Below are 115,343 nucleotides of genomic sequence, written 5' to 3' on the forward strand. Positions count from 1 at the left end.
CATCGCAGTCGCCGCGGCGCGTCGCGACGCGCCACTGACGTTGCGGCGTTGCTCGTTGATCACGGGCATGACCCCGATCGCTGCTCAGCAGCTGCTCGCTGACTTGGAACTGACGAAGAAGCTCGTGCGCAGACATCGACGCAATGGCGTTGCCGAGTGGGTACGACCCGAGGACGCGGCATCATGACGGAATTGAGGGCTTGGCAGAAGGAAGCATTCGAGGCCTGGCGAGGGGCTGGCAATCGCGCCATCGTCGAAGCAGTCACCGGCACTGGTAAGACGCGTGTCGGTGTGGCCGCGATCGTATCGGCGCGGAGCCTGAACCAACAGGTCCTGGTCGTCGTGCCGACCATCGACCTTCTCGAGCAGTGGCACACGGAGGTCAAACAGCAGCTTCCGTCGGTGTCGGTCGGGAGGCGGGGGAACGGGCATCGCGATGACTTCCGGCACAGCAGCGTTCTGATCACCACCATCCAATCGGCCATCATGAAGGGTGCCCCTCAACCGCGTCCCGGTGCCTTGATGATCGCGGACGAAGTCCACCGTTATGGCACCGATGGGTTCGCACGTGTCTTCACCGATCGGTTCGATCACCGCCTCGGATTGACGGCCACATTGGAGCGCCAGGACGAAGGTGTGGACACGCACATCCTCCCGTACTTCCGAACGAAGATCGCAGGATGTGACTTCGCCCGAGGCCGACAAGACAACGTCCTTGCTCCCGTTCGCGTCATGACGGTTGCCATCGAATTCACACCAGACGAACGTATCAGGTTCGAGGAACACGATGCGATCGCAAGAGATGCGCGCAAGAACCTGATCAGCAAATACGATTGTGTTGCATCGCCTTTCGGCGAGTTCATGAAGACCGTGACGAAGCTGGCCGAACAACGAGACCTCCCGGAAGGACGACTCGCCAGCCGATACCTGTCGGCATTCAGTAAGCGGCGGTCGTTGCTAGCGGACTGCCAGGGCAAGATCGATGCGCTCGGAACGTTGGCACCGGCATTGGCGAAGTCGGATAGGTCGATCGTGTTCTCCGAGACCAAGGCGTCGGCCGAAGCAGGCTCGGCCGTTCTGCGTGAGCGTGGCGTGCCGTCCAGTGCTTACTCCAGCGGACTGGATCGACTGGCCAGAACCCGAGTGCTGCAACAGTTCCGCAGCGGGGCACTGACCAACCTTGTCGCACCCAGGGTGCTCGACGAGGGAATCGACGTTCCTGCCGTCGATGTCGGCGTCATCATCGCCAGCAGCAGTTCTCGACGGCAGATGATTCAGCGTATGGGTCGGGTACTGCGGCTCAAGCCCGGAGACCGGGCAGCGGCATTCGTGATCATGTACGTGCCGGAGACCATGGAGGACCCGGCGCTCGGCGCGCACGAGGCGTTCTTGGAGCAACTCCTTGAGATCGCTGAGGAGCAGGTCGATGTACCAATCGCACAAGCGCCGGCGCTGCTGACGGAATGGTTGACGCGACCCGTCGAACCCAAACCGGAACCGGTGCGCGTCCCCTCCAAGCTGCCGGCGTTCGTCGAGCCTGTTGCCACTGGTGAACTCTCCCGGTCCCTGGGTCGGAACTCTGCTGTCGCTGTCTCGCCTACCGCTGTGTCGAGTCCGACTGCAGTGCCGATGGATTCAGTAGCAGATTGGATAGGTACGTCCGGCAATCTCGATCTGATGTTGCGGTATGCCGCGACGTTAACAGCGAAGGAGGCTCGCATTCTCGTCGATGTGTTCGGTCTGGGCGGGCAAGAGGCTCGATCGGCGATGACAGTGGCGAAATCAGAAGTCGTTCCCATCGAGATCGTGGCCAAAATACGAGAAAAAGGGATCGACGCTGTACGTGGGCTCGAGTCGCTCGAAGGCAGCGGCGGAATGCCCTCTGCGGTGCCTGTCGTTCGGCTGCGATCGTAAGCGCAATAAATAGGTAAAGGAAGACATGACAAAACTTCAGCTCAGTGCAGACGAATACCGACTGTTCATCGTCATCCCCGAGGATGGTAAGTCATTAGGCAACGTGACCGCCCGATCGAAAGTCGGCTTCGCGAAGGGGCGATATAGAACCGCGAAGGACGGGTTGCTCGACAAGCACCTGATAGTCCGGGCCAGGGGTGGAGGCGGAGCAATCAAGCGGGCCGCTGTCGCTGAAAGTTCTGACATCGAGATCGATCACGTGAACGGGTTCGCTACGGTCAAACCCCCTGTTGCAGAGTCGAAGCTGTACACACCTCTTCTCAAGACTCTGAGCGGTTCTTGGGGTGAGGATCGAGGATTCACGCCCATCACAATCGAGGACGTCGCCAATCTTGGACGGCGGGAGACCGGCGGAAAGTGGACGCGACCTGATCTCGTCGCGGTCGGAGTCACAGTGTTCGACTTCGTCCCCACAGTGCTTTTCGATGTCATTACCTTCGAGGTCAAACCCGCAGATCAGGTCAATGTGGTCGCGGTGTACGAAGCGCTCTCGCACAGGAGGGCAGCCACCCATGCATTCGTTCTGATTCACGTGCCGTCAGTACTGTCCGACTCGATGAAGAAAAACGTTGGCATCGTAGTCAAGACAGCGGCCGAGCACGGCATCGGCGTCATTACTTTCGCCGAGCCCGACGACTACGAGTCGTGGAACACGCGCGTCGATGCGGTACGTGTCGATTCGCCAGCCGAGCAGGTCAATTCGTTTGTGCAAAGCAACATCTCATTGGATGGTCAGCGGCTCGTTGCGGATGCGGTGAAGCGTCTACGCCGTGGAGATTCACTGCTCCAGGCTGCGGAGGTTGATTCATCGGACGATGACGTGGTCAGCTCAGCGCCTGCGGAGTTCAGACTGTGAACCGCGATCGAAGCACCACCGAATGGTGGGACGGCATCCTGGAAGCCAATGAATTAGCTCCCTCGGACGCAAGAGCGAAAATCTCTGATTTTGCGTATCGCGGTGACTGGCCAGCCCTTTTCGAAGTCCTCGACAGCATGGACAGCTACGAGCCGTTCGCGAACGTAAATTCGACCAGATCGGGCGGAAAGTCCCACTTCACGCCGCTGCACCAGGCTGCATGGAGTGGAGATGCACACGGTATCCACGGGCTCATCAATCGAGGAGCGTGGCGTTCAGTCCGCGATGCAAACGGTAACCGCCCGGTTGACATCTATACATCGCGAGGCCACACGACCTACACAACGTCGCTAGAACCAAAACCGGTTCACCGGCTGACTGAAACAACGGTTGAGGTTCTGCAACGCAGGCTAGACTTCATATTGGACGCGGAGCTCCTCCGTTGGCGCGAGTCACCGTTGCGCTATCCGCAGGTCGAGGTCCTGACCGAAATCGAATCGGGGGAACTTTGGTTTGGAGTGCCGGGTAAGTACGGCGGCTACAGAATCACTCTTCGAGGCGATTCGTTACACGTCGATTCGTCGAGCCGAATGGGTGGATCTGAATTCTATCGGGTTACCTGTGACGCGATCGAGTTTCTTGGGCGCGAGGGGTACTGAGCGCAAGCCGAGGTGAGACGGTCACGCCACTTCAGCGACGTCGGGCATGTCAGGCGGCATTATGGTCACCACCGACCAGGTGACCAGAACGCCGAATTCAGCTCCGTCTAAGCATTTGACGCAGGCTGCCTCGAGTACCAATCAGGTCGGTCTCCGGATCCCGCTGCGCCGGCTTGCCCATTGCGGCCTCGACCAACGAAAGAAGGCTTTCCTTCCTTGCGTTGAAAAAACCTTCGAAGTCATCGGTCCGCAACAACTTCGGTTCAATCTGATGCGCCGATACAATGGTGTCCAATTGGTCGCTGCTCAGGCCCGCTTGCGTTGCGATCTTCGTTAAATACTTGGATGGGGCCGCTGATCCGATAATCCTGTTTGTATTCGCGGAGAGGGGCGTCTTGTTCACAATGCAGTCGTAATGCAACTTTTCTTTACCGTTCTTCCTGCACCAAGATTGTGGGAAGATGTGATGGATGTCGACATTCGCTGCGACGTAGGATGTCTGGTCGAAGGACGTTTGCTCTCGCCAGTCTTGTGTGTTGTTCTTCATGACCAGTGCGTAGACGCCCTTGTATGCAGCTGACGTACGGCTCTTGAGGGTCAAAAGTCGCGATTCGGCAAACGACGCGTTCGAGACGGTGGCCGGCGCAGAGACGGTGCCCGTCGGGTCCTTCGCCCAGAGTGGAACCTCGTCGACGTCTTTGGCCGATCTGGTCTCGGAGGCACCGCTGTATGTCTCTCCGAGTACACCGTTCCAAAACCATTGAGCCAACCGAGCTCGGGTTCCGTGGATGCTGGCGGAACTACCGAGTAGCACGCGAATAACGAGCAGAGGCACAAGTTGTGCCTGGTAGGGCACGTCTCGTGCGGTGTGTATGTGTTCGTCGTCCAAGAACTGAGCGACCCATGCCAGAGAGTTCCTCACTCGCGGTGCCCACTCCAGATACTCATCGAGCTCAAGAGCGAGTATTCGATCCTGGTTGCCAGTTGTCTTCGTAGGTTTGGGGTTGGTGACGAGCAGCGTCACGGCTTGCAGGAAGTCTGTGTTCGAGAATTTCGACAGTGCTGGCAGCTTGGCGATGACATCCTCGCTCAATTTCCAGTCGTCTTTCAAGCGAAAGTCTGAACCGGTTCGCTGATGGTAGTCCGCGTCTCCCGCGAACTTGGCGGTAAGTAGCTCGAAGACCGTGAGAGACATACCGCCGGTATTCACTTTCTCGAATACCGTGGCGACCGCACCTTTTGTTGTGCTTTTGTCCAATTCAATTGCTGGAATTGCATATTCGACCATTGGCTGAATAATTTGGGTTAGAAATTTGAAGCCTAGATTCTTGTCTGGGTACTCGCCCAGCCACTTCAGAACTGCCGCATTGTCAAAGATAATGTTCAGCGGGAAGAAGTCACTGGAACGCTGTTTGTCGACGGTGGACAAGTCCAGTTCTACTGTACGGCCGAAATTTGATCGGATGACACCGTCTTCAGGCACTGACAGGACAAACTCCTCCCGCACCGATGCTTCGACAAGCGACTTCGCTATGTCTATGAAGTACCGGCGGTTGAGTCCGTCCGCAGTGTGCACGACACCGTCGCCGCTGAGTGCTTGATAGAACGATGTCAGGCGCTGCTGACCGTCGAGGAGTAGCAGGTTGGGGCTGGCAGCTCCGGCGGTGGGAGGTGTCCCTTCGACGGGGGTGGGCTGAAAACGCACATGCTCCCCACCAGTCTGCAACGTCATGATCACGCCGAGTGGATAGCCGAGCGCAACGGTGATGAGTAGGGACTGAATACGCTCGTCGTCCCACCGGTAGCTGCGCTGAAAGTCCGGGAGCTGGATCTCGCCGCTGTGTACCTGCTCGACGAGCTTGGAGAGCTTGTACTGCGGTGTCTGAAACCCCATGAAGCAACGCCTTTCGGTGAACATACTGTTGAAGCAAGAACTTACCCTGAGGCTCCGACAGGTGTTGCGTCACCTCAGAACCCGCCGAGTTCAGGAATCCCGACCGCGGCTCAATTCTCGTCACAGCGACCGATTACGCGCTTGTCCTGTACTACCTTTGCAGCGCTTGCGCGATGGCCCAGCCGTACGGCCAGTGTCTCCTTGGCGAGTTTAGAAGGTAGAGCCCCCGAGAACTTGAGGCCCGCAAGCGCGCCGCGATCGACAGCCGGATCCGCCCAGCTGATGGATTCGATGGCCGCTTTGAGCTCTTGGCCAGTAGCTCCAGGCAGAAGCCGAATGGAGCGCTCGTCGACCCGTTGTCGGGGGTCAACGATTTGCGGCAACGACGCAACGAGGGTTCGGTTTGCGGCCGTGCCGCCCCACGTCCACCAGCGACCAGCGGTGTCCGAGGGCAGATGAACGACAAGCCCATTGGTGTTTACCGCTGGGGAGAATGACTCCCTCAGTTCGGCGAGCGTCGATTGGGCTCGACCTGTCAGCGTGACGCCAGCAGGTTCGTCACCGAGCAGGACTTTCCGGATCGAACGCGAAATTTCGTAAGAGATATTAGATGGCGACCCGCTCCATTTGGCCTTGCCGCCGCTGTCTGTAGGTTCGACGAAGGTCCGTCGACGCTTCCAGTCGATGTGAGTGACTTTCCACGAACGACCGGCCAGCAGGAGGACACGCGGTCCATCCACTTTGTCGACGAGCAGGTCGGTCCCGATAGTTCCAACTTCGTTGCGGCCAGCGAGAACTAGGAATTCCGGCGGAGCGCTGAACACGGCGGTCAGGTCAGAAAAGTAGCGATGCCCGAAGCGACGCTCAGCTTCTGGACCGATGTGAAGGAGATCGCCGTCTTCGTTCAAATATCCGTCAGCTACGAGGTGATCGAAAATCTCACCGGCATGTTCGTCGAAGATTGGGAGCGAGCCCCACCACTCGGGCCACGTGTGCCGGCCGAGTCGGTTTTCCTGCAAGGTAAGGGCCAGAATCTGCTGCGCAGCGATGTGGCGTGGCGACTGTGGAGGTTCGATCGGTTCGACGAAGCCATCTGACCAGGCCTGCAACATTCCAAGCGCAAGCAAGACGGAGTCGTCATCGACGCACAGAAACAGGCAGTTCCTCGACGACCCACTGCGTCGCCCTGTCCGGCCCAGTCGCTGAAGGAACGACGCTACCGTGCGCGGGGAGCCGATCTGGATCACGCGATCCAGATCGCCGATATCGATTCCGAGTTCGAGCGTCGAGGTGGCGACGATAACGGTGTCCCGCTCGTCACTGAAAGCCTGCTCGGAGCGGCGTCGCTCGGCGGCGGATAGGGACGAATGCGATAAGAATGTCGTGATGCCGAGTTCGCGCAAGGCAGACCCGAGCTCTTCCGCGCGGCGTCTGCTGTCAACAAAGACCAGTCTCTTCTCGCCATGGTGAAGTGAGGCAATCACTTTCGCTGCGTTGACGATCGAGCCAACGTAGTCAACGGTGAGGTCTGGTGTTTTAGAAGCCGCGCCGACATCGGGCGCGACGACCGCTTTGATGCGGTCGGTAAAGCTTCCCTGTAGCCAGGAGAGCAGAAACTCCGGATTTCCTACAGTGGCAGACAAGCCAATTCGCTGCAGGGGCCGGCCCGCAACGCGCGACAGTCGTTCCAGTACTGCAAGGAGATGCCACCCCCGGTCGTCGCCCGCGAACGCGTGGATTTCGTCGACGACGACCGCACGGAGGCCAGCGAAGAACACGCGAGGGTCGACCTTCGTCGATACCAGCATCGCCTCGAGGGATTCTGGCGTGGTCAGGAGGATGTCAGGTCGCGATGACAGGATACGTTGACGTGCTGGTTGTCCGACATCGCCGTGCCACAAAGCTGCGGATCGACCCAGCCATTGCGCATAGCCATGCAGACGTGGCTGGAGGTTGTTCAACAGCGCTTTCAGCGGGCACACGTACAGGACTGAGACACCCTCCCAGCCGTCGCTGGCCATGGCGGTCAGCAGCGGAAAAGCAGCTGCTTCCGTTTTTCCTCCGGCAGTGGGGGCAAGGACGATGCAGTCGTGCCCGTCCAATACAGGTGCAACGGCCGCAGCTTGCGTAGGTCGAAGATCATCCCAGCGGAGTGTATTGGCGAGGTGGTACTGAATTCCGGGATGCAGGCGCTGATAAGCGTCGCTCATAGGTCCAGATCCACTTCATCTGCCGACATCGCTTCGCGCTCAGACTCTGTCAGTTCGCCCGGTGCTATTCGCACCTCGTAGTCCACTGCTGGGTTGAAGTCGGGGAACTGATCAATTTTGTCGAGCACATCAACGAGCTTGCGCAGATACAAGCGAGGCGCGATGCCGACGCGGCCCCCGAGGCCACCTGCGATCGCGCTGCCGAAGGAGGTGAGGAACGCGTCGTCGGCCGTCTTTTCGACTCGTTCTGCGTCCTCCGCGTCTTCTAGGTAAAGTTCGCGCACGCGTTGGCCGAGTTCGAGGAGACGTTCTGCATCGAACCCAGTAAGCCTGAGTTGAGGTGCCCGTGGATTGTCGAAGCGCGGATCCTTGGAGAATTCGGTGTGAAGCCGATCTGCAAGTGGAGGCAGGAGCTGAATGCCTTGTCTGCCCTCGAAGAACGCAGGTGTGCCGGTGATCAGGAGGTATAGTCCTGGAAAATGACCGTCGTGCACCTCGTCTACTAACTGGCGCAGCGCATTCAGAGCCTTGGCCCTTGCGTCGCTTCGGACGCGTTGCAGAGTCTCGACCTCATCCAGGACGAGCAGAAGTCCTGGATGCCCGGCATCCGACAACATAGCGAGCAATCCCCTGAAGAATCCCAGCGCAAGGAAATGGTCGAGATCCCCCTTGACGCCCGCTCTGCGTTTGACCGAAGCTGCCACATGCGGTTGACCACCGAGCCATGCAACGAGTGCGTCGGCGCTGTCGTTGTCACCTTCGGCAACCAGTCGTCGATATCCGCGAATTGCCATCGGGAACACTGGAGCTCGTGTCGCTACCTCTGAGAGCCGTCGCTCCAGCAGCGTGTCGACGTCTGTGTTCTGTTCAACAGCGTCGTCCTCGACACTGAACAGCCATGCGTCGAGGATCGGTCTGAGAGCGCTCGGCGGTACCGTGGCGGTCCGCAAAGATTCGATGCTCCTGCGATACACGGTTTCGAGCTTGTGCAGAGGTGTATCGATCTCGTTGATCTGCACTTCGGCGACGGCAAAACCGCGGCTCAATGCTCGTTGCGCCAACCACCGAGAAAAGAAGGTTTTGCCCGACCCGTATTCACCACGAACGGCTTTGAAAGTAGCTCCACCCCGTGCGACAGCATCGAGCTCCGCATCGAGTGCCCGCTCCATGTGCGTCAACCCCACCGCAAGCTGATCCAGGCCGTGCGCTGGCACAGTGCCTCGACGCAGTGCGTCTAATATCTCGCGTCGTCTTCGGGCGGAAGCTGGTGTGGTCACGTCACAGTCCAAACTGTTCTTTGAGTGTGCCGCGCTTCAGAGCCACGACCTCGCCACTGATCGTCAGTACTTCGTATCCTTCGACATCGAGTACACGTTTCGCCTGCATCAATGCGCCTCGTGCGCGCGAATTAGGTACGCCCAGTACGGCTGCGGCTGTGCCAACAGTGATTTCGAGTGAGCCCGTACCGTTCAAAGCATCGATCAGTGATGAGACTTGGTGGGGTGAGAGTGACATCCGGCCAGCAACCATCAGTTGGCGCTTGTAAACATCTGTAGTGACGACCTCCGCGCCTAGTGAATCCTTCTCATCAAGTGCGGACGTGGGCTCGTCGAACAGGCTCGGAGCTTGCTCCTTGGGCGGTGCCTTGCGCTTGCTTTTTGCAGGTTCCGGGGGCGGCGGAGACACAAGTGTGGGGAGATCGGTTGGCTCCCACCACGCAGGTTCGGGACGTCCGACTAAGTTCCAACCGTCGCCCAGTTCGTCCAGTCCGGGGACGAGGACGATGACGGGCACCAACACTTCAGCTGGGGATCCGCCGCCGTGATAACCGGCGTTTCGGGCTTGATAACGGACGGATTCGTCGACTGCCAGTACGACAGTGTTGGTGTCAGTCATGACCCGCGGCCCGCGGACGAGAACTTCGCGTTCTGGATCGATCGCTTTGGTGTCTCCGTGTGCACGGTGGCAGTAGACCGCATCCCGATTGAGGAAAATCCCATCGCCTCGGTCGATCACGTGACCGTGGTCGGAAGTGATGACCACAGCTCGGCCAGAACGTTGGGCTGCGGTCAGGAGGTGGGCGAGGTGCGTAATGGTGTTGAATGTCCAGTCTGTATTTCCTGGATCGGTGTGGTGGATCGTATCGTCGACGTAATTCAGCACTACCGCAACCAATTTCTGACGGTCGGTGTCCGCAATTGCATCCGCGACGGTTGTCGCCAATTTTGCGCCCGCCGGTACAGCGTCTAGTGCTGCTTTGTGGAAGATCGGATCCGCAACCTCGCCGGGTACCTGAAGGTCGTTGCGTTTCAGGACTGAGACGAATTCGCGCCGCTCGACTGCTGAGTTGCCGCTCATCAATTGGCCGGCCAACAACGAGCAACGGCTTCGCTGGGTAAGCGTGGGAAGAACAGCAAGTGCGGCCGTGCGACTGTCTGCTCCGGGGACAGTCAACTCGGTCCAGCCGTCAGACTCTGCAACTCGCGCGAGCTCGGCCGCTGCAGATACGGACAAGGCGTCCACAACTATCAACAACGTCGGTTGACGTCGGGCAAGTGGTACAAGGAGGGATTCTAAAATCTGCTCGACGGTAAGCACATCCGGTTGAGGCGAATCTGCGAGCGCGTGCGCAAACTGGTGATTATTTGTTTGTCGCCGAGCCGACACGCGCTGAATCAGTCGACCGAGAACGCCCTGGGTATTGAGGTCGTCGACGCCGCGTCGAACCCTATTGAGTTCGATGTCGACCCAAGCGTCCTCTCTCACATGACGTTTCGTAGCTTGACGCAGTTGAGGTGCGTCATCCGGTGATGTAGACAGCCATCGGACGAGCCGGGTTGCTGCGTCGAGTGTCGGGGTGTTCGAATCAGAGGCTGCAAGCATGTGCTGCTGGTACCGAATCCAGCCGCGTTCCACAACGTGTAGGAGCGCGGACGGGACCGGAGTGTCCTGCGCGGACATCTCAAGTGCTCGTTCTATAGCGACACCGAGCTCACGGATACGGGCGGTGAGCCCGACGGGCAACATCTCGGATCTTTCGGCAAGCGGTGCCGCGTCGGGGTCGTTCGCGAGCGTTGCCGCTTCGTTCAACAACGCGCGTTGTTCACCTGGCCTGACCGAATGACGCAAGAACCCTGCAGAGGTGTCACCCCAGTGCGCGATGTCGGCTTTGCCGACACCTCGGATACCGCGCGTCGCGAGGAAAATGTCGAGGGCAGCCGTGTCGTCCGACTCGCTGAAGATATTGATTACGACGCCAAGCGGCACAAGCTGGTCGAGCGATTCTGTCGTGAGGAGCTTGGACACAACCGCGCCAAGTCGGCCGGAGCGAGCCACCAACCAGGTCGAGAATTCACCAAGCAGAGGCTCGGCGAGCTGTGTTCGGAGCGAGTCCCAGCTTCTCGTCCGTACGGCGCTCCACTCAAGTAGCGCTAGCGAATCTACCTGGACATCCCTGGATCCGACGATCTCCAGAGGACCCGCTGCAATTGCAGTGAAAACATGTTCCCTAGTCAGTACGCCAGCTGGTGCGGGCGTGTAATCGTCGGCTCCCAGGGTGTCCAGAAGGGCAAGCGCGAACCCGCGGTCGTCGGCGACCCGGTAGAGGGCCGGTTCGAGGGTTGTAGCACCGAAGTTGCTGAGAAGCGCGTCCCACGGGTCGGGCGTCAACAACCTGCCGTCGATGAGGTGCGCCAGGACACTTGCCCCGAGATCCTCCTCGTTCAACGGTGTGAGTACTACAAGCCATTGCTCGCCCCGGTGGCGATGCAAGGCGTCCCAAACCGCGAAAACCGACGGGCACGCTATCACGTTGACGGTCTCGCCCTTGTAGGTGAACTCGGCTCCGTCCCACTGGGCCGCCGCATGTAAGCCAAGTACGCCTCGCCGGTAGTTTTTCTGGGCCACTTTTGCCAGCTTCGCCGCTATCACGGGGCGGGATGCGATAACAGCTGTCACTGGGGTGACCAACTAACCGAGATCGATCCCTGTGACACCGCAGTCCTGAGTTTGTCCAGCAGTGAGGTCAGTTCTGATTCCGATCGAACTACAGCAGTTCCGCCACCCGGGGGAGGAGGCGGCGGGTTTTCCCCGGGCCCACCACCCGCGACCCATTCCGCTATGCGAATTCCGAGGTCACTAAGTTTGCGTGCCAACCCGCCGCCGGGTGTGCTGATGGCGTCGGACAAGAGCTGGTAGATCGTGCGTGCCTGCTCTGCGCGGCTGGAATCGCCCTCCCCGCCAGCTATGACGAGAGGGACGAGCGTCCAGTGGAACTGTGCGAGCGACTTAGCGTCACGATCAGATTCGGTGCGTATTTGAGCGCCAGTTTCCAAAGCTACCGACAAGTCCGCGGAGGCAAGCTTCGAGATGAGTTCGATGTTTGATGCGGTTCGACTCAGTCCTCGTAGCAATTCGTCAATCTCCCGCACGGCTTGTGAGCGAGCCCGAGTGGAGGACGAAAGCGAGAGGGCTCCTTCCGCAGTTGCGAGATGCCCGCTGAGTGTGGTGAGCGTCTCGATGCCTTCTCCTGCCAGGGAACGAACTTGTGACGCGAACTCGGCAACATTTGCTCCGGTGAGAAAGTTGCGAGCAAGCGTGTAGCCCAACAGTTTTGCGGCATGCGCCTGTGCTCTATCCCAATCCGATTGATCAGGAAGTGTTTCAGCCCGCAATTCGATTGCTGGACGTAGCTTGCCCAGCGCCGGGGCGGGTATTGCTGTGCCGGCTTCGACCCAGGCACGCTTCTTCAATTGTGACCACGCGAAAATAACAAGGTCGCGGACCTCGGGCTTGAGGCCCCAGGCCGGGGTCAAGTTGTCGATGTGCTTCTGCAAGGCCCCAACGGTGACGGGTTCTGACGCTGCTGCGCGGTTGAGCTCCGTCTCCCAGAACGCGAAGGTCTCTGCTCCGAATAGATAGTGGTCTTCGGTTGCCTTGCCTACCGACAGAGCGCCAGCGACCCGCTGGCAAGCTTTACGGTCGACTCCGGGTTCCGTCGGAACCCGACCTTCGCGGTGAGACGCTGCTGACTCTATGTAGTTCCGTACCAGCTCTAATTGCCTCGTCGTGACTTCCTCGTCCACCGGGGCGAACTCGGGGTGCCGTGGATAAATAGTGCTATACGCCTGGTCGACAATCTTGGTGAGTGCGTCAAGCAAGTTAGCAGCTGGAGGCAGAGTGGGACGTAGATCCCGACTGAGAGACGAGAGTGCTTCGTATTGAGCAACTTCGTCGACAAAGTGTGCCGGATCGGCGCGGTCGATACCGTACGCCTGGTTCAACAGCAGCTGAAACGAAGCCTGCATTCCGCGGTGCAAATTTTCCAAGATGCCGCGAGCCTGTGCTTGATCGCTAGCGGACAAGTGGTCAGTGTTCTCACGCCAACGGTCTCCGGAACCGGTGAACAACCAGTCCAGCTTGACGAGCAACGCCAGGTCCTCGGTCGCAGATTCGGAAAGAAACCGCGGCAACCAGACAATGGTGTGGCGCTTGGCATTCCCCATCAAACGATCGATTCTAGCGACGTCGTCGGAGCTTGTGTAGCCGTCTTCGTCGAACGGATAATCGACAACGAAGCGCCACGTTCCCGGACGACTGTCGAACGACGCTTCGGGCAACGACGATGCGTCTCGAACGTTCCCGAAGACGATATCGACTTCCCGCCTCGACCCACGCCAGATAAGGCTCCGTGTAGCAGCACCGCCGAGGTCACTCTGCGACGTGACTCCGAGAGCCGTGTGTACGAATCGACGCACAAGCTGACGGCGGGCACCCATGTTGTCTTGCCGCCCAATCCGTTCGATCACGGACTGATAGTCGACGTCCGCGAGCTGTACACGGATGACCGGGTTCGTTCCCTCGCCGAGACTAATTTCTGGGATGTCGCGCTGCCACTCACGGACTACACCAAGAACGGTTCGTGCCTCACCGCCTGCCATCCGAGCCTTGATGGATCCGTGGTTGAGCGAGGCAAGCCTGGAGGAATCGATATCGCGGAGTGCGGGCACCTTCGGCGCCACTGCGGCGAGCAGCAAAGTCTTCGCAACTCGGTCTTGGCCCCGGTAGCCAACGGGAACGGAGTCTGGATCGGATATCAGCTGCGACTCGGTCACAGCGTGCTTGCGTAGCAAGGAAGGCCGCAGCTTTGTGGTGTAAAGATCGGTCGCCGCCCTGAACATGGTCTGTGCGTGCGCGTCGATCGGCGTGTTTCCCTCCACGACGTACTCGAACGCATCGCCGACGGGAATGAGATCTTCGACCGTTAAGGTCTCTCGACGGTCGACGAGCATTCGCTGCATGACTTTGAGTGCTGTGCGCTCTCGCTGCATCACTGAAGACAGGTTGCGAAGGGTCGACACAAGCACCGGTGAGAAGGGGTAGGTGAGCCGAAACTCCTTCTCTGATGCGCCGCGATGCTCGTCTGAGGTATTCAGGCTGTCTCGTAACACATCCCAGACGTCAGGCTTGCGCGTGACGTCCGCGAAAGCTTCGTCGATAGCCTGCTTGGCGAAGGGGTCCTTGGGACGAAGCAGACGCGCGTGCGCAACCTCTGCAAGGTTGTCGTCGCCCAATTCGATCTCGGCGAAACGACCTTGCTGATAGTGGAAAGCCCGATCGAGTGCGTCCTGTTCCGCTCCTGAGGCCCCCGCGTCTGCGAACCATTTGCGCAAGTCCATCTGACGAGAGATGAACGAGATCAGGGGTATTGCACGACGAGTGCCAGATGACTCGACGAGTTTCGTAATTTTCTGTGATTCGCGCGCGAAAAATTCGTTGTCCCGCACCGCGAATGCCAGCCACAGCACCAATTCATCAAGAAACAGGACTACACCGCCATACCCGAGCGACTTTGCGTGGTCAGTTATAGCGACCAATCCGCGGTCGAGTCCGACGTACTCGGCGTTTTCGGTGAACGACGAGAAGTATGTGCTGACTAGGGCAGACACGAGCTTTTGACGCTCCATGTCTTCTGGGCTCGCGTGTCGAGCCGCGGCGTACTGCTCACTCGTCCAAGTTGATTCAGCCAGATCACCCCACCCGTCGTCGGCAGCATCAGCGGATCCGAGGCCGGCGAAGAACTGCTCGTCGCCGAGTCGGGTGCGAAGTTTGTCGGCGTCCTCCAGAAGTGTGTCGGACACGTGGACTGCGGGTAGCCGCGCCTCAGGATGTAGCCGGCGTACCTGTTCCAGGTAGCCCTTGAAGATGGCTTCCTCCATACTCTTGGATCCGAGCAGGTGATAGGTGAGACGAAGTAGGCGAGTTGCAGAAAGCTCAGCGTCGTATCGCCCCGTCAGCCCACGAAATTGCTCGACCCTGACGGCTGGGTGGTCACCCAGCAACGCGTACAGCACCGCCATGAAGTGGCTCTTGCCCGAACCGAATGATCCGGTCAGATAGGACGCGCGCGAGTTGTTTCTTCGCACCGCGTCAGCCACCAGGTCGATTGCGGAGAGGAAGTTACCAGTCAGCGAGTCCGTGAGCACATAGTCATTCAGGGTGGACCGCAGGTGCGCATCGTCGTCAGTGCTCGATGTGAGCCGCAAGACATAGTCGTCGCTGCCGACCCGCTCGGGGATATCGATGAGGTCCTTGAGTAGCTGAGCCATTAGGTGGTTGCTTTCTTGGTTCGGCGTCCGCGGGTGGCAGGTGCGGGTTGCCAGGTGGTGAGGTCGGTGCTGGTGAGGTGGTGGGTGGTGAGGTGGGTGTGGAGTTCTTCGTCGATGGTGTCGGCAAGGGATTGTCCATAGTCGGGGTCGATGGTGCTGTGCCATTGGCGGACCCAGGGGGCGAGTTCGTGGAGGCCGGCGATGAGGGGGGTGAGTTGTTCGGTGGTGAAGCCGTCTTCGGCGCGTTCGGTGGTGAGGGTGGCGAGGGCAAGTGCTTGTTCGCCGTGGTCCCAGCCGGCCCAGCCAAGGAGGAGGGTGGGGTCCGTGTCGCGTCCGGCGTCGGGGTAGGAGATGAAGCGTTCTTTGGGGACGTCGAGTTTGCCGCGGTGACTCCAGTAGGAGGTTTTGCGGAAGTCCGCGGGCTTGTACTTCGGGGGAACCGGGATGGGTGCGTCAAGGGTGTCGCCGGCGTCTTCGCGGCGTTGGAGGTCCCAGGTGTGTTCCCAGGACTGTCGTTTGTCTAGGCCCGCGGGTGTTTGGTATCGGTAGGCGGCGAGGTAGGGGACGTGTTCATCGTCGAGAAGTGTGGTGAGGGCACTGGTGGTAGTGATGTCGGGGTTGCCGGCCCAGGCGGCGAGGACTGCGCGGTAGGCGGGGTCGTGGTCCGTGAGGTCGGCGAGTTGCGCGACCGATTTCGGTGTGGGGCGTCCGTCACGGTCGAACCAGAGGTCACGGTGTTCGAGGCGGTCGAGTAGCCAGGTCCGTTGCGCTGCAAGGACTTGCTTGTCCCAGGGTTCGGTGGCCCAGCGGCGTTTGTATTCGGGGCGTTCGAGCAACTCGATGTGCGGATTCGTTGCGATTATGCCGAGCCGTCGCTGCAAGAGGGCTTGGTAGTCCTCCGGCAGATGCGCGGGAATCTCGGTGATCGGTGTCGAGCGGTGCCGGGTGAACCACTGAGTTCCCTCGGTACCGTCCGCAACCCGCCGCGCGAGTGAGATCTCGAAGGCACGCTCACCCAGAGCGATCGGAGGCACGTCACCGGCGTAGGTGAGGTCTTCCTCGATCAGAGAGTAGATGCGGTAATACTCCCAATCGAGCTCCTCCTGCTCAGCAACCATTAACCCGCGCAGCCCGTCTGCCTCGGCTTTGGCAGTCTCGAAGGCAGTCGGTAGAGGTATGCCGGTCTTGGAGGGCGGTCTCGGAGATGCAGCGGCAAAACGCTTAGCTAAATTGTTGAGTCGCACTGACGGCCCCGTCGTTAACTTCGTGGGTAGCGGTAGACCGCGCAAAGTCGCGCCGGTGAATTCCCAGTTAAACGACCAGGGCTGATCTGCTATACCACTGGCAGCGGTGGCGTTGGCCCTTGAGTGACTTTTCTGCTTCAGCCAAAAACAGACAACCGACGAGTTGAGGACACCTAAAAGTCGGATATAGTCCATTTGTGTGGCAGCACTCTTGAGTTTGATTATCGGTGAATGCGATGTAAATACGTACTTACTCTCAATTAAGCAGAAATGATTAGCTGTTGCTAGGTTCGAGAATGTAATTGAGAGTTCGGTCTCGTAGGCTGACGCGGTATGCTGCATATACTCCCACCACTGGCGTCCAGCATCTGCCATGTTGCCTACGAATGTTCTCCGATCCGCCAAGCTCGTTCGCAGAGGCCAAAGTTCGTCAGGCGCGACTGGATCACGCAATTTGGTAGTTCCCCATATGTAGGGAAAATATCCCCGCGACGATGGTTCAGCGTGCCAATCACGAACGTCTTCACCTCTCAAGATCGGCTCTGAGTAGAAAGAACCTCTTTGAGTATTCCTGTGACGCAGAAAAGCGTCGTCTGCGCCGATGCGGACGGCACGTCCGATGGATTTGTCTATAACATCAATCAATCTCCTTGTATTTTGTTGTTCCAAGATCGCAACGGCCGACGCAGTTTTTCCGAGGCCAAATGCCCATGGATGTCTCGCCAGTACCCGGCGACTGATAACGCCTGAGCTTGTGTACTGGCCAGAGGCTGTGCGGCCGGGCACCGTCCTAACGATTTCACGCCATACGTGGCCGTCTTGAGGTGCTTTCGGTCGGGAATCTTCGCCGCGAACACCTGCGATGGTCCAGATGTCGTTTGATTGGGGGCTATTGTTGCGCCCAATTATGATTGCTGTGGGAGTGCTGTGGCCGGGAATGTACGCGCCAGATGTATCCAGGATTTCCCGCAGATCAACCGTAGGCAGAAAGTTCTCAATCAGTTTCACTCCGAAACTACGCTTCATGAATGAGTTGGAGGTGATTTGTCCGACCCACCCAGATGGAACTCGCCTGTCACGTCCGTCACGTGCAAGGCGAAAGAATAGTTCCATGAAGGGAATGGTGAGTGCGTAGGTTCGGAATGGCGTGGAATACAAGCTCCGATATCGGTTGTTGAGGGCCGGATCCTCGACATTGATGTAGGGGGGGTTTCCGACGACGGTGTCGTGTTCGCGTTGCAGTATCTCGGTGAGTGCCTTCGAATCTTCGCCAGTGGTTACGGTTCTGCCTCGTTCGGCAGCCAGGATGCCTGTAGGAAGAAGTTGTTGGGGTGCGCCCCAGAGGAGGCTGTCGCCGGCGGCGAGGTGGGTGGTGTAGCCGATCGGTTGTTCGAGGTTGGTGTCGCCGGCGGCGTGGAGGGCGGCGATGAGGAGTCGGAATCGGGCGATGGCGACGGCGAAAGGGTTGATGTCGACGCCATGGACGGCGTCGAGTGCTTTCTGTACGAGTTCGCGTTGGCCCAGTGCGGGGGCGTGGTGTTGCCAGCGGGTGTGGAGTCGGTGGAACGCGCCGAGGAGGAAGTGTCCGGATCCGCAGGTGGGGTCGATCATGGTGAAGCCGTCGAGTGGCCGGTCGTTCAGGGCGGGTTCGAGTGTGCGGTCGAGGATGAATTCTTCGACGAATTCGGGGGTTTGCAGGAGGGCGTAGGTTTTCTTGGCGTGGTCGGAGAGGTCTTGGTAGACGTCGCCGAGGAAGCGGGTGTCGACGCCGGTGAAGCTCCAGCGGGGTCGGCCGGTGTCGTCGCGGTCCCACCAGAATTCGAGGAGTGTGCGGGCGGCGTCGCCGGAGGGTGCGACTTGCCACATGGGTGTGTAGGGGTCGACGAGGCCTGCGGTGGCGGGGTAGGTGGTGAAGTGGTCGGCGATGGTGGTGAGCCAGTCGCGGTCGGTGTGTTCGGGGTTGGTGCGGAAGTAGGCGGTGCGGGCGTCGAGGGCGTGGCCGCGTTCGTCGTCGGTGCTGCCGCTGATCCAGCGTGGGGTGACGAGGTGGTTGTCTTCGCAGTAGCGGGCGAAGACGGTGAGCAGCACCCAGGAGACGGCGGCTTGGGTGATGCGGTCGTTGCGCCATTCCATCCAGGAGATTCCGGTGCGTTCGGCTTTGAGCAGGGCGTCGTATTCGGAACGCCACGCATCGTTCACGCCGTCCTGGCGAATGCTGACGTCGTCTCCGTCGACACGGGCCCGCAAATCAGCCTCAAGAACGAGGACCTGCTTCTTCAACGCAGACACCAAAACCGACGAATCCCAAACCATTACGACGCTCCCTGTGTTGTATCAGCGGTACTCCATGTCGAGTCCCAGGCGACGAATTGCCCACCAGGCGAACTCAATTGGAGTGGGTTTTTGTCCAGTATTAAACCGCGCTGACCCCTGGTTTGCGGCAAGACCAACCACACCGCACGGGCGCGCGAAGCGGACAGATCGCTCAGCGTCGGTATCAAGTCGAGCGCCTCGAAACGAGCGAGTGCGGCCGGTTCGACGAGCACCAGTGGCTTGTCCGTCTTCTTGTTGCTGAACGACGCTTCGCGGACACGGTCAATGACACCCGGAAGTGTCAGAGCTAGGAGTTGACGTAGCCCTTTGGCATTTGTCGGAGATGCATCAACAGCATCCGAGGCGCGCACTAATTCCCACGAAATTCCTTTGTTTGAAGCGGTGGTGGCCATGGCGTCGATCAATTGGCCTGTTATGTCGAAAATCTCTCCGCCGTAGGTATCCGCGAGAGTATCTGCGGCATCGAGATGCGCCGAAGGGCGGGTCGCCGGTATCGAAACTCCGATGACTAGGAAGCCTCGTTCATCGATGGACCGCTGCAGGACTTCTGCGGCAGCGTCGCGTCCGGCCTGGGCGTCCACTCCGTCGGTTTCAGCAGTGGGGCCTAAGAATGTATCGGCACGGGTATGCATCGTTGTGGAGCTCGGCGGCTTACTGTCTTGGAACCGGTAGGAATCCCCATCGAATAAGAGACCGATTTGACTTTTTTCGATGATGTTGTCGAGTCGCGGTCGGTGAGGCAGCTTATCGATAGCTGGGAACCGAGCTGCGACGCGGCTTTGAATCTGGCTCGGCGACAATGTTTCTGATTGAGCGATACCGGAAAGGGCAACACTGAGAGATGTGGAAGGTGCAATCGCCAAATTATAGAGCTCGCCTCTACCCGTCACTCCAGCTCGTGTTGAGCCCGCTGCAGACAGTCGAATCAGTCGGTGGCCCGGCGGAACGGGAACCATCGCGAAGTCGGTGTCGCTTGCAGACCGGTACCCGTACACGAATGCAGTTCGCAACGCTTGCTCAGCAGCAGGAGAACGAATTACTGCATTGGAATCTGCAGCTACCAATTCGTCGGCTCGTCGAGCTGCGGACTCTGCGCCGGCCAACAACATCTCGTCTGTGGCTATCAAGACAAGGCGCCGTCCGTGCCGCCGACGAACCAATTCTTTCGTCCCCGATGCAGCTTCCCACTCACTCAACCTGTCCAACGCAACACGCAATAGCCCACCGGCGAGCCGGTTTGCACGCGTATGCGCCGTCAGGTCGCTGGTTGGCGCATCGGACGCCGGAAGTTTGGCCCGGACTTCCTCCCGAAGTGTCGTCACCGCTGCAACGCCGCCCGAGTCGTCCAGGATCTGTTTGGTACTTGTTAGCAGGGCGTCCAACAGAGCGCGAGCCTGTGGATCGTTGGCCCAGTCTGCCTGGAGTTCTTTGATCAATTGCAGGCCCCGCTGAGTAGCTTTCTTCAGATGGGTCGCGAGCTCCGTCACTGAAGCAAATTCGTCCAGCGCCGGGTCGACGCCGAGGATGGCCTCGGCAGCCTGACGACGGGTAGCGGAGCCCCGCGTGCTCGTTACTGCCGAAAGAAGAACTCCCACCGCCTCGTCCAGACCCATCAACCCGTCCCGGCTGCGATCGCGCTTCTTGCCGAGCCGCTTGTTCCATTCTCGGTAGCGGTCTTTGATCTCTCGGCGAGTCTCACGCGACTCTTTGGCGACGAGACGATTAAGTGGCGTGACATCCAAGGCGAGTAGTTCGCCAACTGTCGTGACTTGGACCGTAGAAAGTGCGGAAGCAGCACGGGCAGTCAACCCGGCGTTGCTGAGCAATGTTTCTTCGTCGGCGTCTGCTGCAAGAGAATCGGCGTCGACCTTTCCGGCGATCCCAATCGTCGTGAATATTTCACGCCATTGGCGCAGCATGTCCTCTGCGGTGTCTGGCCGACTCTGCAGTGCGCGGGCCAGCGCGGACTGAAAAAAGGCAGTCAACTCCAGCCGAATCGCTGGGTCGAGCAGCTCGGTGGCGACGTGAATGTCGTCAGGGATGGCGGCGGGGTGAGCATTCGGATCCATGCCATATTGAGGCGTCGAACCGGTCGCCATCTCGTACAGAACTACGCCAGCGCCATAGCGTTCGGCTGCGGTGTCGTACTGCTTACGATTCTCCGTTCCCAGGAATGGGTCGAGATACGGGGGAGACCCCGCCTCGATATTTTTGACGTCGACTCCTGCCATCGAAAAGTCGTACATCACTAGATGGGTGTCCGATGTTGCCGTTGGTTGCCAAACTCCGAGGTTCGAGGGCTTTATGTCGCGGTGCATCACGCCAGACCGCTCCAATCCGACCACAGCAGCGAGAAGGTCTGCCCCCCAATGCTCGAGCTGGTCCAGTGAAAGACCACCGGACCTGGACGCCATCTGCTCGGCCAGAGTTGTGCGGCCGGCAAATTTCAAAATCAGAGCGGTATGGCCACCGATTTGTTCGACGCCGTGCAGTGTGACGACGCGCTCCTCGTTCTCCAACTTGCCGAGAACCTGGGCCTCCGCCCGGATTCGTTCCGATGCATCCGAATTGAGCGCAACCTTCAAAACTCGCTCGGCACCGACCTGCTTGTCGTCGACCAGGAGGCCAACCGCAGTCGAGCCCGATCCGAGTCTGCGCTTTACTACGAAGCGTCCATTTGCAAGCTCAGTTCCGGGAGTTGCGGTCAGTGGGTCCGTGCCCTCGTCGCGCCCGAGGAGATCCTCGCGGACTGTGACGAGTTCGTCGGTGAACTTTGCGACGCTGTCTGTCCTGCTTGCGGGGCTGCCGTTTGTCGCCTGTAGGACGAATTGCCGAAGAGGTGTTGGAACCTGTGGCAGCTCTGCGGCGAGGTCGAGTCCGCCGTCCCTACGGAGGCGGTCGTGCAGACCACCGAGCTCGGATGCAGGGGCAATACCGTCAGTGAAGATGAAGAAAGCTAGCGCGCCGAGGCCGAAAACGTCGAGACGCGCGGGATCGGCGGGACGCATACCCTCCGGTGCCGCGAACGTGCGAGCGGATTCGTTGAGCGTCCCTGCCATCAGGCTCAAGGGGCCCTCCGACAATCGAGTGACGCCGGTGTCCGCGTTGGCGGGTAAGACACCTGCTGTGTCCCAGTCCAGAATCTGGACGGAAGATCGGCTCCCTCGCTGCCTGATCGAGACGGCTCTTGGATTCAGCGACCGATGCACGACTCGGTTTCGATGTGCGTACTGAACAATTTCTGCTAGCTGCGCGACCAGGTCGAGCTGTTGTTCCATCGTCAGCAATCCGCGACGGTCGGCCAGCCACAAATCGAGCGGAACCTCATCCTGCGACGAAGGAAAAACCAGGCCGACACCTAGTTCAGCGTCGCTCACCAGATCGGTGGGAACTTGAAGACCTTCGTGCTTCAGACGCGCGAGCAACCTGAACTCGTGCTCGACGGCACGCTTGCGTGCGTATTCATCGGCGGCAGACGCACCCGGCCGCGGCACGTAGAAACGGATTCGCACGTGGCGTTCTGTGTCGACGTGGTGGAAGGCAGGCCAGTCTTGCCAGCCTTCGCCATCCGCTAGGGGGGTCTCGTCGATGATCCACGAACCAACCTCTCGCTGGCGTCGAGGCGCAAGGCCGATCACCTTCATCAGCTCAGCAATGAGGAGACCGCCCTCTTCACTTACCGGCGCGCGCGTGGCGGGGGCAAGGAGGCGTTGAGACAAGCCGGGGAGCCCACTGGACTGCTCGTCGCCGTCCCGCCCGTACAGGTTGATTTTCGAGTGCTCAGGCAAAGCGCATCGTGTGTCCGGGTGGTGCAGGTAGACGAGCTCTTGAACGAATGGAAGAGCACCACGGGGTACCGAGCCAGCCCGCTCGCTGAGCGTGTCCCGCAAGAGTGACGCGAAGCGTTGTGCTTTTCGGCGAGCCAGGAGGAGTGGGGAGTCTTCTGACCTACGACCATCGCGTGACCACATATGGTCGTTGCCCTTGATCGTCCCCCGGTAGTGCTTGAGTTCGACGAGGTAGAGAGTGTCTCGGGCCAACACCAGCAGGTCGACCTCATGCCATCGGCCAGACTTGTCACGGAACTCGAAGTTCGACCACGCTCGGAAGGGCGTTGCGTCGGGTAGGAGCGTCTTAACCGTCTCGAGCCCCTCCTGCTCATGTTTGAACTGTGAGGGTGACACCTCGATCCATCGTCCGTCTTTCACACCACTCCTACTCCGTCGTAGCGACGGAACCGTTCACCCGACCGTGCGGTCCCATCTGTCACGTTATCGAACACAACAGCCGAAGCGTTGCAGCGGCGTCAGGGTTCAATCTGTACACAGAAGAGCGCGCCGCGTGCCAAGCCCATCCCTCGTGAGTGTTCCAGCATGCTTTTACACATGCGGCAAGCCGAATTCGCCCTGCACACGTGGCCTAGGATTGCTGCTGGGTCTCTGAGCTTCCCTCAGCGGCGACAAGCTTTCTGCCGTACTGTCTTGCGATGCTTAGCCAGCGAGAGTCCGCGATCTGAGTTATTAAGATGCGCGTGAGACCTCAAGGACCGCAGGTGTGCGGTACCGGTCCGGCGCGGCCTGCAGCTGGGCTATTCAGCAAGCAAGGCTTGAAGACGTCTGACGGGATTTGGCCCCAGACCGTATCAGCCAGTCCTTGGACGTAGCGTTTTCAGAGGGACCTTCGGAGAGCGACAGTTTGCCGAATGCTGAGGAGATGAAGCTATAGAGCGCCTGGACCACTCAGAATGAAAGCTTGAGGCTAACGTTAGCCATGTTTAGTTTGTGCGCACTCCACAAGATACGAGTTTCGCGGCTCGCCTTCCGTCAGATCAAGAGCGGCAACGCTCAGATTAATTTACTCAGATTTTGGAGACCCAACCTGGATTTGCTGAAATTCAATCGGTTCCCGTTGGGCCCATATGCTCTACTCGCGAGTAGCGCTAGGTATTGCGTCCATACATCTATCTCAGGGCAAAGCGAGTCCAGGAGGTAGCGCTGCGTCTGAGTCTTCCGGGGAAAGAATCGAGCTAAGAGAGTATTACTCAGCATTGACGGACGGTCGAATAGATAGTTGATTGAACGATTGAACGAACCATCAAAGCTGCGATAAACTGCCCAGGTTCGCTGAAAGAACCACAACATGGCAAACAGATCTCTCGTATCTTCTTCGCTCAGGTGACCCTCGAACACCGTACTATCTTGGCCGACTCCTTCTAGCATGCTTCCGAAGTTGTGACGAATTAATGCTAGACGGTCAGAATGAGCCTCGGCAAGCAAACTCTGTGTACGGTCGAATTGGCCCTGTACCCTGCTCCGGTGGTTCCACCAGATCCCAGATATGCCCACGAAAATAGCAAGCACAGACTCAAAGTTCAGCGTCATAGTGATCTTACTCTACCGCGGTCGACACGTGGAACCGGGGCGGACCGTTGTTCGCCTTTGCTGCGGCATTGAGACGTACTGGTTGAGATGGATGACGTGGTGAGTCGGCATGGAGACTATTGGTGGCTTTCGGCGACGTCCGATAGGTTGATGCGGTATCCCTGCAGCCATGCGAAATCGACTTGTAAAGCTGTGATCTTGTTTCGGCCCAACCAGATTGGGCAGCCCTCGGGTTGGCTGGCATACAGTCCCCGTGCTGATGTGACCACTCGATCGAATTGCACCGGCCAGTCGATGCTTGCCGCCAATTCGGTGATGGGGTCGCGGCCGCGGTCGAGCGCACATAAGACGTGTGATCGCGCGGGCAGCAGTTGAGACTTGCTCGTGTTGCACGATGGGCATGCCAACACCAAGTTCGCGAGACCGTCGATCCCCACCCTCGACCACGGGAGCACGTGATCGACATGGGCGTCCGGCCCCACGCGCATCGAACAATAGAAGCACGTCGGACCGAAGGCTTCGATCAACGCGGCTCTGGGACGGATCAATGCGATTCGGCTGTTGCCGAACAGATGGCCTTCGAGATCTGGCACGTCGTCGTCGAGGAAGGTGTTCTTTCGCCGGACATCGTCGACCCATGCAAGCGTCAACGCGGGCTTGAGCAACGAGGACAATCGCGCCAGAGCAAAACACACTCCGGGGTACAGCGTGATCCGGTTGCCATGGGCCATGACGGTGTTCGTGCCCATCTTGGCGCTCATCCAACTGTCGTCGTACAGAAATGACTCGCCCGCGTACCCGCCCGGAACTCGTTGCGGGCGATGCAGCGGCTGTTGCACGAGAACAAGCTTCACCTTCTTGATCATCTCGCGGAACAGGCCAGGGTTTCTCCGGGCCGCGATGTCCAACGGCGTTTCACGGCCGGCAGTTGCCGTCGCACGAGCAAACTCGCGGACAGTGTCGGGAATCGTTGCTCTCGCCTGCGTCGACTGGCGGAGATAATGACCGGCGAAGTCACGGACCTAAGGCCAGTAGAGACTTACAACGCGCTCGGCTAAGTCGTCGAGATCGACATCGACCGCGGAACCGTGATCCTCGGGAACGTTCTCGACCGAGAACTCGAGTAGCGCGACCAGGACGGCCAGCTTGTAGGTGGCGACACGTACGCCGGAGTCGAGAACGCTGACCAGGTGCTGCCCGAGTGTCAGCGGATCAGCGGGCGAGGGAATCGACATACCTGCACACTACTGAGCATGGAAAAACTTGTTCGTGATCTGATTCCGTCGATCATCGAAGCCTTGGGTCGCGTCCCGAAATATCGAACCCTAAAGGCTGAGGATTATGGAAACGCGCTGATTGACAAATTGTTTGAAGAAGCGCGCGAGTTTCGTTACGCAACACCGGAAGTCAGGCCGGAGGAGTTGGCCGACGTCATCGAGGTCGTGCGCGCACTGGCCGCACATTTGGGCTTGACCGACGCGGATCTCGACAACCTGGCTGCGGACAAACGAGTGGAGCGCAGTGGCTTCGAGCAGCGATTCTGGCTCGAGTAGCGGGAGTGGACCAATTCTGCTGTGCGGAAGCATATTTAGCGGCAGGAGTCCGAGTACAGCTGGGACTTCGTGTTCCTTTGGATCGAACATCGATGCCGTCGAGATGGGTGCCGATCTGGGCTATCAGCGTGACAAGTCGATGACGTACGTCTCGACATCGGTCGGCGTGACGGCAGCTTTCGATTCGGTGGCGGACTACCAGCATCGGAAGCGATCGGCAGGGGTCGATACGGCATCGGCCTTCACCCCGGAAGATCGCAGAAGAGCGCGAGGGGAGTAGGAGGGGCGCTCTACTGTGTCCCTCCTGGATACCGTCGGCGGTGGTCAGATCGGCACCGAGAGTCTCACCAGGCCACCGATCCGGCGTCGTCGAAGAATCCGCCCCTCGGGCCATCGTCGGGCAGGGTGGCGAGCTTCAGTGCGATCTGCGCACCCTCCTCCGGCGTGCGTGTGGATGCGAATCCAGTGAAATCCGTTGCTACATAGCCCGGGCAGCATGCATTCACCATCACCGCAGTGTATGCGAGCTGCCGTGCGTACTGCACGGTCATCGCGTTCACCATGGTCTTGGATGGAGCATATGCCGCCATTATCGGGCCGGTCTGTAGCGCGAGCGAGCCCATGTTGCTCGAGACATTGACAATGCGTGGCGAGGCAGACCGAAGAAGCGTCGGAAGCAATGCGTTCGTCACTCTGATGACCCCGAATACGTTGGTGTCAAATGTAGTCCGCAATACGTCGATATCCAGCGTCGTCGGATTCTGTTGGTCGCCGCCGGAAATGCTTGCGTTGTTCACCAGTATGTCCAGGTCGTCGATCGAGCCGGCAGCGGCAGCAACGCTGTGGTCGGAGGTGACATCGAGGGGGACTCCGAAGGCGTCGATGCCCGCAGCACGAAGCTTGTCGACCGCGTCCTGTCGTCGTGCATCGTTGCGGGCCCCGATTCCCACTCTGATTCCCTGCATTCCGAGTCCGTGTGCGATAGCAAAGCCGATCCCTTTGTTGGCACCGGTGATCAGCGCGGTCTTTGTCGTCATGCGATCCATCGTCGGCGTCGAGAGCAAGTGCGTCCAATACCGATCGACCAACCAGTGATACTCGACGGGTATCACAGCTACGCTGTCGTAGTGGACGATCTCGAAACACGCGAACTCCGGTACTTCGTCGCCGTTGCCGAGGAGCTGCACTTCGGACGCGCAGCGCAACGCCTGGGGATCGCCCAGCCACCACTCTCGCGAGCGATCAGCAGGATGGAGCGCCGACTCGGCGTCGTCCTCCTGGATCGGAATCGTCGCGGAGTCGCACTCACTGCTGCCGGTGCCGTGCTTCTGAGGGACGCTTTAACGGCGCTCGACGCTGTTGCTGCGGCAGCGCAGCGAGCACGAGCCGCCGGTGCCAGAGTCAAGCTGGTGACCAAAGCCGGTGCGTCCCACGAGCTCCTACGGCGCGTTCTCGAAGCGCACCCCGCTGACGTGGATGTCATGTTGTGTGAAGTCGGTGAGCAGGCCGAATATCTCCGCCGCGGTGACGCCGACGTGGCGTTGATGCATCGCCCCGTCGACGACCTCGTCGGGCTCGACTCCGAGGACCTCCTCACCGAGGGGCAGGTCGCGATCGTTCCGCGTGATCACCCCTTGGCGTCGAAAGACGAACTGAGTATGGACGATATCCGCGACGTCCCCGATCTACCGATGGCCCGATGGCCACAGCTCGACGGTACCTATCCGAAGGGGCCCGGGCCCGAGGTGCGCGCTCAATCGCAGATCGCCCAACTGGTCGCGCTGGGTCAGGCACTGCTGGTGATCCCAGCATCGAGTCGCGCGTGGCAGTGGCCCGAGCATGTGGCCGTACCTGTGGCCGATGCGCCGATGATCACGACGGTCATCGCGTGGCCGTCCGGAGTCCGATCGCCAGAGGTATCGGCATTGGTCCGGTCGGCCGTCGGGACTGCGTTCGAGTGACGGACCGCAGGCTTTTCGGCGTGCGCCGATCTCTTGCGGTTACCGACCGCCGTACTTCGAGGTAATGCGACTTTCCAACCACTGCAGGGCGATCGTCGGCGGCAATGCCATCACCAGGATCAGCACAACCGTGCCCATGATGTTCTCCATCCGCACGAGGCTGACGTTGCGCAAAAGTTCGTATCCGATACCGCTGGACGACGAGAACATCTCGGCGAGCAGCAGTCCCAGGAACGCCAAGCCGAAGGTCATGCGCATACCCGTCGCCAATGCCGGGAGCACGGCGGGGATGACGATCTGGCGGATCAAGCGGGGCCAGCTCACCTGCAGTGACGCCGCCATCTTCAGATGGATTCGTTGCACCGATGCCGTGGCCTCGACCGCGACGAGGAACATCGGGATGAAGGCGGCGTAGAACGAGAACCCGAACCGGCTCAATGCGCCGATGCCCAGGAACGACAGGAAGATCGGGTACAGCACGATCTTCGGGATGCTGTTGATCGAGTAGACGATCGGGGCGATGGTTCGGGTCCAGAACGGACTCAGTCCCAGAGTCAGTCCGAGCAGCGAACCGACTACGGTGCTGGCCAGAAACGCGAGCACAAGGATGCGCAGCGAGTCCCCGACATTGGCGCGGAAGTCTGCCTTGCCCAGGTCCTCGACGAGCGAGGCCATGGCCTCGGCAGGCGTCGGGAAGATGAGACTGTCGACGAGAACGGCCGCGACCCACCAGATCAAGACTGCCAGGACGGCTACTACCAGAGGAGGGAGGAACCGTCGGGCGTTGGTGCGGCCCGCGGACGAGGTCACCTTTGCGGGAGCGGTCGGGGTGGTGGCTACTCTGTCCAAGGTGCTGCTCATCAGCGGCGCCTCCAATCGAATCGGTTGAGCGCGAGAGAGATCAGCGAGGTCGAAAGCAGAGCGATCAGCGCCACGATGAGGATCCCGGCGTACATGTCGGGGATGTCGAACCCGTCGTAGGCAATGGAGATGAAGTGGCCGAGCCCTTGCGTCGACAAGATGAACTCACTGGCCAACACCGAGATGACGGCGTACGAGAGCCCGAGCTTGAGTCCGGTCACGATGCTCGGTAACGCATACGGAAGAAGCACCGATCGGAAGTACTGCCACCGCGTCAACATCAGCGTTGTGCCGAGCTTGGTGACGATCGGCGACACCGCGTTGAAGCCTGTGCGTGCGTTCAGCGCGACCACACCGAACGCGAAGATGGTCGACAGGATGGCGATCGGAGCGACTCCAGCGCCGAATAGCACCACCATGATGGGGTAGAGCGCGAACGTCGGGACGGCGTAGTACACGTTGAGGTAGGGCTGAAACGCTCTGTCCCACAGCTCGTACCGCCACAGGACGTAGGCGGCGGCGACACCGAGTACGGAACTGAGCACGAACGCCAGAACGATGATGCCCAGCGTTCGGCCCAGCTCGTCGATCAGAAAGTCAGGGTCGGTCAGCAGACTCAGCGACGTCGAGATCATGTCGGTCACCGGAACGATGTCCAGCGGTGAGGCGAAGAACCGTGCCGAGATGTCGATGGCCACCAGTGCCGCGACCAGGATGAGTACGGTCCAGCCCCATGCGGGGAGACCGAGTTGGGTGGAGGGGGCGGGCCGGATATATCCGGGGACCACGGAGGCGCGGTTGCTCTCGCGCGTCGGCGAACTCATGGCTCGATGCTCATCGTCTTCTTGGCCTCGTCGCGTAGACTCGACCAAATGCGTTCGTGCAGAGCAGTAGCCGCTGGGCTTGCGAGGACGTCCTCGGAGCGCGGACGAGGCAGGTCGATGTCCATCTCGTCGATGAACCGACCGGGTCGCGCGCTCATCACCAATACGCGATCGGACAGCAGAACAGCTTCCTGAATGCTGTGGGTGATGAACAAAACTCCACACGTGAGCTTCTCGACGATCTTGAGTAGCTCGTAGGACATCACCAGTCGCGTCTGTTCGTCGAGCGCTCCGAACGGCTCGTCCGCGAGAATGAGGTCGGGCTCCATGGACAGGCAGCGCGCAATCGCCACACGCTGACGCATACCGCCGGACAACTGGGTGGGGTAGTGGTCGCCGAACTTGCTCAGCCCCACTGTGTTCAGCAGCTCGTCGGCGCGGGCGCGCCTCTCTTTCTTGCCGACACCTCGGACTTCGAGAGCGAACGCGACGTTGTCGCGGACGGTCCGCCAGGGCAGTGTGGCCGATTCCTGGAAGATGACCGCAGTCTTGGATCGAGGGCCGGTCAGCGGTTGGCCGTCGACGTGGACGGTGCCGCCGTCGTGATCCTGTAGTCCGGCGAACACCTCAAGCAGGGTGGACTTGCCGCAGCCACTGGGCCCGACGACGGAGACGAATTCGCCCCTACCGATGGATAAGTCGATCTCGTGGAGGGCGGTCACATCACCGAAGTGCCGTGACACCGACGAGGCGACGGCGACGGCGATGGCGGAGTTGGTGTCGGGGCGGGGTCGAGTCGCTGCGTGAGTCACGTCGCTACCTTCTGGTGGTGGGAAATTGTTGTCAGGAGTCGCAGTCGCCGGGAACGTCGGTCTCTACTCCCGCGGCGAGGAAGTCCGGGTCGAACAGGGTGCAGAAATTGGGTACTCGATCGCTGCCGGACGCTTCGACGCCGTCCTGGGCGGATTCGACCGACGCGGTGTCGAAGCCGCCGCCCCAGGTGTCGACCGAGGATGCACGCTCGACCACCGCGGTCGCCGACTCCACATCGAAGCCGGTGTAGTCCGCGTAGATCTGCGCGGCCGCAACAGGATCGGCCTTGATGGACGCCACCGCCTCGGTGTAACCGGCATTGATGGCCCGTACGACACCGGGATTACTCGCGGCGTAATCCTTGGTCGTGGTGATCGTCGACTGCAGGAACCGCGACATGTAGTCGGGGCTGCTGACGATCAGCTTGAAATCCTCCGGCCGCTGTTCGGCGACGATGGAGGGAACGAGCGCGATATCGACGTTGCCGGCTTCGAGTAGTGCGAAGCCCTCGCCGATTCCGCCGGAGGCAACCCGCTCGATCCGGCTCGGGTCGACGCCTGCAACGGAGGGAAGCAGACGCGTCAGAGCATCGGACGCCGAGTTGGGCCGGGTGTAGGCCCACCGGCGGACGTCCTCGATGGAGTTGATGTTGGTGTTGGAGGCGAGTGCGTAGAAGTTCATCGGGTACGGCCCCTGCGTGCCGCCGCCGACGATGCGCAGTTCGGAGCCGGCTGCGTCCGCCTGCACGATCGACGGGTAGCTGACCTCACCGATGGGGATGTTGCCGTCGAGCAGCGTGCGCATGGTCGCGCTGCCGCCCTTGCCCGGAACGATGTTCTCGACGATCACGCCGTGCTTCTCGAACAGTCCTTGCTTCTGTGCGACAAGCCAAGGGATGCTGTAGATTTCGGCCGCTGCCGAGACGGTGACATCGATCGTGACCGGATTGGCGGGGTCCGCGTCGGGGCCGGGGTTCGATCCGCATGCCACCAGCGCGCCGGATAGCGCCACTGCTGTCATGATCGAGGTGATTCGGCGTAAATGCATCTGCGTCCTCGCTTGCTGATCGGCGTGACGGTGCCGAAGTCGGAGTGTCGGCTGTCGCAGGCCCACCCGTAGTGAGACGTACGTAACAGCTACTAACCACTTAAACATAAGACGTTTTAGGCGTCAAGGTGAGGTAAATACGGACAATGCCGTTGATTGACCGTTCGGCGCGGGTTAAAGATCAGATGTATGCAGTGGTGTCGCCCGATGCCAGTCGGTCACCGACTGATAGCGCTCGCCGACGCCGAACAACGCGCTCTCACGGTGCGCCGCAGCGGTGAGTTGCGCTCCCACCGGCATGCCCGAGGTCGGGTGAAACCCGACCGGCAGAGCCAGCGTCGGGCCGTCGTGCAACGACCACGGGTATGTGAATTGTCCCATCCGGCGTGAGAGCGCAACCACGTCGTCGCCCCCGTCCCTCGGGGGAACATCGACGGGCATGGCCGGGTTCAACACCACGTCGACGGTCTCGAACGTGGCGGTCATGGCCTGACGGAACCGATCGCGGCCGGCGAATGCACGGGCACGTTCGGACTCGGAGATGCTCAGGCCCAACCTTATTCGCTCGTAGGTCGCGGCTTGGAAACGAGAGGGCTCGGTGTCGAGCCGGTGCCGATGGCGGCGAGCGAGGTCGCTGTAGACGATCGTGTAGACGATGTCCTGAGCATCGGCGGCATGCCCCAACTCGATGGGGACGATCTCGTACCCCAGTTCGGTGAACGTGCGCACCGCAGCTGCGACGGTCTGCGCGACGCCTGGATCCACGTCTGCGGTGAGGAACACGGTGGGCACACCGATGCGCGTCACCTTCGAGGGCTCGGATGGGCTGGCGGACAGGACGTCGAACAGCGCCTTTACCTCTGCGACCGACCCTGCCATCGGGCCGACGGTGTCGAATTGCTCGCTCACCGGGAACACGCCGTCGTTGCTGATCGATCCCCAGCTCGGGCGTAGACCGGTGATTCCGCATGCCGCGGCGGGGAGGCGCACCGACCCGCCGGTGTCGGTGCCCAGGGACGCGTCGACCAGTCCGGCGGCGACGGCAATCCCCGAACCGCCGCTCGATCCGCCGGGCACCCGAGTGCGATTCCACGGGTTGTAAGACGGGCCTGCGGCCGAGTTCTGCGAGGTGACGCCGACGGCGAACTCGGCCATGTTCAGTTTCGCGACCACCGACCCGCCTGCGCGTCTCAGCCGGGTCACTACCTGCGCATCAGCGTCGGCAATGTTGTGCTCGAAGAACTCCGACGCGCAGGTGGTCTCGACGCCGGCCACGTCGATGTTGTCCTTGACGCCGATGCGCAGGCCGGACAGGGGCCCCGGGGTGTCGTTCCGGTCGTCGATCCACCGGAGGACACCGCCGAAGGTCCCGTCCTCGATCAGGCTGTGCTCCGGGCGCGCAGCTCGGCCGTCGCGTCCTCGTCTACCGTCCACGAATCGGTGTTCACGACCACACCGTAGTCGCGTCGAGCATCGTCCTCGGTGAGGTACTCGTCCCAGACGTCGCTGAGTACCTGGAAGGGATCACGCTCGAACGGGTTTCCGAAGCCACCGCCCGAGGGCAGCTTGATCTCCAGCGTCTCACCGGAACGAATCGTCTCTTGAGTGACCTTGGAGTACAACACTTCCTCGCGGTCGGTTCCGGCGTTCCTGGTGAACGAGCCGGACACACCGTTGTGTCCACCGAGGGCTCCGGCCGGTGGGTCCGATCGGTTGTCGGCCTCGGAACCGAGGAACGTATCGGTCTCCATCAACCACTTGCGCACACTGCCGATACCGCCGCGCCACTTGCCGGGTGCGGGAGCCTCGTCGCGCAGCTCGTAACGCAACGCGCGCATGGCGTGGTTGAGCTCGAGCTCCTCGATGGGGTTGTTACGCGTGTTGGCCATCAGGGCGTCGACGGCGTCCATGCCGTCCTTGCCGTTGCGGCCACCGTAGGAGCCCTCGTTGATTTCGATGTAGACCCAATAGGATTCGCCGTCCGGCGCGATGCCGGAATAGGCGATGGCGCACAGAGCGGCGGACGATCCCGCGATGGCGTGATCCGGAAGTACCGGGGCCAGAGCGAGATTGATCGAGTCGAACACCCGGTTCACCTGCGAGAATCGCGCGAAGCACGACGCGGGGAAGTCCGGGTTGAAGATCGTGCCCTCGGGGGCATAGGCCTTGACGGGCCTGAAGCACCCGTCGTTCTGGGGAACGAATTCCTCGGTCAGGTCCTCGTCGAGCAGAATCGTGCGAATGGCCGAGACGGCCACCGGTAGAACCGAACCCTCGAACGGGACGTTGAACGCGGTGGGCACCTGGCTGTTCGAGCCGGTGAGGTCGATGAGAATGTCCTCGCCTTCGACCTGCACCCGCACGGCCACCTTGAGCGGTTCGTCGCGGTTCTTACCGTCGTCGTCGAGGTAGCCGATGGGCGCGGTGTAGCTGCCGTCGGGAATCTCGCGAATCTTTTTACGCAGCATGGATTCGGAGTAGTCCATCCAGCGCTCGCCCGCGCTCATCACGGTGTCGAGGCCGTACTTCTCGAGGAGCTCGGTGAATCGTTTCTCCCCGATCCGCGAGCACGCGATCAACGCTTCGAGGTCGCCGCGGTTCTGCTCCGGTGTGCGGACGTTGTCGAGGATGTGCTGAATCAGATAGTCGTTGCGGACCCCGGCCTCGTAGATCTTCATCGAGTCCATCAACTTGCCCTCGGCCCACACGTCGACGACATCCATGCAGAGGCCGGGGAAGTTGCCGCCGACGTCGGACACGTGACCGGTACACCCGGCGAAGCCGATGTGCTCGCCCTGCCAGAAGATCGGAATGATCACGCCGTAATCGGGGGAGTGAGCCGCACCGTGGTACGGATGGTTGTGCAGCACCACATCTCCGGGCTTGTACGTTCCGGCGAGGCGACGGTTGACCCCTTTGATGTAGGCGGGAATCGAACCACAGTGCATCGGAGTCGAATCCGATTCGCACAGTTCACGACCGTTGATGTCGAAGATGCCCGCGCCGAGGTCCTCGGACTCGCGGATGAGCGAGGAGTACGCCATGCGGTAGAGCACCTGGGCCATCTCCTTGGCCATCGACTGCAGGGCTCCGCCGATGACGCGCAGCGTGATGGGATCGACCTCGACGTCGTTCCAGGTTCGAGTGGATTCGCCCGCCAGTGACACTCCGGTGGTGGGCATCAGCGCCTTGCTCATGCGGGGTTCCTCTCGATGATGATGTGGCCGACGGCGTCGACGGTGGCGTGCTGATTCATGCCGATGATCGTGGTGGAATCGAACTGCTCGACGATCGCAGGACCGTCGATCTCGTTGTTCGCCAACAACAACGACCGCTCGTAGACCGGGGTGTCCACCCACTGCGGCGCGGACGTATCGTCCTGCCAGAACAGCGCCTGGGTGGTCGTCTTGATCGCGGCCGAGGAGTCGGCGGTACCCACGGCGATGTCGGCGATCTGCACGTGCGGGACCGCACCCACACCGGTGACACGGACGTTGATCAGCTGCACGGGCTTGTCGTCGAACCGCTGTGAGTAGGTGCGGCCGTGCACTTCGTGGAACGCCTCCGCGACGGTCTTGACCCACACGTCGTCGATCTCGCCGTCCGGCGCAGCGACGCGCAATTCGTAGCCCTGGCCGACGTAACGGCAGTCGACGCTGCGTTCGAGCGAAATGTTCTCGGCCGCAACACCGTCCTTCTCGAGCTGCGCGACGGCGAGGGCAGACAGACGCTCGACCTGCTCCTGCAGCAGTTCGATGTTCGGGTCCGCAGACGACGTCCACACCGTCGTCGGCTCCTCGTAGCGGATGTCGGTGGTGAGCAGGCCGACGGCGGAAGTGATGCCGGGGTGACCGGGCACGATCACCCGGGGAATGCCGAGCTGGTCGGCGATCTGCCAGGCGAACAGCGGACCAGCGCCACCTTCGGCGATCAGTGAGAAGTCGCGCGGGTCATAGCCTTTGCGCACCGAGTGCAGGCTGATCGCCTCGGTCATGGAATGGGCGAGGATCTTGAAGATGCCCATCGCGGCGTCGTCGAGAGGGGTGTCGAGCTTGTCGGCGATGTGAGTCTGAATCGCTTCGCGCGCCAGCTCGGGCTTGACCTCCATGGTTCCGGACAGGAAGCTCTTCTCGCGTAGCCATCCCATCATCACCATGGCGTCGGTGGAGGTCGGTTCGGTGCCGCCGTGTCCGTAACAGGCCGGTCCGGGAACGGCACCCGCACTGCGTGGTCCGACGCGGAACATGCCGCCGTCGTCGACCACGGCGATGGATCCGCCGCCGGCACCGATGGTGTCGACCTCGGCCATCGGCACCATCGCGTGATAGTCACCGATTCGGGTGTCGAGCAGATGCTTCATGCGCAGCGCGCCGTCCGGGGCCACGCCGACATCCGCGGAGGTTCCGCCGACATCGAGTGTGATGACGCTGGGGTAACCGGACGCTTTGCCGATGGCGCAGCCACCGAGCAGGCCGGCGACCACACCGCTGGTCAGGAGTGAGACCGGGATTTCGCTGGCGCTGCGAGAAGTGACGAGTCCGCCGGCCGAGGTCATGAGGTGCACGTCTTCGCCGACCTGCGCGGCCTTGGCCTTGCCGGCGAGATTCTCGATGTACTTCGAGGTCTTCGGTCCGATGAAGGCGTTGAGTGCTGCGGTCGAGAAGCGTTCGTACTCTCGGTATTGCGGCGCGACCTCGCTGGAGAGGGAGATGAAGACGCCGGGGAACTCCTCCTCGATGATGGCTCTGACGCGTTGCTCATGAGTCGGATTGCGGTACGCGTGCAGGAATGCGACGGCGATGGCCTGCACGCCTCGCTCGCGCAGCAGGCGAACCTGTTCGCGCACAGCATCTTCGTCGAGCGGGGTCAGAATATTTCCTGCGGCATCGATGCGTTCCGGGACCACCCGCCGGTTGCGCCGTGGCACGAGCTGCCACTTCTGCCACGGAAGATCCTGGTAGTTCGAGTAATTGAGAGGACGCTTCTTGCGCGCGATGTGCAGCAAGTCGCGGAAACCCTCGGTGGTGATCATGCCGACGTCGCAACCGTTGTGCTCGAGCACGATGTTGGTGGCCACGGTGGTGCCGTGGAAGAACATGTCGATCTCGGACGGGTCGATCCCGGCGCGTTCGGCGAGGACCTTGATTCCGTCCATCGTGCCGATCGAGGGGTCGTGATTGGTGGACGGGGTCTTGTGCACGACGACCGTGCCGTCGTCGTCCCACAGGACGAGGTCGGTGAACGTGCCGCCGACGTCGACTCCAATGCGTTTCATGCTGCGTCCGTTCTGTCGGTGCCCGAGGGGAGCGGGAAGGCGTGCTCCGCGTGTCCTACGAAGTCGTGGGGTCACTGCTGAGGTGACTTCAGTCATAGTGCGGGTGATCGCAAGGAAAAGCAATACCTCTGATGTATTGCGTCGGCTTTGTCCAAATATCGGTCCTCGCCGGAGTCGATTTGCGTGTTTTCTCGCTAAAAGGCGGATGTATCGAAGGGTGCGATCTCTGCATCGCGGAGCGTCGGCCACGATAAGCTCGAGCCGACCGGTCAGTAAAAACAGTCGAGCGACATCAGGGGGAAGACGTGGCCCAATCGGCTCCGCTCAAGGCGACCGCCAAGAGCGTCCCCGCGTATGCGGTTCTCGCCGGCCATCTTCGGAGCCGCATTCTGTCCGGTGAGCTGCAACCGGGGGAGCGGCTGCCTGGCGAGGCCGAGCTCACCGCCGAGTTCGGCGTCGGCCGTAGCACCATTCGTGAAGCTCTCCGGTCCCTGGCCAGTCAGAACCTGATCGAGACGACCAGGGGAGTGACCGGAGGAAGCTTCGTCGCCGTCCCCAGCGTCGGACACATCAGTGAGCATCTGGAAACCGGTGTGGCCCTGATGGCCGCCGCCGAGACCGTCACCGTCGACCAGCTGATGGAAGTGCGCAACCTGATGGAGGTACCGGCCGCAGGCATCGCTGCGTTCCGCCGCACCGACGAGCATCTCGAGCAGCTCAACGCGACGATCTTCGACCCCAACGACGTGCAGGGGCCCGAGACCTTCGCCAAGAACCAGGAATTTCACCTCGTCTTGCTGCGCGCAGCCCACAACCCCCTGCTCGAGCTCATCACGGCTCCCGTCTTCCGTGTCCTGTCCGGCCGATTCGGCCGCGATCATGCACCCGATGGGTTCTGGCAATGCGTCGACAGCGACCACCGGGGACTGCTCGAAGTGGTGGAGTCCGGTGACTCGATGGCTGCGATGGATCTGATGCGTAAGCATCTCGACCACCTCGGCGACTCGTACCGCCAGATGGATCGACTCCGCAACCCATAAACATCTGCTCTTTATCGAGTCGATTCAAGTGAAGTCTGCTGATTACCGGTTTTCTCGAACCCTTGACGGCGTAAACGTCTGATGTTTATGGTCTAGGTAAGGCACTCGCCAAACCGACACGAGGAGACACGGTGGCAATCCATCCGGCCGTTCTGGGGCGCTTCTTCGACGACTACACCGTGGGGGACGTCTACCAACATCCCTTCGGGCGGACGATCACGGAGACCGACAACACGTGGATCACGCTGCTGTCGCTCAACACCAACCAGAACCATTTCAACGCACACCTGGCATCGCAGAACCCCATCACCGATGGGAAGGTCATCGTCAACTCCGGCTTCACAGTCTCTGTGGTACTGGGACTTTCGGTGATCGACATGAGCCAGAACGCGATCTCGAACCTCGCCTTCACCGACATCAAGATGTCGCACCCGGTGTACGCAGGCGACACGCTCTACGCCGAAAGCATCTGCACCGGACTGCGTAAGTCCGAATCACGCCCCTACGCCGGCATAGTCTCGATGATCACTCGCGGCCTCAATCAAGATGGCGTCGAGGTTATTTCGTGGAAGCGCTCGGTCATGGTCGCCACCCGGGACAGCGGCATCGGGCAGAACTACTTCCCCGAAGCGCAGAACGGCCCGCTCGAACTTCCCCAGACTAAGGATTCCGACGCATGAGGCCACTCGAAGACGTCCGCATCATCTCGCTCGAGCAGTACGGCGCAGGCCCGTTCGGCAGCCTGCACCTCGCCGATCTGGGCGCGGATGTCATCAAGATCGAGGACCCCAGCGTCGGCGGCGACGTCGGACGCTACGTGCCGCCCTACAACGAGGGCGAGGACTCGCTGTTCTTCGAGAGCTTCAACCGCAACAAACGGTCTCTCTCCCTGGACCTTTCGACCCCGAGTGGCCGAGCGGTGTTCGAGGACCTCGTCCGTACCAGCGACGCGGTCTACTCCAACCTCCGTGGTGACGTGCCGGAGAAGATCGGCATCACCTACGACCAGCTCAAGCATCTCAATCCCGCGATCGTGTGCTGCAGTCTCACCGGTTTCGGCATGACCGGTCCGCGGTCGAAAGAGCCTGGCTACGACTACATCCTGCAGGGTCTCGCCGGCTGGATGAGCGTTACCGGCGACCCGGACGGCCCGCCCACCAAATCCGGTCTGTCGCTGGTCGATTACTCCGGTGGCTTCGTCGCCGCCATTTCGCTGCTGTCAGGACTGCACGCAGCCCGGCGCGACGGCATCGGCGGTGACTGCGACGTCTCGCTGTACGACACAGCGATGTCTCTGCTCACGTATCCCGCGACGTGGCATCTCAACGCCGGCTTCGAGCCGATCCGTACGAAGAACTCGGCGCACCCGTCCCTGGTGCCGTTCCAGGCCTTCGAGGCGACGGACGGTTGGCTCATCGTCGGCTGCGCGAAGGAGAAGTTCTGGGACCGGCTCGTCGTCGCCATCGATCGCCCGGACCTCGGTGCCGATCCGCGGTTCAGCAACTTCTCGCTGCGTGGCAAGCATCAGGACGTGCTGCTGCCGATCCTGGAAGAGGTGTTCGCCACGAATACCGTCGATCACTGGCTCTCGAAGCTCGGCCCTGCCGGGGTGCCTTCAGGTCCGATCAACGACGTCGAGCACGCACTCACCGAACCTCACACGCTCGCACGCAATCTCGTGGTGGAGACCGAGCACCCGGTGTACAACACGGTCCGTCAGGTTGCCTCACCGGTGAACTTCGGTTCCGAGGCCAAGCAGTACCGCCGAGCGCCGCAGCGCAACGAGCACTTCGACGACATCGTGCGCGACCAACTGGGCTACGACGACGAACGCGTCGCGAAACTGAAGGCGGAGGGTGCCTTCGGTACGGCGAAGGACGAGGTTCGGGCGTGAGTTCGACGATCTTGGCAGAGTGGGCATCGAGTGTGACCGTTGCCGACCTGCCCGAGAACGTCCGGCACTCGGCGGCGCGACACCTTCTCGATGGCGTCGGTAATACCGTTGCGGCCCAACGTCTCGGCTACGGCCGACCGGGCTGGACAGTGGCCAACGCCCTCGGAGGCCCACCAGAGGCGCGGCCTCTCACCGGCACCCGAGGCCTGTCCGCACCGGCAGCCGCCTTCGCGACCGGGGTGATGCTGCATTCCCTGGACTTCGACGACACGCATGCGGGCGCACTGGTCCACGCGACGGCCGTATCTCTTCCTGCGGCATTCGCCGTCGGGCAGCAGGTATCGGCCTCTGGTGCAGACGTGCTGACCGCCGCCGCCCTCGGTCTCGAAACTGCCTGCCGCCTCGGTGAAGTCAGTCCGCACGGATTCCACGCTCGGGGCGTGCATGCGACGGCAGCCGTGGGACCGTTGACAGCCGCGCTCGTCGCCGGCCACCTCTCGAAGTTCGACACCGAAACACTGGTCAACGCCCTGGGCATCGCCGGGTCGTCCAGCTCGGGGCTGCTCGAGTTTCTCGATACCGACGCCGACACCAAGGCGCTGCATCCCGGATCGGCGAGCATGAACGGTGTGCTTGCCGCCCGGCTCGCTGCCGCCGGTGCCACGGGACCATCGTCGGTTCTGGAAGGTCGACGCGGCATCTACGCTGCGCTGACCGATCGGCCGACGAACTTCGCGGCGTTGACGGAGGGGCTCGGGACGAGGTGGGAAGCCACCCGCATCGGCATCAAGCCGTATCCGAGTTGCCAGCTGATGCACGTGACGCTCGACGCGGTATCGGAAGCACTCGCAGACAATACGGTTCACGTAGGCGAGATCGCCGACATCGAGGTCTTCGTGCACCCCGATTCGAGTCCTTTCGTGTGCGGCCCGAACACCGGGGTCGCGTCCCCGCGCAGCACCTACGACGGCAAGTTCGATCTGCCCTGGAGTGTGGCCGCGCTTCTGCACGACGGAGCGATCACCGTCTCCACCTACACCGACGAATCCATCGCGCGCGAGGACGTTCTCGTCACTGCCCGCAAGGTGCGGGTGACGAACCTCCCGTCCGAGGTTCCCGCGGCCGCCGCGTCGGGCAGGGCCGTTCTCACCCTCACCGACGGGCGAGTGCTCGACGCCTCCGTCGGCGGCAGTCAGGGATCCGCCGGTTTCCCTCTGAGCGACGACCGTCTGCTGGAGAAGTTTCTCGCCAACTGTGGCAACGACTCTCGTGCCACCGAGCTCTCCGACCGCATTGTCGGATTGATCGACGAAACCGACTTGACCGCCATCCTCGACCTCGCCGCAGCCATCGCGCCGGCACCGTGACACTTCGATCGACGACACCCCAATCGACAGGACATCATCATGGACTTCACGTACGACGAGCAGCAGACGGCCTTCCGCAAAGCATTGCGCACCTTCGTCGACAAGGAAATCATCCCGGTCGCCAACGAGTGGGAGAAGACGGGCCGATACCCCACCGAGATCGTCGAGCACATGAAGGCCATGGGCCTGTTCGGCATCACAACACCGGAGGAGTACGGCGGCCTCGACCTCGACAAGGTCTCGTTCACTTTGGTGTACGAGGAACTCGCCCGCGGATGGATGGGTGTCGCCGGAATTCTCGGTAGCCACAACCTCTCGTGCTGGATGATCGGCAAGCACGGTACCGACGAGCAGAAGAAGACACTGCTGCCCAAGCTTGCGACCGGTGAATGGCGCACGGGAGTCGGCCTGACCGAGCCCGGTGCCGGAACCGACCTGCAGGGCATCAAGACCACCGCCAAGCGCGACGGCGACCACTACGTCGTCAACGGTGCGAAGACGTGGATCACCAATGCCCGACACGCGAATGTGCTTCCGGTACTGGTCAAAACCGACACCACCACGACTCCCGCGCACAAGGGCATGTCGCTGCTACTGATCGACACCACGACCGACGGGTTCGAGGTCCAGCGCGACATGGGCAAGCTCGGCTACAAGGGAACCGAATCGTGTGAGATCACGTTCACCGACGTACGCGTTCCCGTCGACGCAGTGCTCGGTGGCGTCGAGGGTCGCGGTCTGCAGCAGGCACTGTCGGGTCTCGAGATCGGCCGTCTCAACATCGCCGGCCGCAGCGTCGGCATCGCGCAGGCTGCCTACGACGCTGCGCTCGAATACGCCAAGCAGCGCACCGCATTCGGTCAGCCCATTGCCGAGTTCCAGGCCATCCAGCTCAAGATTGCCGACATCGCGACCCAGCTGCAGGCCGCACGCTTGATGACGTACTGGGCTGCATCGCAGGCAGATTCGGGTAAGCGAGTGGATATGGAAGCCGGTATGGCGAAGTACTTCGCCTCCGAGGCCGCCATTACCGCCAGCCTCGAAGCGATGCGCATCCACGGTGGCTACGGATACTCCACCGAGTTCGTCGTCGAGCGTCTCTACCGCGATGCGCCTCTCATGGCCATCGGTGAGGGCACCAACGACATCATGCGCACCGTCATCGCGAAGTCCCTCGTCGCGGGCACGGGCGTCATCGGATGAGGACCGCTCTGACGTACCTCTACGTCCCGGGGGATGTGCCGGAGCGGTTCGACAAGGCGCTGAATTCGGGTACCGACGCGGTGGTGTTGGATCTCGAGGACGCCGTCACTGCGGCGAACAAGGACCATGCGCGTGCGACGGTGGCCGCGTGGGTTGCCTCCTGCGAGCCGGGTGACGTGCAGATCTGGGTGCGTGTCAATCCTGGGGCGTTGCAGGAGAGCGATATTCGCGCGGTGTTGCACCCCAATCTGACCGGTATCTGGTTGCCGAAGGTGTCGTCTGCTCGGGAGATAGAGCAGGCCGACGCACTTCTCGGTGCGAGCGGCGTCGTGGTCTCGCCACTGATCGAGACGGCCGCCGGAGTGTTTGCCGCTCTCGAGATTGCCCGTGCCCCTCGGGTCAAGTTTTTACAGATCGGTGAGGTGGACCTGGCCGCCGATCTCGGCGTCGACGGCTCGGCGGAGCCATTGTCGTTCGTGCGTGCTCAGGTGGTGGCGGCCAGCGTCGCGGCGGGGATCGATCCACCGCCTGCTGCGGTGTCGCGGAATTTCCGCGATGCCGAAGCGTTCGAGGCCGATACCCGCACTTTGGCCGGTCTCGGTTTTGTCGGGCGTGCGTGTATTCATCCGGCTCAACTCGGGCCTGTGCGAACGGTGTTCGTGCCGTCGGAGTCGGAAGTTCTCGAGGCAGAGCAACTGTTGGCCGACTTGGAACGTGCCACCTCAGGAGTGGCCGTCGACAGCAAGGGATTTCTGATCGACGAGGCTGTGGCCCGAACTGCTCGTCGAGTGGTGGAGCGCGGTGCCGCGCGGGAGACGATCAACAACTGACGTCAGCCGAAGGCGATGCGAAGCCCGACACTCGCTGTGGCCCCGCCGGCGCTGAGGATGAAGTTGTGCCGTCCTTCGTCCCGGAAGACCATCTGCATCGGCAGGAACCAGAATCGATTCTCGCCGGTGAAGCCGGCGCCGGGGATTTGCAAGCCTCGTTGATTGACGATGTGTTCGCCGTTCGCATCGAGCACCTCGAGTGTCGCGGGGAAGTCCTTGCCGATGTCGTCGGGTCCCGTCTGCAACAGCGCGATTAGACGGCATTCGAGCATGCGGGTGTCGCGAGGAACCGTGCAGGTATCCCAGACACCGCCGAGAATGTCGAGCATGTCTTCGCTGACTCGCGCGTACTCGGCGAAGAACAGCCCGGTGATGATCATCGGCTTCGGCCACCTCTTTCGACCAACACTGGCGTCGGGGTTGACAGTCGTGTCGACAACCCTAAGCGGCCAGGGAGCCATCTGCTGACGCAGCGCCGCGTCGATGCAGAACCATCGTCAGTGCGATGGCGACGATGATGCCGATCAAGGGCGGAATTCCGAATTCGAGTTCCCCGGACAACCATGCGAGGAATGCGGCAAAGGCGTAGACCGCGAGATGTCGCCAATGCACGAGCGGGGGAGTGTGTCCTTCGGGGATACCCTGACGCCAGCGGCACAGGAAGTCCCCGATGAGAACACCGCCCAACGGGGGAATGAAAGTGCCGAGCAGGCTCAGGTAGTCGACGAGATGGTTGTGCACGCCGACGAGCGCGAGCAGGGTTCCGATTGCGCAGCCGCCGATGATGAACGGTGCCTTGCGGGGATGTCGAAACATTTCTGCGCCGGCAACTCCGAAGGCATATGCGGTGTCGGCGTTGCTCTTCCACAGGTTGCCGAACAGCAGGATCAAGCCCCAGCCGACGAGTCCCAGGTTGTAGAGAACCAGAACGAAGTCGCCCTCACCGAAGGTGATCGCTCCGATCGCACCGAAGAGAATCATCATTCCGTTGCCGACGAGAAACCCGATGATGCACGCCCACGCCGCTTGCGACCCGGATCGCGCGAACCGAGTCCAGTTGGGCGCCTGTGTCCCCGCCGAGACGAAGGTGCCGACGACCGTCGTGATGGCGAGAGTGACCGTCATGGTCGTTGTGGGTGCGATCGACGTCAGACCGGAGAACCCACCGACCTCGTCGAGAGATCGAGAGACCACCCAACACGCCAGGGCGATGATCAACGGCGTCGACACGACCGAGACCCAATACATCCCGCGGTATCCGTAGCACGCAGTGATGCACATCAGGATGCTCGCGCCGATCATCACGGCGGCACGTGCGGCATAGGACTCCCAGCCCAACGCCTGCGAGGTGAGCTCACCGATGGTGCCGATGATAACGCCGTACCAACCCACCTGGGTGCCACCGAGGAGCAACGACGCGAGCTTCGACCCGCGAGTGCCGAAGCTGTACCGCGCCATGAGCACGGTCGTCAAACCCGTTCGCGCTCCGGTAAATCCCATCATGGCCACGTAGGCACCCAGGATCGCCGAGCCGGCGGCGATCACCAGGATCAACGTCCAGAAACTGAACGCCGTGCCGAGTGCGGCACCGGCCAGCATCGTCGGCGTGAAGATCGTGAACCCCAGCAGCACGATGGCCAACGAGAAGAACGGCTTACGGGCACTGCGGGGAACCGGCGTGACGGGATAGTCCAGGTCGACCGGTTCGTCGGCCTTCTGTGCGGTGGACTCGTGATCGGCTCGGTTGCTCATGCCTCCTCACCGATGTCTTCGAGCCACAGGCCTGGTCGCTCCTCCAACATGCGTTCCATGAGCTGCAGACAGGCGGGGTCGTCCACGACGTCGAGCTGTACCCCATGCTCGCGCAACAGACTCTCCGACATCTCGAACGAGCGGTTCTCACCGATGACGATTCGCGGAATCTCGTACAGCAGAGCGGTTCCCGCACACATGAAGCACGGGGACAGGGTGGTGTAGAGGACGGACTTGCGGTACACCGACGCCGGCAGCCGGCCCGCGCGCTCGATGCAGTCGGTCTCTCCATGACGGATTGCACTGTCCATCTGGACCCGGCGATTCCGTCCCACCGCCAGTACTTCACCGTCGTGGACGAGTGCCGCGCCGATCGGAACGCCGCCTTCCTCCCAGCCGATCTGGGCTTGCTCGATGGCGAGGCCGAGAAAGTACTCATCGGTGCGTGCGGTATCGGTCACGGTTCCTCCTAGGCGTCTACGAACTGTGAACATTGTGCGCGTCGACAGTCGATCACGCGTCGCGAGATCGCCGAGGGGCGATGCGTCCTAGCGAATCAGAGCGCGCATCGGCGTCGGCGACCTACCCAGCAAAGCAGCGGTGACAACCCCGCTGGCAAGAAAATCGCGGTCGTTGTAGTACTCGAACATGGCCGAGAGACGCTGTTGCGCATCGGTACCCAATCCGGTGCTGTGAAGGTTCATCCACTCGTCGACACCGATGGACTCCACCGACACCGCCCGACCCGTCATCGTCTCGACCAAACGAACCGTGTCTCGGACGCTCAGTATCTCCGGTCCGCCGAGTTCGTACGTCGATCCGTGGTGAATGTCCGCACCTTCGACCAGAATCCGGGCTGCCACCTCGGCCACATCGTCGAGGCTGACGAACGAGAACTTACTGTCCAGGCTGTAGGGCACAGCAAGATCGCTACTGTTCCCGTCCAGAACCGCCTCGAAGTTCTGCGCATAGGCGCAGGGCTGCAGGATGGTCCAGTGCATTCCGTGCGCACTGCAGAAGGCACGAAGATCGTCCTCGCAGCGGGCCTTGTCCATGTGATGCGGCATCCTCGGGCTGTAGGGCCAGGCCACCGAGTGGTAGACGACGTGGTCCACTCCGGCGGACGCCGCCGCGTCCAGCGCCCGCAACACTAGAGCCGGCTCGTCCGGATGCACATTGGGTGCAATGAAATACACCCCACGGCACCCGGTGAAGGCCTCGGCAAGGCCTTCACCGGTCTCCAGGTCCACCGGATAGTCCGGCGCAGAACGGCTCAGCCGCCGCACCAGCGCAATGCCGTCGAGTGCATCTGCGACGGCTCGTCCGGTCTTACCCGTGGCACCGACGATCGCGATGTCGGTGCCACGGGACACATCGAGCTCCATCAGTGAATCTCAGCGATCGATGAAGTCGTACTCGGCGAACTTCGCGCCACCGGAGAGGCGTTCGTAGCCCGGCCCACGATCGAAGAACGGCTCATCGAGGCCGCGTGCATTGCGCATCTCCGCGCGGAGTTTCTCCGATGCCTCGACATCCGCGGTCGCTGTGCCCTCGGCAATCACGACGCCGTAGTCCGTGGCCGCGAACTCGCGAGAGACTTTGCCCCACAGCACGTCCTGCTCGACGGATTCGATGGGACGCTCCAACGGATCGCCCCAGCCGCCGCCACCCGTCGTGCGGATACGGATGGTGTCGCCCGCCAGGATCGGCTCGGCATCGGTCAACGCGTCGAACTCACGCTCGTTGGACTGACCCGGATTCAGCGTTACCGAGAACGATCCGCCGGCCTTGCCGCCCTTGACGCCCCAGCACGCAAGAATCGAACGGTCGGCGATGGACATGAAGTGCGCATCCTTGAGCATCCGGATGTGCTTCTCGTAACCGAGGCCGCCGCGGTAGCGTCCGGCACCGCCGGAATCCTTGGCCAATCCCAGCTTTTCGACGATGAACGGGAAACGGCTCTCGGTGAACTCGGTGGGCAGGTTCCGAGAATCGGGCACGACGTGGATGGTGTCCTCACCGTCCGCGTAATGCCGTCCACCGGAGCCGCCACCGAGCACCTCACGCATGAGGTACGAGTTGCCGTCGAAGTCGTCGCCGTACACGCCCGTGTAGCGGATGGTTTCCTGATCGGCAGGCATGTTGCCGTCCACAGCTTTTGCCACGACGCCGGCGAGCACACCGAGCAGACGCAGGATGACGAACGTCCGAGCATTGGTCGGGGCCGGGAAGATCGGGGTGATAAGCGTGCCCTTTTCGGGGAACTTCATCTCGATCAGCGGGATGACGCCCTCGTTGACGTCGAGCTCGGCCATACGCTCGGGGGAGTCCGCGAGGTTGCGGAGCACCGGCGCAAGCCATTTGGCGAGGAAGTTGCCGTCGGCGTAATCACCGCAGTGGTTGATCGGGCCCTTGGCCTGCGGTCCGGTGCCGGTGAAGTCGAGAATGAGTCGCTCGCCGCGCTCGTCCTCGGGACCGGTCTTGGTGAGTGTGATGCGCTGAACGTGCAACATGGGCTCGTCGACGCCGTCGTGCTCGGCGTAGTCCTCCCAGGTGTATTCACCCTTGGGGATCTTGCTCAGGATCTCGCGACGGTAGATCTCGGTGGTGGCATCCATCATCGAGTCGAAGCACGCCTCGACGGTGTCGATGCCGTAGCGCTCGTACAGCTCCGTCATCCGCCGGGCACCCATGAGGCACGCCGAGCATTCGGCGTCGAGATCGGCGGCCAACGCGTCGGGCATCCGGGAATTGCGCGTCATGATCGTCAACGCAGCCTGGTTGGGTACGCCCTGATCCCACAGCTTGATCGGCGGAACCATCAGGCCCTCTTCGTACACGGTGGTCGCACCGGACGGCATGGAGCCGGGGCAGCAGCCGCCGATGTCGTCGTGATGGCCGAAGGCCTGCACGAAGGCAACGACCGACGGCTCTGTGTCGCCGGGCTTGGTAGCGAACACCGGCACCGTGACGCAGAGATCGGGCAGGTGGCCGATGCCACCCTCGGAGAGGTAGACGTCGTTGTGGAAGTAGACGTCACCCGGCTTCATGGTCTCGAGCGGGAAGTCGCGAGCCACCGGATGCACCAGCGCGGAGTAGGAACGCCCCGTCAGCTTGCGCAGATTGCGGTCGTGGATTCCGGCGCGGAAATCGTGGGCGTCACGAATCATCGGGGACCGCGACGTCCGCGAAATGGCCGTCTCCACTTCCATTTCGACGCTTGCGAGGTAGCCGGCCACGATCTCGACGAGAACGGGATCAGGCGCAGGCGCGTCGACCGGAGAGAGCCGGTAGGGCTTGTTGTTCACCATGTCGATGACGGTCATCAGTTCGCTCCGTTCGAGTCGAGAGTGCGGGTGATGCGGACGTTGCCGAACGTGTCGATGCGGGCGGAGAAGCCCGGATCGATCGGCACGGTGGAGCTGAATTCTTCGATGACGGCCGGTCCGGTGATCGTGTCACCGGCACCGAGATCCGCACGGCTGTAGATCGCGGTCTCGTGCCAGCCGTCGAAGTACGCCTGACGCGTTCCGGTGCGGGCACTTTCGGCTCCGATGCCGGCCGCGATCTCCGACAGCACGGGGCGCTTGATGGGGCCGATACCGCTGACCCGCAGGTTGACCCACTCGACGAACTGACTCTGATCGCCGCGGAAGTCGTACCCGTACAGCTCACGGTGCGCTTCGTGGAAGGCCTCGGCGGCCTGATCGATGCTCACCTGGGTGATCTCGCCGTCGGCAATCGGTACGCGCACCTCGAAGGCCTGACCGAAGTAGCGCAGGTCGGCCGAGCGTGCGTAGCGACGATCCTCGGGAGCGAAGCCTTCACCGGCGAGTGCCTCGTCGGCACGGGCAGCGAGCACTGCCAGCTCCGACTCCAGGTCCTCCGCGCGCAGTCGGTCGTGCCGACTGACGTGCGTCTGCACGTAGTCGTTGCGCACATCGACGGTGAGCAGACCGAACGCCGAGACGTTGCCCGGATTGAGCGGTACCAGAACGTCTTTCAGACCCAGGATGTCCACCAGGCGGCAGGCGAGCAACGAGCCCGAGCCGCCGAACGTGACAAGGGTGAAGTCGCGAACGTCGAGTCCGCGCTTGACCGAGATCTGCCGTAGCGCATTCGCCTGGTTCCAAGCGGACACTTCGAGGATGCCGGTGCCGCAGGCTTCGACTTCGAGCGAGAGCTGGTGCGCGAGGTCTTCGATGCCCTTGCGTGCCAGGTCAGTATCGAGGGGGATCTCGCCGCCGAGCAGGTGGGGAGGAATGCGGCCGAGCAGGACGTGGGCATCGGTGATGGTGGGCGCGGAGCCGCCGTTTCCGTAACACATGGGCCCGGGATCGGCACCGGCCGAATGTGGCCCGACGCGCAGCGTTCCCTCGGGTGTCATCCAGGCGATCGAGCCGCCGCCCGCGCCGACGGTGACGACGTCGATCATCGGGATCTTCGACGGGTAGTTGCCGACGCGTCCCTCGGTGGTGAGCGCGGGCTCGCCGCGGACCACGACGGTCACGTCGGTGGAAGTGCCGCCGCCGTCGCAGGTCAACACCTGTTCGACGCCTGCAGCGCTGGCCACCAGGGCCGCACCCAGCGCGCCGGCGGCCGGCCCGGAGAGCACGGTGGTGATGGGCTGGTGCACAACCTCTTTGGCGGACAGGACGCCGCCGTTGGACTTCATGACGTAGAACGGCACGTCGCGTGCATCACCGGATTCGGTGGCGAACTCCCGCAACCGGTTCGCGATGTTGTTGACGTAGCTGCGAATGTTCGGCTTCACGGCCGCGTCGACCAATGTGGTGATGGCGCGCTCGAATTCGCGGTACTCACGCAGTACCTCGGTGGAGATGGAGACCGTCGCCTCGGGGTATTCCTCGAGAAGGATGTCGCGGACGCGCTGCTCGTGATCGGGGTTGGCGTAGGAGTGCACCAGGCAGACGCCGAGGGTCTTCACGCCCTCGGCCTTGAAGAATGCTGCTGCCGCGCGTACATCGTCGTCGTTGAGGGGGCGGATCTCGCTGCCATCGAACGAGAGCCGGCCGCGGATGGTACGAACGCGGTGCGCGGGCACGATGCGATCGGGCTTGACCCAGAAGTAGGAGTTGCCGTAGCCGTCGGGTACCGACTGCCGCGCGATCTCGAGTACGTGCTCGTAGCCCTCGGTGGTGATGAACCCCAGGTTCTCCACCTTGCCTTCGAGCAGCTTGTTGGTGGCGACGGTGGTGCCGTGGCTGACGGCGCTGAGCGAATCGCCGGATACGCCGAGCTGGCGAAGTACCTTGTCGATGCCGGTCAGGAATCCCTCGGCCGGATCGCTCGGCGTCGACGGAGTCTTGGTGGTCACCATGGCTCCCGACTCCTCGTCCACTGCCACGACGTCGGTGAATGTGCCACCGGTGTCGATACCGACCCGAATCTTTCGTGGTTCCACGCTTCCTCCTCGATATGGTTCGTAGGCCACGCGTCCGTTGATCGGATCGGCGGGTACCTGACGTGTACTCACATTCGACCCGTTCTGCGTCTCAGTATCTTTGGCACAAGGTGCCAAACTCCGGCCGAGCATTTGAGCTTCGCGCGCCCTGCACCGGCGTCGAATTGGCAGTACTTGCGACGACAAAGGCCGCTCACCCCGATGGTGGGGATGAGCGGCCGTTGTCGTGAGCCGTGACGGCGCGGAGCTACCGGTGACAGGACGAGCGAGTGAGCAGTCCGCCCAACACGACTCCGGCCAGTGCGAAGCCTGCGCCGGCTGCGGCGGCCAGCAGGGTGCTGCGGACGGACTGCGCGGCGACGGGTGCACCGGCACTCACAGCGCGCCCGGCCGCGACAGGCAGGGCAGTGGGGGTGGTGCCGGAATCGCTGGCTGTTACCTCCGCGGGCGCAGCAGCGGCCTCCGGCACCCCGTTGGCTATTACGCCGTCGAGGCCGTTGAAGAACACTCCGGCCATCTTCTTTGCGACGCCGGTGATCATGCGCTGACCGACCCCGCCGACCATGCCGCCGACCACGGCGTCAGCGTCGTAGCTGAGCATGGTGCCGCCGCCCTCGGTGGGCTCGAGCTTGATGGTGACGTCGGCGCGCACCGTGCCCGGTGCGCCGGCACCGGAGGCGGTCATGACGAACGACTCGGGCCGATTCTGTTGCGAGAGCACCACTTCACCGTCGTAGGTGCCCTTGATGGCTGCGACGCCTGCGGTGATCGAGAGCTTGTAGTGATCGTCGCTCAACTGCTCGAGCGACTGCACTCCGGGGATGGTCGCGGCCAGTACCCGGCCGTCCTGCATGCTGTCGTACACCTCGGCGGGAGGTGCGGCCAGCGTGGCGGTTCCTGCGATTCTCATGAAATCTCCTCGGTTGTCTGAGCGACCGCGTGGGTCAGCCGCAGCTCGTACAGGTCGGACGGTGAAATGGGCATGGAGGTGATCGAAAAGCCCTCGGCGTCTTCGACAGCGGCCGCGATGACGGCGCTGGTGGGGATGACGCCGGCTTCGCCGGCACCCTTCATGCCCAACGGATTGAGCCCGGACGGGGTGACGGTGTGGTCCATCTCGATGGTCTCGGGAACTTCGGTGACGAACGGCATCAGGAAGTCCATGAACGAGGCGTTCAGTAATTGCCCGTGCTCGTCGTAGGCAATCTTCTCGTACAACGCGCCGCCAATTCCTTGGGCGACGCCGCCGTGAATCTGGCCCTCGACGATCCGGGGGTTGATGACGTTGCCGCAGTCGTGCACCACCGCGTAGCGCTCGACGTGGATCTCGGCCGTCACCGGATCGGTCTCGACGATCGCCGCGTGGATGCCCGACGCGAACGTCGAGCGCGGGGGAGAGTAGTAACCGGTGGCTTCGAGGCCCGGCTGTTCGCCCTCCGGCACCGGCGGGATCGTCATGTCGGTGTCCATCTTCGCGAACCCGGTGGCCTGCCTCGACTCCTTGTCGAAGGCATAACGCAGCGGATTGGACAGTACGGCAACAACACCGAGGGAGATGGACGTGCCCTCTGCTCCGGGTTCGGTGCCGATCTTGCAGACGTAGCCCCCGCGCAATTCGAGCTCGACGGGGTCGAGATCGAGGGCACGCCCGGCGATGACCTTCGCTTTCTCGGCGACCATCTGCGCGGCCACGTGGAACGCCGAACCGGACATCACCGCACCACGGGAGGCGAATGTGCCGACGGCATAACCGAATCGACGAGTATCGCCGGTGGTGATCTCGACGTCGGCGATGGAGACACCCAGGTCATCGGCGACGATCTGCGCGAACGTCGTCTGATGGCCCTGGCCCTGCGTCGTCAACCCCGTTGCGCCCTTGATCTTTCCCGAGTTCTCGATGAGCACGTGCGCGCCCTCGTACGGTCCGGGGCCGGTGCCCTCGACGTAGGCACCGACACCGATACCGACGGTGCGGCCCTGCGCTGCAGCCTGCTTCTTGTATTCGGGGAAGCCGTCCCAGTCGATCAGCGCCTTGAGCTTGTCGATGCCGGCCTGGTAATCGCCGGTGTCGTAGATCAACGGTCGACCGTCCTGGAACATCAATCCGAAGTCGTAGGGCATCTCCTCGGGCCTGATGAGGTTTTTCTCGCGGACCTCGAGCCGGTCCTTGCCGAGGTACGCGGCGATGGCGTCCATCGAGCGTTCCATCGCGAACACACCCTGCGGGCGGCCTGCTCCTCGATACGGAATGACGATGACGGTGTTGGTGTACAGCGAATAACCGTTGCAGCGGAACGAGACCGGCTTGTAGGGCCCCAGTACCTGCGTCGCGGTGTTGATCAGCACGATGATGCCGTAGGGCAAGTACGCACCGTTGTCGTGCCAGACGGTGAAGTCGAACGCCAGCAGCCGTCCCTCGTCGTCGAAACCGAGGGTGACCTCTTGGACCTGTGCACGTTCGTGCGCACTCGAGATGAAGTGCTCGCGGCGGTCCTCGACCCACTTGACCTCGTTGGAAATACCGGCGCGGCCGAGCTGCCTGGCTGCCCACGTCACCATCACCTCCTCCGGCCACGGGTGCATGATCTTCACGCCGAAGCCGCCACCCACATCCGGGGCGATGCAGTGGATCTTGTTCATCGCCATGCCGAGTCGCGCCGCGACGGCCGCGCGCACCGACGTGGAGGTCTGCGTGGACGACCAGAAGGTCAGCGTCTCTTCGTCACTGTCCCAGCGCGCGTAGACGCCTTTGCCCTCCATCGGCATCGCCGCCGAACGCTCGATATTCAGGTCGAGGGTGATGCGGTGTGGTGCAGCGGCCAGTTCGGCGTCGATGTCTCCGAAACCGTGCTGCAGGTGCGCGGCCACGTTGTCCGGCACGTCGTCGTGTACTCGTCGAGCCGCGACGCGTGCAGTGTCGATACTCACCACGGGTTCGAGGATGTCGTAGCGGACGTCGATGACCGCACAGGCATCCTCGGCCACGTAGCGATTCGTTGCGATGACCATGACGATGGCCTCACCGACGTGATTGACCTCGTCTTTGGCCAGCGGGAAGCCGTTGCGCGGAGCCACGATTGCCGGATGGGGGATCAACAGCGGCAGCCCTTCGGCCATCTCGGCCGAGTCCGCTTCGAGATCGTCGTAGGTGTACACCGCGTGCACGCCCGGCATGGCCAGCGCGTCGTCGATATCGATGGCGGTGATGCGTGCATGTGCGTGCGGGGAGCGCACGAAGGCAGCGATCAGCGCACCGTGACCGAGGTCGTCGAGATACTTGCCCTTGCCGCTGAGCAGACGTTCGTCCTCCGACCGCGACAGCGGCTGGCCGAACAGGGGAGCGGTGTTGGTGGGAGTGTGCGGCGGTGCGGTGCGCGTGGTGCTCATGCTCGGCCCATCCGTCCGCCGACGGGACTGGTGGATCCGCGTACCTTGCGGTCGAGTGCGGCACGACTCGACTCGTCGTCGGGACCGAGCGGAAACTCTCCCGCCCGTTCGCGTTTGATCTCGGCAGCGCGCAGCACCGAGGCCTTGATGTTCTGATAGCCCGTACACCGACAGATGTTGCCGGCGATGGCCTCGGTGGCCTCCTCCTGCGTCGGCGAGTCGTTCTCTTCGAGGAACGCGGCGATCGTCGTGACGAATCCCGGTGTGCAGAAACCGCACTGCAGACCGTGGCAGTCCTTGAAGGCCTGCTGCACGGGATGCAGAGTGCCGTCCGGCTCGACGAGACCCTCCACCGTGGTGACGGTCTGCCCTTCGAGGCTGGCGGCGAGCATCAGGCAGGCCCGGACGGGCTTGCCGTCGAGAAGCACGGTGCACGCGCCGCACACGCCGTGCTCGCATCCGACGTGGGTGCCGGTCTGACGTAGGTCGTGGCGGATGGCGTCCGACGCGAGGGTGCGGGCCGGGACGACGATCGTCTGCTTGGTTGCGTTGAGGGTGAACGTCACCTGTAGGTGTTGTTCACCGGTCTCCGCCATCAGATCGTCCAAGTGCTGTTCGATATCTGTTGTCTTCATCAGTGGTTCACTCCGGAATCGGCGTGCTGCGGGTGAGTGGACATCGAGGACGCGCCATCGACTGCGGCGGCCATCACCACCCGTGCGGTGAGTGCGGCGACGAGTTGGGATCGATACGCCGCGGTGGCATGAATATCGGACTCGGTCTCGACGCGTCGACGTGCGTCCTCGGACAACGCGTTCCACTTCGGATCACGTGCGTCGGACACGGCGGCCCCACCGATGACGTCGGTGTAGTCGACGACCTCGCCGAATTCTCCGGCGGACACATAGGTGACGTGCGCGGTGCGTACTGCGTTGTCGGCAACAGTGACGCGGGCCGCGACTCCGACGAGCGCGTAGTCACCGTGTCGGCGGGCAACCTCGTCGATGGCCGTGCCCTCGCCGGACTTGGCGGCGGGAACCGTTGCGGCGATCGCGATCTCGTCGGTTTCGAGCGAGGACTCCAGCGGCCCGAGGAACAGATCTTTCGCCGCGATCTCTCGGCGGCCGCGGACGGACTGCACCGTGACCGAACCGTCGAGCAACCGTATGACCGCGGGCATCTCGGCCGACGGGTCGGCATGCACGATGGATCCAACGGTGGTCCCACGGTTCCGGATGGTCGCGTGGGCCACCAGCTGCAGTGCCCGTCCGAGCAACGGCTGCGTCCGGGCGGCAGCCCGGTTCGACGCGAGCGACGCGTGCGTGGCCAGAGCCGCGAACGTGACGCCCGAGTCGGTCGACCCGGTGATGTCGTCGAGACCGTCGATGCCGGTGATGTCGATCAGGTTCCCGGGGGCGGCCAGGCGCATCGACAGCATCGGAATGAGAGACTGACCGCCGGCCAGCACCTTGCCGTCGACCTCGGCCAGGATCCGGCACGCCTCCTCGATCGACCGCGGCCGATGGTATTTCAATGGAGAAGGTTTCATATCCCGATCCTGCCTGCCTGTGCCTGGAAGTGTTTCGTCAAGAGGTGACAAACGTCACGCCCCAGTGTTGCAATCGCTCGTTACCGCAACGGCTTCAGGGTGTCGACCTCGCCGACAACCCCGTCTCCGTCGTTACCGTCGGAACGTGCTGTGGTAGAGGAGGATCGATGCCGAGGCGACGCGTCGACCGGTGTCTTCATGTGGGCCGGGGCAATGCGAGCGCACAGGTGGTAGAGACCTATGACGACGATCGTGCCGAGGGAGATACCGCTCAACGAGAACGAATCGCTGAAGACGAGCGAGGTGTCGCCGATCGCGATGATCAGCCCCGCGGCAACCGGCATCATGTTGAGCGGGTTGCCGAAGTCGACACCGTTCTCGCGCCAGATCTTGGCACCCAGCAGACCGATCATGCCGTAGAGGACGACGGTGATACCGCCGAGTACGCCGCCGGGGGTGGCCGAGATCAGCGCGCCGAACTTCGGCGAGAATCCGAGGATCATGGCGATGATTCCGGCCGCCGTGTATGCCGCCGTCGAATACACCTTGGTCGCCGCCATGACGCCGATGTTCTCGGCGTAGGTCGTCGTCGGTGAGCCACCGACCGAGCTGGCCATGACCGTTGCGATGCCGTCGGCAGCGAGTGCCCGGCCCATCATCGGGTCGAGATCGTCACCGGTCATTTCCGCGACAGCCTTGACGTGCCCCGCATTTTCGGCGATCAGAGCGATGACACCGGGGAGGACGAGAACGATGAAGGCGAGGCTGAACGACGGTGCGTGAATGCCGACGATGCCGTTGGCCTCGTCGCTGAACGGCGGGAGCCCGAACCACTGCGACGCCTCGACACCCGACCAATTGACGCGGAAGTGCTCGGTGACCTCGCCGGCCGTGGCGTCGTAGGACGTGATGGGCCCGGATACGAGGTCGAGGATCCAGGACAGCGCGTACCCGAACACCAGCGACAGCAGAATCGCGATCCGTCCGAGGAACCCGCGTAACGCTACGCTCATGACGATGAGCACGAACATCACTGCGAGAGCGACCCATTGGTCCTGTGGCCAGTAGGTGCTGGCGACGACAGGCGCGAGATTGAAGCCGATCAACATGACCACCGCACCGGTGACGACCGGGGGCAGCACCCGCACCACGACGCCGCCGCCCATGAAGTGGATGGCGAGTCCGGCGAGAGCCAGGACGAGACCCGATACCAGGATTGCGCCGGTGACCTCGGCCGACGTTCCACCCTGCGCTCGGATGGCGGCGACGCCGCCGACGAACACCGCGGACGTGCCGAGGTAGCTGGGGATGCGGCCCTTGACCATGAGCAGGAAGAAGATGGTGCAGAAGCCCGACATCAGAATGGCGAGTTGAGGATTGAGCCCCATGATGATGGGGAAGACGAACGTGGCCCCGAACATCGACACCACATGTTGGCCGCCGAGACTGATGGTGCGGCCCCAGTTCAACCGTTCGTTCGGCGCGACGACGTCACCCGGTCGAACATTCTTTCCGTCTCCGTGAATCTTCCAGATAGGCATGTCGAGCCTTTCTCCAACGTATCGAACCGGGGTGGTTCGCGGGATGGGTAAAGCATTGTCCTGCAACGTTACTGACGCATTTCCAAATCGCTACGAGCGCAATCTGCCAAGCGCTCGATGGCGGGTCCGTCACATGTGGTGGTCGGTTCCGCGCATGGCCATGATTTTCAGCGCAAGGGAAAGATCCAGGCGTAGATCGGCGCGATCGGTGAAGGGGCCCAGTATCTTTTCGAGTTTCGTTATTCGGTATCGCAAGGTGTTGTAGTGAAAGTGCAGTGCCCGAGCGGTTTCGGCGATGTTGATGTTGGTGGCCAGCAACGTCTCCAGGGTTCTGCGCATGTCGCGTGCTTCGTCGTCGTGCCCGGCGAGGTCGTGCAGGGTTTCCCGGGTGAACGATTCGAGCTCGTCGACGTTGTCCACCAGGCTCAGTAGTCGGAACACGCCGAGTTCGTCGAACGTGGTGACGGCCCAGTCCCCGGATACCTGGCGGCCGACCTTCAACGCGGTACGCGCCTGGCCGTACCTGCTGGGGATGTCGGCCACCGTGGTGCACGGACGCGAGATCCCGACCGTGAACGGTTGCCGACCACCGCCGCCGTCTCCGTGTACTCGTTCGACGATTTCGTGCACGTCCGCGACCGTCGTGGGACGTTCGCCCATGATGATGACGGTCTCGGTGCCGAGGGCGGCGATGGCGGCCTGCGGATCTCGTTGTGCCAGAGCCCCTGCGAAAGCCGACATCTGCCGATCGACGAGTGGCCTGCGGCCGGGCGTCGGTTCGTCGTCGAGGTGTGGGATCGGTTCGATCGCGACGATCACCACCGGCCTGCCGAGATTCCAGCCGAAGCGTCGAGCATGCGCCACCGCGTGTGCGTGCTCGCCGCCTCGGCCCAGGAGAAGATCGCGCAGAAAATTCGATCGGTGTTTCTCCTCGACTGCCGACAGCGCGAGATCGCGAGTGACGACCATCGCCAACACGCCTGCGGCCGCGTCGGCAGTGTGCAGGTCCGATTCCGTCAAAGGCCGACGTGAGGAGAACAGGACGATGCGTCCATGGTCGATTCCGTTGGCAGTGATGGCGCATACCGCGATCGAATTGCCCTGTTGCGAACGGAGACCGAGGCCGCCGTCGACGGAGTCGGTGCGCAGTCTTCCGGTGGGATCGAGGGCGGTGCTGGCGCGGAGGGCACACAGTTCGACGTCACTGCCTGCCGAGGCAAGTTCGCGTCCGTCCACCGTGGTGATCGACACTGCCACATCGCATTCGACCGAGGTTGCGAATGCCAGTTGTGCTACCCCGCCGCCGGCGAGCGTGATGTCGGTCAATGCCCGGCGCAGACGTTCGGACCGAAACATCGCTCGTGCCTGCGTCTTTGCGTTGTCGCGTAGGCCCGCGGTGAGATCGTGCCCGGGGTCGAGTTCGCCGCAGACCTGAACCAGCGGCAAGCCCAGTGTCTCGGCACTCACGCCGACGCAGTCCGGAACGGCGATGTCGTTGTCCACCCGCACCAGAATTCCGGCAACGCCGAGGGAATGGGCTCGGGACAGCAGCGCGTCCGTCGGCTCCGTCAGGTGCGTGAGGGCCTCGCTCGTCGTGGACAACAGGTCGCCAGGTCGAATCCAGAATCGAATGCCGGCGGGGTCGTCGACATGATTGATTCTGCGTACCGGCCGGCCGAGGCCGGCGCGGCCGGCGAGCAACGTGGCGTGCGCGAGTAGGTTCGAGCCCAGAACGGTCTCGACGGTATGCGGTACCTCCGAGGTGGGCGACCGCTGCTCGTCGTGCAGTGTCAGCACCTGACGGCCGATCGGACGGGTGACGTCGCGTCGATCTCGGCAGCAGCATCGCGGTGGATCGGCCCACTGAGACTTCGCAATTCGAGCCCGGTCGTCTGCCGTGAGACCTTGAGGATCTCGGCCACGATGGAGATCGCCGTTTCCGGTGGAGTGGAGGCACCCAGATCCAGCCCGATGGGGGAGTGCAACCGCGCCAGCTCGCTTTCGGTCACGCCGCGCTCGCCGAGCAGTTCCACCCGGCGGCGGTGGGTAGATCGACTGCCCAGCGCGCCCACGTAGGCGGCACCACTGCGCAGCGCAACCTCGAGCAACGGAATGTCGAACTTCTCGTCGTGGGTGAGAACGGTGATGACGGTGCGCTCGTCCACTGGCGCAGTAGCGAGGAACGTGTGCGGCCACGCCACCACGACGTCGTGCGCGTCGGGGAATCGTGCCCGGGTGGCGAACACCGGGCGGGCGTCGACGACGGTGACGGCGAAGCCGGCGAACGTGCCCAGGCGGCACATCGCGGCGGCGAAATCGATGGCACCGAACACGTACATCCGGGGCGGTGGCCCGAACAACTCGACCATGACGGATCGCGCGCCGTCGTCGACGAAGTGAATGTCCAGGCCGGACTCGCCGCGGTGTAGTCGGTCGAGAACGGCGAGACTCACGCTCGAACCGTCGGACTCGATGTCGGTGAGTCCGTCGGGATCGACGGTTGCTTCCGCTCCCAGAACCGCCTGTCGCGTCGGGGCCCCGGTGGTGAGGTCGGTGAGCACGGCCACCGGCTCGCCGCTCGAGACCAGACGAGCGACGTCTTCGAGTGCGGCGCACGCGTCGCTGTCGATGAGACGAACGAACACCTCGATGGTGCCGCCGCACGTGAGGCCGACGCCGATCGCGTCGTCGTCCGCTACCCGGTAGGTCTCGCTCCTGGCCATGCCGTCGGTGAGGACGTCGTTCGCCAGCTCGTACAGGGCACCTTCGATGCAGCCGCCGGAAACGCTGCCGACGACCTGACCGGACGTAGCCACTGCCATGGCCGCACCCGCGGGGCGCGGCGACGACTGCCACGTACGTACCACCGTGGCCAGGGCGAACGGCTCACGTTCGCGCAGCCACGGGGCCACGTCGTCGAGAATGTCGCGCATGCCGCCGCCTTTCGACCGGATGAGTGATGCCCATCACGCTAGTTGCTGGCGCGGGCCGACCATGAAACACATTTCGACCAAATCGACAGCGGGTCGTTGTAAAGACCTGCCGTCGCGGTACGGATGGACGGACCGCGCGGGCTACGTCAGAGCAGCGGCGACGGCGAGAGCGTGATGCTCGTGCCACGGCTTGGCGATGATCTGTACACCGATCGGCAGACCGCTGCTGGAGGTGGCAACGGGAATCACCACCGAGGGCACCCCGAGGATGCTGATCGCTCGGCTGCTCGCCAGCGCCTGCGACCACGACAGAGCTGCACCGTCGACCTCGAAGCTCGTCTCACCGAGGGGAGGGGCGAGGATCGATGCAACGGGAAGTATCAGGACGTCGCCCATCGTGGACACCAGCTGGTGCTGCATCTCGGCGCGTCGAGCCCACAGTGCCTCGACGTCTGCGGCCGTGGTGGTTCGGACGGCAGCAAGGATGGCCCGGATGTTGGCGCTGAACTCGGCGGGGCCGTATTGCTCGATGTCCGTTTGGGTTTCGCAGGCCCGCATCCGAGTGAACAGCTCATGAGCGCCGTGTAGTGCGGTGCCCTCGTACGGCGTCACCGATCCGACGAACGGCTCTGTGCGCAGAGCTGCGGCGTCGACGGCAGCGCGGATCTCCGCATCGACCGGAATCGTGCCTTCTCCTGTGGCCCAACGAATATCGAGCTCGCGGAGGTTCACGCTCGCAGGGTCGGTCCAGGCGTATTGCGGCGACGACAGCACGCGCAGCAACAGGATCACGTCGTCGAGAGTGCGGGCCATGGGTCCGATGGTCTGCACGGTGCCGTGCATGGTCGCCGGATTCGTCAGCACTCGGTTGTCGCTCATGACACCGGGATACTGCCCCTCGGAGTCGATTCGGCCCGGTGTCGGCCTGATCGAGCACAGACCGGTGCAGTGCGCGGGCCACCGCACCGAACCACCGAAATCGGTGCCCAGTCCCACCACGCTCATGCCCGACGCGATGGCCGCCGACTCACCGCCACTGCTCCCGCCCGGTGACAGCTTCGTGTCGGCGGGAGAGAGCGGGTTGACGGTGTAGCCGAACAGGTCGTTGTGCGTGAGTCCGCTGGCACCGAACTCGGGTGTGTTGGTCTTACCGATCAGGATTGCGCCCTCGGCGCGCATCCGAGCAACGGCGGGAGCGTCGACGCGAGGGACGTTGTCCGCGAGCGCATGTGAACCCGCCGTGGTGCGAACGCCGGCGGTGGCGATCAGGTCCTTGACCGTGAACGGCACTCCGGCGAGGTCGCCGACCCGCTCGCCGCGGGCGATGCGGGCATCGATTCCGTCGGCTGCCAGCAGTGCCGATTCGGCTGCGACGGTGACGATCGCATTCAGCTCGGTGTTGATTCGGCCGATGTGTTCGAGGTGCTGCTCGGTCACCTCGCGCGCGGACACGGTGCCGGCGCGCACTGCTGCCGCGAGTGCGACGGCACCGGTTCCGATCGAATTGCCCTCAGGCACTGAGTATCTCCTCGGGTGGTGTCACAGCCCCTTCATCTCCGCCACCCGCAGTGCCAGCGCTACATCCAGGCGCAGAATCGGATCGGTGGTGAACGGGCCGACGATGGACTCCAGCTTGCCGATGCGGTAGCGGAGCGTGTTGTAGTGGAAATGCAAGACGCGGGCGGTCTCTGCGACGTTGCAGTTGGTGTCGAGCAGCGCCTGCAACGTCTGGCGCAGGTCGACGGCATCGGCGTCGTCGCCGGCGAGTGAGCCCAACACCTCGGTTGCGAAGGCCTGCAGCTCGGCTCCGTCAGTGACCAGTGACAGCAGTCGATGCACGCCGAGGCTGTCGAAATGCGCTACCGAGCCGTTTCCGCGCATGCGGCGTCCTACGACGACTGCTTTGCGGGCTTGATCGTAGGCGCGCGGAATGTCGGCAACGGAGTCGATGACGCGGCTCACGCCTGCGCCGAACGAGTTTCGTCCGCCGCCCTTGTCTCCGGCGACGGACGCGATCAGATCCTCGACGACGTCCCGTTCGGTGCCGGGTTCGGCCGGCATCAGCGTGACGACCTCGTTGCTGAAGCCGACGACGGGAGCCCGGCGATCGCGCCGGCGCACCACCTGCTGCCATGCCGCGGTCAGCCGCTCCTGCGGCAGGCGGCCGGACACGGCCGGCCTCACCGAATTGCTCACGGCCACTTCGGCAATCTCGTCCAATTGGGCCACGATGACCACCATGCTTCGATCCACGTCCCAGTCGAGCTGGGTGCAGTACTCGATGATCTGTTCGGGGGATTCGGTTGCGCCGTTGAGGACGTCACGCAGAAAATCGCCCCGAAACTTGGACTCGACGGCAGAGACGGCAAGCTTCTTGATGACCGCCAACGCCACGACGGTGGCCGCGCGTTCGAGGGATTGCATCGTGACGGGACCGAGTCGTTCGGCGGCGGCCACCGCCACGATCAGTCCGTGGTCGGTGCCGCCCGCGATGATCGGTGCGACGGCAATGCGGTGCCCGCTGTCGCCCGGTACCGGTTGCAGGCCTTCGTGGAGTCGTTCGGTGAGCAGACGACCGGACGGGTCGAACAGGGGCATCTCTTCCAGGGCAGCAACATCTGCGTCTGCTCCTGCTGTGGCCTGGACTCGACCGTCCGGAGTGCAGATGAGCACCGATGCCTCGAAGAGCGTGGCGACCTCATCGGCGATCTGCGGTAGATCGCCGCCTTCGAGCACGATCGAGGTCAGTGCTCGATGCATGCGATCGGCAATATCCAACGCCCACGCCTGCCTGTCGACGAGGTGGGTGAACACCTCGGAGATGACCTCGTCGAAGCCGACATCTCGGCGAATGAGGAAGAGCGGCAGGCCGAGTCGATCTGCTGCCTCGATCATCGCAGCGGGTACGTCTCCGAAGTAGCGTCCTTCTTTGACTCCGAGCGCTGCCGCGCCGCGTTCGGCGAGTCCTTCGACCAGCTCCACCAGGGCGCCGGCATCGAACGGGCGGCCCGAATCTGCATGCCGCAGTGGGAAACCCGTCGTCAACAGCAGTTCGTTCGGTTTCACCCACGGCAGGATGTCGGGAACTTCGATGACGTTGACGCGTCGAACCACATTCTCGAGTCCCTGCTCGCCTGCGACAAGAGTGGACCCCGAGAGGCTGGGGAGCGCAAGCAATTCTGCGACGGTGAGCGCGTAACTCGCCGACGCCGGGAAGTCTCGTACTCGTGGCCGAAGCGCACCGACCATGTCATCCATTGTTCAACAATACTGTGTAGGGCATGTCGCGACGGCGGGGGATCAGCCGACGTGCAGTGCCGGCGGGAGGACGCGCTCGACCCACCGCGAGGCCTGCTCGTAGGCGTAGGCGAGCTGCAGAACCGCGCGGTCGGCACCGTGCCTGCCGATGATCTGAACACCCATCGGCAGACCCCGATCGTCGAATCCGACCGGGACGGCGGCGGCAGGAACGCCGGTCATCGTCCAGGGCACCACCGTCTCCATCCACCGGTGATAGGTGTCCATGGGTCGACCCGCGATGGACTGCGGCCAGTGTTGGTCCTTGTCGAACGGGAACACCTGAGCGGTGGGCGCGAGAACGAAATCGTAGGTCTCGAACAAGGTCGTCAGTGCGCTCTGCCAGTCGTTGCGAGCCTGCGCCGCCTTGGTGACATCGAGTGCGGTCAATGCGACGGCATGCTCCATCTCCCAGAGCATTTCGGGCTTCATCAGCTCCCTCGTGCGCTGGTTCTCGTACAGATCGGCCATCCCGAGCTGCGCCCACCACCGCCACGTCAGGAACGAGTCCCAGATTTTCGCCGGGTCGTACGACGGCACGGTGCTCTCCACTGCGCAGCCGAGGTCCTCGAAGACGGTGAACGACGACTCGCACAGATCGAGGACACCGGGTTCGGTAGCCAGGTGACCGTTCCAGTCTCCGACCCACGCGATGCGGGCACCGCGGAAGCTGCGTTCGAGAGTGCGGGTGAAAATCTCCGGGTCCTCGTCGATTCCGAGGGGCGCGTTGGCATCCGGGCCCGCCATCGTCGACAGCAGATGCGCGACGTCGGTGACCGATCGTCCCATCGGCCCGGCGACCGCACCCTGAGCGATGAAGCCGGGCTCGGGAATTCGTCCCCACGACGGGCGAAAGCCGACCACATTGTTGAAGGCCGCCGGGTTGCGCAGCGATCCCATGTAGTCGGTGCCGTCGGCGACGGGCAGCATGCGTAGTGCCAAGGCTGCCGCCGCACCTCCGCTGCTTCCGCCTGCAGTGCGCGAGGTGTCGTAGGGCGAGACGGTGGTTCCGTACACCGGGTTGTACGTCTGCGATCCGAACCCGAATTCCGGTGTGTTGGTCTTGCCGATGACGATGGCACCGGCCGCTTTCACGCGCGCGACGAACAGATCGTCTGCGTCGGCGATGCGATCGGCGAAGATCGGTGACCCCGATGTGAACGGAAGTCCCCGCGCTGCGGACAGATCCTTGACCGCATGGGGAAATCCGTGCATCCAGCCGAGATACTGTCCGTCCGAGAGCTGCTGATCTCGCTCGCGTGCTTCGGTCAGCAGCTCGTCGCGATCACGCAGGGCGACAATGGCATTGACCGTCGGATTGTGTGCCTCGATGTGGTCGAGGTACGCCGTCATGGTTTCGACGCACGAGACCTCGCGGCGCTTGATCTTGCCGCTGAGCTCGACCGCGTCGGACATCAGAAGTTCGGCAGCGGGTCCGACGGTGGTTGCCATGGTGGTTCCTTCGTTCGAGAGAGACGCAGAAGCAGAGGGCCGGACGCCGCGCGAACCCGAGACTGTCGGGTTCGCGCGGCGCTGTTCGATATCGGAACCGGCGCTATCCGAGGTCGACGATCGCGGCGACGGGGCCGCCACCTTCGGGGCCCTGGTGCGCTGCCGAGACCGACACGAAGACCGCTGGGTCGCCGGTCACTGCCGCGGTGACTCCACCGACGCACGCCTTGATCTGGCGGTGCCAGTGGACGTCGGAATCGTCGAGCATGGCGTTGCGTCGTCCACGGACCGTACCGTCCTGGCTTGCTTCGCATTTGAGGAAGACGTTGACGAGCTTGCCGCCCAGATCCTTCGTGTGCGGCCGTTCGGGAAGTTCGAGACCGGCATCCTTGATCGCGTTCCAGATGCCGTCCTGATCGAGCGCGTCGTTCATGACGCTGTGTCCGATGCGGTACCGGCCGCCGATTCCGCGAGTGTTACCTACGACGACGATCTGCGCACGGTCCAACTCGACGCCCGAGGAGCACGACGCCACCGAGGAGTACAGCTCACGACTGTGCATGACGTCCTCGTCGGTCGGCATATCGATCTCACCGAGCGCGACAGCGATACCGAGAGCGGTGCCGCCGTTGGACAGATCCATCGACTCGTGTGTCTGTTCGGTCCAGACGGTCTTGCCGCGGCTCTTGGCGTCACGGATGGTGTGAATGGTCAGCAGCGGGGTCTTGGTCTGCACGTAGTGCACGTCTGCGGGATCGGTGATGCCCGCGTTGGCCATCGCATCCTTGACTGCCGCAGCCACTTTGGTGATCATCGCGGTGCGGCCGATGTCCTCGGGCATCAACTGCTCGCTCATCGCGACGCCGACCGTCAGGCGCGGCTCCTCGGTCTGCACTGCCTTGTCCGACGGTACGGTCGCGAAGATGGTGGCGTGGGGGCTGATGACTCCGTCGGTGCCACCGGACCAGACGATCGGAACCTCGCCGACATCGTGTGCGCTGCGAGTTCCTTTCGCGGACAACACTTCGCGGAAAGCTCGGTCGGCGATGATGCGGGTGTAGTCGTTGACTCCGCCGTTGCCTTCGGTCTTACCGATGACTGCAATGACCCGGTCGGCGTCGAGCACCCCGTCGTCGATGAGCTTCGCCAGCTCGCTGGCATCGGACACGTTGTGGAGCGGGACCTTGCGGACCTCGATTGCGTCGGGCACTGAAATCTCCTTCATCGGGATCTGTGGGTACTGCAGAGTCGGCCGGCGTTCGCGCGGCGGGGGCTCGCCCCACGAACGTTATCGACCGTTGGACCGGGGGTGCACTGGCAAGCTTTGCCCAATCAGCGCACCTTTTTGGTTATCGGACATCCCCAGGTAGCGGTAGCGCTGCAGCCTGGAGGTCGCCAGCGCGGCAGGGTCGGCGGCAAGGAGTACGGCCAACTCGTGTTCGAGCACGGTACCGAGCCGAGACAGGAACGCCGCAGGTTCGTCGGAGGCATCCGGCCGTTCGGCCACGATCCGGTCGATGACGCCGTTACGGAGCAGGTCCAGGCTGCGCACGCCCTGCTCCTCTGCCATCTCGGCTGCGCGGTCGGTGGTGTGGAACTTGATCGCCGATGCACCCTCCGGCGGCAGTGGCGACAGCCAACCGTGCTGAGCACACAGCACCCGATCGGCGGGGAGCAGTGCGAGTGCGCCGCCGCCGGCTCCCTGGCCGAGCAGCAGGCAGATCGTCGGTGCCTTCAGTGTCGTGAGTTCGACCAAGCAGCGGGCGATCTCGCCCGCGAGGCCACCCTCTTCGGCCTCCTTGCTCAACGCTGCACCGGCAGTGTCGATGACGGTGACGAGGGGAAGTTGCAACTCTTCCGCCAGCCGCATTCCGCGTCGCGCTTCCCGGAGGCCGGCGGGACCCAACGGCTGATCGGCGAAAGTGCGGTCCTGGCCGAGAAGCACACACGCCGAGGCCCCGAACTTGGCAAGGGCCAGAAACAATCCGGGCTCGATCTCACCGGCGCCGGTGCCCTGCAACGTCGTCACCGTGTTCGCGGCCGATCGCACCAGGTGGCGTACTCCCGGCCGTTCCGGCCGTCGAGAACGACGGATGGATTCCCATGCAGGCACATCGTCGAGGTGCTCCAACGGGATGTTCGGAACCGGCGGAGGTGGCTCGTGTGGCGCACACAGGACGGCGAGGGCCGAAATGGCAATCTCACGGAGTTGCTCGGGAGGGACCACCGCGTCAACCAGGCCACGAGCGGCGAGGTTTTCGGCTGTCTGCACTCCCTCGGGAAACTTCTCGCCGTACAGCGCCTGGTACACGCGCGGACCGAGAAAGCCCAGGAGCGCACCCGGTTCGGCCGCAGTGACGTGGCCGAGAGAGCCCCACGAGGCAAGTGCTCCACCGGTGGTGGGATGACGAAGGTAGACGGCATAGGCGAGACCCGCCGACTTGTGCGCAGCGATAGCCGCCGAGATCTTGACCATCTGCAAGAAGGCAACCGTGCCCTCCTGCATCCGTGTTCCGCCGGAGGTCGGCGAGGCCAGCAGCGGAAGCTGTTCTGCCGTCGCCTTTTCGACGGCCTGTACCAATCGTTCGGCGGCCGCCGTTCCGATGGAGCCTGCGAGAAACCCGAACTCGCACAGGACGAGTGCCACCCGGCGCCCTGCGAGGGTGGCTTCGCCGGTCAGCACCGACTCGTCGCAGCCGCTCGTGTCACGGGCCGCGGCCAGCTCGTCGAGATAGCCCTGATCCGCCGGTCCGTGCACCCCGATCGGGGGAAGCGGGTCGGTGTCCCACCGGACGAAACTGCCGGCGTCGACGACCATCTCGACGAGTTCGAGCGCGCCGAGCCGTGCCGGCGCGCCGGTGCGGGTCATGGCGTCGTCTCGAGCCAGGCGCGGATCGAGTCGCCGTGCTGGTCGAGGGTCGGCGGGGCTGCGTGCGTCGTGCGCATCGCGGCACCCTCGCAATCCTCGTCCATGCGCAGCGGTGGGCCGGGCAACGTGATGGTGCCCAGGGCCGAATGGTCGACGTCGATCATCAGTCCCTGCGACCGGGTCTGTTCCCAGGTGTAGACCTCGGCCAGATCACGGACGCGTCCGGCCGGTATGCCCAGCTCACCGAGTAGTCCGAGAAGTTTGTCGGTCGGCCAGTCCGCGAAAACGGCATCGACAGCGGCGATGACGGCCTCTCTGTCGTCGACCCGTTGGGGGTTGGTGGCCCACTCCGGACGGTCCAATCCGAATGCGGGAGCGAAGCGCTGCCACAATCCCTCGCTGCCCACGGCAATCTGAACCAGCCCCTCGGACGAGTGGAACAGACCGTACGGGCAGATCGACGGGTGATGTCCGCCGGTGGGGCGGGGCACTTCGCCGGCCACGGTGTAGCGAGTGCCTTGAAACGCGTGCACCCCGACGATGGAGGCCAGCAGGCTGGTACGCACGACGCGGCCGCGGCCGGTGGTGTTGCGCTCGTGCAGTGCGGCCACGACGCCGTACGCGCCGTTCATTCCGGCGAGCAGATCACCGATGGGAACGCCGACCCGAGTGGGCTCGTCCTTCGACGGCCCGGTCAGGGACATCAATCCTGCTTCGCCCTGAGCGATCTGGTCGTAACCGGGGCGCGTGCCTTCTGGCCCGTCGTGGCCGAAACCGGTGATGGACAGGATCACCAGACGCGGGTTCAGCTCGTGCAATGCCTCCATGCTGTAGCCGAGGCGAGCGAGAACGCCGGGGCGAAAATTCTCGACGAGTACGTCGGCGCGGCGGATCAATGCAGTGAGCGTTTCTCGGCCGTCGACAGCTTTCAGGTCGAGTGCGATGGATTCCTTGTTGCGATTGCACGAGAGGAAGTACGTCGAGTGTCGATCGCCCTCGTCGTCGGCGACGAAGGGTGGGCCCCAACTTCGGGTGTCGTCACCGCCGCTGGGCGATTCGACCTTGATCACTCGCGCGCCGAGGTCCCCGAGCATCATCGCGGCATGGGGTCCGGCGAGTGCCCGCGACAGGTCGACGACCAGGCAGTCGGAGAGCGGTCCGACCGTCATCGGATTGCGTTCCGAGACAGGGGAGCGATGTCGGTGTCGAACTCGAATCGATCGTTGCGAAGCGTCATGCGTCCGAGTCAACGTGCCGGTCGCGGCCCCGTCGTGGGCAAAAGTTGCCGACGCTGAGGGGTCGCTTTCGGACAGTTCGAGCGAGCGCGAGCCGTGTGGACGGATGGCCGACGAGGGGCCCATAATCGGCGACCATGGATACCCACGTAGTCGACCATCCCTTGACCGCAGCGCTTTTGACGACGATGCGCGACGTCCACAGTGACAACGCGACCTTCCGTTCAGCGCTGCGGCAGCTGACACACACGTTGGTGTACGAGGCTTTGCGTGATGCCCCGGTGGACACCTTCGAGGTCGACACCCCGGTTGCCCGCACCACGGGTGTTCGGTTGGCGAACCCACCTCTGCTCGTGCCGGTTCTGCGGGCAGGGCTGGGCATGGTGGAGCAGGCGAGTGCGCTCATTCCGCGATCCGGTGTGGGATTCATCGGCATGGCGCGAGACGAGGAGACACTGCAGCCGGTGCCGTATCTCGAGTCTCTCCCCGCAGATCTCGCCGGCATGCCGGTGTTCGTTCTCGACCCGATGTTGGCCACAGGCGGTTCCATGACCGCGACGATCGACCTGCTCGTCGCACGTGGAGCAACCGACGTGGTGGTCGTGTGCGTCGTCGTGACACCCGAAGGCCTTGCAGCGCTGGAGAAGTCAGGACACCCCGTCCGCGTGGTCTGTGCCGCCGTCGACGATGAGCTTAACGATCAGGGCATCATCGTGCCCGGACTGGGGGATGCGGGAGACCGTCAATTCGGGCCTCGGTGACGAGCCGGCGCAGAGGAGTCGTTGAGGTAAGTGCTGTCGTATCGAAACACCATGTCGTTTCCCGAGCGGTCAGTCAATCGGGGAGGGGTCTTCCCCGGTAGGCATCGGCTGCATCGACCTCTCGTAGTTCGAATGCTTGAATCATGTCGAATCCAGCGGTGGCACAAAGGATCCGGCGCGCGTGAGCAGTGCGATATCGCACCCCAGAGCATCCGCGACCGCGACCACGCTGTCGAGCTGCACTGTGTTCTTTCCTCCTTCGAGTGCTTGAACGGTGGAACGACCCACCCCGGCGAGCAACGCCAACTCGGCTTGGGTCATGCGCAACTGATGGCGACGCGCGACGAACGTTTCGGCCAGTTCTCCCGAGTGCTCACGGGCTCGTCGTCGCGGTTCCGCCATCATCGCTCCTTGTGCTTGCCCTGGCATGCATATCGGAAGTTCCCCGAAGGTTCTGCCGACAATGAGCCCCTATGCCTGCTTCAGCAGGCAGAAGGTGTGGAAACGTCGTCTTGCAGGGGGGAGGGCTCGCTATGCGTGCGTTGGCAAGCGCACTGATTGTCCGAGGTACGCCAATGTGCTGCGGAACGGCCGTCGGTGGCCAGGAACCGTAGGTGTTGGCCCGAAGTCGACTCGCGTGCAGCATCTCGTGCGGCATAGTGGCCTCCATTATCCGATGCGGTCGAAAGCGGTAATCCTGTGAAGAATTCGGTTACAACCGGCAGCGACAAATGGGTCGTCGTCGATGTCGAGACCTCGGGTCTGAAGGCATCCCGTGATCGAGTGCTCAGTGTGGCCGCTCTGACGGTCGACGAGGCCGGACGTGTCGGACGCGAACTGTCGACTTTGGTCAACCCGGGTTGCGATCCTGGCCCGGTGCACATTCACAAACTGACGCCCGAACGGCTTGCCGGTGCGCCGACGTTCGACATGATCGCTCCGCAACTCATGGATCTACTGGATGGTCGAACCTTGGTCGCGCACAACGCGAGTTTCGATCACGGGTTCTTGAAGCTCGAATCGATGCGTGCGGGCATCGACATGCCGACGAAGCAACGGTTGTGCACCGTGGCATTGTCGAGGCGACTACAACTCGATACTCCCAACCACAAGCTGTCCACCCTGGCCGCGCACTGGAAAGTGCAGCAGTCCAATGCGCACGACGCCTACGACGATGCCCAAGTGCTGGCGCAGGTGTTCACCCACAGCGCTCGGCTGGCCAGGTCGCTCGAACTTCCTCTTCCAGTCGTCACGTGCACCGAGCGTCTGACGCTGTATCCGGATACCGTTCCTCGCACACATTGCGCGTGGGAGAACCCAGGTCCACTTGCCGAGGACGGCGGTCTCGTTCAGGGCATGCGAGTCGTGATCAGCGGCGACACGCGAATCCCGCGATTGCGCTTGGCCGCTCAGCTCACGGCAGCCGGACTGGACGTGATGAATTCCGTCAGTCGATTCACGAGTGTGGTGGTGTGTTCGGATCCCACAACGGAAAGCGGAAAAGTCGAAAGGGCGCGCGCCCATGGCCTTCGCATCATCTCGGAGTCGGAATTGCTCGACTTGCTCCGGAATGTGCAGCCGGGAACGCCGAAAGGTATTCGGCCGCAGACCCAGCCGAAACCAGCCGAGCAGCAGCCCGATCCAGTCGTCAAGCCCTGGCAGACAAGAAGGGTCTTGGTCATGGGCGGTTCGCACGCCGAGTCGGTACTCATGCGGTCGCGCCTGATCCAACTCGGTGCGACACCGGCTGTGAATCTCAGCGCCGGCGTGACCGACATCCTGATCTTGGACGGCGGCGATGGAGACCCGCGGATGCCAAAAGTGAAGGAACGGGATCTCACGTTGCTGACACCGGCAGCGATCGACCGAGAACTGAAAATCGAAATTCCCGCGCCGCTCCCTGCTCGGCGGTCCCGAATCGCTCCGTTGGTGCCACGGGGTGGCGTCGTCGACCTCGACCCCGATCAGGCAGTGCTGACGGTCAACAGTTCCTGGCGTGCCGACGACTCCGATCGGGTCGGTGTAGATGTAGTTGCGTTCTTGCTGTCCGACGATGAATTGGTCGCCAGTGACGAGGACTTCGTGTTCTACAACGCCCCGGCTACCTCGGACGGTGCGGTCTCGATGTCTATCGACGGAGACAGCGAGCAGGGTGTGCGCATCGACCTTTCACTCGTTCCCGAGGATTGCGTGCGCATCACCGTCGCCGCAGCAATCGACGGTGACCACACATTCGGTGACCTAGGCGCGGTATCGGTGTCGCTCGATGGACTCGATTCGGCGGTCGCGACAGCGGTGCTGGATGCCGCGACCACGGAACGATCGATGCTGCTCGCAGAGATCTACCGCCGCGGGAGTGGCTGGCGCTTCCGGCCGATCGGTCAGGGCTACGACGACGGATTGGCAGAATTGGCGGTGCGGTTCGGCGTGGAGGTCGATGGGTAGCCGCGCTGCGTCGCGTCGACTGGTAACACGACCCGACCGTCGAGCGACGTCACCAATGAACGGATCGAGTCGGTGGCCGGACCACGGCCGGCGACGTTGTGCAGGACGTGCCGCCACGAAAGGCCCTCGAATGAACCGCATCAGCCGACGGATTGCCGTATTGACCGGACTTCTGGCGCTTCCGCTCGCCGCCGGTGCCACGATGGGAGTTGCAACCGCCAGTGCCGACGAATGGCACTACGGCCCTGTCTATCGCGCCGAGCAGTCCGGGGAAGGCGCTCAGTACTTCTGCAACAAGGCGCTGTCACTCGAGAAGGCATCGCAGTCGTACATCGTCGTGCCGTGCACCAACGTCGAGAACACCGATACCTGGTACCGAATCGTGGTGAACCCCTACAACTGGGGTTGGAGCGGATAGCCCTACACCAGTTCGATGACCTCCAACGCGCCGTCGGCGTGGGAACTCCGCAGCCTTTTCTTGTCGTACTTGCCGACGCTCGTTTTCGGGACCTCGTCGATGAAGGTCCATCGTTCGGGCAACTGCCAATGCGCGACGCGGCTGTCGAGGAACTCCTTCAACTCCTCGGCCGTCACCGACGCACCCTCGCGGACGACGACAGCGACCAGTGGCCGCTCGTCCCACTTCGGGTCGGGCACACCGATCACCGCGGCCTCACGAACGGCCGGATGCCCCATCACTTGGTTCTCGAGTTCCACCGAGGAGATCCATTCACCACCGGACTTGATGATGTCCTTGGAGCGATCGGTGAGCCGTAGGTAGCCGTTCTCGGAGATGGTGCCCACGTCACCGGTCCGCAGCCAGCCGTCGTCGAACTTGTCGTCCGCGTCGGCGCGGTAGTAGCTGCCGGTGATCCACGGGCCACGGACCTCGAGCTCGCCGACGGTCTTCCCGTCCCACGGCAACACCGTTCCGGCGTCATCGACGAGTCGTGCCCGAACGCCGGCAACGAATCTGCCTTGTGTGCAACGCAAGTCGAACTCGTCCTCCGGCGACAGTCCCGCATCGGGCCTACCGGACGTGCCGAGCGGTGACGTCTCGGTCATGCCCCATGCCTGGGAGATGTGCACGCCGTACTTCTCGTGAAAAGCCTTCATGAGACTCGGCGGGCACGCGGCACCGCCGACCACCACGTCACGCAGACTCGACAGATCCGCCGGGTGTTCGTCCAGATGAGCGAGCAGGGCCTGCCAGATTGTCGGTACAGCAGCAGCCGCCGTCGGACGTAGCGTCGACATCATCTCTGCCAACGGAGCCGGCTGCAGAAACCTATCGGGCATGATCAATGACGCACCGACCATCAGTGCTGCATACGGGAGCCCCCACGACATCGCGTGGAACATCGGCACGATGGCCAACACCTTGTCGGACTGCGCAATTGCCATCGCATCTGTCATGCACCCCTGCATCGAATGCAGGTAGATCGAGCGATGCGAATACACGACCCCCTTGGGATCACCGGTGGTGCCCGATGTGTAACACATTGCGGCAGCTGACCGTTCGTCGAGTTCGGGCCAATCGAACTCCTCCGGGTTGCCCGCCAGCAGGTCCTCGTAGCCGAGCACCTCGATACCGTCGGGTGCAGTGACCTGTGCCGGGTCGGCCCCGACGACCACGAGGTGTCGCACGGTCTCGAACGTGGGGAGTAATGGCGTCAGTAGGGGGAGCAGACTGGCGTCGGCGATGATCACTTGATCTTCGGCGTGATTGACGATGTAGGTGAGCTGCTCGGGGAAGAGTCGGATGTTCAGGGTGTGCAGCACTGCGCCCATCGCGGGAATGGCCATGTAGGCCTCCATGTGCGGGGCGTTGTTCCACATGAATGTCGCGACTCGCTGATCGTCGTCGATCCCGATGGACCGCAGGCCGTGAGCCAATTGTGCTGCCCGCCTGCCCAACTCCCCGAATGTCACCGTGGTGGGGCCGTTGTCGGTCCACGTGGTGATCTCGGCCGTGGAGTGGATCGACGTCCCGAATCGAACCAGCTGGCCGATGGACAGTGGGGTGTCCTGCATGGTGCTCTTCACGACGATCTCGCTTTCGATGTCCCGGCGCGGCTGCACGTCGTTGTGCTCCGCGTCACAACATGCACACTACGGACTCGACGCGAGCGGGGTGCGTAACTTGGTACTCATGGCCACTACGTCGGATGACGCTCGCGCCCTCGGCGACGAGGCATTCGTTTCGCTCACCAGCTTCCGTCGATCCGGTGCGCCGGTATCGACGCCGGTATGGATCGCCCGAGACGGCGAGAACCTGTGTGTCATCACGCCCGCGGACAGCGGCAAGGTCAAACGCATCAGGAACTCCGCTCGCGTGGAACTCCGCCCATGCAGTCGGCGCGGAGCGGTACCCGAGGACGCCGTGGCAGTGACCGGCTCGGCGACCATCGTCACCGGAGACGCCGCCTCGAGACCGACCTCTGTGCTGAAGAAGAAATACGGCATCGAATACCGCATCGTCATGCTCGTCGAATTGATCATTGCTCGACGCCGCAAGCCGCGGGTGATTCTGTCGATCACCACCGACTGAGGTCGAGCTACTTCAGGGCAGCATCTACCGCCGCAACGATGTCAACCCAGATCTCCGACGTGGGATCGACGACGGCGAAGTGCCCGCCCGGTCCCTCGACCGATGCAACGGAATCGGATGTGGTGGATGCGGCGGCGTAGTACGCGCGGCTGATCTCGAGGAGATTGGGATCGTCGGCCACTGCGGACACCACCAGCTGTGGAACGCCGAGGGGCAGCCGAGACATCGGTGACGACTCCTCGTAGATGCGTCGCGCCTCCGCATAACGGGCACCGATCGCGTTCGATACCGCACCCTCCCCGAGCCACCGCTCGTCGCCGACTTTCAGGTCGAGCACCCCGGCCAGACTCACCGCCAGGGCAGGGGCCACCCGTTCGCCGACGGAATCGGCTGCAAGTCGCAGGGCCAGTTGGCCTCCCGCGGAGTGGCCCATCAGGACGATTCGAGACAGATCCAGCGAGGCGGGTGCCGTCTCCAACGCCGCGAGCGCCGCCGCGACATCGGAAGTCATGGTGGCCCAACCGTGCTCGTCGGGTCGGCGATATTCGACATTCCAGGTGGCGTAGCCGCGTGCGGTCAGATCGACCGCCATCGCATCCATCAGGTCGAATTCCCACCGCGAACGCCAGTACCCGCCGTGAATCAGTACGGCGACGGGAAAGGGTCCGTCGCCTTCCGGCACCCGCAACTCGACGCGTTGCTCGGGGTGATCCCCGTACGGCACGATCGTGCCGGGGTGGAAGCGATGAAAGTAGACAGTGTCGATCGCGAACCGGAGGCCGTCGAGACCGCGGCCCCGGATATGGGCGCGAATCCCCTCGGACCGATCCGGCGCGCACTGACCGAAGTCGACGCGAACGACGCTGCTGTACAACGACGTATCGACCTGTGCTCCATCGCCGGGAACGACGACGACCTCATCGGAACCGGTTGCAGCGTCGACAATTCCGCCCGACAGACCGCGGGCGGACAGCGCCCTCGCGACCAGCTCTTGCGCGGTCTGCAGGTCGGCGAACACTCCGGGCGCGGCAACGATATCGATGTGCTTCGAGTCTTCCGTCATGGGTTCACGCTACCCAGACGGCGTCGACCGAGCCCGTGTTCGCCCACGGGCTCGGTTGAAAGACGCCGATCAGGCGTCGACGGCCGCGTTCAGCTCACGCAGCCGGGGGAGTGCGCGGTTGGTGAGCAGATCCTCGCGGGTCTCGGCAGAGACAGCCATGCTGTCCTTCCACAGTGACCGGCCTGCCATCGCTCCGCGCGCACCGTTGGCGACGGCGATGCGGACCTGCTCGATGAACGTCTCGTGATCGACGCCCGCCGACAGCACGGCCCACGGAACACCCTGTGCCGCTTCGGTGACGGCAGCGCAGGCCTCGGCGGAACCGGGGTAGGGGAGCTTGAGCACCTTGGCACCGCACTCGACCGAAATGCGCGTGGAATCAGCGATGATCTTGCCGAAGCCGGCCTTGTAGTCCTCGTCCGACTCGCCCTCGAGCTGGTACGTCAAGATCTCGACGATGAGCAGCAGACCCTCGGCCGAGCAAGCTTTGACGAGGTCGCGGATCTCCTCGGCAACACGGGAATCGACGCCCTGCTGCTCGGGGCGCATGTAGAACAGCATCTTGGCGACATCGCCGCCGAGGTCACGCACCACGCGCGGGGTCACGCCGTCGACGAAACTGGTGTAGCGCAGACCGCCGGTCTCCTCGAAGCCCGACGCATCCATGCCGACCACCAAAGCGGTGCCCCGTGAAAGCACACCGTCGTCGACGATCTTCGGCAGTGCCACCTCCGGGTCCAGCAGGATGGCCGGCGCGTGGTTGCCGAGGTAGCGAACCAGATCGGCCTTGGCCTCGGCGAGCTGCTCGACGGTGATCGAGCCCGGCCCGTCGACGGCGTCCTTCATGACGGCCTTCATGCCGTTGCGCTGATCTCCCGCGACGATGAGCATGTTGCCGTCTTCGGTGGAAATGGCAGCCATTCCGCGACGTTCGAGGGTGGTGAGTTCGTTCATCTTCTTCTCCTGGTGGGTGTTGGGGTCGAGCGCGAGTGGGACAACGTTGTCTCACTGCAGAAATATGGGCTCAGATTTCTATGAGCGTCAGTAGGCGGGCAGCGAACAGCGCTGCACCGTAGGCGGTGTCCTGGGATCGGGTCGAGACCGAGACGCCGGGCAGCACCTGAGCTCGCGCGTCTCGCACGCTGGCCATCCCGGCCCAGCCGCCGGTGAGCAATGTCGTCCTGGCTGGCGGCACCTCGGCGTCGAGTGCCTCGATGAGTCGAGCCACTTCGTCGTTGCCGTGCAACAGAATCGAACGGAACAGCTCCGCCGAATCGATCCCGTCGGTCCGGACCGTGATGGACAGAACGCCGTCGTCGTTGCGGGCACCGGCGATGTCGATACCACCGTCGGTGAACGGCCCACCTGGAGGCAGGGCGCACACTCGCTGGTCCAGTAGGTCGCGGCCGGCACGATCGCTGATGTCGCACAGCTGCAACGCCCGTCGCATCAGCAAGCCGGTCTTGACTCCGGCAACGAGTACATGTTGGCCCGGCACCACATGGCGTACCGAGTTGATGAGATGGTCGGCGAGCCTGCTCCGCGCGGCCGTGGTCAACGGAGCGTCGAGTACCCGCAGCAGCACCTCGGCGGTGCCCATCGACACGTGGTAGCGGTCGGGCGGGATAGCTCCGCCCGACACCGCGGAGACGAGATGATCGTGACCGGCCACGGTCAATCGAGCTCCGGCAATCGTCTCGGGAAGTGTTGGTGAGTCGGCAGTTCCGAGATCGGTTCCGGCGTCGACCAGTGGCGGCATGAAGTCGGTGCCGACACCCAAGTGCGCCAACATCTCCGACCACGGCTCGCCGCTGTCCTGATCGAGTAGTCCGGTGCGCGAACTCAGCGAGTAATCGGCCACCGGCCGGCCACCGAGGGACAGTACGACGAACTCCGGCAGGTTGAACCAGCGAAGCCCGTTCAAGCTCAGTCCGTTGTCGCGAAGGTGTGCGATCTTGACGACGGAGACCTGCACGCCGACGGGAAGGCCCGTCTTGCCGGCGAACCGGTCGCGCAATTCGGCCGGCAGGTTGTCGACCTGCTGCTGACCGCGCGGATCGAACCACGCGAAAGCCGGCGCGCGGACAACGTTGTCTTCATCGAGAAGAAAGCCCGTCTCGCCCATCCCGGACACCGCGATGGCGTCGATGCGGGCGGCCGGATCGCCGGTGACGTCGGGCAGTCGACGCGCGACGGCGTCGAGCAACTGCCCGATGGTGGTCAGCAAGTCCTCGGCGGCGAGGTCGGTGGTTCCGCCCGGGCCGTGCCGCCACGGTGTGGGACTCTGCTCGATGAGCAGTTCGGTGCCGGCATCGTCGGTGACGAGTACTTTGACGCCGGTGCTCCCGAGGTCCAGTCCCGCAACAAGTCTGGGGTTCACGGAGTTGGTCTCATTTCTGTACGGGTAGAGGGAGTGCATGTGAAAGTCGTTCCACCAGAGTGGTCGGCGCAATCTGCTGCTCGGGTTCGAGATAGGGATCGTCGAACCGCTGTACCAGGCGGTCGAATGCGAGGGTGCCGATGCGATACGGATCTTGGTCGATGCAGGTCACCGATGGGCTGACGGCATCGGCGAGCGAGAAATTGCCGAACGACACCATGGCGACGTCGGTGCGACCGATCTCGTGCAGAACCGACACCACGGCGGTCGCGTGTCGAGCGTTGGCGACGAAGAACGCAGTCGGTGGATTGCGCTGCGCCAGTAGCGTCTTCACCACCGGTCGCACCGAATCTGCGGCGTGGGATACCGGAGGGGCGAGCGCGGCCTCCGGCTCTTGGCCGAGATCGGCGAGAACGTCGAGGTATGCCTGCCTGCGCAACTGCGCGGTCTGCAAGCGATCGTCGAAGCCGAGCAGGGCAATTCGCGTGTGCCCGCTTGCCACCAATTTCTCGACGGCTCGCTTGGCGGCACCGTAATCGTCCACGATGACGGAATCGAAACCAGTGATCGAGCGGTCGATGGTGACCGTGGGCAGTGTGCGACGCCGCGGTACGAGGAAGTCACTGTGGTCGCCGACCGGCGCGAGGATGATGCCCCGCACGTGTTGTCCGGCCAGAAGGGCCAGCTGATCCCGTTCGCGCTGGGCATCGAAGCCGGTGCTGCCGACGATGACGGCGAGCCCGTGTTCGAGTGCGCGATCTTCGACGGCACTGACCAAGGATGCGAAGAAGACGTCGTCGATGGAGTCGACGACGATCCCGATGGTGTTGCCTGACCCCGATTTCAGGGACCTGGCGGCGGAGTTCGGAACGTAGTTCAGTGTCTGCACCGCAGCCTCGACCCGCTCGCGTAGCTCCGGCAGGACCGTATCCACGCCGTTGACGACGCGTGAGACGGTCTTGAAGCTGACGCCCGCCAAGGCGGCGACGTCTTTTATGCTGGCGCGCTCGGTCACGTGAACTCTCGATCGGAGGAAGTGTGTCGCCGTAGCACGTATGCGAGACAACGTTGTCTTGTATGATTCCCGCTATGCATCGTGTCTGTCAAGACGTCCTCGGAATCGAACGGGAATCTCTACCGGTCCTGGTGGTTGCCGGCGCGGCGGGCAGTGGCAAAACGACGCTGGGTAGAGAGCTGGCGCGCCGTCTCGGTACGGCCCTGCTCGACCTCGACACCCTCACCAATCCGCTACTGGACGAACTGGATTCGCTGATCGAAGGCCCGCACTGGAACAGTGCCGGTCCACATTCGGAGCGGATTCGCGCCGGGCGCTACGCCGTGGTGCGCGCCGCTGCTCGGGATCTCGTACAGCTCGGTCAACGACCCGTCCTCGTTGCGCCCTTCACCCGCGAATTGACGGGCGCGCGCGAATGGACGCTCCTGGTGAACGAATTGTCCCCTGCTGCAACGAAGGTGATCCACGTCGACGGATCGCCGGAGCTCCTGGCGCGACGCCGGGCCGCTCGTGGGGCGGATCGCGATGCCCACCGGCCGGTGGATCCGCCCGCTCGGACGCCGCGCATCCCGCACCTGCGCGTCGACGCCGAACTGACGACCGCGCAGCAAGCCGATCTCGTGGCCCGAGAACTCGGGCTCAGCTGATGGTGTGAGTGGTTCCGGGAGTGCAGGATTCGCGCTCGATGAGCTCGACGCCGAGGATGTTGCGTCGTTTGAAACGACGTCCAGGATTCTCGATTCGACCCAACAGTCGTTCGATGGCCAGATGGCCGAGCCGAGCCGGGTTCTGATCGATCACCGTCACCGGTGGCATCACTGCATCGGCGAGGGGAAAGTCGCCGAATCCGACGAACGCCAGATGCAGCAAATTCATCTGCTGTAGAACGGGCACGCAGGCCATCGCCACTCGCGCGTTCGACAGAAACAGTGCGGTGGGCGGACTGTCGAGTGCAGTCAAGTCGGTCAGTGCCACACGCGCATCCCCGCGGTCCAGCACACCCAGAGCGACAAGTGCCTCGTCGAACTCGATTCCCCGCGCCTGCAATGACTCTCGATATCCGGCCAATCGATTGCGGCTGGTCGGGATCCCGGCACTGTCGCCGATCACGGCGATGCGGGTATGACCCAGATCGAGCAGATGATCGGTGGCCAACACCGCCCCGCCGTGATCGTCGTCGACGAAGCTGTCGGCTTTGAGGCCGTCGGGTGCGCGGTCGACGAACACCGTCGGTGTCTTGTCGATCCAGCGCTCCAGATATGCGTGGTCTGCACCCGTCGGCGCAATGATCAAGCCGCTCAACTGCCTCCGCAGCAGTGACTCCACCAAAGCCTGTTCCTGATCTCCGTCGTGACCGAGGCTGGTGACGAGAACTGCCATGTCGTCCTGGCGGGCCCGTTCCTCCACGGCGCGTGCGATGGAGGAGAAGAAGGGGTCGTCGATGTCCGGTACGGCGACACCGATGGCCGCCGTCTGGCCGTTGCGAAAGGAGGTCGCCATCGTGTTCGGCACATAGTTGAGCGACTCGAGCGCTTCGGCAACGCGGGCACGAGTATCGGGATCGACGTGCGGGTCGTTGTTGTACACCCGTGAGACGGTCTTGGCACTGACCTTGGCCAGTGCCGCGACGTCTTGCATGGTGGTCATGATCTACCCCGTCTGCTCGTCCTCGTCCCGTCAGCGACTGGTGTAGCCGCCGTCCACCGGCAACGACACTCCGGTCACCATGGAAGCATCATCGCTCAGCAAGAAGGCAATCGGCGCGGCAATCTCGTCTTCGGTGGCCCAGCGTCCCAGCGGCATCTGCGCCAGGAACGGCTCCTCGATCTCCGGGCGACCCCAGTAGAACGCAGACATCTCCGTCATGACGACCGTCGGGTTCACACCGTTCACGCGGATGCCGTGGCGACCGAGTTCGAGTGCGGAGACCCGAGTGATGTTGTCCAAGGCCGCTTTCGAGGATCCGTAGGAGATGTGTCCGGTCAGAGCGACGAGACTGGCCTGGCTCGAGACGTTGACGATGGCTCCGGTGCCCGCGGCGATCATGGCCGGCACGGTGTACTTGATGACCAACAGTGCGCCGCGCGCATTGATGGCGATGACCTTGTCGAAGATCGAGATGTCGGTGTCCTGAGGCGTGGCGATCTCGCCGCCGAATCCGGCGCAGTTGACGACGCCGTACAGCTCGAGGCCCGCGACGGCGTCGCGAACACTGTCCTCGGACGTCAGATCGAACGCCAGGGGCGTTGCCCCGGTCTCGTCGGCCAGCTTGTCCAGCGCGTCCACCGACTGGCCCGCCGCGACGACGTCGGCACCGTCGGCCACCAATCGCCGAACGGTTGCCGAGCCGATGCCTCCGCTGGCACCTGTCACCAAGATCTTGCGGCCGTCGAACTTCGCCATGGGGGGTCTACCTTCACTGTTCCGAGTGGTCATGTCATCGGTGTCATCCGTCCGGGAGTGGACGCGTATGTCATCGGTGTCATGGACGGTACCGCAGCGCGTCGTTCCCGTCGCGAAAACGGTGTAGATCGTCCATTTGTCCAGTTCAGAGACGGTACTCCGTGGTCGGATATCGGCCTCGTACTGCGGCGGAATGATTGCCGGGCCGACAGGCCATGTCACCGGTGACATGAATTTTCGCGAAACACGTGACAATGCGAGTTGTGTGGGTCACACTCGTTAACACAGCGAGCCCCGCAGGGAGCTCGACATGCCGCGCAGGCCCAGTTCTCGAACCGTGCTGCACCGGCGTCGGCGGGGGCGTCCTGTCCCACACCCGAACGTTTCCATTCGACCGAGGAGTACCCATGGCCACCGTTGCACCTGCTGCGACACCGATCCTCGAAGCGAGGGGATTGTCGAGGAGCTTCGGAAACGTGCGCGCCCTCGACGACGCCGACTTCGACATCTACCCGGGTGAGGTCGTCGCCCTCATCGGCGACAACGGCGCAGGCAAGTCAACGATGGTCAAGGCTCTTTCGGGCAGCCTGGCCGTCGACACCGGAGAGATCCTGTTCGACGGCACAGCAGTCGATCTCGACAGTCCGACGGTGGCGGCAGAGCTCGGAATCGAGACGGTGTTCCAGGATCTCGCGCTCGCTCCGCATCTCAACGCGCAACAGAACATGTTTCTCGGACGCGAACTGCCGGCCAAAGGGCCGCTCGGCCGTCTCGGTTTCCTCGACGTCTCCACGATGCGCAAGCAATCACAGGATGCGCTCGACGAACTCGGTGCCACCGTCCGCAGCCTCACCGTCCCGGTGGGATCGATGTCCGGCGGCCAGCAACAGGCCATCGCCATCGCGCGTGCCGTCGCCTGGGCCAAGGGCGTCGTCTTTCTCGACGAACCGACCGCCGCCCTCGGTGTGGTGCAGACGCGCAACGTCCTCGACACCATCCGCCGGGTTGCCGACAGGGGAGTGGCCGTGGTGTTCATCAGCCACTCCATGCCCCACGTGATGGAAGTAGCCGACCGGGTCCAGGTGCTGCGGATGGGCAAGCGCGTGGCCACCCTCGACGCCAAGAACACGACCATGGAAGAACTCGTCGGTGCGATGACCGGCGCAACCACCGGAGCAACACGATGAGCAACCAGACCATCTCCCCATCGCTCGAACCGTTGCCTCCCGGCGACAGGCCGTCACGGCACACGTTCGATCTCGTCGAGTCTCTCGGAAAGTTGGCGCGAGTCCAGGTCTTTCAGATCGTGCTGGTTCTGGCAGCGATCTGCCTGGTGTTCTCGATCATGGCCCCCGGCAGCTTCCCCGAATGGGGCAACATCCGGCAGATCATCCAGAACGTCTCCATCCTGGCCGTTCTCGGTATCGGCATGACGTTCGTGATCGTCACCAGCGGCATCGACCTCTCGGTCGGCTCGGTGCTCGTCTTCTCCGGCGTGGTGTCGGCGAAGACGATGGCCGCGATCGGCGGCGACGGCTGGGGAGTGGCGGCCGTCGGCATCGTGGTGGCGCTGGGATGCGGCCTGTGCTGGGGCCTGCTGAACGGATTTCTGATCGGTAAGGCGAAAGTGCCTCCGCTGATCGTCACACTCGGCACACTGGGCGGGGCGCTCGGTCTGTCGCAGGTCATCACCGGCGGCGTCGACATCCGCGACGTACCACCGGTTCTCGTCGATACGATCGGCTACGGAAACCTGCCTGCCACCACCATCCCGTTGATCTCGAGCATCGCCTTGGTGCTGGTCGTCATCTTCGGAATCGTTCTGCACCGCACCAAGTTCGGCCTCTACACCTTCGCCGTCGGGTCCAAGGAACAGTCCGCTCGCCGCGTCGGCATCAAGGTGGACATGCATCTGGTCAAGATCTACGCACTCTCCGGCACGCTCGCCGGATTGGCGGGCATACTGTCGTTGTCCCAGTACGGCACCACCGCGATCGCCGGCCAGTCCCAGACCAACCTCAATGTCATTGCGGCAGTGGTCATCGGTGGAACGAGCCTCTTCGGCGGCATCGGCACCATGTTCGGCACCGTCGTCGGATTGTTCATTCCGGCCGTACTGCAGAACGGCTTCGTCATCGTCGGAGTACAGCCCTTCTGGCAGCAGGTCGCCGTCGGTGCGGTTCTCATCGCCGCGGTGTACTTCGACCAACGTCGACGCGACGCCGCAAGCCGAGGCCAATCGCCCAGCTCACTCAAGAGACTCTGGTCTCGAAGTCCCTAGCTTCGGACCGGCCCTGAACTCCCTCACTCGCAACCCCTTACAAGAAAGTCGACCATGATCACATCACGCACCGCCGTCGTTGCACTGAGTGTCGCTTCGGTCTCCGCCATGTTCCTGGCGGGTTGTTCGTCCGACTCCGGAAGCGGTGGCGGCAGCGGCAAGATCGCCTTCATCCAGGGCGTCAGCGGCGACGAGTTCTACATCAGCATGCAGTGCGGAATCGAGGCCGCAGCCAAGGATGCAGGCGTCACCGTCGACACCCAGGGGCCGGTGAAGTTCGACCCGACGCTGCAGAAGCCGATCGTGGATTCGGTTGTGGCATCACGGCCGTCGGCCATTCTCATCGCGCCCACCGACGTCGCCGCCATGCAGGCACCCCTCGAGGCAGCCTCGAAGGCCGGCATCAAGGTCGTCCTCGTCGACACCACTCTCGAAGATCCGTCCATTGCGGTCTCCTCCATCTCGTCCGACAACAAGGGCGGTGGCGCAGAGGCATTCAGCGCCATCGAGCGGCTCAGCCCGGCAGGCGGCAAGGTGCTGGTGATCTCGACCGATCCAGGAGTCTCCACCGCCGACGCCCGAGTGGAAGGCTTCGAGGAAGCCGTCGGAGCGAACTCGGCCTTCGATTACCTGGGCGTGCAGTACAGCCACAACGATCCGGCCGAAGCCGCCCGGCTGGTCTCGGCCGCACTGGCCAAGGACCCCGACATCGTCGGCATCTTCGCTGCCAACACCTTTGCGGCCGAAGGCACCGCAACCGGAGTTCGGCAGGCAGGCAAGCAGGATCAGGTCAAGATCGTCGGCTTCGATGCGGGCCCGGCGCAGGTCAAGCAGCTTCGTGAGGGAACGGTGCAGGCCCTGATCGCTCAGCAGCCCGGCACCATCGGCACCGATGGCGTCGAGCAGGCCATGGCGGCCATCGACGACAAGCCGGTCACCGCCGAGATCTCCACCGGTTTCCACGTCATCACCGCCGACAACATCGACGGCGAAGGCGCACAGTACGTCTACAAGTCGTCCTGCTGATTCACCCCTGAACTGCGGTGGTGCTCCTGGTGGCAGAACCTGCCCGGGAGTGCCACCGCTCACCACGTCCGTTTCATCTTCAGCCGACTCGAGGACCGAAGTCATGACCGAGCTTCGTCGCACCACGTTGGAACACCTACCGGCGACCGTCGCGAGGCCCGCGTACGACGCGGACGAACTGCACTGCGGTGTGGTTCATTTCGGTGTCGGTGCGTTTCATCGCGCACATCAGGCGGTCTACTTCGACAGATTGCTCGCGGCCGGGCACCTGGACTGGGCGCTGTGCGGGGTGGGAGTACTGCCCCAGGACAAGAGAATCGGAGAGGTCCTCGACGACCAGGACTACCTCTACACACTCGTGACCGTCGACCCCGACGGCATACGTGAGGCCCGAATTGTCGGCTCCGTCGCCGATTTCGTTTTCGCACCCGACGATCCGCAGGCCGTCATCGATGTGCTCAGTTCACCGTCCACGATGATCGTGTCCCTGACCATCACCGAAGGCGGTTACGGCGTCGACGATCTGACGGGAGCGTTCGAGCCCACCGATCCGTCGGTGCTGGCGGATCTCGAGGATCTCTCCACACCGACGAGCGTCTTCGGTTTTCTGACCGTGGCTCTCGCCACCCGTCGATTCCACGGAGTCCCGCCGTTCACCGTGATGTCGTGCGACAACATCGTCCACAACGGAGCGGTCACTCGCACCGCGCTGACGTCCTTCGCGCGCCACCACGACAGCGACTTGGCCGACTGGATCGATGCCACGACCGCGTTCCCCAATTCGATGGTCGACCGCATCACCCCGGCCACGACGCCCACCGTCATCGAGGATGCTCGACGTGACTTCGGCATAGACGACCGCTGGCCGGTTCAATCGGAATCGTTCTCGCAGTGGGTACTCGAAGACACCTTCTCGTTCGGGCGGCCACCGTTCGACGAAGTAGGAGTGCAACTCGTCACCGATGTCGCACCGTACGAGCACATGAAACTTCGGCTGCTCAATGGATCCCACCAGGCCATGAGCTACCTCGGCATCCTGGCCGGGTACACCCACGTCCACGAGGTGATGGCGGATCCGGACATGCGCGAATTCGTCGCGTCGTACATGCGTGCGGAGGCTGCCCCGACGCTCGCGCCGGTACCGGGAATCGACCTCGACGCCTATATCGAGCAACTGCTGCAACGGTTCTCGAGTCTTGCCGTACGAGACACCCTCGAACGTCAGATCGTCGACGCCTCCGCGCGAATCCCGAAATTCGTGCTGCCTGTACTGCGAGATCGGTTGGCACACGATCGGACCGTCGATCATTGCGCGTTGATACTCGCCGGGTGGTGCGGTGTGTACGAGCGCGGGGACGTTCCGATGATCGACGCCGATGCGGAGCGTCTGCGGCGGTTGTCGTGGGAAGACCACGACAACCCGGGAGCGTTCTTGACCAATCGAGCGGTGTTCGGGGATCTCTCGAACAGTCCGCGTCTACGCGGGGCCTACCAGCGGGCGAAGCGTTCGCTGCAGGACAACGGTGCTCAGGGTGCCGTCCGGCGGTTGTCGGAACAATCCTCGGTGGGTCACACCTTGTAATAGACCACCTGGTGACTGGTGGCCAGCAAAATCCCGCCCTCGGTCCACAGCTCGGCAGTCTGGTCGAAGTATCCCCGGTGAAATCGGCGGGCCCGCGCGGTGCCGAGGACGTAGCCGCCGGAGTGCTGCTCGAGATCCTCGGGCGTAGCGAAGTAGTGGGTCGTCAGGGTAATCGTCCCGGCCGGAACGTACTTGCCCAGTCGCTGAAAGATTCGTGGGTAGAACACGTCCGTCATCGAGGTCAGGGCCGCGAAGTCCATCGGCCGCGGTGGTGTATCGCGGATCCACAGAGTCTCGGTCGAGTCGGTGGACTCCTGATCGCTCAGCGCGCCTTTCACGAAGCGCATCTCGTAATTCTGCGCCCACGCGATGGCGTCGGGAAGACCGCCCTGGTTCGTATCGGCGGGGGACGGAACGTCAGGGACCGTCGCCTCGATGTCGTCCCAGGTCTCACGACGTGAACCGAACACCGCCGTCGCAGTCGTCGCCACCGAACCGTTCTGAGTCAGTTCGAGATACCAGTGTTGGTTGCTTCGGTTGGTCCGCACCGGGCGGGCGGAGATCTCGAAATCACCCTCGGCAACCGGTCCGGCGAAATTCACTGTCAGCGAGACCGGTGTTCCCTGGCATTCGGGATGGAGCTCGATGGCACGGATGAACGTCGCAGCAGTGATTCCGCCGAACGGGCCGACCATGTTGTTGTACGGGGGCGACGTCCGTCCGGCGTACGTGCCCTCACCGACACTCTGGAGTGCGACTGCTGTGTCGAACGCGTGCATCGACTCTCCTACGGCCTCGGACGGTGTGCCATCCGATCGTAGTGTCGCCGAGAATCAATCCAGGTTCTGGCCACGCTTCTCGGGCATCCACACCATCGTCAGGAACGAGATCACGGCTGCTGCAGCGAGATAGTAGAAGAACCAGTCGGCGTGGCCTGCGTCGGACAAGGCATTGACCAGTAGGGGAGCGGTGCCACCGAACAACGCAACCGTGAGGTTGTACCAGGCCCCGATACCTACACCTCGAAGCTCTGCCGGGAAGGCTTCGGCCAGAACGGCAGGAATGATGGCCGAGCACATCGCGAACAGCAGCAGGCCGACGCAGAAGACGATCAGCAGTTTGACGAACGACGGCCCGATCAGCTTGGAGAGCGGGATGATCAGAATCGCGAACAGTGCAGCGTAGGTGAGCAATTGCGGTTTTCGGCCGATGCGGTCCGCGAGAGCGCCCATGGGGTACTGCAGCGCGACGAACATCGCTGTCGCGATCGATAAGGCCACGAACACGTCGTTTGCCTCCGCTCCGCGCTGCTTGACGGCGTACGGCGTCATCGCGGAGAAGAACGTGTAGTAGGCGAGAGTGGCGAGGAGGACGAATCCCACGACTTGCAGGACGGCACGAGGATGGTGCTTCATGGTCATCCACAACGGGTTTCGCACGGCCTTCGCCTTCACGGCGTTGCGCTCCTGGTTGTCGGCTTCGGCCATGCCGCGGCGCATCCACAGCCCCACTACTCCGAGCAGTCCGCCGATGGCGAACGGTAATCGCCAGCCCCACGAGCTCAGTTGGTCGTCGTCGAGCACGAAGGTCAGGTACGCGCCCAGCAGCGAGGCAAGGAGAATCGCTGTGCCGGTGGAGATGTAATAGAAGGACGAGTATCGGCCCCGCCTGTTGTTCGGGGCGATCTCGGCGAGGTAGGCGGACGCGTTGGAGACTTCACCGCCCATCGACATGCCCTGAACGATCCTGGCCAGCAACAGCAGAACCGGAGCGATCCACCCTGCGACGGAGAATGTGGGGAGGGCCGCAATCGCGAATGATCCACCCGACATCATCGCGATCGTCAGGATCATTGCCTGACGTCGCCCCTTCAGATCGGAGAAACGTCCGATCAGCAAGCCCCCGAGCGGCCTGAAGAAGAAGGCCACCGAGTATGTCGCCAAGGTGCTCAACAGAGCCAGTGCCGGGTTGTCGCCGGAGAAGATCTGGGTGGCGAAGTAGATCGAGAATGTCGCGTATACGGTCCAGTCGTACCACTCCACGGCATTGCCGATGCTGACTGCGAGAAGTTGCTTCTTGGGCATCACGTGCCGAGTGGACGTCGATTCGGACTTCACTGACATGGCGATCTCCTTGTCGGGGGCGTGCGTCGAAAAGCCTATGCCTCCACAGCTCCCGGGGTGCGGAACCACCGAGCCCGATTCGCTCAGGGAATGATTCGCTGCTGCCGGAGATCTGCGACGATGCCGGCGAACATCGCCTCGGTGTCCACGAAACGATGAAAACCCATGCGGCGGGCCTTGGAGCCGTCGGATATGACGTCGTAGTCCCAGGAGAACACGAAGTCACCGAACGCCCAGGATGACACATCGCGGTAGGGAGTGGGCTTCAATTCGTGTTCGGCAACGATCGAATCCCACAGTGGCTCTTTGTCGGCCATGACGTCGGCCAGCGACATCGGCAGTGGGGCGGCGGTATCCAACCCGAAGATGTCCGCGATGCGCGGCCACATGTCGTTCCAGCGGAACAGGTCTCCGTTGGTGATGTTGAAGGCCTGGTTCGCGCACGCGGGCGTGGTTGCGGCCCAGACGGTCGCTTCGGCGAGCAACGACGCATCGGTCATTTCCAGCAGAGATCCGAAAGCACCGGGCTTGCCCGGGAACCGCATGGGCACGCCCAGTTTCTTGCACATGGTGGCGTAGACAGCGATGACGGTGGCCAGATTCATCGGATTCCCCAGCGCTACACCGCACACCACGGATGGCCGGACAGCCGACCAGGACCACCTCTTTCCGAGCTGACGGCTTTCGAGGAACTGTTGTTGGTCGACGTTGAACTCGGGCGGCATGTGCGGTGGATCGGATTCGCGCGCAGGGGTTTTGAACGGGCCCAGATGCGCGCCGTACACCTTGTAGCCCTGCATCAGGCTGACGTGTTCCAGATCGGGAGAACTGTCCTCGATCACGGTGATCACGTTGACGAGCATCGCCAGATTGGGAGGCACCAGCTCGGCCCACGTGGGGCGTTCCTGATACGCGGCGTAGAAGATGTGCGTGACGTCCGTCAGGTGCGAGAGCCGGCGTCGAGTCTCGTCGCCGTCGAGCAGGTCCACCGCAATGTGCTGGACGCGTTCGATGTCGATACCGCCGCGGCGGGACAGCCCAATGATCTTCCAATCCCCGGTCCGCTGTAGGTGTTCGACCAGATTTCCGCCGATCACGCCGTTGGCCCCCACGACTACTGCTGTCTTCATCGTCTTCTCCCTATCTGGATATCGCGATATTGCGATGCCCGGGTAAGTAGACCACAGATCGCGATATTGCGATATTGGAGTACGCTTCGGGGGTGGCTGACGAACTGGAACCTGCGGAGCTTGCGGCAGTGTTCGGTGCTCTCAGCAACCCGGCGCGATTGGCGATAATGCAATGGCTCAAGGATCCGAGCGATTTTCCCCCGCAGCTCGAACCGGCCGAAGAGGTAGGGGTGTGCCTCAAACACATTCAATCCAGAGCAGGCGTCTCGCAGTCGACTGCCTCGCAATACATGGCGGTGCTACAACGCGCCCACCTGGTGACGAGCACCAAAATAGGGCCGTGGGTGCACTACAAACGCAACGCCGACTACCTCGACCGATTGGCCGAAACGATCAAGACCGATCTGTGACGTCTCCACTGCCTCGGCGCGACTTCTGTATGAGGTCTGACAGCAGGTTGATGATGCCGGACAGTGCGAGGCTGCCTCCGGGGTAGATGAGGCCCCCAAGTGAGAAGATAACGGGTTCCGATGCGTCCTTGACCATGTAGGCGGCACCGATACCCGTCAGGACAAGTCCGAGGATCGTGAGCAGTGCGATGATTCGGCGGTTCAGGCGGGACAGTCGGGTCGAGATCAACGCTGCGAAACCGGCGAATACGCCCAAGAAAATGGACCCTATGAGCAGCCAATCCCACTTCACGATGGTAGCCACTACGAACATGCCACCACCGATGAAAAAGAGGACCAATTCCGGAACGGGTTGTCGTTGAGGCGGATCGGCAGTCACAGTGGAAGTCCCCTCGCGAGATCGACCGCACGAGTGAGCGATGCTGCCTCGAACACCAGACCGTGCGCAGCTGCCGCCGCTGCGGAACGCTCACTCAGTACGACGGGGTCGGTCGCCCGGGCGACCGTCGCGAGATCGATGCGTTGCAGCAGCTTCTTCGTCACGGGCCGCTTGCTGTCCCAGAAGGCCAGAGCAGCAATGAGATCGGTAGCTTCGGGCCCGGTCAGTAACGCGTGGGCGACGGAGCAGGCTGCGGGGTCCTCGAACGGAAGCAGGTAGGTGGCGTCGTCGAACACCGCTGGTTTGCCGTCGTAGGGACCGACCATCCTGAACTGTGGAATCTTGTGGAACCCGGAGATCGCAATCTTGTAGGGCGCGAACGAGTACTGGCCTACACCGAAAATGCAGAACCGGGCTCTGTTGCGATAGATCGACGACTTGCGCCCGTCGAGTGCCGCGGCGTTGGCGTTGAGGTATGCCCACAACTTCGGTGCGGTGTGCGCCAACTGCTCGGTGTCGTCGCCGGTATGCGACTGCGGCACGATCATCCACCTGGACACCGAGTCCAGCTTGTCGCGGTAGACATCGGTGCACTTGAAGAGTGGGAACAGGTAGTCGGCTTCGATGTCCACGCCGATTCCCAGTTTGGTTCGTGGGCCGCCGTTCTCAGCCAACTCCATCACCGCGGTGGCGTCGTGCTTGATGCCTTGTCGCCACACCAGAGGGCTGGTGCCGTCGAAGTGCTTGCTGCGCTGATATGCATCGACGTTCGCCACCAGTCGGCCGTCGACCGCTCCGATTCGGTTGTCCGGCTGCGCCGCATCGATGCTCGGATATGTCTGTGCGGTGTAGTCGGTCTGACCCGGCCCGAGTTCCACAATGAACCAGCAGGCGTCGACCCCTGCGTCGAACCACTTCTTCGCATCGATCATTCGTAGGCTCGAACCCGTAATCGGAAGCTGTTGTCGAGCGCAGTGCAGCAGAACGTTTCGAGCTACCTGGGTCTTGCAGATCATCGCGATGGTCGCCGGGCGATCTGCGAAGTCGGTGAGCAACTTGATCCAAATGAACTCTGCGATATCGAAGTTGGAGCTGCCGGTGATGGCGTCGATGCCGCGGGCGTTCTTCGTGTTCGTGCGTGCGGGTCGATTGGCGGAATCGAGCACCGACAGTTGCGAGTTGGTCACCCACGGTGGGTTTCCGACCACAAGGGTCGGGCCGGGCCCCGAACTCCACTCGATATCTCGGGCCATATCGAAGTCGAAGATCGACGCTGTGATGATCCTGCCGAATTGTGCTGCTGACGAGGCATACTCGGGCTGCACCTCGATCCCGACGCGCTCTGTTTCAGGGTGAGTCCGGGCCATCACCGACAGGAAGTTCCCGACACCACAGGTGGGTTCCAGGACGCGGGTCCATTCGCGACGAGGCAGGGCGTCGACCAACGCGCGCGCCAACTCGATCGGAGTCTGAAAGTCTCCGAACTCGTTGTTGGGCATCGATGCCTCCGGCAGTGGTGCGGATAGGTGCCGTCTGTGGCACCGGAGCATAGCCTGCGGAGCGACCCAGAGGCTCAGCACCACACCACTGCCGAAGGCATTAAAGTGAACTGGGATGGAGCTTTCGCGCGCTGCCCTACTGCTGTCCAGTCTCATCTTCGTCGGTAGCCTCGTGTGGGTCGCCGTCACCGCGAGCGACGAGATTCCTGCTCATTACGACGGATCCGGTCAGGTGGATCGGATGGACTCGAAGCTCTCTTTCCTCCTCACGATGGGCGGCATCGGATTTCTGCTGATCGGGCTGTTCGCGAGCGTTCGATGGTGGTTCCCGAAATTGCCGGCTCAGTACGTGAATCTCCCGACTCGACGCATGCACGACTACTGGACCGCAGCCGAGAACCGACCTGCATTGAATCGAAAAGTTCCCGAGGACCTCGACTGGATCGGTGTTTCAACCAATTTGCTGTTGGCCTGGTTTGGCGGCGTTGCGGGTACGACGGCGGATGACGGGGCCAACGTGTGGGTTCTTGCGGTCCCGACGGGGCTCTACATGTTGGCCGTTCTGGGTTACACGGTATTTATCGTCAGAGGCGGCCGGTACCGCGTTCCGAACGACTGACTCAGGGGAGCGGCTGCACAATGGCCAGCTTCGAGCCTGACTGTAAAAGGTAGCTGCCATCGGCGGAGTCGACCTTCATCTCGATACTGTCCGAGCGTGCCGATCGTGCGGTTCAGCGGGCCATACCAAACTATATACAAATAAGGTTTGGTATGGTCGCATAATGGCAGACGGTGAGGCCGGTGCATCCTGGCCTGCGGTGGAGTTCGAGAGCCGGCCGTGGCGTGTCGCCGATTCGTACACGTCGCGCGCCCAGAGGGGGCTGCATCAGGGTGACTATCGAGCAGCTGTACCGCCGCGTATTGCAGGGGTAGAGCTGAACCTGCCTGCGCAGCTGATCGCGGAGTCGGAGGACGCCCTCCGTGAGGTCGTTCGATTCGACCACTATGCCTCTGAGCGGCTCGGTTCGTCGGTGGAACTTGCACCCATGAGTTCGATTCTGTTGCGGACGGAAAGCTCGGCGTCCTCGCAGATCGAGAATCTGACCGTGGGAGCCAGGGCGCTCGCACTCGCCGAATTGGGTTCGCCCACAACACGGAATGCCTCGATCGTGTCGGGAAACGTCCGCGCGATGGAAGCAGCACTCGAGGTCGGATCATCGATCGGAGAAGCAAGCGTGCTTCAGATGCACCGATCGCTGATGGAGTCCAACGGCGATCCGTTCCCAGGGCAATGGCGAACTCAGCAAGTCTGGATCGGGGGATCGGACATAGGCCCGCACCGTGCCGCTTTCGTTCCACCGCACCACGACCGGCTTCCGGGTGCACTTGCCGACCTGTTCGAGTTCGCAGCTCGTTCGGACTTGCCCGTCATCCCGCATATCGCCGTCACGCATGCGCAATTCGAGACGCTCCACCCGTTCACGGACGGAAACGGGCGAACGGGCCGAGCCATAGTCCACGCGATGCTGCGTAGGGCGGAAGTGACGGAGCGAGTGACGGTTCCACTGTCTGCTGGGCTCCTCACGGACACCGCAGGCTACTTCCGAAGTCTGGATGCCTACCGCGCCGGGGATGTCGAGGCGATCGTGCGAAGCCTCACCGCTGCCACGCTCCACGCCGTCGAAGGTGGGCGGCGATTGGTAGACGAGCTGGCCGACGTCAGAACCGAGTACACCGATCGCGTCGTCGCACGCAGCGACTCGGTTGTGTGGAAACTCCTCGACGCTCTGGTGGCGCAACCGGTCGTCGACAACGGCTACGTACGAAACACATTCGCCGTCAGCGAGATTGCGTCTCAGCGGGCAATCGACAAGCTGACCGAGGTGGGAATTTTGCACCAGACGTCGAAGGGGCGACGAAACAGGGTGTGGCAGGCCGAGGAGATCCTTGCCGCGCTCGACGACTTCGCGGACGGCATCCGGCGGGTCCGATGACACGCACTCGGTCGATGCTCAGTGCACACCGAGACCGTCGAGGAGAAGTTCAGCAACGAACTTCGCGTTGTCCTGCGGGCTGTTCTGTCGTCGTGTGAAGCATCGCATCAGCAGCGTATTGGTGATGCCTGCTGCGAGATCGATTGAGCTCGAGCCTTTTCGGAATATCCCGCTGTCCTGCCCCCGCGCGATGACCGGGGCGATGATCGCCGGCAGGTTGAGTTTCTCCTTGATCGAGATCAATCCCTCCGGCTCGCCGTACGTGTCGTGTGCGACGGCGACGAGGAGAGCGTCCATGAATTCGAGTTCGTCTGCGGCGAGCTGCGCGCACCGCAGCATGTGATGTCGGAGAATCGCCAGCTCGTCCAAGCCCAGTAGCTCGTCGTCGGCTACCGACTCGCGAAGACGATCGACTCGATTCTGCAGTGCTGCCACGATGATGGACGGCTTGGTCGGAAACAGCGTCTTGCAGGCCGCCCTCGGCACTCCTGCGATGTCGGCGACGTCGTCCATACGGGTCATGAAGTAGCCGCGCTTTCCGAACTCGTCGCGCGCCGCGGTGACGATCGCAGCACGCGGATCGCGAGGGAGTGGGCGTTCCTCGACCGGTGAACCGACTTCTCCCACGTCGTCGAGGTGCTGATGACGACCGGACGTGTCGACGACGGCCCCGAGAAAGGCAAGCACCGCGTCGGACATCACCTCGGCCGATACGGACGCGGCGTCCGCCTGACTGCGGAGGCGAAATCCATCGATGATTGCGTTGACCGTCACTGCGAACGTTCGGGCTGTGAAGGGACGGCGAAAGGCCCCACCGTCCGGGTCGAACAGTGCCTCGAACGCGCCCAGTACGGCTTCGTCTCGGACGCGGTAAGCGCTGGCGAGTGTCGGAGAAGAAGGCCCGCTGAAAACGTGGTCCAGAAGAGACTCGGTGATGCTCTTCCGGTCGACGAGTGCCGGAAAGTGAAGCGCAACGAGCGCCGACACCGTCGCGCGAATCGATGCACCGTTGTTCGTCACCTGGCTGCGAAGTGTTTCGTGGACGTCGGTGGGCAGCGAGGTCCGGGCCAGCTGCTCGACCACCTTGTCGAGAAAGTCGGCCTTGGTGCTGAACTTGCGGAAGAACGTCGCTGTCGACGAGTCGGATCCGTGGACGACGTCCTCGATGCGCATACCGCGGTCGAGAATTCGTCGAGGATCCGCGACCAACAATGTGACGGCCGCCTCGACGAAATGGGTGGCAGTCGCGTCGAGCTCGTTCATGGGGACGGACTTTACCGAGGTGGAGACCGACCGTGACGGTGCCGGTGACAGTATTCACTCTCGGGTGAGAGCGACCTCGGTCATCAGTCGGAGTGACCTAGCGGAGAGAGTGCGGTGTCATGTGCTGTGTTCGTGCCGCCGGGACAACGGAGACACCCGAAAATCAAGGATCTCCATGACAGTTCTCGACATCCACATCGGCGAAACGCCCGATCCGCGGCTCAGCGCTCGCGAAATCGAAGTGCTCACCACGTGGCTGGTGTCCGATTCGAAGTCGGAGGCGTCGCGGGCGCTCTATCTGTCGATGGGGACCGTGAACACCCACTTGTCCCGGATCCGAGCAAAGTACTCCGCGGTGGGGCGCACGGCACCCACCAAAGCCGCGCTGTTGGCGAGGGCTCTGCAGGACGGCCTCATCGATATCGACGATCTGTGAGGTTCACTGAACCTCGACGCGCCTCGACTTCATTTTCTTCACCACGAACCACGCGATCAGCGCCACAACGATGCCGATGACGATGTACTGGAACACGGAGGCGTAGTTCTCCACGTAGTGCCAGTTCTCGCCGAGGAAGTATCCGGCCAGCACAAAGATCGAGTTCCAGATCAGGCTGCCGAGCGTGGTGTACAACGTGAACTGCAGTACCGGCATCCGTGACACACCGGCCGGAATCGAGATGCCCGAGCGAACCACCGGGATCATGCGGCCGAAGAACACCGCCGACCGACCGTGTCTGGTGAACCAGTCCTCGGCCTTCGTCAGATCCTCGGTTCCGACGAACGGCATCTTCTCGACAATGGCGTACATCCGGTCACGTCCGAGTTTGATGCCCAGCCAGTAGAGAACCAGAGCGCCGAGCACCGATCCCGCCGTCGTCCAGAACAATGCACCGAAGAGCGTCATCCCGCCCTGAGATGCGGTGAAGCCGGCCAACGGCAGGATGATCTCGCTGGGTAGCGGCGGGAAGAAGTTCTCGGCAGCGACGGCAATACCGGCACCGGGACCGCCGATCGCCTCCATCAAACTCACCGCCCACCCGGCGATTCCGCCGAGTTCAGTGCTGGTCGCGGCAAGGGTGGAGAGCTCACTCATGACTACGACTGTACGAAACGTCTCGACCGAAAATCTGCTCACCAGGAGAAATGCCAAGAAATTGAGACATATGGAACACTTGCGAGGGTGAAACGAGCCCTCCAGGTACTGCCCGTTGTTGCCGCCGCCACACTTGTGCTGGGTGCCTGCGGGTCCTCCGATCCGGAGCCGACCCCCGCTTCCGCTCCCACTCAACCGTCAGCTCCGGCGTCGTCGTCCGTGTCGGCCTCATCCGGCCCATCGAACGCCGGCGTCTACAACCTGCCGGGCACAGGAGTGTTCCCCGAAGGCATCACCGCCGCCGACGACACGTTCTACGTGACGTCCACGTCCGACGGTGCCGTGTTCCGCGGAACCGTGGGATCGCCGGATGTATCGGTGTTCCTGCCCGGCGGCGGGGACGGACGCACGGGTGCTGCCGGGATCGATGTCACCGATGACGACGATCGGCCCGATTACTTGGTGATCGCCGGTGGAGCGACAGGCAAGGTGTGGGTGTACGACGCCAATTCCGGTGATCTGGTGGCCACGTTCACCAACGGTCTCGGCACCGACGCGACGTTCCTCAACGACGTTGCGATTGCCGACAACGGCGATACTTTTGTGACGGACTCACGCAGCCCGGCGCTGTACCGCATTCCTTTCGATCAGATCGTGGCTGGGACGCAGGACGCTCCTTTGGAAACGTTCGTGAGTTTCGACGGCACTCCGTTCGCATATGGTGAGGGCTTCAATGCCAACGGCATCGTCGAGAACGACAATGAATCGGCGTTGATCGTCGTGCAGTCGAGCACCGGCAACCTGTATCGAATCGACAAGACTTCCAAGGAGGTCACACAGGTCGATCTCGGCGGAGCAACGCTCATGAACGGCGACGGGATGGAGATGGACGACGACACGCTGTACGTCGTCCGCAATCGGGACGGTCTGATCTCGAAGGTCGATCTCGACGATGACGGCAGGACCGGCGCGGTCACAGGCGAGATCACCGACGCATCGTTCGCCTACCCCACCACCGTTGCAGCAGTCGATGATCGGCTGCTCGTGGTGAACAGTCAGTTCGACAAGCGTGGGGGAGAACCCGTCGAGCCGTTCACCGTCAGCTCTGTTCCCGAGTAGAGCGGCTTCGCCGCATGTGCGCGGAAATTCGTAGCAGAGACCGACTTTCCGCGCACAACGATCCAAGGGGATTCGAGCAACGGTTCGGGCACCATGGAGGTCGGACGCGACCGACGTCGTCCGTGAGAGGGGTCTTCGTGTCGATTCGTCCGGCCGAGGTCGGCACCGTGTCGATCGTGTTGGGAGCGCTGGTCGTTCTGGTTCTCGATGCTCACACTGCATTGCAAACGCCTTCGCACCTTCGGCGCACGATCAGTGAATACGGACTCGGCGCAGAGCAGTGGGTGTTCTCGATCGGGGTCGTCCTGCTCGCGTGGGGTTCTGCTTTCACTCTGCTGGCCGCGGTGCGACAACGGCTCACCCGACCCACCTCGGTAGCGTCCTTGTGTCTGATGCTGTGGACTATCGGCCTTGTTGCCGTTGTCGCCGTGCCGAAGCAGGATTGGTCGAACGACGCGTCACTGAGCCTCGGCGGGACGATCCATCGACTCGGTGCGGCAGTGGCGTTCGTCAGCATCCCCGTCGCGGTCTTCGCGTTCTCGCGACCCTGGATTCGGCAGGGGCCATGGACTGTCCGGGCACGAACGACACTGTGGCTGAGCGTGCTGTCCATCTGCACGCTGCTGCCGATCGCATACGCACTCGTTGTCGGTGCCGTCGGCACGCGACCTTGGTATCGGGTGGTCACACTCGGATACGTGGAGCGGGTACTCGTCGTTGCCGAAGTGATCGCTTTGATCTCGCTGGCCTTGTGGGTGTGGGCAGCCGAACGTTGGAGTCCTGCTTCCGTGAAGTCACAGGAGATCGAGGCCTCGCAGCCCGCCTAGGGAACCGATCGCGCGTTGCGTGCGTCCAACCTGTCAGTGCCGTCGGCGTCGAGAGGTTGAACGAATGCGTGTGATGTCTGGACGTCGAATTGCTGTGGCGTGCAGCGCGGTGCTGTTGCTGACGGGATGCGCCGGCTCGACGAATGGAAGCCCGGTCGCGAGCGAGGACACCTCGACGTCGGCGGTAGCGGCACCGGGCCCACGAGAGCCATTCGATCCATGCACTATCCCGAAATCTGCGGTGACAGCAAGCGGCTTGGACGTGAGTACTGAGCGGCCGGACTTCGCAGGAATCACGACGTACCCCGGATGGAAGGGCTGTACTTGGGATGGCGCCGCGCTCAACGGCTGGTATTACGTCGCCGTGTTGTCTTCCTTGGAATCCATTGACGAACTACTGCTCAGTCCTTCGTTCGTGCGTGGTGCGGAGGTGAGTCTCATGGGTCGCACCGCAGTCCAACTGCGGCACGCAGACGAATTGAAATCCCTGGGTTGCGCTGTTGCTCTCGGAACAGCCGACGGTCTGATCGTGCTCGACCTGCAGAAGAAGGGTTCGCGAGATCTCGAAGGTGAACCCTGCGCCGAGGTCAACCGACACGCGGTCGACTTCGATGCGTATTTGCCGAAGTGAATCAGAAGGGTGCTGACTACCTTGGAGCCATACGGTTTGAATCAAAATCTGGACCACTGGCGGAGTCTTCGAGACCGAGCCGCGGCGGGTGAACTCGAGCTCGAATCAGGAGTTGCAGAACGGTGCGACGCTGCGTGCACCGAGTACCTGGTAAAGCTCGATCGCATGCTGGAGATGACCGCCTCCCTCGCTTGGCCTGAGTCCTGGGGTGACCTGGACTCGGCCAAACAGCTTCAGGCGAAGTTCACGCGGTTGGCAACGGGAGATGAAGGCTCCGCTCGCTTTGTGATCAAGCAGCAGATCGAGATCATCAAGACCATGCGCGAGTTCTTTCGACACTATTTCGCGAGTGTCGAGGCCGTGGACGGTGCCACCGCGGCATCGGTCGAAGCACTGTCGCCTCCGCGATAGACGAAAAATCCCGACGACCCAGTTACCTGGTCGTCGGGATCGATCGTTCGAGACGTCTTGCTAGCGAGCCAGTTCCACTTCGGCTTCCTCGTCGACGAAGGGATCGCCGTTTCGCGGAGCGTTGTAGCGCTCGAGATTCAGGATGCCTTCGCGCTTGGCGACGATGGTCGGCACCAGAGCCTGGCCGGTGACGTTGACCGCGGTACGGCCCATGTCGACGATCGGTTCCACTGCGAGCAGCAAGCCGACGCCGGCGAGAGGCAGTCCCAAGGTCGACAGTGTAAGAGTCAGCATCACCGTCGCGCCTGTCGTTCCTGCTGTTGCAGCTGAACCGATCACAGACACGACGATGATCAGCAGGTAGTCGGTGATGGTCAGGTCGATACCGTAGAACTGCGCGACGAACAGTGCTGCGATCGCGGGATAGATTGCCGCGCAACCATCCATCTTCGTCGTCGCCCCGAGCGGTACCGCGAACGAGGCGTACTCACGCGGCACGCCGAGGTTGCGTTCGGTGACACGCTCGGTGAGAGGCAGAGTGCCGATCGACGACCGCGAGACGAAACCGAGCTGCGTCGCGGGCCACACGCCCGAGTAGAAGGCGCGCACCGAAAGACCATGTGCACGAACGATCAACGGGTACACCACGAAGAACACGACAGCGAGGCCGACGTAGATCGAGACGGTGAACACCCCGAGCGAACCGATCGCGTCCCAGCCGTAGGTGGCCACAGCATTGCCGATCAGAGCAGCCGTGCCGATCGGCGCGAGGCGAATGATCCACCACAACACCTTCTGCACGATCGCAAGGAGTGACGCGTTGAAGGCCAGGAACGGTTCGGCCTTCTTGCCGACCTTGAGTGCTGCGATGCCGATGGCTGCGGCGATCACCAGCAACTGCAGGATGTTGAAGCTCAACGACGTGGTCGCGGTACCGCTCTCGGCAACCGTGGTCTTCGCGCCGAGCGCAAGGAAGTTGTTCGGCACCAAACCGGTGAGGAACGACCACCAAGACCCGACGCTGGACGGATCTCCTGCCGAGTCCGCCCCAGCACTGGTCCGCGATCCGGGCTGAGCGACCAGACCGATGACGATGCCGATGATCACTGCGATGAACGCCGTGATGGCGAACCACCACAACGTCTGGATAGCCAGACGCGCAGCATTCGTGACTTCACGAAGATTGGCGATGGAACTGACGATGGCCGTGAAGACCAGCGGAATGACCGCGACGGTAAGCAGCTTGACGTAGCTCGAACCGATGGTCGAGAGGGTACCGACCAACCAGTTTTCGTTGCCGTCGGCCGCGTCGGGCATCGATCGAGCGATCAGCCCGAACACGACACCGAGTACGAGACCGGCAACGATTTGTGGACCGAACGCGGTTGCCCAGGTAGGGACACGGCGCGTACGGGTAGCGCTGGGCGCAGACATGGTGATGCCTTTCGAAAAGAAGAGACGCCGACAGAGGTGGGCGAGAGAGTGCTCATCGGGACGATGTGCCCGACGGAGAGGTTGCGGTCTAGAGGACCGTCAACAGGTAGCGCTGGCTTGCAGACGCAAGTCGACGTAGCGTCGAGAGGTCAGCAGCGGATTCACTGGTAAGACGGTACTCGTCCGACAATCGCCGCGACGGGCAGGGTTCTTCTGAGGGTTCACTGTGGAATCGATGAGGGTGCGCTGCGCGATCGACGGTTCGCCGATTTCGTGAGCTACGTTGAGTTTTCCGCAGCCGACGAAACGAGATCATGAGTACGACAGCAAAGCCTCGAGGACTGGTTCGGCGACTACTACAAGCGATGTGCGCTGTTGTCGCAGCGCTGGTCGCGGTCGTTCTGGCGTCGGCCGGATGGGTTGCGTACGCGACGGCGGGCAAGGTCTACGACGTCGACGACGCACCGGACGCGCCGGTAGGGATCGTTCTCGGTGCCCAGGTGCGCGACGGCAAGCCGATGCGCTTTCTCGCCGGTCGGCTCGACACCGCCATCCAATTGATGGACGCAGGAAAGATCAAGGCAATCCTTGTCTCCGGAGACGCAGACGGCAACTCCGGCAACGAGATTCAGGCCATGACCGAGTACCTGATCGAGCATGGAATCGACCCTGACGTCATCATTGGTGACGACCACGGCATCGATACCTACGACACGTGCGCCCGCGCGAAAGAGACGTTCGGCGTCGAACGTGGACTCATTATCAGTCAACCCCTTCATGTCTCCCGTGCCGTGGCGCTGTGCGAGGACATGGATCTGGAGGTCGACGGCGTGACTGCCGACTGCATCGACTGCAACACGCTGGCCGTGGTGCGCAACTACGCGCGAGAGTTGTTGGCGCGCCCCAAGGCAGTGCTCGACCTGTGGTCCGGACGCGATCCAGTCGTCGTGTCTCCGCCGAACGATTCACTTGCGACAATCACCGGGCGATAAGTGTGCCCGTGGGAGATCCGCTCCTCTGATCGCGAAGTATGACGCCGATCGGCGTCGGTGATTCGAGTCCGGGAGCTGATCCGCGGCTCGTCGACCTGATCGGCGACGCGGAGCGTTCGCACATACGCGACTAGAGTGAGCGAGTCGGTTCGACGACTCAGCGAACCCCGTGCTTTACAGGAGTGGACGCTTGAGCTGGATTCGCTTGTACGACGTTGCCAAGGGATACGACCAGAAGGTGATGTTGCGTGAGGTGTTCTTTCGTCTCGCCGACGGCGATCGCATCGGTCTGATCGGCCGCAACGGAACAGGCAAGACCACCCTGCTACAGCTTCTCCTCGGGCGTGAGACACCCGATTCCGGAACCGTCGACGTCACCGAGGGCGCTCGCATCGGGTATTTCTCGCAGTTCTCCGAACTCGACGGCGATCGCAGCATTCAAGCGGAGCTCGAATCGCTGTTCGGGGCGGTCCACGCAATCGAGACCGAGTTGGCCGAGGTCGAGGCCGCATTGGGCGGTAACCTGGACGAGAAGCAGATATACAAGCTCGTCGATCGCCAAGCCGAACTGCTCGACGCCATGGAGAACAGCGGCGGTTGGACCTACCACCAGCAGATCGACACGGTGCTGTCGATGCTCGGATTCAACGCCGAACGACGGGAGCTCCCCGTCGATCGGCTGTCCGGTGGTTGGCGCAACCGCGCTGCGTTGGCCAAGATTCTCATCGAGGCCCCCGACGTCCTGCTCCTCGACGAGCCGACGAACTTCCTCGATGTTGCCGGAATCGCGTGGCTCGAACGGTGGCTACGAGACTTCCGTGGTGCTCTTCTCGTTGTCTCGCACGACCGCGCATTCCTCGAGCAGGTCGTCACCAGCATCGTCGAAATCGAGAATCATCACCTGCAGACCTACGACGGTAGCTACTCGGAATACGTGCAGCAGAAGCAGTTTCGACTCAAGAACCTCGAACGTGAGTTCAGCAACGAACAACAGCTGCTGGCCTACGAGCAAGAAGCGATCAGTGATCGCAAGGAAGCAGTGAAGAACCCCAGCGGCGTGCTCAAACGTCGACTGGCGAACATCAAGAAGAGCAAGAGTCCACGACCTGTCGACACGGTGGTCACCGCCATCTACGGCGGTTTGCATGTGCACGACAACCTAGCGGAGATCACGGGAATCTCGAAAAGCTATGGCGACCAACGACTCTTCGAGAACATCTCGTTCACCGTGCATCGCGGCGACCGTATCGCCATCACCGGACCCAATGGATGCGGAAAGACCACGTTGGTCGACATCCTCGTCGGTGCCGAGCACCCCGACAGTGGCAAGATCAAATGGAAGACCAAGGCACCGTCGTTCATCTACTACAACCAGGTGCTCGCCGATCTCGATCTCGACGACACCGTGTCGCACTCGGTCAACGCGATGCCGGGCAGTCTCGCGCTGACAGCAACCAAGAAAGAAGTACACCGCTTCCTCACGTTGTTGCAGTTCTCCGAGATGGATCTCAAGTCGAAGATCGGCGTTCTGTCCGGAGGCCAGAAGGCACGAGTTGCATTGGCGCAGTGCCTGTTGTTCGGCGCAGGCGTCATCGTGCTCGACGAGCCCACCAACCACCTCGACCTGCAGAGCACTCAGGTACTCGAACGTGCGCTGATGGCCTTTCCCGGCGCGGTGATTCTGGTGAGCCACGACAGGTTCTTCGTCGAGAAGGTGGCATTTCGGCAGCTGTCGTTCGACGGCAAGGGCGGCGTCACCGAAATCGCCGGTGTGCAGATGGCGTGACCGGAGTGGCTATCCGTTGATCTTGGACGCGGACGTGCCCCACTCGGCGTCGCGCAACTCCTTCTTCCTGATCTTGCCGGTCGATGTCTTCGGCAGCTCGACGATGAACTCGACGTTGCGCGGGGCCTTGTACGACGCGATGGCCGATTTCACGTGCGCCACGAGCTCGGCTTCCGAGACGTTGGCGCCGGGCACCAGCACCACGAACGCCTTCGGCCGCTCTCCCCACTTGTCGTCGGGCACCCCGATGACCGCAACATCCGCGACGGCAGGATGGCTCGCCAGTGCCTGTTCCACCTCGATGGTGGAGATGTTCTCGCCGCCGGAAATGACGACGTCCTTGGCGCGATCGAGTAGCTGAACGTAGCCGTCGGGATGCATCACCCCGAGGTCACCGGAATGGAACCAGCCGCCCGCGAAAGCCTGTGTCGTTCCGGCCGTGTCGTTGTAATACCCCTTCATGACGTTGTTGCCGCGCATGACGATCTCACCCATTTCGGTGCCGTCGGGTTCGACATCGATCAAAACCCCACCGGGGCCAGGCTTGTCGCGGACCACCCGTAAACGGTCCGCAGTGAGCATGCCGACTCCCTGTCGAGCCAAGCGACGGGCCTGTTCGTCGGCGTCCAGTTCGAGCCATTCCTGCTTCGCCTCGCACACCGAATACGGACCGTAGGTTTCGGTGAGGCCGTAGACGTGTACGAGCGTTGCTCCCAATGCTCGAATCTTGGCGATGATCGTCGGGCTCGGAGGAGCTCCCGCAGTGACGATGGTCAACGGTCGATCGAGTGAATGTGCCTCTGCAGCAGTGGCGAGAGTGGTCAACACGGTCGGCGCACCGGCAAGGTGATCGACGCCGTTGTCGATGGCCGACCAGATGGCGTCGCCGCGCACTCCGCGAAGGCACACGTGTGTGCCGGACGCGGCCGTGACCGCCCACGTGGTGCACCACCCGTTGCAGTGGAACATCGGCAGAGTCCACAGATATCGGGTGTCGACCCCGAATCCCTGGTGGTGAAGTTCTCCCAGGGAATTGAGGTAAGCACCGCGGTGGGTGTACATCACGCCCTTGGGTCGACCGGTGGTGCCCGAGGTGTAGTTGATCGTGATGGTCGACGTCTCGTCGTCGACCTCCCACTCCATCGGTTCGTTCGTGCCCCGTTCGAGGAACGCGTCGTATCGCGTGGTGTGCGGCAGCCTGTCGTACGTGCCGTCCGCCGAGGGGGTCTCGACGATCTCGGTGACCGAATCTGCGATGGGATCTGTTCCGAGACCGGCCAGCAGTGCCGAATCGCCCACCAGCAGCACCGAACCGGAGTGATCGCAGATGTACCGAACCTCGTCCGGTGAGAGGCGGGTGTTGATGGCGACCAGAACGGCGCCGGCCAGTGGCACCGCGTAATGCGCGAACAGCAACTCCGCCGAGTTCGACGCAATGTAGGCCACCCGATCGCCGTGGCCGACCCCCGACGCGCGCAGTGCATGCGCGAGCCGGGTGACGGCAGCGGCGGACTGTTCGTAGGTGAAGGTGCGCGGACCATCCTCTACGGCGATCTTGTGGGGATGAACCTCCGCAGCGCGTTCGAGAAAGCGAAGTGGTGTCAGCGGAGTATCCAGACCGGTCATGTCAGCCAATGTAGCGCGCACTACGAGGCCAGATCTGATTTGTCGATACGTTCGCGCCCACCGGTAAGGTCGGCGCGTTCGGCGGCGGCACGGCCTGCAAGCCACCCCTGAGCATTGTTGCTGCTGACTCGATCGTCTTCGTCGACGGGTACCGGGCAGCGTAGACACGGTCCACGGCATCGGATCGTGTCGCCATGATCGGGACCAGAGCCGATCCGTGCTGTTGCGTTGCCGCCGCGGTAGCCCGCGTGCGTGCCTCCTGCAATCGTTCGCCGACTCGATGGGCGTATGCGATCAAGAATGCGTGACGGAAGCTGCGAGTCCGCGAGGTCGACGACTCGCCGACCTCGTCGAGTGCGCGTGCCGATTGGACCAGCAACGAGGTGTACAGAAGCTCGCACAGATCGAGATCGACGGGCAGACCCATCACGGTGGCCAGCAGGTACTTCTTCTTCCACAATGTTCTGGCCCCGTTGGCCTGGCAGACGCTGTGCAGCAGAAGCAGTTTGGCTTTGGAGTACGGATTGCTCACCATGATGCGACGGGGGCGACATCGTCGATCAAGTTGCGAGTGTTCCCCGCATCGAGAAGCGCGCTGTCGATCGCATAGCGCGTCATCAGGTCCTGGGCCTTGGCCGACAATGCCTCGGCTTCAGCGGGGAATTGCGTCGACTCGGCCTTGGCCAGTAGCCCTCGTATCTTGCCGAGCATCTTCGAATCCGGAGCCTTCCGCGGACCGGCAGGCGTAGTGCTCGATGTCCATCGAGTAGGAGGGGGCAGGAGTGTCTCGAGGGGCAACAACGATGTCGCGCAACCGAGTACGAGCAACAGGGTGTACCACGATTGCGCCGACGATCGCCGGTTGTACGAACGCCACCGCCGAAGACGTTCGGCGGAAGTGCCGCCTGCAGATTCGACGTTCAGCTCGGACAACTGATCTCGCCAGGATTCGGGAGCAATGCTGTCGGCGGAACTGCGCGCCGCGTGAGCGCCGATGGCCTCGATCATGACCGCAGCGCCATCACCTCCGGCGCTCTGACGCGTTACGTGCACCAGTTCGGCAGGCTGCCAACCATTCTCGAACGCCTTGTCGAGAGCGTCGTCGAGTATCTTCGCCGCGCGATCGTGCACCGAATGTTCTCGGCCGGTTTCGTCCGCGGCGGACAGGCGTTCGGCCATCAGCTGGGTCATGTCCTTCGTCGACGTCCCCAACTGGGCGAAACCGATTCCGCTGTCCAGCAATTCGTTTGGATCAGCACCGACCCGCGCATTGGTTGCGCGTGAATACCTGAAAGAAACTGTCCAGATCGATACGACTCATCGTCGTCCCCTCCACGTCCCCCGGGTGTGGTCCCCGAACTTTTCGGTGAATCGCAGAGTAGGGGAGGGGTCCGACAAGTTATTCGAACATGTCAGCGAGGGGCGAGCATCAGCAGCAGTTCTTCCACCGACGGCAGGCCGGGAATCACGGGAAGGTTCGGTACAGGAGAAGCAGCGGGCGGTGCCGTCAACTCGACGCCGCCCAGCGCTGCCAGGACGTCGTCGGTCTGTGAGCGGCGCGGTCCATACGTGTTGGAAGCCACGACGAATTCGTCACCGATCGACGCGGACGCAACCACGCTCGATCCGTCGTCGGCCCATCCCCATTTGCTACCGGTCACGCCGGGTAGTTGCCGGGTGCCCCAGTCCTGCACGGTTCCGTCGGCTGCAACCGGTGCGGCGGAGTTCATCCAGCCGAGGACCGGGCTCGCGGGGTCTGTTCGCTTCTTCGCCGCCAGGAATCGCACGGTGTCGGCTGTGCTGGTGTAGGAATTGCCCCAGAAACCGCCACGCGAGGTTGAGGTGAGTCCGAACTCCGTTGCCGTCGAATCGATGGCCTGGGGATACTTGTTGTCGAGTACCGAGGCGGCACCGTCGTCACTGATCTGGACCATGCGTGCGGCCAGGTCGCGATCTCGCGGCGAACCGTCTCCGAAGCGAACGACGTAGTCGGCCATGTAGAGCTTGACCGTCGACAGCCCGGGACGTGCGGAATTGTCCTCGGCACTCCCGACGTATGTGCCTGTCGGCACGTGTTCGTACGAGATCGACGTCCGGGATGGCACATCGGCCAGATCGCCCGGTGTGGGCAGAGCCTGCGCCGGTGCGGCGCACACGAGCGCAATGGCAATTCCGACAAATGGGACAGCGGCTGTGGCTGTGATGCGACGCAGGCCCGGCATCTCGGTCTCCTCGAGGTGTTGGCCCGCCGCGAATCGGTGGCCGATACACCCCAATCTACCCTGATGGTCGTCGCTTCAACCTCACGCCCTGACCGGATGAATGTGGCCTTGTTGCACTCGGAGCGACTGACAGTCGCATTGATCCCGACCGGGTGGGGTGTCGGCGCCGAGCGGTCAGGATCGGCGCAATGCCAGCAATCTGTCTTTCGAGCGACGCAGCGACCCTCGGCCCGGGGTGGCCGACCATGCGCGGGGCAGGTCGATCGGATCGGTCAGGCGGCCTGCGTTGAAGTCGTCGACCAGATGTCCAACGGTCTCCTGCGCGCACGATTTGTTGGTGCCGATGAAGCCGGAAGGTCCCCTCTTGATCCACCCGGTGACGTACGTACCGGTCGACGGGGATCCGCCCACTTCCTCGAGTACGCGGCCGCCGAGGTTGGGGATGATGCCGACTGCGTGATCGAACGGAATTCCCGGCAGCGCGACGCCGCGGTATCCGATCGAGGTGAGGACGAGGCCGGCATCGATCGTTTCGATCTCGCCGGTGGCGGTACTGCGCACCACATCGTCGGTGTCGGCGGTCAGACCCATGCGCTCGAACTCGACGCCGGTGACACGGTCAGTGCCCAGGATTCGAGTGGGGGAGAGCAGGTAGCGCAGGCTGATGCGCTTTCGGCCGTCGATGTGCTCGGGTGACTCGTCGACGTGCCGCAGCAGTTGCAGCTTCTGGGCGACCGCGTGCGGCAGGTCGTTGGTGCCGGCCAGTCGTACCGTCACCGGATCCAGTGCGAGCTCGCTGCGATCGACGGTGAGATCGATATCGGAGACGGTCAGCAGTCCCGCGAATTCGGGCACCGTGAATGCGGATTGCGCCACGCCGCGCCGACCGACGACCATCACCTCTCGAATGGCACTGTGGCGCAGTGCTTCCAATGCGTGAGGTGCGATGTCGGTCGCGGCGAGCGCGTCGGGGTCCATGGTCAGGATCCGGGCCACGTCGAGTGCAACGTTGCCGTTGCCGATGACGACCGCTCGTTCGTTTGACAGATCGAACGTGCGGTGAGCGTGATCGGGATGGCCGTTGTACCAGGCGACGAAGTCGGTCGCCGAAGTACGCCCGGGCAGTTCCGCTCCGGGGATGCCGAGTTCGCGATCCGACGACGCTCCGACCGCGTAGATCACGGCGTGATGGGTATCCATCAATTCGTCGTGTGTCACGTCTTTCCCTACCTCGACGCCGAGGTGATAGGTGAATCCCTCTTGCGCCGAGATGGTTTCGAATAGCCGTGACACTTGACGCGTCTTCTGGTGGTCGGGTGCAACACCCAGGCGTGCCAGGCCGTGCGGTTGCGGAAGCCGATCGTAGACATCGACGCTGACCCCCGGCTGCGTGAGCAGCTCGTCGGCCGCGTACATCGCCGAGGGGCCGGATCCGACGATCGCCACTCGGAGCGGTTGGCGATCTCTCGACACCGAGGCGGCCGGCGTGACCGGAGCCAGAATCGGCCGTGGCGGCCGCTCCTGCTTGTAGAAGTCGGCGTTGATGGTCAGGAACGGAAGTTGAGCCTCGGTCAGTTTGGCCTGGGGAACGATGGCGTCCACCGGGCAGGCCGACACACAGGCACCGCAATCGACACACGACTGAGGGTCGATGTGCAGCATTTCCGCCGTCAGGAAGTCCGGCTCGTCGGGGGTGGGGTGAATGCAGTTGACGGGGCACGCGTAGACGCACGACGCGTCGCTGCAACATGATTGGGTGACGACGTGGGGCATGTGGGGTTCCTGACGGCGGGCGCTGCTGTACGGATAACTGGCGCGTGGGGAGTCGAGAGGGCTATGCGGCGAACTGGCTCGAGCTGCGGTCCGGCTCGCTACGGAAACGCGATGCCTTGCCGTCGATTCCGCACAGCTTCCACATCAGGCGAGCCGCGCGGTTCATCATTCCGGTATCAGTGGCCAGCATGCGAACATCACCGAAGTAGTCCTGCAGTGCGTGCTGCGACTGCTCGGTTCCCCAGAACAGGTCCTTCTTCACGCTCTTCGGGATATCGAACTTGGTCCAGAACTTCTTCGGCGGGATGACGATGACATCGCACAGGATGCGCATCGTGACCGGGAAGGCCAGTGACAACAGGAAGCGTCCGATCTTGGACATCTTGGGCACGCGACGACGCAGGAGCTGGTGCGCGAACGAGATGTGGCGGGCCTCCTCGGCCACATGAATGGCCATCACGCTCTGCATGATCGGATGAATTTCTTCGCCGGAACGAAGCACCGACTTCTGGATGTGATCGATGGGTTCTTCGCCTGCGAGGACTCCGACGAAGAACAACTCGGGTAGCAGCGTCGCGAACAGGGGAATGAACGGCGAGAGCATCTTCATCGGCCGACTCATGCCGGGAGCGTCCGAACCCACCCGATTGACCATTTCCTGGAACATCAGCGTGTGGTTGCACTCTTCGATGGATTCGTGGGTGCAGTAGCGCGCCTCTGCCGAGCCGTTGGGCAGCGAGAAGACGTACTGCATCATGCCGCGGATCAGGATGTTCTCGAACTGCAGCCCGACCTTGGCAACATTGGCCTGACGCCACATGCCGATCTCGATCTGCCGGTCCAGCGGCAGGGACTTGTACCAGTCATGGCCCCCGATGGGGTCGGTCTTGGCCGGCAGAACCCAGCGGGGGTCGTTGGCCGGTACCGCGAACTTCTCGGACTCCCAGTCGATATCGACGTAAGGATCGAAGTGCTTGTGCACCGATCCTTCGGACAGCAACGTGAGTGTTTCGTTGTACTGCTGCTCGTCCGTGGCGTCGATGTCCACCGAAACGGACGTGTTGCCGGTCGTCAGTGTCATGGCTTCTCCAAACGTGGTGCGAACATGGAGTTAATGTAACCCCAGTTAACACGAAAGGGAAGCGTGTCGAGATTTTTCTGCTCGATCGGCGCTACTGGTCGTCCGAACGCTCGTCGGACACCTCCGCAACTTCGTCGGTCTCGAACAGCTGCAATTGAATTGCCGACGGATCGACCACAGGAGTGACCTGTTCGGGGGTACTCCGCAGTACCTCCCGCAGGGCCGTCACCGCGCGACCCCAGTTCTCGGCCTCACGATCCGCCTCGTCCACATCGCATTGTTCGTCGCCAAGATCCGCCGCTACCGCCATGCCGCGCCACGATGCTTCCTGCTCGGCGCTGATGCGTAGATACGACACCACCACGTCACGGTCCGACAAGCAGCACTCGAGGACGGTGCGTGGCTCGACGACATCGGGCGAATCCGCGATCAGCTCTATCAACGCGAGCAGACCGTCCGGGAAATCGTCACCTTCGAGGGCCGGAGGAGTCGGTTCGCCGAGTCTGCCCCCGAAGTCCTCGGCGAACTTGTCGTCGACCTGCTCCCACACGTGCGAGAGCATCCGGACCGCCCACAGTAGGTGATCAGGCACGAACGGTGACCCGCTGACACGTACCTGGGCCACGATGCAGTCCTGGACCAGATGCAGCATCACATCCGGAAGCTGCACGTTGAGATCGACCAGCAACTCGGCCGCACGGGTGCGTCCGGTGACGGCGTGCACCAGCGTCGAATTGATCTCGACGACCGGCTCGGTGGATTTGACCGTGACGTACGCGGTGCCGTTGACGAATCTCAGCGGAATGTCGCCGTCGGGGTCGTGATCGGGCGGAAAGCCGAACCAGGGTTCGAGTGCACGATCGACCAGTTGCTGCAGGTGGTCCTTGCCTTTCGGCTGCACGCACAGTGGGACGACTGCCGAGACGGGCTCGGTGGTGGCCTCGAAGCTCGGCACGTCGTAGCGACCGGTAGCCCGCGAGCTCAGAAAGGACGGGTGCGGCAGGCCCCAGATATCACGGAACACCGCGACCGTTTTCTTCGCCAGATCGTCGGACCACGAACGATTGCGGTCGACGTGGGGTGGAGCCGGCTCGGAACCCCGAGACGTTCGAAAGCCCAACGTGTTCAATGCTTCTCGCTGAGTATCGGTGATGGCGCGACTACTGTGTAGGTGCTCGTTGGCGGGCAGCTCGCAGCGAACCATGTCCAAATCCCAGGCGTAGAACTGGACGCAGGCCGCGGTGTCAGGAACGCCGTCCGTGCTGTCGTATCGAGACTCGATCACCAAGGCGTCACCGTCACGCATCGCGCTGACGTACTCGCCGAGCCGGCGCTGGAAGTGCATCCATGCCGAGTCGACGTCGAAGTCGAACTCGAGTGAATCGCTCATGTCGGCTCCTTACCCGAATCGCGCTGAGATAACGCGGCGCCGGTCACGCTAGCGGCGAGCACCGACAGAGTCTCAGTGCGCGCGAGTACGTTCACGACGACGCCGAGTCCTCGAGCGGCTCGTGCGTCTCTTCGTCCAGCGCCCCGAAGGGGTGCGCCTCGGCCACCCCGTCGAGAACAGCGGGACGCAGCGCATGTGGAACCGCCAGGACCTCTTCGATTCGCACGAGAATGCCTTGCTCGATCAGAGATCGAACCCGGTGGTCGATCAGCTGCGCCGTCCGTAGGTCTTCACCTTCCAGATCGGCGTAGTCCTCGCCCTCGTTGTTCAGAGGCAGCTCGTCGGTCATCGCGGCCAGCAGGGTTTGAACCGCGAACGTGTTGGCCAGCGAACGGGACACGTCGGGATCGTCGGCGTCTCCGGACAGCTGCACTCGGACGTGTTCGGCAACCAGCTCATGAACGGTCTCCGCCTCACGCTTGGCCAGAGACGGGGCGTTGTCGCCGAGCTTGGCCGTGTCGCCGTCGATCCGGACCAATTCGGTCGCGATGGCCGTCGACCAGTAGTCGACGGCTGCCACCTGCGAGGACTCGGTGAGTCCGGCTGCGTCGAGCGGTGCCGAACCGACTGCGGTGCGTAGATGGACGTCGTCCGCCACGGGCAGTCCGTCGGCGACGCGCGCGACGATGTCATCGAGAGTAGGCAACAGCGGCAGAGCCGAAATCGCCGCAAGCTCCTGGTCAAGCGAGACGTTCGGCAGATCGATGTCGTCTGCGTCGAGCATGTCGGGCTCGTCGCCCTCGAGGAAGTCGGAGAGGTCTTCCATGCAGTGTGCGTAGTCCTCGGGGCTGCCGTCCCACAGGTCGGTCTCGTCGAGGAATGTCAGATACTGCAGTGACGTCAGAACGAGGTTCACCGCCGTGTCCTCGGCGGTCTCCGATTCCTCCTGCAGAATGCGTTCTGCAGCATCCACCAGCAGGTGCGCATCGGCGGGAATCCACGCACTGGGGGAGAAGCCGTGGCGCGCACCGGACAACTGGGTCAGTGTGGACGCCACCAACCGTGAGATTGCCTCGGCCTGCTCCGACATCTCGCTCTCGTCGAGCCACTCACCGAAACCGTCGATCAGATCGCTGATCCGCTCGGAATCGGCCCCGGTCGGTGCCGGCCTGGATTGCTGGTGACGCCGTTGCCGGGCCTTGGTCTTTTCTGCACGTTTCTGTCCGCGGTTGGCAGGCCGCTTCGATCCCATGGCTCGCAGCTTATCCGCTGGCATGTCCGGTTTCGTCGCGCGACGCCTCTAGCCGCGAAGGAACGAGTCCGCGGAAGCGGCCAGTGCAGCATCGGGTGCCCGGCGGTACAGCTCGGCGGGGCGACCGCCACCTGCCGTCGTCGTCGTGCTCGTTCCCTCTAGTGCGGTGATGACGTGGCGGCGAAACGTGTCTTTGGAGAACGCGCGATCGAAGACGATCTCGATCGCATCGCCATCGCGATCGCCGAGAGAAAGGACGATGCATGACGATTCTCGCGGAATGCGAGGCGCTACCGGCCATCACGGTCTCGACACGGGCTGGCGGATGCGTGGGCTAATTCTCGCAGCCGACCCCGTCCCCGTCGCGGTCGAGTTTGCTGCTGTATCCCGGTTCGCCGGCGTAGATAGGGGCTGCGCCTGCTGCACGCACAGCGGAGCAGTTCGCGTAGTAGACGCTCTCCGGCACCGCTGCCAACGGCGCGGGAACGGTGTAGACGGGCTCGGGTGTGTACACCGGCTCCGGGATGTAGACAGGTTCGGGAATGTAGACGGGCTCGGGATCGGGGATGTACTCCGACGTCGTCGGTATTTCCACGATCGCGGCGACGGGCTCTGTTGTGGGTGCGGCCATGGTCGTCGTGGTCGGTGCCGGTGTGGTGGTCGTCGGACGTGCGGAGGTCGTCGTCACGGTGGGTAGCGCGGGCACGGCCGCGACCGGGGTGACGGCCACCTTCTCGGGTTCGGTCGATCCCGTCAGTCCCATGACGATCAATGCCGGAAGAACAGCGATCGCCGGCACGGCCCAACCCTTGCGTCCACGTTCGGGGGACAACCACAGGTACGCAATGCCCGCAGCGAGCATCGATGCGCCGACGAGTACCGCACCGAACTCGAAAGAGGCTATGGCTCCGATCAAGAAGATCGCGCCGAAAACGATTGCCGCCCAGGCGAAGATCTTGCCGACGAGGGGTCGTCGAGAAGGAGCTGGCTCGGGTGCGGGGCGCTGGAACGGTGGTGGGTAGGCACTGGTCACGTCGGATCGTCCTCGGGTCACGGGGTGTCGGTCTCGCGGCGAAGGGTGTCCGCGAGACGGGAGCAACCCCACGTTCTTCCGAACCGGGCGGTCGCATTTCCTTCCATCATGTCGCACCGCGTGCGAGCGTCGTTACACCTCGAGCCGAATCGGCACGCCCCGGGTCAGTAGTGCTCGCGAAAACCGCCGATAGCGGTGATGGAATTGCCGTCGGGATCGGTGGCCGTGGACAGCCGAACGCCCTTGTTCGCTTCGACGACGTCGGCGAAGTCGATTCCGCGCGAGTGGGCCGCCGACACGAACGATTCGAGGTCGTCGACCGCAACATTGACCAGCGACGAGCCTGCACGCTCGGAATCGACGGTCACCTGGACCCATGCTCCGGGAGCGGCCTGCCACTCCACCAGGGTCGGCATCGGATTGTTGTCCGCACGACGATCGAACAAATTCGCGTACCAGGCGTTTGCGATATCGATGTCCCGGACCGCCACGACCGCGAAAATGTGTCTGAACATGTCGTTCTCCTTCATTGCCGTCGGGTTCTGCACATATGGACCGATGCCGAGGGCTCGACTCACCGGACAGAACTTGTCGGTGGCTCGAGTAGGGTCGTCACCAGTCCGAATTCGGGCGTTCTCAGACGAGCAGGCAGGGGGCTTCGACCGTGTTGACGCTCCACCGCGCCGAACGTGCAGGAACGCTCGCCGCAGCCCTCGCCGTCGTACTGTCCGAGCCGCTGTCCGATGCCTTCGTGCCCGAAATCGTGTCGGTGCCGGCCAAAGGTGTCGAGCGGTGGCTCACCCAGCGTCTGTCGAGCGTCCTCGGGACTCCGGACGGTGATGGAATAGCGGCGAACATCGAGTTCCCGAGCCCGGCGAGATTGGTCGCGCGCACCATCGCCGAGGTAGACGGCATCGATCCCGACGACGACCCGTGGTCGCACAATCGAGTGCTGTGGACCGCGCTGTCGGTGATCGACGACTGCCGCACCGAACCGTGGGCGGCCGTGCTCTCCAAGCATCTGGGTGCAGGATCGGACGATCATCGGGTAGGGCGCCGCTGGTCGACGGCCGCGCACATCGCGGAGCTGTTCCGCGCCTACGGATCACAACGACCCCAGATGTTGCGCGACTGGCGCGCCGGACGATTCACCGATGGACTCGGCCAGAAACTGGACGACGACCTGACGTGGCAACCGCGCGTATGGAGCCTGGTACGCGAGCGGATCGGCAGTCCGAGTCCGGCCGAGCGCCTTCCCGATACGTGTTCGAGACTGCAATCGGAACCGAACGCGGTGGACCTACCGTCCAGATTGTCGGTGTTCGGTCCGACTCGGCTGACCGCCGACCAGCTCGCCATCCTGCACGCGCTCGCGCACCACCGCGACGTCCACATCTGGATCCCACACCCCAGCCCGTCGATGTGGGCCACACTCGCCGACATCCCGGCGGCCACCCGACGACGAGACGATGTGACCGCTCTGGCCGTCGAGCACCCGCTGCTGGCGAGTCTGTCGCGCGACGTGCGGGAACTGCAGGCAACCATCGGCTCGATCACCGATCGCACCGTGCACCACGAAGGGCCCGAACCAGCGCGGACCTTGCTCGGCACAATCCAATCCGACATCGCCGGCGGCGAAGTGCCCTCCCACTCGACGACGGACGGCGATCCGGCGCTCGCAGACGGCACCGTGCAGATTCACGCATGTCATGGGCCTGCTCGCCAGGTCGAGGTGCTGCGCGAGTCTCTGCTGCATCTGTTCACCGACGACCCGACTCTAGAACCTCGTGACGTGCTCGTCATGTGCCCGGACGTCGAGACCTATGCGCCGCTGATCCGTGCCAATTTCGGTCAGGCCACATTGGTGCATCCCGGTCATCGACTGCGGGTCCGGCTTGCCGATCGGGGCCTGCGTCGCACCAATCCGGTACTGGATGTGGTGGCTACGGTGCTCGACTTCTCCGAGGGGCGAGTGACTGCCAGCGAACTACTCGATTTCGCGGCGAGCGGCCCGGTGCGGCAGAAGTTCTCGTTCACCGACGACGACCTCGAACGACTTCGTGAATGGGTCGCCACGTCCGGTGCCCGCTGGGGTTTGACA

Annotated in this window: 95 protein-coding genes (2 of these 95 only partly in view); 33 read left to right on the forward strand and 62 right to left on the reverse strand. The window is 62.8% G+C overall.

Annotated elements, in window-relative coordinates; genetic code table 11:
* The 4 genes in view from E4P29_RS16865 to E4P29_RS16880 are tightly spaced (at most 25 nt apart) and all read left to right on the forward strand, a layout consistent with a single transcriptional unit that may run on beyond the window.
* Window positions 1–187, forward strand: the 3' end of a protein-coding gene (locus E4P29_RS16865; protein WP_135046356.1) for an AAA domain-containing protein. It extends 4,709 nt beyond the left edge of the window; 187 of the gene's 4,896 nt are visible here — the last part of the coding sequence; its start codon lies beyond the left edge, outside the window; its stop codon occupies window positions 185–187.
* Window positions 184–1,914, forward strand: a complete 1,731-nt coding sequence (locus E4P29_RS16870) for a DEAD/DEAH box helicase (RefSeq protein ID WP_135046357.1) — start codon at window positions 184–186, stop codon at window positions 1,912–1,914. Before E4P29_RS16865 ends, E4P29_RS16870 begins: the two co-directional genes overlap by 4 nt.
* A gap of 25 nt (window positions 1,915–1,939) precedes the next feature.
* Entirely contained in the window at window positions 1,940–2,830 is an 891-nt protein-coding gene (locus E4P29_RS16875; RefSeq protein ID WP_135046358.1) for a hypothetical protein, read from the forward strand.
* The gene (locus E4P29_RS16880; RefSeq protein WP_135046359.1) at window positions 2,827–3,489 is read left to right on the forward strand and encodes an ankyrin repeat domain-containing protein; all 663 of its coding nucleotides are present in this window, start codon (window positions 2,827–2,829) and stop codon (window positions 3,487–3,489) included. Before E4P29_RS16875 ends, E4P29_RS16880 begins: the two co-directional genes overlap by 4 nt.
* Window positions 3,490–3,586: 97 nt before the next feature.
* Here E4P29_RS16880 and E4P29_RS16885 read toward each other — a convergent pair whose 3' ends face one another.
* The 9 genes from E4P29_RS16885 to E4P29_RS26605 form a co-directional block, all read right to left on the reverse strand.
* Window positions 3,587–5,383 carry a DUF262 domain-containing protein gene (locus E4P29_RS16885; protein ID WP_167735518.1) on the reverse strand — a complete coding sequence of 599 codons (1,797 nt, stop codon included), beginning with the start codon at window positions 5,381–5,383 and terminating at the stop codon, window positions 3,587–3,589.
* A gap of 110 nt (window positions 5,384–5,493) precedes the next feature.
* A complete protein-coding gene (locus E4P29_RS16890; RefSeq protein WP_135046361.1) occupies window positions 5,494–7,593 on the reverse strand; it encodes a DEAD/DEAH box helicase in 2,100 nt (699 codons plus the stop codon).
* Window positions 7,590–8,870 (reverse strand): BREX system ATP-binding protein BrxD, encoded by a 1,281-nt coding sequence (brxD, locus tag E4P29_RS16895; protein WP_135046362.1) that lies wholly within the window; start codon window positions 8,868–8,870, stop codon window positions 7,590–7,592. Before brxD ends, E4P29_RS16890 begins: the two co-directional genes overlap by 4 nt.
* A 1-nt stretch (window position 8,871) precedes the next feature.
* A complete protein-coding gene (gene pglZ / locus E4P29_RS16900) occupies window positions 8,872–11,523 on the reverse strand; it encodes a BREX-2 system phosphatase PglZ (protein ID WP_167735519.1) in 2,652 nt (883 codons plus the stop codon).
* A 23-nt stretch (window positions 11,524–11,546) separates the two neighbouring features.
* Window positions 11,547–15,200: a phage resistance protein gene (locus E4P29_RS16905; protein WP_135046364.1), complete on the reverse strand. Its 3,654-nt coding sequence runs from the start codon at window positions 15,198–15,200 to the stop codon at window positions 11,547–11,549.
* On the reverse strand, window positions 15,200–18,733 hold the full coding sequence (gene pglX, locus E4P29_RS16910; RefSeq protein WP_245154381.1) for a BREX-2 system adenine-specific DNA-methyltransferase PglX: 3,534 nt from the start codon (window positions 18,731–18,733) through the stop codon (window positions 15,200–15,202). The genes E4P29_RS16905 and pglX overlap by 1 nt, the downstream gene beginning before the upstream one ends.
* A gap of 23 nt (window positions 18,734–18,756) precedes the next feature.
* Window positions 18,757–22,986: a BREX system serine/threonine kinase PglW gene (gene pglW / locus E4P29_RS16915; protein ID WP_135046366.1), complete on the reverse strand. Its 4,230-nt coding sequence runs from the start codon at window positions 22,984–22,986 to the stop codon at window positions 18,757–18,759.
* Between the two features lie 1,289 nt (window positions 22,987–24,275).
* On the reverse strand, window positions 24,276–25,013 hold the full coding sequence (locus tag E4P29_RS16920; protein ID WP_348539771.1) for an HNH endonuclease signature motif containing protein: 738 nt from the start codon (window positions 25,011–25,013) through the stop codon (window positions 24,276–24,278).
* Between the two features lie 168 nt (window positions 25,014–25,181).
* Complete coding sequence (locus E4P29_RS26605; protein WP_348539772.1) at window positions 25,182–25,394, reverse strand: hypothetical protein; 213 nt, start codon at window positions 25,392–25,394, stop codon at window positions 25,182–25,184.
* A gap of 18 nt (window positions 25,395–25,412) precedes the next feature.
* On the opposite strand from E4P29_RS26605, the gene E4P29_RS16925 reads away from it, so the two are divergent.
* On the forward strand, window positions 25,413–25,712 hold the full coding sequence (locus E4P29_RS16925; protein WP_135046367.1) for a nucleoside triphosphate pyrophosphohydrolase: 300 nt from the start codon (window positions 25,413–25,415) through the stop codon (window positions 25,710–25,712).
* 103 nt (window positions 25,713–25,815) lie between these two features.
* The gene (locus E4P29_RS25960) at window positions 25,816–25,992 is read left to right on the forward strand and encodes a hypothetical protein (protein ID WP_167735520.1); all 177 of its coding nucleotides are present in this window, start codon (window positions 25,816–25,818) and stop codon (window positions 25,990–25,992) included.
* Between the two features lie 64 nt (window positions 25,993–26,056).
* Here E4P29_RS25960 and E4P29_RS16930 read toward each other — a convergent pair whose 3' ends face one another.
* Window positions 26,057–26,749 carry an SDR family oxidoreductase gene (locus tag E4P29_RS16930; protein ID WP_209205444.1) on the reverse strand — a complete coding sequence of 231 codons (693 nt, stop codon included), beginning with the start codon at window positions 26,747–26,749 and terminating at the stop codon, window positions 26,057–26,059.
* Window positions 26,750–26,839: 90 nt separating this feature from the next.
* Here E4P29_RS16930 and E4P29_RS16935 point away from each other — a divergent pair, with 90 nt between their 5' ends.
* Window positions 26,840–27,673, forward strand: coding sequence for a LysR family transcriptional regulator (locus E4P29_RS16935; RefSeq protein WP_135046368.1), 834 nt, complete (start codon window positions 26,840–26,842; stop codon window positions 27,671–27,673).
* Window positions 27,674–27,712: 39 nt separating this feature from the next.
* Here E4P29_RS16935 and E4P29_RS16940 read toward each other — a convergent pair whose 3' ends face one another.
* From E4P29_RS16940 to E4P29_RS16970, 7 genes are all read right to left on the reverse strand, one after another.
* On the reverse strand, window positions 27,713–28,534 hold the full coding sequence (locus E4P29_RS16940; RefSeq protein ID WP_135046369.1) for an ABC transporter permease subunit: 822 nt from the start codon (window positions 28,532–28,534) through the stop codon (window positions 27,713–27,715).
* Window positions 28,534–29,358, reverse strand: a complete 825-nt coding sequence (locus E4P29_RS16945; RefSeq protein WP_135046370.1) for an ABC transporter permease — start codon at window positions 29,356–29,358, stop codon at window positions 28,534–28,536. Before E4P29_RS16945 ends, E4P29_RS16940 begins: the two co-directional genes overlap by 1 nt.
* Window positions 29,355–30,170 (reverse strand): ABC transporter ATP-binding protein, encoded by an 816-nt coding sequence (locus E4P29_RS16950; protein WP_245154374.1) that lies wholly within the window; start codon window positions 30,168–30,170, stop codon window positions 29,355–29,357. Before E4P29_RS16950 ends, E4P29_RS16945 begins: the two co-directional genes overlap by 4 nt.
* A 31-nt stretch (window positions 30,171–30,201) precedes the next feature.
* Complete coding sequence (locus E4P29_RS16955; protein ID WP_135046371.1) at window positions 30,202–31,218, reverse strand: ABC transporter substrate-binding protein; 1,017 nt, start codon at window positions 31,216–31,218, stop codon at window positions 30,202–30,204.
* 174 nt (window positions 31,219–31,392) lie between these two features.
* Window positions 31,393–32,652 carry an amidase gene (locus tag E4P29_RS16960; protein WP_245154375.1) on the reverse strand — a complete coding sequence of 420 codons (1,260 nt, stop codon included), beginning with the start codon at window positions 32,650–32,652 and terminating at the stop codon, window positions 31,393–31,395.
* On the reverse strand, window positions 32,598–34,415 hold the full coding sequence (locus E4P29_RS16965; protein WP_135046372.1) for a hydantoinase B/oxoprolinase family protein: 1,818 nt from the start codon (window positions 34,413–34,415) through the stop codon (window positions 32,598–32,600). Before E4P29_RS16965 ends, E4P29_RS16960 begins: the two co-directional genes overlap by 55 nt.
* Entirely contained in the window at window positions 34,412–36,493 is a 2,082-nt protein-coding gene (locus E4P29_RS16970) for a hydantoinase/oxoprolinase family protein (RefSeq protein ID WP_135046373.1), read from the reverse strand. Before E4P29_RS16970 ends, E4P29_RS16965 begins: the two co-directional genes overlap by 4 nt.
* A gap of 305 nt (window positions 36,494–36,798) precedes the next feature.
* Between E4P29_RS16970 and E4P29_RS16975 the strand changes: the two genes are divergently transcribed.
* The 6 genes from E4P29_RS16975 to E4P29_RS17000 all read left to right on the forward strand — a co-directional run bounded on the left by E4P29_RS16975 (window position 36,799) and on the right by E4P29_RS17000 (window position 42,827).
* Window positions 36,799–37,533 carry a FadR/GntR family transcriptional regulator gene (locus E4P29_RS16975; protein WP_135046374.1) on the forward strand — a complete coding sequence of 245 codons (735 nt, stop codon included), beginning with the start codon at window positions 36,799–36,801 and terminating at the stop codon, window positions 37,531–37,533.
* A gap of 131 nt (window positions 37,534–37,664) precedes the next feature.
* On the forward strand, window positions 37,665–38,213 hold the full coding sequence (locus tag E4P29_RS16980) for a MaoC family dehydratase (protein WP_032368993.1): 549 nt from the start codon (window positions 37,665–37,667) through the stop codon (window positions 38,211–38,213).
* A complete protein-coding gene (locus E4P29_RS16985; protein ID WP_094623204.1) occupies window positions 38,210–39,427 on the forward strand; it encodes a CoA transferase in 1,218 nt (405 codons plus the stop codon). The genes E4P29_RS16980 and E4P29_RS16985 overlap by 4 nt, the downstream gene beginning before the upstream one ends.
* Entirely contained in the window at window positions 39,424–40,794 is a 1,371-nt protein-coding gene (locus E4P29_RS16990) for an MmgE/PrpD family protein (RefSeq protein ID WP_135046375.1), read from the forward strand. Before E4P29_RS16985 ends, E4P29_RS16990 begins: the two co-directional genes overlap by 4 nt.
* A gap of 39 nt (window positions 40,795–40,833) precedes the next feature.
* Window positions 40,834–41,997: an acyl-CoA dehydrogenase family protein gene (locus tag E4P29_RS16995; RefSeq protein ID WP_032384865.1), complete on the forward strand. Its 1,164-nt coding sequence runs from the start codon at window positions 40,834–40,836 to the stop codon at window positions 41,995–41,997.
* Window positions 41,994–42,827 carry a CoA ester lyase gene (locus E4P29_RS17000; RefSeq protein ID WP_135046376.1) on the forward strand — a complete coding sequence of 278 codons (834 nt, stop codon included), beginning with the start codon at window positions 41,994–41,996 and terminating at the stop codon, window positions 42,825–42,827. Before E4P29_RS16995 ends, E4P29_RS17000 begins: the two co-directional genes overlap by 4 nt.
* Window positions 42,828–42,829: 2 nt before the next feature.
* Here E4P29_RS17000 and E4P29_RS17005 read toward each other — a convergent pair whose 3' ends face one another.
* From E4P29_RS17005 to E4P29_RS17095, 19 genes are all read right to left on the reverse strand, one after another.
* Window positions 42,830–43,207: a hypothetical protein gene (locus E4P29_RS17005; RefSeq protein ID WP_135046377.1), complete on the reverse strand. Its 378-nt coding sequence runs from the start codon at window positions 43,205–43,207 to the stop codon at window positions 42,830–42,832.
* A gap of 61 nt (window positions 43,208–43,268) precedes the next feature.
* Window positions 43,269–44,579: a cytosine permease gene (gene codB, locus E4P29_RS17010; protein WP_135046378.1), complete on the reverse strand. Its 1,311-nt coding sequence runs from the start codon at window positions 44,577–44,579 to the stop codon at window positions 43,269–43,271.
* Window positions 44,576–45,040, reverse strand: coding sequence for a nucleoside deaminase (locus E4P29_RS17015; protein WP_245154376.1), 465 nt, complete (start codon window positions 45,038–45,040; stop codon window positions 44,576–44,578). The genes codB and E4P29_RS17015 overlap by 4 nt, the downstream gene beginning before the upstream one ends.
* Before the next feature lie 87 nt (window positions 45,041–45,127).
* Window positions 45,128–45,964 carry an NmrA family NAD(P)-binding protein gene (locus E4P29_RS17020; RefSeq protein WP_135046380.1) on the reverse strand — a complete coding sequence of 279 codons (837 nt, stop codon included), beginning with the start codon at window positions 45,962–45,964 and terminating at the stop codon, window positions 45,128–45,130.
* A 9-nt stretch (window positions 45,965–45,973) separates the two neighbouring features.
* Window positions 45,974–47,890, reverse strand: coding sequence for a hydantoinase B/oxoprolinase family protein (locus tag E4P29_RS17025; protein ID WP_245154382.1), 1,917 nt, complete (start codon window positions 47,888–47,890; stop codon window positions 45,974–45,976).
* Between the two features lie 14 nt (window positions 47,891–47,904).
* Window positions 47,905–50,004 (reverse strand): hydantoinase/oxoprolinase family protein, encoded by a 2,100-nt coding sequence (locus E4P29_RS17030; RefSeq protein WP_135046382.1) that lies wholly within the window; start codon window positions 50,002–50,004, stop codon window positions 47,905–47,907.
* A 247-nt stretch (window positions 50,005–50,251) separates the two neighbouring features.
* Window positions 50,252–50,914: a carbon monoxide dehydrogenase subunit G gene (locus tag E4P29_RS17035; protein ID WP_135046383.1), complete on the reverse strand. Its 663-nt coding sequence runs from the start codon at window positions 50,912–50,914 to the stop codon at window positions 50,252–50,254.
* Window positions 50,911–53,391: an aerobic carbon-monoxide dehydrogenase large subunit gene (gene cutA / locus E4P29_RS17040; protein WP_135046384.1), complete on the reverse strand. Its 2,481-nt coding sequence runs from the start codon at window positions 53,389–53,391 to the stop codon at window positions 50,911–50,913. Before cutA ends, E4P29_RS17035 begins: the two co-directional genes overlap by 4 nt.
* Window positions 53,388–54,026, reverse strand: a complete 639-nt coding sequence (locus tag E4P29_RS17045) for a (2Fe-2S)-binding protein (RefSeq protein ID WP_135046385.1) — start codon at window positions 54,024–54,026, stop codon at window positions 53,388–53,390. Before E4P29_RS17045 ends, cutA begins: the two co-directional genes overlap by 4 nt.
* Complete coding sequence (locus E4P29_RS17050; RefSeq protein ID WP_135046386.1) at window positions 54,026–54,940, reverse strand: FAD binding domain-containing protein; 915 nt, start codon at window positions 54,938–54,940, stop codon at window positions 54,026–54,028. Before E4P29_RS17050 ends, E4P29_RS17045 begins: the two co-directional genes overlap by 1 nt.
* Window positions 54,941–55,020: 80 nt before the next feature.
* Window positions 55,021–56,481 carry a solute carrier family 23 protein gene (locus tag E4P29_RS17055; RefSeq protein ID WP_135046387.1) on the reverse strand — a complete coding sequence of 487 codons (1,461 nt, stop codon included), beginning with the start codon at window positions 56,479–56,481 and terminating at the stop codon, window positions 55,021–55,023.
* Window positions 56,482–56,610: 129 nt separating this feature from the next.
* Window positions 56,611–58,278: a helix-turn-helix domain-containing protein gene (locus E4P29_RS17060; protein ID WP_135046388.1), complete on the reverse strand. Its 1,668-nt coding sequence runs from the start codon at window positions 58,276–58,278 to the stop codon at window positions 56,611–56,613.
* Entirely contained in the window at window positions 58,272–59,414 is a 1,143-nt protein-coding gene (locus E4P29_RS17065; protein WP_135046389.1) for an XdhC/CoxI family protein, read from the reverse strand. The genes E4P29_RS17060 and E4P29_RS17065 overlap by 7 nt, the downstream gene beginning before the upstream one ends.
* Window positions 59,415–59,555: 141 nt before the next feature.
* Entirely contained in the window at window positions 59,556–60,932 is a 1,377-nt protein-coding gene (locus E4P29_RS17070) for an amidase (RefSeq protein ID WP_135046390.1), read from the reverse strand.
* A gap of 21 nt (window positions 60,933–60,953) precedes the next feature.
* Window positions 60,954–62,672 carry a PucR family transcriptional regulator gene (locus E4P29_RS17075; protein ID WP_135046391.1) on the reverse strand — a complete coding sequence of 573 codons (1,719 nt, stop codon included), beginning with the start codon at window positions 62,670–62,672 and terminating at the stop codon, window positions 60,954–60,956.
* Between the two features lie 42 nt (window positions 62,673–62,714).
* Window positions 62,715–64,163 (reverse strand): amidase, encoded by a 1,449-nt coding sequence (locus tag E4P29_RS17080; protein ID WP_135046392.1) that lies wholly within the window; start codon window positions 64,161–64,163, stop codon window positions 62,715–62,717.
* A gap of 103 nt (window positions 64,164–64,266) precedes the next feature.
* Window positions 64,267–65,373: a ring-opening amidohydrolase gene (locus E4P29_RS17085; RefSeq protein WP_032375321.1), complete on the reverse strand. Its 1,107-nt coding sequence runs from the start codon at window positions 65,371–65,373 to the stop codon at window positions 64,267–64,269.
* 78 nt (window positions 65,374–65,451) lie between these two features.
* Window positions 65,452–67,032, reverse strand: a complete 1,581-nt coding sequence (locus tag E4P29_RS17090; protein WP_135046393.1) for a carboxyl transferase domain-containing protein — start codon at window positions 67,030–67,032, stop codon at window positions 65,452–65,454.
* On the reverse strand, window positions 67,029–68,201 hold the full coding sequence (locus E4P29_RS17095; RefSeq protein ID WP_032364454.1) for a CoA transferase: 1,173 nt from the start codon (window positions 68,199–68,201) through the stop codon (window positions 67,029–67,031). The genes E4P29_RS17090 and E4P29_RS17095 overlap by 4 nt, the downstream gene beginning before the upstream one ends.
* Window positions 68,202–68,404: 203 nt before the next feature.
* Here E4P29_RS17095 and upp point away from each other — a divergent pair, with 203 nt between their 5' ends.
* Window positions 68,405–69,028, forward strand: coding sequence for a uracil phosphoribosyltransferase (upp, locus tag E4P29_RS17100; RefSeq protein WP_135046394.1), 624 nt, complete (start codon window positions 68,405–68,407; stop codon window positions 69,026–69,028).
* A 141-nt stretch (window positions 69,029–69,169) separates the two neighbouring features.
* On the opposite strand, the gene E4P29_RS17105 is transcribed toward upp, so the two are convergent.
* Window positions 69,170–69,430 (reverse strand): helix-turn-helix domain-containing protein, encoded by a 261-nt coding sequence (locus tag E4P29_RS17105; protein ID WP_135046395.1) that lies wholly within the window; start codon window positions 69,428–69,430, stop codon window positions 69,170–69,172.
* Between the two features lie 297 nt (window positions 69,431–69,727).
* Here E4P29_RS17105 and E4P29_RS17110 point away from each other — a divergent pair, with 297 nt between their 5' ends.
* Together E4P29_RS17110 and E4P29_RS17115 are read left to right on the forward strand one after the other, a co-directional pair.
* A complete protein-coding gene (locus E4P29_RS17110; protein ID WP_135046396.1) occupies window positions 69,728–71,473 on the forward strand; it encodes a TerD family protein in 1,746 nt (581 codons plus the stop codon).
* Window positions 71,474–71,603: 130 nt separating this feature from the next.
* Window positions 71,604–71,891: a hypothetical protein gene (locus tag E4P29_RS17115; RefSeq protein ID WP_057474857.1), complete on the forward strand. Its 288-nt coding sequence runs from the start codon at window positions 71,604–71,606 to the stop codon at window positions 71,889–71,891.
* Window positions 71,892–71,893: 2 nt separating this feature from the next.
* Here the strand turns inward: E4P29_RS17115 and E4P29_RS17120 are convergent, their stop codons facing one another.
* Window positions 71,894–73,519 (reverse strand): long-chain fatty acid--CoA ligase, encoded by a 1,626-nt coding sequence (locus E4P29_RS17120; protein ID WP_135046397.1) that lies wholly within the window; start codon window positions 73,517–73,519, stop codon window positions 71,894–71,896.
* Window positions 73,520–73,625: 106 nt separating this feature from the next.
* Here E4P29_RS17120 and E4P29_RS17125 point away from each other — a divergent pair, with 106 nt between their 5' ends.
* Window positions 73,626–74,024 carry a PPOX class F420-dependent oxidoreductase gene (locus E4P29_RS17125; protein ID WP_135046398.1) on the forward strand — a complete coding sequence of 133 codons (399 nt, stop codon included), beginning with the start codon at window positions 73,626–73,628 and terminating at the stop codon, window positions 74,022–74,024.
* Between the two features lie 7 nt (window positions 74,025–74,031).
* On the opposite strand, the gene E4P29_RS17130 is transcribed toward E4P29_RS17125, so the two are convergent.
* From E4P29_RS17130 to E4P29_RS17145, 4 genes are all read right to left on the reverse strand, one after another.
* On the reverse strand, window positions 74,032–75,087 hold the full coding sequence (locus E4P29_RS17130) for an alpha/beta hydrolase (protein WP_135046399.1): 1,056 nt from the start codon (window positions 75,085–75,087) through the stop codon (window positions 74,032–74,034).
* A 69-nt stretch (window positions 75,088–75,156) separates the two neighbouring features.
* Window positions 75,157–76,041 (reverse strand): tagatose-bisphosphate aldolase, encoded by an 885-nt coding sequence (locus tag E4P29_RS17135; protein ID WP_135046400.1) that lies wholly within the window; start codon window positions 76,039–76,041, stop codon window positions 75,157–75,159.
* Window positions 76,042–76,111: 70 nt separating this feature from the next.
* Window positions 76,112–77,467, reverse strand: a complete 1,356-nt coding sequence (locus tag E4P29_RS17140) for an FGGY family carbohydrate kinase (RefSeq protein WP_032406983.1) — start codon at window positions 77,465–77,467, stop codon at window positions 76,112–76,114.
* Between the two features lie 10 nt (window positions 77,468–77,477).
* Window positions 77,478–78,482, reverse strand: coding sequence for a LacI family DNA-binding transcriptional regulator (locus E4P29_RS17145; protein ID WP_032406901.1), 1,005 nt, complete (start codon window positions 78,480–78,482; stop codon window positions 77,478–77,480).
* A gap of 74 nt (window positions 78,483–78,556) precedes the next feature.
* Here E4P29_RS17145 and E4P29_RS17150 point away from each other — a divergent pair, with 74 nt between their 5' ends.
* Window positions 78,557–79,129 (forward strand): AAA family ATPase, encoded by a 573-nt coding sequence (locus tag E4P29_RS17150; RefSeq protein ID WP_167735521.1) that lies wholly within the window; start codon window positions 78,557–78,559, stop codon window positions 79,127–79,129.
* Here E4P29_RS17150 and E4P29_RS17155 read toward each other — a convergent pair.
* Both E4P29_RS17155 and E4P29_RS17160 read right to left on the reverse strand, forming a co-directional pair.
* A complete protein-coding gene (locus E4P29_RS17155) occupies window positions 79,122–80,129 on the reverse strand; it encodes a LacI family DNA-binding transcriptional regulator (protein ID WP_135046402.1) in 1,008 nt (335 codons plus the stop codon). The two genes, E4P29_RS17150 and E4P29_RS17155, sit on opposite strands and share 8 nt — an antisense overlap.
* 30 nt (window positions 80,130–80,159) lie before the next feature.
* Window positions 80,160–80,885: an SDR family oxidoreductase gene (locus E4P29_RS17160; protein WP_027497731.1), complete on the reverse strand. Its 726-nt coding sequence runs from the start codon at window positions 80,883–80,885 to the stop codon at window positions 80,160–80,162.
* A gap of 407 nt (window positions 80,886–81,292) precedes the next feature.
* On the opposite strand from E4P29_RS17160, the gene E4P29_RS17165 reads away from it, so the two are divergent.
* The 4 genes from E4P29_RS17165 to E4P29_RS17180 all read left to right on the forward strand — a co-directional run bounded on the left by E4P29_RS17165 (window position 81,293) and on the right by E4P29_RS17180 (window position 85,774).
* On the forward strand, window positions 81,293–82,072 hold the full coding sequence (locus tag E4P29_RS17165) for an ATP-binding cassette domain-containing protein (RefSeq protein ID WP_032364377.1): 780 nt from the start codon (window positions 81,293–81,295) through the stop codon (window positions 82,070–82,072).
* Window positions 82,069–83,166 carry an ABC transporter permease gene (locus E4P29_RS17170; RefSeq protein ID WP_032364378.1) on the forward strand — a complete coding sequence of 366 codons (1,098 nt, stop codon included), beginning with the start codon at window positions 82,069–82,071 and terminating at the stop codon, window positions 83,164–83,166. Before E4P29_RS17165 ends, E4P29_RS17170 begins: the two co-directional genes overlap by 4 nt.
* 54 nt (window positions 83,167–83,220) lie before the next feature.
* On the forward strand, window positions 83,221–84,192 hold the full coding sequence (locus E4P29_RS17175) for an ABC transporter substrate-binding protein (protein WP_032368947.1): 972 nt from the start codon (window positions 83,221–83,223) through the stop codon (window positions 84,190–84,192).
* Between the two features lie 103 nt (window positions 84,193–84,295).
* Window positions 84,296–85,774, forward strand: coding sequence for a mannitol dehydrogenase family protein (locus E4P29_RS17180; protein WP_135046403.1), 1,479 nt, complete (start codon window positions 84,296–84,298; stop codon window positions 85,772–85,774).
* Here E4P29_RS17180 and E4P29_RS17185 read toward each other — a convergent pair.
* The 3 genes from E4P29_RS17185 to E4P29_RS17195 form a co-directional block, all read right to left on the reverse strand.
* Window positions 85,762–86,553 carry a thioesterase family protein gene (locus E4P29_RS17185; protein WP_135046404.1) on the reverse strand — a complete coding sequence of 264 codons (792 nt, stop codon included), beginning with the start codon at window positions 86,551–86,553 and terminating at the stop codon, window positions 85,762–85,764. The two genes, E4P29_RS17180 and E4P29_RS17185, sit on opposite strands and share 13 nt — an antisense overlap.
* Window positions 86,554–86,607: 54 nt before the next feature.
* Window positions 86,608–87,897 carry an MFS transporter gene (locus tag E4P29_RS17190; RefSeq protein WP_135046405.1) on the reverse strand — a complete coding sequence of 430 codons (1,290 nt, stop codon included), beginning with the start codon at window positions 87,895–87,897 and terminating at the stop codon, window positions 86,608–86,610.
* Window positions 87,898–87,980: 83 nt separating this feature from the next.
* On the reverse strand, window positions 87,981–89,027 hold the full coding sequence (locus E4P29_RS17195; RefSeq protein ID WP_135046406.1) for an SDR family oxidoreductase: 1,047 nt from the start codon (window positions 89,025–89,027) through the stop codon (window positions 87,981–87,983).
* 92 nt (window positions 89,028–89,119) lie between these two features.
* Between E4P29_RS17195 and E4P29_RS17200 the strand changes: the two genes are divergently transcribed.
* Window positions 89,120–89,437, forward strand: a complete 318-nt coding sequence (locus tag E4P29_RS17200) for a helix-turn-helix transcriptional regulator (protein ID WP_135046407.1) — start codon at window positions 89,120–89,122, stop codon at window positions 89,435–89,437.
* Here the strand turns inward: E4P29_RS17200 and E4P29_RS17205 are convergent.
* The gene (locus E4P29_RS17205; RefSeq protein ID WP_135046408.1) at window positions 89,421–89,750 is read right to left on the reverse strand and encodes a hypothetical protein; all 330 of its coding nucleotides are present in this window, start codon (window positions 89,748–89,750) and stop codon (window positions 89,421–89,423) included. The genes E4P29_RS17200 and E4P29_RS17205 overlap by 17 nt on opposite strands.
* Before the next feature lie 62 nt (window positions 89,751–89,812).
* Window positions 89,813–91,315, reverse strand: a complete 1,503-nt coding sequence (locus E4P29_RS17210; protein WP_135046409.1) for an SAM-dependent methyltransferase — start codon at window positions 91,313–91,315, stop codon at window positions 89,813–89,815.
* Between the two features lie 115 nt (window positions 91,316–91,430).
* Here E4P29_RS17210 and E4P29_RS17215 point away from each other — a divergent pair, with 115 nt between their 5' ends.
* Together E4P29_RS17215 and E4P29_RS17220 are read left to right on the forward strand one after the other, a co-directional pair.
* Complete coding sequence (locus E4P29_RS17215; protein ID WP_135046410.1) at window positions 91,431–91,934, forward strand: DUF1648 domain-containing protein; 504 nt, start codon at window positions 91,431–91,433, stop codon at window positions 91,932–91,934.
* Window positions 91,935–92,097: 163 nt separating this feature from the next.
* On the forward strand, window positions 92,098–93,309 hold the full coding sequence (locus E4P29_RS17220) for a Fic family protein (protein ID WP_135046411.1): 1,212 nt from the start codon (window positions 92,098–92,100) through the stop codon (window positions 93,307–93,309).
* Between the two features lie 18 nt (window positions 93,310–93,327).
* On the opposite strand, the gene E4P29_RS17225 is transcribed toward E4P29_RS17220, so the two are convergent.
* Window positions 93,328–94,572, reverse strand: coding sequence for a TetR family transcriptional regulator C-terminal domain-containing protein (locus E4P29_RS17225; RefSeq protein WP_135046412.1), 1,245 nt, complete (start codon window positions 94,570–94,572; stop codon window positions 93,328–93,330).
* Between the two features lie 175 nt (window positions 94,573–94,747).
* Here E4P29_RS17225 and E4P29_RS17230 point away from each other — a divergent pair, with 175 nt between their 5' ends.
* The gene (locus E4P29_RS17230) at window positions 94,748–95,008 is read left to right on the forward strand and encodes a LuxR C-terminal-related transcriptional regulator (protein WP_135046413.1); all 261 of its coding nucleotides are present in this window, start codon (window positions 94,748–94,750) and stop codon (window positions 95,006–95,008) included.
* A 3-nt stretch (window positions 95,009–95,011) separates the two neighbouring features.
* Here E4P29_RS17230 and E4P29_RS17235 read toward each other — a convergent pair whose 3' ends face one another.
* Window positions 95,012–95,665: a DedA family protein gene (locus E4P29_RS17235; protein WP_135046414.1), complete on the reverse strand. Its 654-nt coding sequence runs from the start codon at window positions 95,663–95,665 to the stop codon at window positions 95,012–95,014.
* Window positions 95,666–95,752: 87 nt separating this feature from the next.
* Between E4P29_RS17235 and E4P29_RS17240 the strand changes: the two genes are divergently transcribed.
* The 4 genes from E4P29_RS17240 (at window position 95,753) to E4P29_RS17255 (ending at window position 98,653) form a co-directional block, all read left to right on the forward strand.
* Complete coding sequence (locus E4P29_RS17240; RefSeq protein ID WP_135046415.1) at window positions 95,753–96,784, forward strand: superoxide dismutase; 1,032 nt, start codon at window positions 95,753–95,755, stop codon at window positions 96,782–96,784.
* Window positions 96,785–96,921: 137 nt separating this feature from the next.
* Entirely contained in the window at window positions 96,922–97,611 is a 690-nt protein-coding gene (locus E4P29_RS17245; RefSeq protein WP_245154377.1) for a DUF998 domain-containing protein, read from the forward strand.
* Window positions 97,612–97,684: 73 nt separating this feature from the next.
* Window positions 97,685–98,242, forward strand: coding sequence for a DUF3558 domain-containing protein (locus E4P29_RS17250; RefSeq protein WP_245154383.1), 558 nt, complete (start codon window positions 97,685–97,687; stop codon window positions 98,240–98,242).
* Between the two features lie 165 nt (window positions 98,243–98,407).
* On the forward strand, window positions 98,408–98,653 hold the full coding sequence (locus E4P29_RS17255) for a hypothetical protein (RefSeq protein WP_135046418.1): 246 nt from the start codon (window positions 98,408–98,410) through the stop codon (window positions 98,651–98,653).
* A 60-nt stretch (window positions 98,654–98,713) separates the two neighbouring features.
* On the opposite strand, the gene E4P29_RS17260 is transcribed toward E4P29_RS17255, so the two are convergent.
* Complete coding sequence (locus E4P29_RS17260; RefSeq protein ID WP_027497711.1) at window positions 98,714–100,087, reverse strand: dicarboxylate/amino acid:cation symporter; 1,374 nt, start codon at window positions 100,085–100,087, stop codon at window positions 98,714–98,716.
* A gap of 314 nt (window positions 100,088–100,401) precedes the next feature.
* Here E4P29_RS17260 and E4P29_RS17265 point away from each other — a divergent pair, with 314 nt between their 5' ends.
* Both E4P29_RS17265 and E4P29_RS17270 read left to right on the forward strand, forming a co-directional pair.
* Window positions 100,402–101,079 carry an ElyC/SanA/YdcF family protein gene (locus E4P29_RS17265; RefSeq protein WP_135046419.1) on the forward strand — a complete coding sequence of 226 codons (678 nt, stop codon included), beginning with the start codon at window positions 100,402–100,404 and terminating at the stop codon, window positions 101,077–101,079.
* 190 nt (window positions 101,080–101,269) lie between these two features.
* Window positions 101,270–102,865, forward strand: a complete 1,596-nt coding sequence (locus E4P29_RS17270; protein WP_245154378.1) for an ABC-F family ATP-binding cassette domain-containing protein — start codon at window positions 101,270–101,272, stop codon at window positions 102,863–102,865.
* A gap of 9 nt (window positions 102,866–102,874) precedes the next feature.
* Here the strand turns inward: E4P29_RS17270 and E4P29_RS17275 are convergent, their stop codons facing one another.
* The 10 genes from E4P29_RS17275 to E4P29_RS17325 form a co-directional block, all read right to left on the reverse strand.
* Entirely contained in the window at window positions 102,875–104,491 is a 1,617-nt protein-coding gene (locus E4P29_RS17275) for an AMP-binding protein (RefSeq protein WP_135046420.1), read from the reverse strand.
* Between the two features lies 1 nt (window position 104,492).
* A complete protein-coding gene (locus tag E4P29_RS17280) occupies window positions 104,493–105,026 on the reverse strand; it encodes a hypothetical protein (protein WP_135046421.1) in 534 nt (177 codons plus the stop codon).
* Window positions 105,020–105,682, reverse strand: coding sequence for a DUF2786 domain-containing protein (locus E4P29_RS17285; protein WP_135046422.1), 663 nt, complete (start codon window positions 105,680–105,682; stop codon window positions 105,020–105,022). The genes E4P29_RS17280 and E4P29_RS17285 overlap by 7 nt, the downstream gene beginning before the upstream one ends.
* A 221-nt stretch (window positions 105,683–105,903) precedes the next feature.
* A complete protein-coding gene (locus E4P29_RS17290) occupies window positions 105,904–106,713 on the reverse strand; it encodes a hypothetical protein (protein ID WP_135046423.1) in 810 nt (269 codons plus the stop codon).
* 174 nt (window positions 106,714–106,887) lie between these two features.
* Window positions 106,888–108,486, reverse strand: coding sequence for an FAD-dependent oxidoreductase (locus tag E4P29_RS17295; protein WP_209205445.1), 1,599 nt, complete (start codon window positions 108,484–108,486; stop codon window positions 106,888–106,890).
* A gap of 61 nt (window positions 108,487–108,547) precedes the next feature.
* Window positions 108,548–109,567 carry a diiron oxygenase gene (locus E4P29_RS17300; RefSeq protein WP_135046424.1) on the reverse strand — a complete coding sequence of 340 codons (1,020 nt, stop codon included), beginning with the start codon at window positions 109,565–109,567 and terminating at the stop codon, window positions 108,548–108,550.
* 91 nt (window positions 109,568–109,658) lie between these two features.
* Entirely contained in the window at window positions 109,659–110,957 is a 1,299-nt protein-coding gene (locus E4P29_RS17305; protein WP_135046425.1) for a hypothetical protein, read from the reverse strand.
* 91 nt (window positions 110,958–111,048) lie between these two features.
* The gene (locus E4P29_RS17310) at window positions 111,049–112,209 is read right to left on the reverse strand and encodes a hypothetical protein (RefSeq protein ID WP_135046426.1); all 1,161 of its coding nucleotides are present in this window, start codon (window positions 112,207–112,209) and stop codon (window positions 111,049–111,051) included.
* A gap of 334 nt (window positions 112,210–112,543) precedes the next feature.
* A complete protein-coding gene (locus E4P29_RS17320; protein WP_135046427.1) occupies window positions 112,544–113,242 on the reverse strand; it encodes an excalibur calcium-binding domain-containing protein in 699 nt (232 codons plus the stop codon).
* A gap of 164 nt (window positions 113,243–113,406) precedes the next feature.
* Window positions 113,407–113,757, reverse strand: a complete 351-nt coding sequence (locus E4P29_RS17325; RefSeq protein ID WP_135046428.1) for a VOC family protein — start codon at window positions 113,755–113,757, stop codon at window positions 113,407–113,409.
* Window positions 113,758–113,906: 149 nt separating this feature from the next.
* On the opposite strand from E4P29_RS17325, the gene recC reads away from it, so the two are divergent.
* Window positions 113,907–115,343, forward strand: partial view of an exodeoxyribonuclease V subunit gamma gene (gene recC, locus E4P29_RS17330; protein WP_135046429.1) — the 5' end (the start) only. 1,842 nt of this gene lie beyond the right edge of the window; 1,437 of the gene's 3,279 nt are visible here — the first part of the coding sequence; it begins with the start codon at window positions 113,907–113,909; its stop codon lies off the right edge, out of view.

The organism is Rhodococcus sp. 1R11 (assembly GCF_004563845.1).
Taxonomy (GTDB): Bacteria; Actinomycetota; Actinomycetes; order Mycobacteriales; family Mycobacteriaceae; genus Rhodococcoides.

What these genes read in the sequence shown, in the direction of transcription:
- E4P29_RS16870 (WP_135046357.1), top strand. Translation starts at nt 184, where the DNA reads ATGACGGAATTGAGGGCTTGGCAGAAGGAAGCATTCGAGGCCTGGCGA.
- E4P29_RS16875 (WP_135046358.1), top strand. Translation starts at nt 1,940, where the DNA reads ATGACAAAACTTCAGCTCAGTGCAGACGAATACCGACTGTTCATCGTC.
- E4P29_RS16885 (WP_167735518.1), bottom strand. Translation starts at nt 5,383, where the DNA reads ATGGGGTTTCAGACACCGCAGTACAAGCTCTCCAAGCTCGTCGAGCAG.
- E4P29_RS16890 (WP_135046361.1), bottom strand. Translation starts at nt 7,593, where the DNA reads ATGAGCGACGCTTATCAGCGCCTGCATCCCGGAATTCAGTACCACCTC.
- E4P29_RS16905 (WP_135046364.1), bottom strand. Translation starts at nt 15,200, where the DNA reads ATGGCTCAGCTACTCAAGGACCTCATCGATATCCCCGAGCGGGTCGGC.
- E4P29_RS26605 (WP_348539772.1), bottom strand. Translation starts at nt 25,394, where the DNA reads ATGTCGATTCCCTCGCCCGCTGATCCGCTGACACTCGGGCAGCACCTG.
- E4P29_RS16925 (WP_135046367.1), top strand. Translation starts at nt 25,413, where the DNA reads ATGGAAAAACTTGTTCGTGATCTGATTCCGTCGATCATCGAAGCCTTG.
- E4P29_RS25960 (WP_167735520.1), top strand. Translation starts at nt 25,816, where the DNA reads ATGGGTGCCGATCTGGGCTATCAGCGTGACAAGTCGATGACGTACGTC.
- E4P29_RS16930 (WP_209205444.1), bottom strand. Translation starts at nt 26,749, where the DNA reads ATGACGACAAAGACCGCGCTGATCACCGGTGCCAACAAAGGGATCGGC.
- E4P29_RS16940 (WP_135046369.1), bottom strand. Translation starts at nt 28,534, where the DNA reads ATGAGCAGCACCTTGGACAGAGTAGCCACCACCCCGACCGCTCCCGCA.
- E4P29_RS16945 (WP_135046370.1), bottom strand. Translation starts at nt 29,358, where the DNA reads ATGAGTTCGCCGACGCGCGAGAGCAACCGCGCCTCCGTGGTCCCCGGA.
- E4P29_RS16955 (WP_135046371.1), bottom strand. Translation starts at nt 31,218, where the DNA reads ATGCATTTACGCCGAATCACCTCGATCATGACAGCAGTGGCGCTATCC.
- E4P29_RS16965 (WP_135046372.1), bottom strand. Translation starts at nt 34,415, where the DNA reads ATGAGCAAGGCGCTGATGCCCACCACCGGAGTGTCACTGGCGGGCGAA.
- E4P29_RS16970 (WP_135046373.1), bottom strand. Translation starts at nt 36,493, where the DNA reads ATGAAACGCATTGGAGTCGACGTCGGCGGCACGTTCACCGACCTCGTC.
- E4P29_RS16985 (WP_094623204.1), top strand. Translation starts at nt 38,210, where the DNA reads ATGAGGCCACTCGAAGACGTCCGCATCATCTCGCTCGAGCAGTACGGC.
- E4P29_RS16995 (WP_032384865.1), top strand. Translation starts at nt 40,834, where the DNA reads ATGGACTTCACGTACGACGAGCAGCAGACGGCCTTCCGCAAAGCATTG.
- E4P29_RS17000 (WP_135046376.1), top strand. Translation starts at nt 41,994, where the DNA reads ATGAGGACCGCTCTGACGTACCTCTACGTCCCGGGGGATGTGCCGGAG.
- E4P29_RS17005 (WP_135046377.1), bottom strand. Translation starts at nt 43,207, where the DNA reads ATGATCATCACCGGGCTGTTCTTCGCCGAGTACGCGCGAGTCAGCGAA.
- codB (WP_135046378.1), bottom strand. Translation starts at nt 44,579, where the DNA reads ATGAGCAACCGAGCCGATCACGAGTCCACCGCACAGAAGGCCGACGAA.
- E4P29_RS17020 (WP_135046380.1), bottom strand. Translation starts at nt 45,964, where the DNA reads ATGGAGCTCGATGTGTCCCGTGGCACCGACATCGCGATCGTCGGTGCC.
- E4P29_RS17025 (WP_245154382.1), bottom strand. Translation starts at nt 47,890, where the DNA reads ATGGTGAACAACAAGCCCTACCGGCTCTCTCCGGTCGACGCGCCTGCG.
- E4P29_RS17035 (WP_135046383.1), bottom strand. Translation starts at nt 50,914, where the DNA reads ATGAGAATCGCAGGAACCGCCACGCTGGCCGCACCTCCCGCCGAGGTG.
- cutA (WP_135046384.1), bottom strand. Translation starts at nt 53,391, where the DNA reads ATGAGCACCACGCGCACCGCACCGCCGCACACTCCCACCAACACCGCT.
- E4P29_RS17045 (WP_135046385.1), bottom strand. Translation starts at nt 54,026, where the DNA reads ATGAAGACAACAGATATCGAACAGCACTTGGACGATCTGATGGCGGAG.
- E4P29_RS17050 (WP_135046386.1), bottom strand. Translation starts at nt 54,940, where the DNA reads ATGAAACCTTCTCCATTGAAATACCATCGGCCGCGGTCGATCGAGGAG.
- E4P29_RS17055 (WP_135046387.1), bottom strand. Translation starts at nt 56,481, where the DNA reads ATGCCTATCTGGAAGATTCACGGAGACGGAAAGAATGTTCGACCGGGT.
- E4P29_RS17065 (WP_135046389.1), bottom strand. Translation starts at nt 59,414, where the DNA reads ATGCGCGACATTCTCGACGACGTGGCCCCGTGGCTGCGCGAACGTGAG.
- E4P29_RS17075 (WP_135046391.1), bottom strand. Translation starts at nt 62,672, where the DNA reads ATGGATGACATGGTCGGTGCGCTTCGGCCACGAGTACGAGACTTCCCG.
- E4P29_RS17080 (WP_135046392.1), bottom strand. Translation starts at nt 64,163, where the DNA reads ATGGCAACCACCGTCGGACCCGCTGCCGAACTTCTGATGTCCGACGCG.
- E4P29_RS17090 (WP_135046393.1), bottom strand. Translation starts at nt 67,032, where the DNA reads ATGACCCGCACCGGCGCGCCGGCACGGCTCGGCGCGCTCGAACTCGTC.
- E4P29_RS17095 (WP_032364454.1), bottom strand. Translation starts at nt 68,201, where the DNA reads ATGACGGTCGGACCGCTCTCCGACTGCCTGGTCGTCGACCTGTCGCGG.
- upp (WP_135046394.1), top strand. Translation starts at nt 68,405, where the DNA reads ATGGATACCCACGTAGTCGACCATCCCTTGACCGCAGCGCTTTTGACG.
- E4P29_RS17105 (WP_135046395.1), bottom strand. Translation starts at nt 69,430, where the DNA reads ATGGCGGAACCGCGACGACGAGCCCGTGAGCACTCGGGAGAACTGGCC.
- E4P29_RS17115 (WP_057474857.1), top strand. Translation starts at nt 71,604, where the DNA reads ATGAACCGCATCAGCCGACGGATTGCCGTATTGACCGGACTTCTGGCG.
- E4P29_RS17125 (WP_135046398.1), top strand. Translation starts at nt 73,626, where the DNA reads ATGGCCACTACGTCGGATGACGCTCGCGCCCTCGGCGACGAGGCATTC.
- E4P29_RS17130 (WP_135046399.1), bottom strand. Translation starts at nt 75,087, where the DNA reads ATGACGGAAGACTCGAAGCACATCGATATCGTTGCCGCGCCCGGAGTG.
- E4P29_RS17135 (WP_135046400.1), bottom strand. Translation starts at nt 76,041, where the DNA reads ATGAACGAACTCACCACCCTCGAACGTCGCGGAATGGCTGCCATTTCC.
- E4P29_RS17150 (WP_167735521.1), top strand. Translation starts at nt 78,557, where the DNA reads ATGCATCGTGTCTGTCAAGACGTCCTCGGAATCGAACGGGAATCTCTA.
- E4P29_RS17155 (WP_135046402.1), bottom strand. Translation starts at nt 80,129, where the DNA reads ATGACCACCATGCAAGACGTCGCGGCACTGGCCAAGGTCAGTGCCAAG.
- E4P29_RS17160 (WP_027497731.1), bottom strand. Translation starts at nt 80,885, where the DNA reads ATGGCGAAGTTCGACGGCCGCAAGATCTTGGTGACAGGTGCCAGCGGA.
- E4P29_RS17165 (WP_032364377.1), top strand. Translation starts at nt 81,293, where the DNA reads ATGGCCACCGTTGCACCTGCTGCGACACCGATCCTCGAAGCGAGGGGA.
- E4P29_RS17170 (WP_032364378.1), top strand. Translation starts at nt 82,069, where the DNA reads ATGAGCAACCAGACCATCTCCCCATCGCTCGAACCGTTGCCTCCCGGC.
- E4P29_RS17175 (WP_032368947.1), top strand. Translation starts at nt 83,221, where the DNA reads ATGATCACATCACGCACCGCCGTCGTTGCACTGAGTGTCGCTTCGGTC.
- E4P29_RS17180 (WP_135046403.1), top strand. Translation starts at nt 84,296, where the DNA reads ATGACCGAGCTTCGTCGCACCACGTTGGAACACCTACCGGCGACCGTC.
- E4P29_RS17185 (WP_135046404.1), bottom strand. Translation starts at nt 86,553, where the DNA reads ATGCACGCGTTCGACACAGCAGTCGCACTCCAGAGTGTCGGTGAGGGC.
- E4P29_RS17190 (WP_135046405.1), bottom strand. Translation starts at nt 87,897, where the DNA reads ATGTCAGTGAAGTCCGAATCGACGTCCACTCGGCACGTGATGCCCAAG.
- E4P29_RS17195 (WP_135046406.1), bottom strand. Translation starts at nt 89,027, where the DNA reads ATGAAGACAGCAGTAGTCGTGGGGGCCAACGGCGTGATCGGCGGAAAT.
- E4P29_RS17205 (WP_135046408.1), bottom strand. Translation starts at nt 89,750, where the DNA reads ATGTTCGTAGTGGCTACCATCGTGAAGTGGGATTGGCTGCTCATAGGG.
- E4P29_RS17210 (WP_135046409.1), bottom strand. Translation starts at nt 91,315, where the DNA reads ATGCCCAACAACGAGTTCGGAGACTTTCAGACTCCGATCGAGTTGGCG.
- E4P29_RS17215 (WP_135046410.1), top strand. Translation starts at nt 91,431, where the DNA reads ATGGAGCTTTCGCGCGCTGCCCTACTGCTGTCCAGTCTCATCTTCGTC.
- E4P29_RS17220 (WP_135046411.1), top strand. Translation starts at nt 92,098, where the DNA reads ATGGCAGACGGTGAGGCCGGTGCATCCTGGCCTGCGGTGGAGTTCGAG.
- E4P29_RS17225 (WP_135046412.1), bottom strand. Translation starts at nt 94,572, where the DNA reads ATGAACGAGCTCGACGCGACTGCCACCCATTTCGTCGAGGCGGCCGTC.
- E4P29_RS17230 (WP_135046413.1), top strand. Translation starts at nt 94,748, where the DNA reads ATGACAGTTCTCGACATCCACATCGGCGAAACGCCCGATCCGCGGCTC.
- E4P29_RS17235 (WP_135046414.1), bottom strand. Translation starts at nt 95,665, where the DNA reads ATGAGTGAGCTCTCCACCCTTGCCGCGACCAGCACTGAACTCGGCGGA.
- E4P29_RS17250 (WP_245154383.1), top strand. Translation starts at nt 97,685, where the DNA reads ATGTCTGGACGTCGAATTGCTGTGGCGTGCAGCGCGGTGCTGTTGCTG.
- E4P29_RS17255 (WP_135046418.1), top strand. Translation starts at nt 98,408, where the DNA reads ATGCTGGAGATGACCGCCTCCCTCGCTTGGCCTGAGTCCTGGGGTGAC.
- E4P29_RS17260 (WP_027497711.1), bottom strand. Translation starts at nt 100,087, where the DNA reads ATGTCTGCGCCCAGCGCTACCCGTACGCGCCGTGTCCCTACCTGGGCA.
- E4P29_RS17265 (WP_135046419.1), top strand. Translation starts at nt 100,402, where the DNA reads ATGAGTACGACAGCAAAGCCTCGAGGACTGGTTCGGCGACTACTACAA.
- E4P29_RS17275 (WP_135046420.1), bottom strand. Translation starts at nt 104,491, where the DNA reads ATGACCGGTCTGGATACTCCGCTGACACCACTTCGCTTTCTCGAACGC.
- E4P29_RS17280 (WP_135046421.1), bottom strand. Translation starts at nt 105,026, where the DNA reads ATGGTGAGCAATCCGTACTCCAAAGCCAAACTGCTTCTGCTGCACAGC.
- E4P29_RS17285 (WP_135046422.1), bottom strand. Translation starts at nt 105,682, where the DNA reads ATGACCCAGCTGATGGCCGAACGCCTGTCCGCCGCGGACGAAACCGGC.
- E4P29_RS17290 (WP_135046423.1), bottom strand. Translation starts at nt 106,713, where the DNA reads ATGCCGGGCCTGCGTCGCATCACAGCCACAGCCGCTGTCCCATTTGTC.
- E4P29_RS17295 (WP_209205445.1), bottom strand. Translation starts at nt 108,486, where the DNA reads ATGCCCCACGTCGTCACCCAATCATGTTGCAGCGACGCGTCGTGCGTC.
- E4P29_RS17300 (WP_135046424.1), bottom strand. Translation starts at nt 109,567, where the DNA reads ATGACACTGACGACCGGCAACACGTCCGTTTCGGTGGACATCGACGCC.
- E4P29_RS17305 (WP_135046425.1), bottom strand. Translation starts at nt 110,957, where the DNA reads ATGAGCGATTCACTCGAGTTCGACTTCGACGTCGACTCGGCATGGATG.
- E4P29_RS17310 (WP_135046426.1), bottom strand. Translation starts at nt 112,209, where the DNA reads ATGGGATCGAAGCGGCCTGCCAACCGCGGACAGAAACGTGCAGAAAAG.
- E4P29_RS17325 (WP_135046428.1), bottom strand. Translation starts at nt 113,757, where the DNA reads ATGTTCAGACACATTTTCGCGGTCGTGGCGGTCCGGGACATCGATATC.